Genomic DNA, 112,874 nt, shown 5'->3' on the forward strand with positions numbered 1-112,874 from the left:
TCAGCCACGGGACCATTCTGACCGCCCAGCGCCGCCCGGTACCGCAACCAGACGACACGTCACAACGGGGCGAACGTTGCCTGATGCGGCACTAGAGCGGGGGCTGCAGGGCAGGCCATCGGCGACCCCGCTGGGTCCAAGCTGCCCCATGTTGCCTGCGTCACGGCCCCGCCTGCCGACCAGATCGTCGACGAACTGGGGGAGTTGGAGGCCGCGCTGCTGGCCCCCCGATCTTCGAGGGTTGGCAGTGCCAAGCGGGAGCTCAGGCGGGGGCGAGTAGGGTAGCCAGCAGCCTGGCCAGGCTGATCAGCCCGGCCAGGCTGCCGTCCGGGCGCTGGACGAGGGTCAGCTGGCTGTGCGCGGCGCGCAGCGCGGAGACGGCTTGGGCGACGTTGGTGTCGGCGGCTAGGGTCGGGGTTCGATAGGCAAGGGTCTCGGCGCTGGCGGGTGTGCCGCGGCGGGCAGCGAGGTAGGCGTCGCGCAGATGGACCCCGACCGGTCGCTGGCGGTGGCCGCGTCGGTCACCTGCTGGGTCGTCGCGGCGGCGGGGACGCTGACGATCTCGGCGGCCGGTATGATCAACGACGCTATCGGGGTGGCCGGAGCCCGTAGCGCCTGGCTGAGTACCGCGTGCTCCTCAGCTTCGATGAGCTTGAGGCGCCGGGATTCGGCCACCAGATGGCGCAACTGCTCGGGGGCACGTGGGTTGGCCTCGTCGGTGCGCGGGCGGATGCGGAACATCCGCAGCAGCAGGTCGCTGATGCCGTTGAGCAGCTTCAGCAGCGGCCGGACGGCCACGGTGAAGCCCCGGAACGGCAGCGCCGGAAGCGCGGCGGAGCGTTCGCGGTGCGCGATCGCCCACGACTTAGGCGCCATCTCGCCGATCACCATGTGCAGGAAGGTGATCCGAGGGCTCCTGCACGATGGTGTGGGGTGTCTGCCCCGAGCACGGCAACACCCATCAGCAGCGACGGCATCACCAGCTGCCGCGCCCGGGGGTGCGGCAGGACCCGGGACTACGGCCCGCGACGCCACCCCGTGCGCCGAGCCCACCACGCACCGCCCGGTCGACGCCAAAGGGAACCAGGCGCTGGTGTGCGACGGCCGCGCGCTCGCTGCCCGCACCGAGCTGAGCGGCGCCCGCCTCGAACCGCTCACGCCATGAGCAGGGCCGGAACTGTCCCTACCAGCCCCCGGCCCTGGGATCTCGGCAACGCAGTAGAGCGGGGTCAACCCACCAGTAGCCGCAACCGCGGGATACCGGACGAGGTCAACCGTTCGAGCGCGAGCCGGTGAGACGCTGAGCCTCGCGGTGGTTGGCGTGCACGCTCGTGATCGTGACGGTCGCCAGGACACCGATGATGACCCCGAGCGAGGCCAAAGTGGGGATCTCCGGGACTCCGCTCCAGATGCCGTGCGCCCAGTGCAGGACGAGCTTGAGCCCGATGAAGGCAAGGATGACGCCGAGCCCGTGGTTCAGGTGCCGCAGTTTCGCCAGAGCGCCGAACAGCACGAAGTAGAGCGCCCGCAGGCCCAGCAAGGCGAAGGCGTTGGTGACGAAGACAAGGAAGGGATCCTCGGTCACCCCGTACACCGCAGGCACCGAATCGACCGCGAAGACGATGTCGGTGGCGAAGACGGCCACGATGGCCAGTGCCAGCGGGGTCAGGGCGCGCCGTCCATGCTCGCGGACCACCAGGTAGGAGCCGCGGTAGTCGTCGGTGACCGGCATGAAGCGCCGCAGCAGACGGATCGTGCGCATGGAGGAGATGTCGACTCCCTGCTCTTTGCCGCTCAGCACGTCCTTGAGGAGCTTCCACGCGGTGACGATCAGGATCGCGCCGAACAGAAGGAACGCCCAAGTGCCACTCTGCAACACCGCGGCGCCCAGCGCGATGAAGACCGCGCGCAGCGCCAGCGCCCCGATGATGCCGTACAGCAGCACCCGCTGGGCCAGCTGGCTCGGCACCGCGAAGGCGGACAGCAACAGCATGAACACGAAGAGGTTGTCCACCGACAACGACTTCTCCACCACGTAGCCGGTGTAGAACTCCACCGCCACCCCGGACCCGAACGCGAGCCACACGTATACGCCGAAGAGCAGGGGAAGGGCCAGGTAGAAGATCGACCAGCCGACCGCCTCACCCATCCGCACCTCGTGCGGGCGCCGCGTCAGGACGAAGTCCACGGCCAGCAACAGCGCAAGAGCGGCGACGGTGATCGACCACAGGTACGGTGAGCCGATGCTCTCCAGCGGGGCAGCCGTGATCAGAGTCGTATGGACGGGCATGAAACCTCCTCGAACGCGACGGGCCGTTCGAGGTCTCCTTCACCCACGATCGCGCGGGCGGCCGTCCGAGGACGAGGTCACGTCCGTATTGACCGGGCCAGCTCTTCGGAAGTACTCCCCTCGTTTCCCAGGTTAGGCGAACTTCCCGGTCTACTCCACTGTGGCGGCGCCTCGGATCACCGGAGGAGTTTGACCGGCGCCGCGCGTCGGCCGGATAGTGGAAGGAGCACGGAGGGGAGTACCCGCCGTCCGACATCCCGGCCGTCATCACGGTCTCTACGCCTGAGGAGGCCCGGTGGGATGATCCTCCGCCCGCGCCCGGCGCGCCACGGTCAAGGCCGCGATCGCCCGGCTGAAGGCCCGTGAGAAGGATCGGCGCAAGGACTGGACGGAGAAGACCAGCACCGATCTGGCCCGACGGTTCGACACCATCGCCGTGGAGGACCTGAAGATCCGGAACATGACCCGCTCGGCCCAGGCACCGCCGAGGCGCCCGGAAAGAACGTCGCGGCCAAGGCCGGGCTGAATCGGGGCGTCCTCGCCTCCGCCTGGGGTGCGCTGGTGGCCCGCCTGGAGGACAAGGCCCCCGGACGGGTCGTGAGAGTCAACCCCGCGTACACGAGCCAGCGCTGTTCGGCGTGCGGGATCGTGGACCCCAAGTCGCGTCAGAGCCAAGCCGCCTTTCGGTGCCGGTCCTGTGGATACGTCGGCAACGCGGACGTGAACGCGGCCAGGAACATCCACCACGCGGCGGGGCATGCCGTGTCTGCGCGGGAAGGGCCTGGGGTTGCCGGGCCGGTGCACCGCGAACCTCAACGCGTCCTCCTTACAGGTAGGAGCGGGTTGGAATCCCTCGCTCTTCAGGCGAGGGAGGATGTCAAATCGTGGAGACGTGACCTAATGCTGGGTTAAAGCAGGTAGACGAATCACGGTCGGCGAATGGCCGGGAATGGTGCTGCGCCGCCCTGTGCGGCCGTGACGACGAGGGCCTCCCCGGCGGGGAGGCCCTCGCGGTGCCGGTGCCTCGGCTGACGGCATTCACCTCATCCGGTACGGGCCCGGCGTCCGGACGTCACAGTCACTGGAAGCGCCACAGCTGGGCGTCGTTGGGCGTGGTGCAGGTGAAGACCTTGGCCAGCTGCCCGAAGGTGTCCAGGCACAGGGAGGGGTCCAAGGCCGACTTCAGCTGGCCGAAGCCCACCCCCGTGGACGGGATCTCCCCCTGGTGCAGCCAGCGCTCACCGGCCAGGCGGCTGGGGTCGCAGGTGTGCTGCACCACCTGCGCGCCGAACGCGGCGACCTCGTTCCTGACCTCGACGCACTTGCCGCTGCCCCGGTTGGACAGCTGGTAGACGAAGGTGCCGGAGCCGTCGGCCGACAGCAGGGTCGGCAGCCATAGCTGGGCGTCGTTGCCCTTGCAGGAGATGCGCTGGAGCACGGCGTTCTCGGCGGTGGAGGCGTCCTTGACGTCCAGGCACTTGCTCTGTTCGGCCTCCTGGACCTTGAAGAAGCCGCCGAGAGCCAGCGGGCCCGGGCCCGGCGGGGGCGCCACCGGCCCTCCGGTCGGCTGCACCGACACCGGCGCCGGGGTCGGCTGGTCGGCGGCGTTCGCGGCGGCCGGCACGAGGCAGGCGGCTGCGGAGATCGCCGCGGCCAGCAGCAGCGGCGCGGTCGAGCGTCGTGTGCGGCCGGAGAGGATCTGGTTCATGGGTGTTTTCTCGCTTCCTGTTGAGGGTTTCGATCCGTTACGTGATGGCGCTGCGGCGTGTCAGCCACCTTCCTGCACCTGGAAGATCTGGTCGGCCACCAGCCCGTGGGCCTCGCGGTGCACCGCCGCGGCCGCCTCCGCCGAAGGCGCCTCGACCAGGCAGAAGATCTTGCCCTGGCTCTCGTCGACCCAATAGCGCAAGTAGCTGACGTCGTGGCGGCCCTGATGCTGCAGGTCCGCCTTGTGCGCCTGGGCGACGTCGGCTATCGCGACGCCCTGGGCGATGGTGTGGACGTCCATGTAGAGCGGCATGCCGGCCTCCCGTTCCGTGGTGAGTCTCGCCAACCGTATGGACGGGGGCGGGGGAGCCGGATCGGGAGCGGTTCCCTATGTTGCGCCGCGCGTTCCCTAGATTCCCGTGCGGGAGGTGCGCGTGCTCAGACGTTGTCGGTGGCGTCCGCCTCGGCCAGGCCGAGGCGGACGGCCTGGTCGGCGGCGGCGGCGCGGCTGGGCGCGCCCAGCTTGGCGAGGATCGCCGAGACGTGGTGGCCGGCCGTCTTGACGGAGACGAAGAGCTTGGCGGCGATCTCGGCGTTGGTGTGCTGCGTGCAGAGCAGGGCGAGCACCTCCCGCTCGCGCCGGGTCAGCCCGGAGGGGTGCTCCCGCGTGGCCGCGCGCGGCCCGGCCGGCAGTGAGCGGACGCCGAGCCCGCGCAACCGCCGCCTGACGATGCGCGCCGCGGGCAGGGCGCCGAGGTCGGTGAGGATGCGCAGGGCTTCGCGCAGCTCCGGCTCGCCGCTCGCGCCGGACAGGGCCAGCGCGGCGTCGTAGTGGCAGCCCAGCTCGCTCCAGGCCCGCGCCGCCCCGGCCGGGTCGCCGTCGAGCTCCAGCCGGTACGGCTCGGGAAACACCCCGTGCGGGGTGCGCGGGGAGCCGGTGCGCAGCAGCCAGACCGCGACCGCGCCGCGGTCCCAGGCGTCGGAGGCGGCGGCCACGTCGTGGGCCAGCTCCGCCTCGCGCCGCGCCTGGTCCGTCTTGTCCTCCAGCCAGTACGCCTCGGCGCGGGTCAGCCGTACCGGGACGATCTGCTGCGGCTCGCCGGTGCGGTCGGCCAGCTCGGCCGCCTCGTCGAGGTGCTGCCAGAGGCCGCCTTCGCCGCGGCGGGCCAGGACCGAGCCGATCCTGCGCACCGTGCACATGCGGTTGGACGGGGAGCGGCCCACCGTGGCCAGGATGGCGGCGCTGATGGCCAGCGACTCCTCCCAGCGTCCGGTGCGTTCCATGATGGTGGCGTGCTCGCCGCGCACGCAGGTGCCGTACGTGGGCAGGTCGTGCTCGTCGCAGTAGGCGATGCCCTCGGCCGCGCACCGTTCCGCCTCGGCGAAGCGGCGCCGGCCGCTGTGCATGGCGACCAGGTTCGTGTACGCCCGGCCCGCCTGGTCCTGGTGCCGCCCGGCCAGGGCGACTTCAAGCGCGTGCCGCATCTGCTCCTCCCAGGCGCCGCCGCGTATCCAGGCGCACGCGGCCCGGGTGTTGAGGGCGTCGCTGAGCACGTCGGTGGCGCCGAGCGGCTCGGCCAGTTCCTGCGCGCGCAGCGCCAGGGGCTCGGCCAGGTCGTGCTCGTAGCGCAACATCCGGTGGTTGGCCAGCGTGGCGTACGCCCAGGCCAGCTCGATGCCGGGTCCGAGCGGCTCCAGGACCGCCACGGCGGCCTCGGCGGCGGCGACCTCGCCGTGGCACAGGTTCCACTTGATGCGCGACAGCCGGCGCAGCGCGGCGCCCTCCCGCAGCTGCTCGCCGACCTGGCGCCACTGCGTCAGCGCGCGTTCGCACGCCTCGGCCGCCTCCTGCCACTGGTCGAGCAGGATCGCCTCGTCAGCCAGCTCTTCGCACAGCTCGGCCACGGTCGCGGCGTCGGCCTCGGCGGCGAAGCGCAGGGCTCGCCGGTACTGCGCCGCCGCCTCGCGGTGGGAGGCCAGCCAGGTGGCGCGGCGGGCGGCGGCGGGCGCGTGGCGCAGGACCGCTGCGGCGTCCCCCGCCGCCTCGGCGTGGAAGGCCATCCGGGCGTCGTCGTCACAGCCCAGCGCGGCAAGGGCCGCCAGGACCAGGCGGTGGGTGGCGCGGCCGCGGCGGGCGGGCAGCGCCCCCTCCACCGCGAGCCGGGCGATCTCGTGGCGGAAACGCAGCCATTCGCCGTCGCCAGTGAGGAGCCCGCACGCCAGCAACTCGTCCACGGCCGGGGCCGGGCACGGGGCCACCGCCTCCAGCAGCCTCCACTCCACACGGGTGCCCATCAGCGCCGCGACGTCGAGCATCTGGCGGGCCGCGCCGCTCAGGCGCGCGGCGCGCGCCAGCACCGCGTCCCGGGCCGAGCCCGGGACCTCGTGCATGCGGGCTTGGACGACCTCGGTCACGTAGAACGGGTTGCCGCCGGTCAGCCGGTGCAGGGCGTCGGCGTCGGCGTCGCTGCCGCCGGCCAGCTCGCGTACCGCCCGCGTGGACAGGGGCGCCAGGCCGATGCGCCTGGTCGAGCGCTGCGAGGTCAGATCGCCCAAGGTGATGCGCAGCGGATCGGCGGCCGAAAGGCCGTCGTCGCGGTAGGTGACCAGCAGCAGCAGCGCGCTGCCGCGTAGCCGCCGGCCGAGGAAGCGCAGCAGGTCGAGGGTGGCCTCGTCGGCCCAGTGGACGTCCTCCACCACGACCACGTCCAGTCTCGCCGGGTCGCCGACCTCGCGCAGCAGCCCCCGGAACAGCTCCTCGCGTCCGGCGCCGGCGCGGCACAGCTCCAGCAGCGGGCCGCCGAGTTGCTCGGCCAGGTCGAACAGCGGCCCCAGCGGGCGCGGGGTGAACAGCCCGTCACAGGCGCCCCACGACCATCGCGCCGCCGGCAGGTCCTGCTGGAAGTGCTCGACCAGCGCCGACTTACCGACCCCCGCCTCGCCCGCGACCAGGACCAGCCGGCCCTCCCCACGCCCGGCCTCGGCCGCGTACTCGGCCAGCGACGCCAACGACGACTCCCGCTCCAGCAAGCGCATCCCCGTAGTATCCGCCACCGCCGGGCGGCTGGTAAGGGATCTCCTTCGCCGGGTGGACGGCTCCCCGCCCGGGTCACCCGCCGCACGAGCAGGGCGACCGGGCGGGAGCCGGTTTTCGGGTGGTGGGCGGCGCGACCAGCTCGCGGACGCTCGCGGGCCGGGCCAGAACGCGCCGCAGGACCTGGTCGGTGTGCCGGTAGTAAGCGCTCGCCATGTGCTCGGTCAGCGCGTCAAGGGCCGCCCACTGCCCGACGAGCAGCATGGGGGCGCGGTCGTTGGGGTCGGCGTATGGCTGGTAGGCCAGGCAGCCGGGCTCCTCCGGCGACGGTTCGATCATGGCTTCCAGGGCCATGCGCAGCCGGTCGTGCCAGCCGGGGGCGGCCAGGCATTCCTCCCAGCCCGCCGGGCCCGCACCCCGGCCGGATCGCCGCAAATTGCCTTCACGAAACGTTGTCCCGTTCCCGATCGCCGGAACCCAGGTGTCCGACTCGATGAAGTTCTGGAAGTCCGACCGGTGGGGCCGCTCGGCGGCCCGTTTCTGCCGTACTCCGGTGGCACCCCTTCAGTGCGCGCCCGCAGGCATCTCCAGGAGGTCGTCGACATCGCGGACGATGGGCGGTTCCTTGATCCAGGTCATCGTGATGGCGGCGGCGGCGAGCAGGAAGCCGGCAAACATGATCGCGTTGGTCGGATCGCCGCCGAGGAGGTTCTCGAAGGTCCAGCCGAAGGTCACGGTCTGAATGAGCATCGGCACGACGATCATCATGTTGATGATCCCCATGTAAACGCCGTAGCGCGTGGACGGAATCATGCGCACGGCCATGATGTACGGCACGCCCATGATCGAGGCCCAGGCGATGCCGAGACCGATGATCGGGAGGAAGAGCAGGTACTTGTTGGTGAGGTTGGCGAAGATCAGCAACCCGACAGCGGCGCACAGGAGGCAGAAGATGTGCACCCACTTGGCGCCGCGTCGGCGAGCCAAGGCGACCAGCGGGAATGCGACGCAGAAGGTGACGATGTTGTACCAGCCGTTGACGAGACCGGTCCATGAGACGGCTTCTGCGTACCTCGGGTCGTCGGCGGTCACGCCGTAGACGGATTCGGCGATGGAGAGGGAGACGTACTGCCAGTAGCAGACCATGGCATACCACTGGAACAGGTACACCAGCGCGAGCTTGCGCAGCTCGGGGGGCATCTCGACGATCGCCTCCCAGATCTCTCGAATCGCGCTGCCGAGGCCGCCCTTCTTGGCCCGGATCGCCGCCAGCTCCTCCTCGCTCGGAGGCAGCTCCGGTGTGGTCAGAACCGACACCAGAACGGTCGCGATGGAGCAGACCGAACCGAGAAGGAACGAGCCGACGACCCAGTAGGGGATGCCGGCGGACGTCGCTCCGCTGATGAGGGTCTGGAAGACAAACAGCGAGATGTTGGCCAGAGTGATCCCGAACCCGGTGAAGAAGCTCTGCGCGAGAAAGCCCTTGGCCAGCTGCGACGGCGGCAGCCGGTCGGCGATGAACGCCCGGTAGGGCTCCATCGCCGTGTTGTTGCTGGCGTCGAGGATCCACAGGAGCAGCACAGCCGTCCAGAGGGCGGCGACGAACGGGAACAGGAACAGGCAGACACTGCAGCCGATCGCCCCCACGATGAAGTACGGCTTGCGCCGCCCCCACCGCGGGCTCCAGGTACGGTCAGACATCGCTCCGATGAGCGGCTGGAGGAGCAGTCCGGTGACGGGTCCGGCGAGGTTGAGCAGCGGCAGCTCCTCAGGAGAGGCTCCGAGGAAGTTGTAGATGGGGTTCACCGCGGTCTGCTGCATGCCGAAGCTGTACTGGATGCCGAAGAATCCGAAATTCATCAGCAGGATCTGCCGCATGGTCATCAGCGGCTTCTGCCGCACGATGGTGATGTGCGCGGTGGGGGCTTCCGTCGCCGTCATCGGGCCCCCTCTCGGGTCCGCCGCCGAGCCAGGTAGTCCTCGAGGCGGTCGAGTTCCAGCTCCCAGCCCTTGCTGTGGTAGCCGGCCACCTCCGGCTCGAAGGGGCCCTGGACGACGCGCACCAGGGTGTGGTCGCGTCCGGTCTTGGTGAACTCGACCCGCAGCTCCAGCAGCACGTCAGGGTCGATGCCAGGGTCACCCGTGATCCGCTGACGTGCGACGAAGACATCCGGCTCGAAGTACTCGATGAACACCGCATCGGTCGTCACCCGGGTGGTGGGATCGTTGTCACGGACCTTGACGTGGTGGTGACGTCCGCCGAGCCGCAGATCGGACGTGACCGTATCCGGCTCCACGTGCCAACCGGGACTGCCGCGCCACTGCGCCATCTCCTCTGGAACCGTCCAGGCGCGGAACACCTCCGGCCGCGGGTAGTCGTACTGCCTCTCCACCACAACCATCACGTTGGCGGCCATGGGGCCCTCCAGCCCGACAGCGACCGGCCATCGGTCGGATCGGCTCGGCCCCCGCCTATATTCGTAGAATCCCTCCGGGTTGCGAAATCTGTCCAGCCCGTAAATGCCGTGGTCAGGGGTTGGCAGACGGGCGAACGGCGCCTTCGTCGGCCCTTGGTGTCGCCTCCGGACATGCTCCTTCCTGGCGGCGACACGGGCAGTATGAGTCGGATTCGGCCGTCTAGGCGCATGCATTCCGAGCGTCGCCGCAGCTTATGCTCCCTGAGCTCCGCGAGCGATCCGGCGGTCACGGACACCGGCAGGGCGGCCGTTCCGCGCTGAGTTCCACGATGTCCTCGTAGTCGTCGACATTCGACCCGGGGCGGGTCGGATGAGCTACCGTGATCGGCCATGAGGATCCTCATCGCCGGCGGCAGCGGCCTGCTCGGCGGCGAGCTCGTACGGCAGGCCCTGGCGGCAGGCCATGAGGTCATCGCGACCTACTCAACCCGGCCCGGCGACATCACCGGCATCGACTGGCGCCCCCTCGATGTCCGCCGCCGCGAGGATGTTTCCGCCGTGACCGGCGCGGTCCGGCCGGAGGTGATCATCAACGCCGCGTCCCGGCGGGCGGACTGGGAGACCACCGCCGACGGCACCGCGCACCTGGCCGTCGCCGCCGCCACCGTCGGCGCCCGCCTGGTCCACGTCTCCAGCGACGCGGTCTTCTCCGGCGCCCGGATCTCCTATGACGAGATGTGCGCCCCCGACCCGATCACCCCCTACGGCGCGGCGAAAGCCGCCGCCGAGACCGCGGTCAAGGCGATCTGCCCGGAGGCGGTGATCGCCCGGACCTCGCTGATCATCGGCGACGCCCGATCACCCCACGAGGCCCTGGTGCACGCGCTGGCCACCGGCCGCCACCAGGGGATGCTGTTCACCGACCAGGTGCGCTGCCCCGTGCATGTCGCCGACCTCGCATCAGCGCTCCTGGAACTGGCCGGCTCCGACCATGCCGGTGTGTGCCACGTGGCCGGAGCCGACGCCCTCAGCCGCTACGACCTCGGGCTGCTCATCGCACACCGCGACGGCCTCGACCCTTTAGCGCTGCCGTCCGGCCGGCGAGCCGACACCGGTCCACCCGGCCCGCTCGATGTGCGCCTGGACGGCACCGCCACCCGGCGACGACTGCGGACCAGGCTACGCGGCGCCCGGGAGTTCCTGCGACCAGGGAACTCACCGGCCGCATCACCCGCGGCCGCACACCGTTGACGACCGGGTGAGCGGCCATGGCCAAAGGCGCAAGGACGAGAACAAGGACGCCGATCCGGCCATCACCGTGCATCACCCATTCCGGGCCTCGGCGGGCAGGTCGCCCCAGGCCCGCTCGGCGTACAGCACCCGGGCCGCCTCCACCGGCTCGGCGCCCCGCAGGTCGTACCAGTCGCCGTCTCGCCGCAGCACCGTCACCAAGGCGGTGACGAAGACCCGCCGGTTGATCACGTCATGGGCGAGGACCTGCCGGTAGGCCGCCATCGCCCCCAGCGGTGTGTCCCGCTCCGCGTCGTCCCACTGCCACACCCGGCAGGTCGTCCCCGGCTCGGCCTGCAGCGGCGGGGTGAACAGGTCGGCCCGCAGAGATCGACAAGGAGTGGGATGCCGACGATCCCCGCGAGCCCCCGTTCAGGCTGCGCGTGTCCAGCGGCCCCTTGCCGTACGGAAATCCTGGCCAGCTGGGTGGTGAGTCAGCTGCCCATCTGAGCCGATCACGACTTCCCACTAAGCACAGCCGTCGCCGGTCCTGACGCGCCTCAAGAGGCGTGGCCGGGTCTCCAGGCTCGGGGCGGCTGGGAGCTGCCGCGGTCGTGGAAAAGTGTCGGCCGGTGCTGGTTGGCTGTGCTGTATGAGGTGTACGGCCGGAATACAGCGGAGACACACCGCGGCCGACGATGGGTCTGTGCTCCCCACGACCCGGTCACAGGCTGGGTCGGTTGCCTGGGTTCTTCTCTGCGGCTCGAGTGAACGGGGCGAGGGTGGTCAGGTCGCGGACGGCGGCCAGGTGGGTGGGGAAATTCGGGTCGAGGAGACTCAAGAGGAGGACGATGGCCCACGCCAGGGTGGCGATCAAGGCGCCATCGTCGAGAGGGGACGGGAGCGTGAGGCCCAGCCGGTCGGCGATGAGAAGAGAGACGAGAGGGATCAGGGCGACGATCAGGGTTCTGACGGCCTCTAGGGCGCGGGCGTGCCAGGTGCGGCGCGTGACTTCGGGGGTGGCGTCGCGGGTGGGGAGCCGGTCGTATTCACCGGTGAGGATGGTGCAGGTCAGGTCGGCGATGCGGGTGCGGAAGTCGTCGTAGGTGGTCGGGGACGGGAGCGCGATCCAAAGCTGGAGGTCGATGACGGCCCTGGAGGCCTCGATCGCACGGGCACGGACGACGGCCCTGGTCAGAGGGGTTCCGCCGCGGGCGGCGGCCGGGATGCCTGCCCGCAGCAGGAAGGCGACCTTGGCCAGCAGGGTGAGGATCTCCTGACGGGCCTTGGGTGGGAGATGGCCGCGGCGGTCGGGTTCAGTGCGGGCGAGGATGGCCGTCAGCTGCTCGAAGAGAGGTTCGGTGGGAGGGTTGCGAGACTCGCGGTCCCACAGCCACATCGCCGCCCTGACCGAAATCCACGCGAGGACCAGGGTTACGGAGACGGTGCCGATGCTCTGGAGGATCGGCATCCACCACTGGCCCGCCAGATCGACGGCCCATGCGGGGCCGCCGGCGTAGCGGATGTACAGGGCGGCCGGAAAGCAGCCCAATCCCACCACGCTGATCAGCGGATCGATGAGGAGGCGGAAGAGCGGGCGATGCCGGCGGTTCTCGGCCCAGACGGAGATCGGCATGAAGACCCCGAGGCCCATGACGGCCAGGGTGATCTCCTGCCAGGAGGTGATGGAGAAGGCCGCCACCAGGACGGTGAAGGCCACGGCGAGCATCGCCAGCAGGGCGAGCAGAGTCAGGTTTCCCTCAAGGTGCCTGCGCCGGACCGACCAGCGGGCGGCGGACACGGCCGCCGACCGGAAACGGCCGCGCAGGCGTGCCGGGTCGGTGGCGGGGTCCAGGCTTCGGACGAAGAGCGGCCAGGTGCCGTCCAGCTGCTTCGCCAGGCCGAACACCTCTACCAGATAGGGACTCTCGTTCTCCGGAGGGCCTACCGCTGTGGCGGGCGCAACGGGTTCGACAACGGGGGGTACCGCTTCCTGGGTCATGAGACGGTCCTCAAGGTGAGCGGATCAAGGCAGGCAGCAGGTTCAGTTGAGGGAGCGGACCACTATGCGCGGGTCGGCCTACCTTGACGACATTACAAAGCGAGGCGATGTCGAGGTGGGGGCGAGACAGGATCGTGTCGGAAGCGTCTGGACGAACCGGGATGGCACTCTCGGTGTCCCGCTTGCCGCGGGCGGTCCGCGTCCTGGGCTTGCCTTCGGTGTGGCGCTGGTCAAGGCCGGGAGACAAGTTGTTCGCCGCCGCCTGGAAGTTCCTCGGGGCGACACGACGACACGGACGTCTACTTCCAGAATGAGGCAATTCCGGGAGTGACTTCCGGAAACACAACCCCGGCAATCCAGCAGATCACCGGAACAACTTCCGGAAACACAAGTCGGTCGCGAGCCGTCGCGCTGCCCGGCCCGTACGCGGCGATGCTCGCCGATGCTCCTCGGAGAACATCTTCTCTGACAACGCACCATCCCACGTGCTGTGCCGGACGAGACCGGAACGAACGTAGCGACAGTGATCATCAACCCGCCACAGGCGGTCAAACGCCGCCGCTATCACAGGTCAGAGGCTACTTCGTTGGAAATTTCTTCATTGCTACAAGCGCCGCCTATTGCATCGGATGCGATCTGGCGACAGTTAGCAGTTCTGCTGTGGGACGTTCTTCCGTCCGGGGTCTGAGCTGGGCATTCAAGGGGCTCCAGTGAATTTCTTAGAGTAGCGGTATCAGTGGTGCCGGTGGGGGCCGCTATGCCGATCGTGTCTTTGACCTGCACACTCGCGGCCGGTCGCAGACGATGCGGAGATCTCGCATCAGGTGCGATCGACGGAGAGCGAGCTGGTGGCCTTGAAAGACCGGGACGATTCGGAATTCCGATCTTGTCGTGCCGTCGCCAGCTTGGTGCGCGATGAGGCGTCACGGTGAGCGGGCAGGTGCCGGGGTCGGCGCGGCTCGCACTGGTGTCCGGGGTGCCGCTGCTGCAGCCCGAGGAGCAGGTGTTCACCGCGATGCTGGAAGGGTTCGCCAACCAGCAGCTGGCACGCAATCTCGCCCGCACGACCATGGAGGGCCGGGAGAACACGGTGAAGGCGTTCGCGTCCTACGTCAACGCCTTCCCCTGGCAGTGGACCGCCGCGATGGTGGACGAGTGGCTGGGTGATCTGCGGTCGCTGCGAGATCTGAAGCGGTCGACGATCCGCGGCTACTCCCAGGCCATCAGCGCGTTCTGTGCGTATGTCACCGATCCGGCGTACGAGTGGGCTCAGCAGTGCGAGGCCAGGTTCGCCAGCCAACCGATCCAGGTCGTGCACGAGTGGAACACCGCCGTCCACGTCCAGGACAACGAGAGCGACCCGGGCAAGCGGGCGTTCACCCGGCCCGAGCTGGAAGCGTTCTTCGATCACGCCGATGAGCAGGTCGCCCGGATCCGGGCGTTCGGGCGCAAGGGCTGGCTGCCGGCGTTCCGGGACGCGGTCCTGTTTAAGACCGCCTACGCCTACGGGCTGCGCCGCAACGAGACCCGGATGCTGGACGTCGCCGACTTCAGCCGCAACCCGCACGGCCCCGAGTTCTGCGAGTACGGCGTCTACCTGGTGCGCTTCGGCAAGGCCAAGAAAGGCTCGCCGCCCAAACGCCGCAGCGTGCTCACGGTCTGGCCATGGACGGCCGAGGTCCTGGAGGAATGGATCACCGAGATCCGCCCGCACTTCGGCATTGACGGCAATCCGGCGGCCTGGCCGTCCGAGCGCGGCCTGCGCGTCGGCTGCCAGCGCCTCAACTCCCGGTTCGTCGCCTACCGGGACGCGCTCGACCTGGATCCCGCCTTGGATTTCCATAGTCTGCGAAGGTCGTACGTCACGCACCTGATCGAGGACGGCTGGGATCCCCGCTTCGTCCAGGAGCAGGTCGGCCATGAGCACGCCTCGACCACGGCGATCTACACCTGCGTGTCCTCCGACTTCCGGACCCGCACCCTGAGACGAGCCCTGGACACCACGGTGGCGCAGGCGCTGGCCTCCGTCGCCGCGAAGGGCGACCCGTCGTGAAGCGCAAGGTCACCTACTCCTGGCGGCTGCGGGAGATCATGGCCGCCCACGGCATGTTCGCCACGACCGAGCTGGTCCCGCTGCTCGCCGAACGCGAAATCAAGCTGTCGGCCTCCCAGGTCCACCGGCTCGTCACCGGAACCCCCGAACGGCTGTCCCTGCAGCTCCTGGCCGCGCTCTGTGACATCTTCCAGACCACCCCGACGGACCTCGTTCCGGTCGAGGCCCAGAACGCCGGAGTCCGCAAGACCGCCGACGGCGATGTCCCACCCCGCCACCCCCCACCCATCTACGGCCCCGACGAGCCCGGATCACCTCCGAAGGGTGAGCGTGAAACGGACCTGCACCCGGTGCCGGCGGTTGTCCTACCCCGCCGGCTGGTGGCCCGATGGGCTCGTCTGCCGAACCTGCGTCGACCGAGGGCTGCGGCTGCGCGGCACCTGCCCCGCCTGCGGTCGGTCCCGTCGCCTGCCCGGCCTGCGGCCCGAAGACGGTGAGCCGATCTGCAGCACCTGCGCCGGGTTCAAGCCGTGTTACTGCTGTTCACGCTGCGGTGAGGAGGGCAAGCTCCACGCCCGGCGCCTCTGCACTGGCTGCACCCTCACCGATCGGCTGACCGAGCTGCTCGACGACGGCACCGGCCAGATTCATCCCACCCTGTTGCCGTTGTTCCATTCTCTGACCAGCATGGAGAACCCGCTCGCCGGGCTGACCTGGCTCTACAAGTACAGCCCTGACATGCTCCGCGGCCTGGCAGATGGCAGCATCGAGCTCACCCACGAAGCCTTTCACCAGCTGCCGCACGGGCGGGCCGCGTCCCACCTGCGCGAGCTCCTGATGGCATGCGGATTGCTCCCCAAGGTCGACAAGCAGATCTGCTTGCTGGAACGCTGGCTCGTCCACCACCTCGACGCCATCACCGATCCCGACCACGCCCAGATCATCCGCCGGTTCGCCACCTGGGAGATCCTGCCCCGCCTGCGCCGCATCGCCGAGACCAAACCCGTCAAGCCCTCCAGCCGGAGCTATGCCGGACAGCAGATCATCTACGCCGCCCGCTTCCTGACCTGGCTCGCCGACCGGAACCTCACCCTGGCCGACTGCCGTCAGGCGCACCTCGACGCATGGGTCACCGAGCACACCGCGGACGAACGCAACGGGTTGCGCGTCTTCCTTCAGTGGTCTCAGCGCAACAAGCTGGCGCGGCCCCTGAAGCTCATGCCGCACACGGCCCGGCGCGCCGCCCCGCTCACCGCCCAGCAGCGGCTCGCCCTCCTCGGCGAGATCCTCATCGACCAGACCGGACCGCCCCACGCCCGCGTCGCCGCGATCCTGCTGCTCCTCTACGCCCAGCCAGTCAGCCGCCTGGTCCGCCTCACCCTGGCCGACGTCATCCGAGACGGAGAACAGGTGCTCATCCGGTTCGGAACCCCACCCTCGCCCGTCCCCGCGCCGTTCGCCACCACGCTGCTCGGCTACCTCGCCAACCGGTCGAACATGCGCACTGCCACCAACCCCGCCTCGACGTGGCTCTTCCCCGGCCGGCGGGCCGGAAAGCCGTTGCGGCCCGAGTGGCTCGCCAAACAGATCCGCCAACTCGGCATCTCAACTCTCCCTGCCCGCGGAGCAGCCCTCCGCCAGCACATCCAAGCCAGCCCCGCCCCGATCATCGCCGACGCCCTCGGCTTCCATCCCGTCACCACGGCCAAGCTCGCCGCCGAGACCGGAGCCACCTACAACCGCTACGCCCCAGGCGACCACACACAGTCACCGCTACCCAGGCCACCCCGCCGAACTGACGACAGTTGAATAAGCGAGCCCACCAGTCCCGGACCCCATGAGGTCATCACCAGCCTGGTCATAGTCATCGGCCTGGTCGTCACCGGCGTCGGCCTTACCACCGCGCTCATCATCGTTCTGTACGCCCTGACCTGTCGGGTTTTCAGCCTCCGGCGGAGGTCTCGGCTCCGGGATGATCGCGAGGAGCAAGGCTCCGTTCTTGGGTGGCTGAGGTAGGGCCCGATCGTCCCGTCTGCCACGTTCCAGGCAAGCCCACCATCCCGACTCCTCCGGATCAAGGCCGTCTGTGACCGTTGGCATCCAATGACCGAGGAACGGCTACCGGTTGACGTACCGCGAAGACGACCTTGGTCCTCCGTCCCCGGGCTGTCGCCCCTCCGGGGTGGGGTGAGGTAGACGGGACGATCAGGCCGGGCGAGGCGCGCGTGGTGCGCCATACCTGCATCAGGCTGCCCTTTCGCAGATGCTGCCACATCCTCTAGCTTGTCCGTCAGCCTAGAAGTTGACCATGTCTTTCATGCCCGGGCAGGAGCCCCCGTTGACTTTTTTCTGTGAGTACTACCGAGCAGCGAATCGTGAGGTAGCGATCATGCAGCCAAAACATTCCCGCGTGATCGCCGACCCTTCTCGTGGGGTTCCCAAGTTCGACGCCGTGGAGACCCAATGGATCGATCCTCACGTGATCCTGGGTCAGCTCGTGGCGTTCCTCGGTGACGTCGACTTCTCCTTGGATCTGGTCGACACGGTGACCTTGTACCCGTCGCCAGAGGGAGCCCCACAAAGCGACGAGGAGTGGGATGCCCTGCCGGAAGACTCTCCCTACCTGGACGGGCCGGGTATCAATGAGCTGTCGGTAAACGTGCGTGACATCCTCGCCGGCGCAGACAACTCACGTCTACCGGCGGCGGCGGAGCAGTGGGCGAAGATCGAGGAATTCTCGTCCTCCTCCCCAGTTGACATGGAATACCTGCTGTCCCTGACTGAGGATCTCGTCGGGCTGGCCCGCCGGGCTAAGGAAAACAATCAGATGCTCTACTGCTGGATAGGCGGGTGATCAAAGGCTGTACCGCCACAATCACAGGAGAGACGGCAAGGGGTCACCGGGCCGTTAGCGAGCGATTAAGGGTAGTCAACAGCGGTTAATCGCGGTCACTCGCCGGGAGCTCGATGCCCGCTGTCTTGCTCGGCGAGCATCTGCTGGTAGGCCTCGCGGACGATGGCCTGCATCGCTCCCCGCCGTACCCGGGTGTGAGTAGTTGCGGTACCGAAAGTGCCGCTGAGATTGATCATGGTCCGGCTGGCGTCGGGGTGAGCGGATCATCCGGCCGCCGGATGCGGACTCGGCGGGGGCGGTGGGGGATGTCGTCGGCGTCCTGGAGGTCGGCGAAGTCGGCGCGGGCCGCCGCGATGGCTTCGGGGTACGCCTCCCTCTTCTCGTGCTCGGCGAGCGCGCGGTAGATGCTCGCGACGCTGGGAGCCTGACCTTTGCGCTTGCCCGTGGGGATGATCAGGTCGGGCTGGATCTGCTCGACCGATTCCCCGTTCGCGCGGCGACGGAGCACGGTGTGGAGCATGTCGTCGGTGATGACGGGCGGCCGGCCGCCGTGCTTGCCCTTGCGGGCCGCCGCGTCGAGTCCTTCGAGGGTCGACTCCCGGATGCTCTCCCGCTCGGTCTCCGCCATCGCCGCGAAGAACGCGAACAGCAGTCGGCCCGGCCCGCTGGGGTCGTACATCCCGGTCAGGGGCCCGGCGAGCATCTCCAGGACCAGGCCGTGGGCGGTGAGGTGGTCGGCGAGCGCGGTGAGTTCGGCGGCGTCGCGTCCGAGGCGCTTCATCTCGTACACGGTGAAGATGACCCGGCAGTGCGGGGCGTGGGCCTTGATCTGGCGGGCCAGCGCGAGCGCGGCCTCGAACTGTGGCCTTACGCGCACCCGGGTGCTGATCTTCTCGGAGAAGATCTTCTCGCGGCCGATGCCGTGCGCGGACAGCGCGTCCAGTTGCGATTGCAGCTCCTGAGTGAGCGAGCTGCACCGTGCGTACCCGATGCGGATGTCGGCGGTCGGAGCGTCCGGTGCGAGGGCGAGCGGAACCGGGGTGCCGGGGCGCCACGGCTGGCCGGGTCCGCGGTCGGCGGGGGTCGGCACACGCAGGAGCTTGGCGAGCCGGCTTCACGACGTCGAGCCCGGCGGCACGGGCCTGCGTGGACATCCGCGCCTGGATGGACCAGTGGAACGAGGCCCCAAGCCGTTCGCGTGGACCAAGACAGCCGAGGAGATCCTCGAATCCCTCGCTCAATATTGCCGACGAATTTCAGGTGGATGACACTAGCCCCAGCTCAGGGCGGTATCCGACGGTAATCCTGCCAGTGCGGGACCCCGGAGGACCTCGCGGGCGCCGCCGTCTTCCTGGCCTCAGCGGAGTCGGTCTGGGTGACGGGCGGTGACCTGGTCGTGGACGGTGGCGACGCGGTGGTGTGAAAGCATCCGCACCGGCAGGCCGCGCTATCCGGCGGGCGGGTTCCCGGTTACCTGGCGGGCGGTGACCAGGCCTGATTCGTAGGCCGCGATGACCGCCTGGGCGCGGTCGCGCACGGAGAGCTTGTCGAAGATGCTGGTGATGTAGTTCTTGACGGTAGAGAGGCTGAGGCCGAGGGCGCGGGAGATCTCGGTGTTGTCGAGGCCCGTGGCCATCAGCCGCCATACCTCGACCTCGCGGGGTGTGAGTTCGTCCAGGCCCGTGGGTGTCGCCCGGGTGCCGTGAGGCGCCCGTACGTAGGTGGAGATCAGCCGGGTGAGCAGGCGTGGCGCGACGGCGGCGTCGCCTGCGTGGACGGTGCGGATCGCCGCGCTCAGGTCCTCAGGTGAGCTGTCCTTGGGCAGGAACCCATAGGCTCCGGCGCGCAGGGCGCCCACGAGGTACTCGTCCATGTCGAAGGTGCTGAGGGCCAGGACCCGGCTGCCGGGCACGGTGGCGGCGAGTTCCCTGGTCGCGCCGACTCCGTCGAGGACGGGCATCCTGATGTCCATCACCACGACGTCGGGGCGTAGTTGGCGGGCAAGGGTGACGGCCTGCGCGCCGTTCTCGGCCTCTCCCACGACCTCGAAGGACGGGTCGGGGGAAAGGATCAGCGACAGGCCGCGCCGTACCAGCAACTGATCGTCCACGATCAGCACCCTGATCGGCGGCGCGGTCATTGGTGCGCCCCTTCGTGCTGGACGGCCTCGTCCGTGGTCAGCGGCAGGTCGGCCACCACGGCGAACCCCCCGTCGGCCTGCGGGCCCGCGGTGAGGGTGCCGCCGTGCAGGGCGACGCGTTCGCGCATGCCGATCAGGCCGTATCCGCCGACGCGCGCCCCCTCCTGTGGCGGGCCGTCCCCGCCGTCGTCGCGTACTTCGACGATGACTCGATCCTGACGGTAGGTCAGCTCCACGGACGCGCGGGCGGCCCCCGCGTGCTTGCGGGTGTTGGTGAGGGCCTCCTGAGCGATCCTGAACACCGTGAGGCCGACGGTCGGCGGCAACGGGCGCCGCTGCCCGTGGACGCTGAACTCGGTCGGCACTCCGGCGAAGCGGGATTCGGCCACCAGGCGGCCGAGGTCGTCGATACCAGGCTGGGGCTGGGACGGCGCGACCTCGGGTTCGTCGCTGTCCCGCAGGACGTCCAGGAGCTGGCGCATCTCGCGCAGCGCGAGGCGCCCGGAGGACTCGAGGGTGACCAGGGCGTCCTTGACCACCTCCGGTTCTGCGAGGTTGGCCCGCGCTCCGCCGGCCATCAGCTGCATGGTGGTGATGTGGTGGGCCACGATGTCGTGCAACTCCCGTGCGATGCGGCGGCGTTCGTCGGCCACCGCACGGTCGGCGAGGAGTCTGCGGTTGGCGTCCACCTCCCGCTGCCAGCGGTTCATCGCCATGGCGGCGCCGACGACGATCAGGGTGGTGAGCGGCGGGGTGATCGCGTCCTGCCAGGGCGGAATGCGGCCGTTGCTCTGGCTCAGCAGCGTCACCGCTACCGTGACGACGGCCGCGAGCGCCGTCACGCGGCCGGGGCAGGCCCTGGCCGCCGAGTACAGGGCGACCACCAGCACGGCGCCGAAGTGCCGGGGCAGCGGCACGGTCAGGGTGGCCGTCGCGTCGAGTGCCAGGACGGCGGCGAGCGCCGCCACCGGGTGGCGGCGCCGGGCCAGCAGCGGCAGGGCTGCCAGCGCGACGAAGAGGAACCCGGTCACGCTCACGGTGTGCCGGCCGTCGGAGGCGTTGAAGAACACGTAGCTGAGCAGGTTCATCACGCACGCCCCGCCGGTCACGAGGGCGTCGTTACGGCTCCACGGCAGCTCCCGGGCATCGCCGGACCCGACGTATCGGCTCCTGGACATGTCTGACTTCCCCCTGTATCAGGCCTCTTGGCTCCCGAACCAGGGTTGCACAGCAGTCGGAATGCTCTCACCGCGCGGACCCGGACTAGGACCAGGGTCCTGGTCGCGGCCGCGGGGGAGGACTCAGGGCCCCGGTCAGGATCATCCGCTGCCAGGAGGTTTGCCGCTCTTCTGACTGATGGTCTGGATACCGGCCGGGAACCCCGGCACCAGGTGAATCTGCCAGGAGGCAAAAATGAGTGTTGGCCAGCGCCGATTCCATGCGGTCGTGGCGACAGCGGCCGTGGCCGTGTCGGCCGGTGTGCTGGCGGTGAGCCCGGCGCACGCTTCTTCCCCCGGTTACGACCGGGCGGCCCTGCAAGCGGACCTGGACGCGATCCGCGACGCCGGCACGCTGGGCGTGCAGGCTCGGGTGCGCTCGCCCCGCGCCAATCTGGCCGCATCCAGTGGTACGGCGGTGCTGGGCCGTCAGGTGCTGGTCCCGAGCGGCGGGCATTTCCGGATGGGCAGCAACACCAAGACCTTCGTCGCCGCCGTGATCCTGCAGCTCGAGGCGGAAGGGCGGCTCTCCGTCAACGACAGCGTCGAGCGGTGGCTTCCCGGGCTGGTGCGCGGCAACGGCAACGACGGGCGCGCGATCACCGTCAAGCACCTGCTCCAGCACACCAGCGGCCTGCACGACTCCGTAGGCGACATCGAGAAGAAGATGCACACGGAGCGGGGTTACCGCACCTACCGGTTCCTGCGCATGAGCCCGCGGCGGCTGGTGGCGCTCAGCGTCGGCCATCGACCGCTGTTCGCCCCCGGCTCCCGCTGGAGCTATTCCAACATCAACTACACCTTGGCCGGGATGATCATCGAGAAGGCCGCCGGCAACTCCTGGCGCGAGGAGGTGACGCGCCGGATCATCAAGCCGCTGAAGCTGCGGAACACGACCCTGCCCGGCGACTCCCCGCTCCTGCCCAAGCCGCACGTGCAGTCCTACACCGAGGACGCCAAAACCGCGCGCCCGTTCCGCTCCACCCTGCTCAGCCTCGGCTGGGCCGGCGCGGCGGGCGAGGCCGTCACCACCACAGAAGACCTGGCCAGGTTCTGGCGTGCACTGCTGGGCGGGCAGGTGCTGTCGCAGCAACAGCTGAAGAAGATGATGACCACGGTCCCCGTCGGCGTGCCCGGCAGGGAGTTCGGGCTGGGTATGGCCAAGCAGCGACTGAGCTGCGGAGTCACGGCCTGGACGCACCCCGGCGGCACCCCCGGGTTCATCACCGACAACGCCGTCACCCAGGACGGCCGTACCAGCGTGATCGTCTCCCGGACCACCTACCCCGGCACGCGAGAGCAGGGCCAGGCCACGGCCCGCCTGATCGACAACGCACTCTGCGCCGCCTCCGTCCGCAGGAGCACGTCGTGATCCGCGCCTTGACCGGATATTCCACCAGACACCCATGGAAGGTCATCGCCCTCTGGGCGGTGCTGGGCGTCGCGTTGAGCGCCCTGACCCCGACCCTGTTCGACCGGGTCACCCAGAACCAGACCGGGGACTTCCTGCCCCGCAGCTACGACTCGGCCGCCGCCCTGAACATCGCCAAGGAGCGGTTCGGGGTGAATCCCGACGCGACCACGGTGACGGTGCTGGTCGCCCGCTCCGACGGCAAGGCCCTCAACGCCGCTGACCAGGAGCGGGTCGAGGCCGAGGCGGCGAAGCTGGCCAAGCGCCGGGTGATCATGCCAAGGGAGGACGACGGTCCGCAGCAGTACCTGGTCCCCGACCGCTCCCAGACCCCCACGATCGCCCCGGCGATGACGGCGCCCGACCGGAGTTTCGAGCTGCTCTCCGTCGAGCTGATCGGCAATCGTGCGGATAGGGGCGTCCAGGGCGTCTACCGGACCTTCAGGGACGCCGCCCGGACGCAGTTCTCAGAGGCGGGGATGCGTACCGGTTTCACCGGGCCTCTCGCCGACGCCGTCGACACCGTCGATTCCCGCAAGATCGCCACGACAGTCGGGGGCGGGCTCATCATGGGGCTCATCATCCTGCTCAACGTACTGGTGTTTCGCAGCGTGCTGGCGGCCCTGCTGCCGTTGCTCGCGGTCGCCCTGATCGGCTTCGTGGCCGCGGGTGCCGTCGCGGGCGCCGCGATGATCACCGGGCTCAAGCTCGACGCGAGCACCCCCGGGCTGATCAACGTGGTCTTGTTCGGCATTGGCATCGACTACCTGTTGTTCCTGCTGTTCCGCTTCCGCGAGGCACTGCGGGCCAGGCCCGAGCAGTCAGCCCGCGAGGTGGCCGGGCAGGTCTCCGGCCGGGTGGGCACCGCGATCACCTCGGCGGCGCTGACCATCGTGGCCGCCTTCGCCACGCTGGGACTGGCGACCTTCGGGCAGTTCCGCTCGATGGGCCCCGCGATCGCCGTCGCGATCCTGGTGATGCTGCTCGGCAGCCTCACCCTGCTGCCGGCGCTGCTCGCGGCCACCGGCCGCAAGATGTTCTGGCCCTCCAGCACGGCCTTGCACCGCGAGACGCGCGAGGGCCGTGCCGCCCGCTTGGGTGAGCTGGTCACGCGACGCCCGCTGATGATGCTGACCGCCTCTGTCGCCCTGCTCGCCGCACTGGCCGCCGGGCTGATCGGCATCCGCATGGACTACGGCCAGGGCAGCCCCGGCACCCAGACCCCCGCCGCGGCCACCGCGGCCGAGATCTCCCATGCGCTGCCGGCCGGCGTGTCGGACCCGACGAGCGTCTTTGTTACCTCCAAGGACGACGGCGCCCTCACCGCCGACCGGCTGGACGGTCTATCCCGTGCGCTCACCCAGGTTAAGGGTGTGGGCCAAGTCGCGAAGACCGTCCTGAACAAGGACCACCGCGCCGCCAGGATCGACCTCTATCCGACCGCGGACCCGCAGAGCCAGCAGGCCCGCGACCTGGCCTCCGGACCGATCAGGGCCACGGTCGCCCAGCACACGCCCGCCGGGACGACGGCACACGTGGGCGGGACCCCGGCGATCATCGCCGACATCTCGACGGCCGTCGAGCACGACCTCACGATCGTGTTCCCGGTCGCGGCCGCGCTGATCGCGCTGATCCTCCTGCTGCTCCTGCGCAGCCTGCTCGCGCCGGTGATCCTGATGCTCTCCGTCGGGCTCGGCTTCGCCGCCATCCTCGGCGCCGCCACCCTGCTGTTCCAGCACATACTCGGCAAGCCGGGCGTCAGCTTCACCCTCCCGCTCGTGTTGTTCCTGTTCGTCGTCGCCCTGGGCACCGACTACAACATCCTGATCACCGACCGGATCCGGGAGGAGATGCGGCGACCAGGTCCGGCCCGCGCCGCCGTGGCCCGCGCCGTACGGCACACGACACCGGCCATCACGACGGCCGGCGCGGTGCTAGCCGCTTCCTTCGCCAGCCTCGCCACGTCCTCGGGCAACGAACAGATCGCCTTCGCGATGACGCTGGGCATCATGGTTTCCGCGCTTGTGGTGTCGCTAGTGCTGGTCCCCGCACTCGCCGCACTGCTCGGTCGGGCCGTCTGGTGGCCGGTCCGCCCTCGACCTACCACGAACCCGCAGGACCGTGCGCCCGAACCCGCCCCGGCACCCGACCGGGCCCCAGCCTCTTGGGGCTCGCCATAGCCGCCGCCCCTGACGGCATGGAAGGGGTACGGCCGGAGTACGCCAGAAACACACCGCTTGGTGCAGGTATCTCGCCTGGTGTCAGCAGCCGTGTCGTCGTGCTCGGAGGTGATGCGGGCAGAGGTCTCCCGCCGAGACTGTTCCGACCCGAGGGAAAGCGCGTACGGTACAAACGGTTCCGGTGCAGGTTCACCCCCGATTACCGCTGACCGGGGGTGCGCAGCGGCCGGAAGTTGCCCTCGCGCACAGCCTCGGGCCGGGAGAAGTTGTAGCGGCCCAGGAAGTTGAGCCACTCGAAGCCGAGCGGGGACAGGCGGGCGATATCGGCGGTGGCTATCTTCTTGCCCTCGGCGCGGATCTGTTCCAGCGCGCGGGCCGTATAGACGGTGTTCCACAGAATGCAGACGTTGGTTAGCAGGCCCAACGCCCCTAGTTGATCTTCCTGCCCTTCCTTGTACCTCTGGCGTAGCTCGCCTTTCTGCCCGTGGAAGATCTTGCGGGCCAGGGTGTGGCGGGCTTCTTGCCGGTTCAGCTGGGTGTTGACCCGCCGGCGCAGCAGTTCGTCGTTGAAGTAGGAGGCCAGGTAGACCGAGCGATCCAGCTTGCCCAGCTCCATCAGAGCGCGGCCGATCGGAGTGGGGGTGCCGTCGCCGGTCAGGTAGCGAAACAGCTCGGCCGGGCGGACCGCACCGGTCTGCAGGGAGCCGGCCACGCGCAGCAGGTCGTCCCAGTGGTCGTTGATGAGGCCGATGTTCACCCGGGTTTTGATCATGGTGTTGAGGCGGCCGTAGAAAGCAGCAGGGTCAGCCCGGTACAGGGTGGAGCTGCCGACGTCAGCCAGGCGCGGGGAGAACTGCCAGCCCAGCAGCCGGAAGACGCCGAAGGCCAGCTCCGAGGCGCCGGCGGTGTCGGAGACGATCTCGGTGGGCCGCAGCGAAGTCTCCTGTTCCAGCAGGCCTTCCAGGATGTAGTACCAGTCCTTGGGGGTGCCCGGGATGACGATGCCATGGAAGCCGGTGAACTGATTCGCCGCCGCCCCAGGTCTGCACGATCTCCTGGGTGGCGTGGTAGTCGACCAGGGTGGCGTTGGCGGCGGTCAGCGTGGCGGCGCGGATGTAGTTCTGCTCGGCCCAAAACAGCCGGTCCAGAGCGAGCGCCGGTTCGTGGTCGCTGGCCATGGGCCGCATCCCGACATTCATGGCCTGGGCGACCAAGACGGCCGCGATCGACTTGACCATGTCCTCTCGCCGGGAGGGCGCCTCGCCGGACACATGAGTGAAGGCGTCCAGGCAGCCGGTCCACGAGTGCACTTCCAGCAGCACTTCGGGCAGGTCGACGACGGGCATGCGGGCCTCGACGTCGGCGCGTAGCGCGGTCAGTGAGGCGGGTTCGTCCAGCGCTTCCAGCCCGGTCAGGACGAGGTGGTCCTTGCCTTCGGGGGATTTTTCGATGCGCAGCCACTCGTTGCGCACCGATTCCTCGCCCGACAGGCCCGCGGCCAGCTGCTTGTAGGCGAAGTCCAGGGTGCGCGCCCACCGCTGCGTGTCGGCGCCCGGCTCGGCCGACAGGTCCAGGTCGCGGCAGACCATGGCGCGGGCTTTGTCCCAGGCCACTCCGGCCAGCAGCCCGGCGGTGGGGTCGCCCCATTTGGGCAGGCCGGGCACGAACACCTCGTGGCGGCGCAGGCACTCGCGTAGCCGCTCGACAGTGGCCACCGTGTAGGCCAGCGTGTTGACCTCGCCAGCCTTCTCCCCTCGCTTGGGGAAGACCCGCCGGTGCCAGGCCGAACTCAGGTGCGCCGACGGCACCTCATCCGGGCGCACGGGGCTGCGGCGCCGTTCCAGGCCTTTGAGGAAGTCGATCGCCTCCAGCAGCTCAAAGCCGCGGCGCGCGCCCTGCCCACCGCCGGAGCGACCGGCTTCGGCCGCGCCGGCGTGGAAGTCGATGACCTTCAGCAGCTTGGTCAAGAACCGGCGGATGGTGGCGTAGCGTTGCAGCAGCTGGTCGTGGAAGTCCTCATCGGGCTCTTGGGCGAGCTCGCCGATGACCTCGGCCGCGGCGTGGATGGCCAGCAGGTCCATGCCGTCCAGCGCGGCCCGCACATCACCGTCCGGGTCGGCGGCCACATCCCGGATCGCCAGCCACACCTCGCGCAACACGATCGCGGCGCTGTCCAGGTCCTTGAGCGTGCGCAGCCGCTCCTTGCCCGCCTTGAACGCCGACGTCCGCACCAGATCACCCATCGCCAAGTCGAACACCTCGATCGCCTCATCAGCCGAGACCGGCTCCATCACCGCGGCGAAGGCGACCAGGGTGGCCAGCTTGCGATCCCCAGCGAGGTCGGCGACCGCCTTGGCCCTGGCGGCCTTGGCGAAACGGGCCAGCGCGGCGACCTTCCCGGCCGGGACCGCCGATAGATCCCACGCTGAGGCGCCCAGGCCGCGTAACTCCACATGCCGCTCCAGCGCCTTGCCCACCCCGGCGCCGGACACGTCGGTCGGGCTCTTGCGCAGCCGGTCCAGGCCCGAGATCCGCCGTCCCTCGGCCACCGTGACCAGCTCTTCCAGCGCGTCCTTCTGGTTCGGGCTGGGCAGCGAGGCCAAGATCTTGTACTGGCGCAGCGCGACCCGCTCAGGGATCTCCGACACCAGTCGTTCCACCGTGCTGATGCCGGGTAGCAGAATCTTCGCCTCGACCAGGCGGTGGGTGAGAAGGTCCAGCAGCACGATCGGGCGTTCGTTATTCGACCAGGCCCGCCGGTAGATCCAGCACGCCAGCGCAAACGCGTGCTCCTCGAACACCTCAAAGCCGTAGGCTTCACGGATCTGCTTCTGGTGATCCCAGCGCGCCTCCTTCTCCCCGTACCCCTTCAGCGCGGAGGCGTCCAAGCCGAGTTGCTCGGCGACGTAGTCGACCACCACGGCGGGCACGTCCTCGGGATCGGTTCGGTCAGGAAGCAGTTCAAGAACCGAGCCGTCCCGAGCTGGACGGCATAGCCGAGCTGGTTGCGGGCCCCGTTGGCGGCCATCGCCCGCCGCCGGTCAGCGGCTTCCAGGTGGAAGAACCCGCCCAGCTGGGTGAGGTCGGGGACCTCGTTGAACCTGCCCCACCGGCCACGCTGGTCCTCGGTGAGGAAGTTGACCGGCATCACGCACTCCCGCCGCTCGTGGGCCAGGCCGGGTCACCGGCCCGCTATCAGCTGAAAGTGTGGCACCTAAATGATCTTCGAGATGTCCGGCCAGAGCTCGCCGAGATATTGATCATGAAATGTAATGTTCGCCGTTCCCCGATCTCGCCATCCCAGCGAGGTTCAGGAGGGCCCCGGAGCGGGCGACAGCTCGGCCAGCATGCGCCGTACCTGCTCGTGTGACATCCCCACCTGCCGGCCGATCCGCCGCAGTCCCCACCCCTCATCCCGCGCATCGGCCATCGCCTGCGCCGAGGCCGCCGCCACCACGCCTTCCAGCATCACCCGCAGCTCCGCCAGCCTGGCCAGCCTGATCGCCGGCGCCACCCCCACCAGCTCCGCGCAGAACCGCTCAACATCCGCCCGGACGAACGCCACGCCCTCAGACTCCGCCATCGGGCAAGACTTGCCTGCTCAAGCCCCACTGTCAACAAATGTGACAGTAAGCCCGGTTCGCCGTACCGCTCCTACTCGGGGCCCAGGCTCATCAGGTCCCTCCCGGCGGTGAGGTGCGAGCCGTGGCGGCACGGTCAGCCGGAACATCGGGCAAGGGGCGGCCCAGGGGGAGGATAGCCGCGGCGGGCACGCCGTCCCGCAGTGCCGCGGCGTTGTCCTGCCAGCCGCCGGAATCGGTGGTGAAGACGGCCGCCACACCGGCGATTCGCACTTCGCCCAGGTCAGTGGCTTCAAGATCAACTCATGGCCGGCTCTGGCCGTATCTCGGCTGGACCCGCAGAAAGCCCAGAGTTCCCGCAAACCCAAGGGTCGACGTTGGACCGTTGGGGTGGTCTGGGAGGTTATGCACCCTTGGGTTCACCAAAACCCAAGGTCGTTCATGGCCAGCCGATCTCGGAGCGGTACCAGACAGTGCCCAGGACACGGCGACGGCGGCCGGCCCGGCCCGGCCCGGTGAGCGGCTGGGACGCCTGAGCTGGTGTACGGAGCCAACCCCCGCGTGATCAGGCGTTCTCTGTCAGAGCAACGCTCGACACCGGACCAAGGCGTCCATGGACGGGCCGGCCAGGCGCCTCCTCATCTTCACCACCACTACAAAAACCTCAACGAAGAGGAAGAGGCTTCACCGATCCCGAGATCCCTTCAACTGCTGGACCGACGTCTTCTGTATGGAGAACGCCCAGGTCCTGGAGCTATGGCGACGATGGAGGGCTCAGGGAACTGTGGGGTTATTCCTTACAGGACCCCGGCGTTGTCGCCGGGGTCCTGTGTGTCGGTGCGGTCGAGCCGTCAGCAGTGAGGTGCGAGCCCGACGGACACCGTCGGGCCGGGGTCGGCCTTGAGCTCGGCCGCCGGATAGACGGTACGGCCCGCTTTGATCGTCTCCACGACCTCGATGTTCCTGATCTCGTCGGCCGAGACCGTAACCGGGTTCGCGCTCAGGATCACCAGGTCGGCCAGCTTGCCCTCCTCGATGCTGCCCTTGGAGTCCTCCTCGAAGTACTGGTAGGCCGCGTTGAGCGTGATCGACCTGACCGCGTCCATGCGCGACACCCGTTGGCGCGGGCCGAGCACCGTGCCCGAGCGGGTCACGCGGGTGATCTGGCTGGCCAGGATCGCGATCGAGTTCGGCAGTGCGACGGGGGCGTCGTGGTGGGAGGTGTAGCGCATCCCGCGTGCCAGCGCCCATTGCGCGGGCGAGATGTTCTCGGCGCGCTCGGCTCCGAGGACGGTGTCGCGGTACCAATCACCCCAGTAGTAGGTGTGCATCGAGAAGAAGGACGGCAGGACGCCCAACTCCTCGAAGGCCGCGATCTGGTCGTCGCGGGCGGTCTGCGCGTGGATGGCGACGGTGCGACGATCGGCCGGGTCGGTTTCCTCGGTTGCCGTACGGACGGCGGAGATCAGCTGATCGATCGCCGCGTCGCCGTTGGCGTGCGCGATGACCTGCCAGCCGTGCTCGAATCCCGCGCGCACCTGAGCCGCAGCGAGATCGTTGTCCTCGATCGTCGGGTAGCCGCAGTAGTCCTTTTCCTGTCCGGGCGGTGGCGTCAGGTACGGCTCGGTCAGCCACGCGGTGCGGCCTTGCGGCGAGCCGTCCAGGAACATCTTGATCCCGGCCGCGCGCAAGCCGTTCGTGTAGGTCTCGCTCACCTGGACCTCGTCCGGGTGAGCGATGGCATCGTCGGCGCGGACGTAGGCCACCACGTCGAGTGTCAGGCCGCCGGGCGTCGCGGCCGCCGCCTTGCGCATCTGCTCGAGCACCTCCAGGGTCGCGGCGCCTTCCTGGAGGGTGGTGAAGCCGAAGCTCGCCGCCGCGCGCATGCCCCGAGGCAGAAACTGCGCGAGGTCTTGGGGGGCGAGGCCCGCGATGGCGGCGGCCGAGGCCGGGTTGAACGCGGTCTCCTCCAGCACTCCGTCCGGTTCGCCGTACGGCCGGGCCAGGGATGAACGGCGGCGGATCACACCGCCGTCCGGATCGGGCGTTCCGCGGCCGTAGCCCAGCAGTTCGAGGCCTTTGCCGTTGACCGCGCCCAGGTGGAACGACTGGTGGATGGCCAGCACCGGCCGCTCGGTGGAGACCTCGTCCAGATCGTCGCGGTCGGGGTGGCGGCGCTCGGCGAGCATCGCGTCGTCGTAGCCGAAGCCGACGATCCACTCGGATCGCCGTCCGACCTCGCTGTCGGCGAACTCACGCAACTTGGCCTGGAGAGAGGCGATGTCGGTGACATCACCGTCGGGCTCGGCGAGCAGACTCGCGATCGTGGCCTGGAGCCCGATCCCGGTCAGATGGCTGTGCGCGTCGATGAACCCCGGAAGCAGCGTCCGTCCTTCGAGATCGCGAAGGGCGGTGCGTTCGCCCCGCCAGTCGGCGACGGCCTGCTCGTGACCACCGACGAAGACGATCAAGCCGTCCTTGACGACGACCGCCTCGGGTGCTGCCTCGTCGGATGCGAAGGGCGCGTCGGACACCGTGACGATCTCCCCGCCGTAGTAGATGACATCGGCGTCTCCGGTAGGCGGGTCTTCGGGCTTCTCGGCTGGGAGCTCGGCGGACGGCCGGTTGTCCTTGTCGTCTCCTGCTGCCTGGATGCCATGGTGGGTGCGGTCCTCGTGCGTCATGCCGTTCCTCTCCCGTTGATCGCTTTGATGTTCGCTCTCCCCCTGCCGGAGTCGGGCCACGCCGACGAGGCGTGATCGGTCAGGTACGCGACGCGAAGAGTTCGAGCATTAACCATGTCCTCGGCACCACGATCGGGACGGACTGGACCGGCTCGCTCATCGCCGTCTGCACCGCAGCCGTGATCGGGGCCGCCCTCTACACCTTGGCCGCGCGAGTCCTCGGGATCACCGAGTTCAGAGCCCTCACCACCGCCCTGCGGATCAACCCGTGATCACCACGACTACCAGCCCCAAGCCACACAGGGCCCCGTATGGCGAGGTATTCAGACAGTTCCAATATCCGACGGTGCCGTTAAAGACCCGATCAGAAGCCGCCGAACGGGAGTTCCTCCGATACAAGAAGGTCACGGCCGACGGCCGTGTGGCCATCAACGACCCCAGCGACCTGTTCGATTTGATGCACTTGGATCAGCGGGCCGACCGCGTGCCGCCCAACGGCTGGTGCCTCCTGCCTCCGCGGCAGGTCTGCGCCAAGGGCAACGCCTGCTTGACGTGCGACAAGTTCGTCACTGACGCCTCTCACCGAGGTGAGCTGGAGCGACAGCTCGAAGACACCGAGAACCTGATCAGCCGACGGCAGACCCAGTTTACGGCGCGCCACGGCGAACCCATGGGAGCCGACAACATCTGGCTGGCCGGACGGACGGCCGAAACCACCGCCCTGCGAAAAGTCTTGATCTCCCTGGACGAACTGGCCATGCACAGCGATGGAAAGACGCGAGCGGTGCGGGGCGCAGGCACGCCCGGCCGACGAGAAACCACGAAGGAGACAACCGTTAACAGGCTCCCTGAACACCTGCGACGAGTAGCCGGCGCCCGCACGGCATCAGCCGAGCGGAAGGCTCGACGAGCTCTGCAGCGTCTGATCACAGCCCAGGAACCCATCAGTTTCGCCGCTGTTGCTCGGGCGGGCGATGTGAGCACCGACTTTCTCTACCGTCACGTGGAACTCCGAACGCAAATCGAACGACAACGGGCCGAACCTCGGCGGCACTCGTCCCTTGATGCCGCCTCTGACGATGAGGTCGGCAGCAGCTCCACCTCTGCCGCGGTGCGTGCGCTGGCTCGTAAACTCGATGACGAGCGACGAGCACGACGGCAAGAGGTCGCGGAACTCCGAAAGGCTCTGGAAACGGCCCAAGGTGAGAACCTCGCACTACGACGACGCCTCGACCGCTACGAGCCGGCATGACCGGAGAGTAACCGTCATCAAGTTGGCACTAGGCGGGGGCGCGCGGGGCCTTGTCATCGGTTGAAGTGTCGTCTCCGGCCGTGGAGGCTTCTCCAGTGAAGTGGCGCAACTCTGGGCTGAGCGCGGCTACAGCGGCGGTCAGACCGAGCAGTCCGCCTAGCACGATGAGTGCCGCCGCGCCGCCCAGCGCCGCAGCCACTGCCCCGCCGAGGACTGGCCCGATGGGCTTGAGCGCCATCCCGCCCATGCTCAAGACCGCGCCCATCCGGCCGAGCATCGCTTCCGGCACCATTCGTGCGACCACCACGTTCATCACCACGTTCAGTGAGGGCGTCGACAAGGTGATGAACACCAACGGAATCATCGGCCACCACGCCCCCCAGGGCAGTGCCGTGGCCGCCAGCGCGGCACCGAAGACCGTCACGACGGCCAGCAGTAGTCTGCCGGGAGGCAGGAGCTTGCTGATGCGGCCCGACAGCAGCGCACCGGTCAGTCCGCCGATACCGAGACCGGCCAGGACCGTGCCGGTGATGCGCGCATCACCGCCGCGTTCGCCGACGAGCACGATCAGCGGGATTAGGAACGCTCCGCCCAGCAGGTTGAGGACCATTACCGCTGCGGTGACCTCCCGCAGGCCATGTTGGCGCCACAGCCATGCGATGGCCTCAGCCGCTTCCCGGCGCATGCTACGCCGGATTGGCCGCCGCTCCTCGCCATCATCTCGTGCAGAGGTTTGCGGCTCGTCCGCCGGGCGGCGCGGCACCTTCGCGAAAGCGTAGACAAGTGTGGCGGCAAGGAAAGTGATGGTGTCGACGACGAAGGGCACTGCCCGCCCCAGGCCGTACAGCAGGCCACCGAGCGGAGGGCCGATCAGCCCGGCCGCGTGGGTACGGGCCTCCTCCTGCGCATAGGCACTGTGCAGTTGGCCCGAGGGGACGATGCCGCGGATCGCCGTGTCTCGGACGGGACCGATGAACGCGGCGCACAGCCCGTCCAGCACTGCCAGCGTGACGAACTGCCAGACCTGTACATGACCGGTGATGATTAACGCCGTCAGCAGCGCGGAGACAACCGCTTGGAGGCCCTGAGCAGTGATGAGCGTGCGGCGGCGGTCCCACCGGTCCACCCAGACGCCAGCTGGTATCTGGACCGCAAGGAAAGCGACGGTGCGGGCTCCAGCGACGATGCCCGCCAACCCAGGCGAGCCGGTGAGCGCCAGCACCAGCAGCGGCATGGCGAGCCTGGTGAGCTCCGACCCCAACTGGGAGACCGCGCTGCCGACCCATAGCAGTTGAAAACGCACGTTCTTGCGCAGCGGGACGATGTCGGTCACGAAGCGTCTTCCTTGGATGCGAGGCGCGGTCACCTGGCCTGAGGCGCCACTTTCGGAGGCGAAGGCTGCGCCGGTTCCGGCTTCGGACAGGCACGGGCGGGACCCGGAGAAGATACCTACCGGAGATGACGCTGTCTACTGAATAGAGCGGTCACGGGCACACGTGCTTTCCATGTTGGAAGCGGACCCATGAAGACGGTTGTCACCCTTTGGCGCAAGACCAGCCAGTAGAGGCACTTGATCGCTATCTCTATCAGCGGTATGTTGCCGACGTCTCGACCAGGATCTTCGAGTCACGCTCTCGCAGCAGGCACAGATACAACATGGTCGATGTCGACGTCGGAGGCGGCGCCCCAGGTGGCGCCGTCGAATGGGCTGTATCAGGAACCGCTGATGGCCGCGCAACTGGCCCAGTACTCCCGAAGCTACGGCGAGGGGCAAAGTAACTGATCGGTAGATATCAACTTCAGTGCGTAACCGTCACGGGTGGTGCATACCTGCCGGTAGGGAGCACCTGCCCTCTGATCATGATCTCTGTTCGTCGGGGATCATGATCAGGGAAAGGGCGCGCGGGTGCGGACTGAGTGGAAGCCGGACGAGCTGATCGATGCCTGGACGCTGGTGGAGGGCGACTGGGACCTGGTGGGCAACAAGAGCAGCGCGACCCGGCTGGGGTTCGCGCTGCTGCTGAAGTTCTACGAGATCGAGGGCCGCTTCCCCGCCTACCCCGAACAGGTCCCGTCGGCCGCGGTCGACTACGTCGCCTCGCTGGTGAAGGTGGATGCGGCCCTGTTCGCCAGGTACGCCTGGCACGGCCGGACGATCAAGTACCACCGGGCGCAGATCCGCGAGACCTTCGGCACCCGGCCGGCCAGTGAGGAGCGGTGGGTGCGCTGGCTGGCCGCCGAGGTGTGCCCGGTGGAGACCGACTCCGGCCGCCTGGCCGATGCGCTGCTGCGGCGCTGCCGGAGCGAGAAGATCGAGCCGCCCAGCGAGGGCCAGGTCGAACGGGTGGTCGCCTCGGCGGGGCGCCGGTTCGAGGACGCGTTCGCCGCGCAGATCACGCACCAGCTCGGGCCGCTGGTGTGCGGCCGGCTAGAAGAGCTGCTGGCGCAACCCGGGCTGCTGGCGCAGCTGAAGGCCGATCCGGGTCCGCTGGGGCTGGAGACGCTGCTGACCGAGATCGGCAAGCTGGCCATGGTGCGCGCTGGGCCTGAGCGAGGAGATCTTCGCCGGTGTCTCCGATCGGATCGTGGCGGCCTGGCGGGCGCGGGCGGCCCGGATGTACGCCTCGGACTTTCTCGCCTGCGATGAGCCCGTGCGCTACACGCTGCTGACCGCATTGTGCTGGACCCGGCAGGCCGAGCTGGTCGACGCGCTGGTGGAGTTGCTGATCGGGTTGATTCACCGGATCGGCGCCCGGGCGGAAAACGGGTAGAAAAGGAGCTGATCGGCCAGCTGGCCCCGGTGCCGGGCAAGCGCGGGATCTTCACCCGGATGGTCAACGCCGCCCTGGAGCGCCCGGACGACACCGTCCGGGCTGTGGTCTTTCCCGCGGTGCCCGGCGGGGAGAAGACGCTGCGGGAGCTGGCCCGGGAGTTGATGGCCACCGAGAAGGTCATCGCCGAGCGGGTGCGCTACCAGCTGCGCGGCTCGTATTCACACTACTACCGGAGGATGCTGGCGCCGCTGCTGGGCGCGCTGGTCTTTCGGTGCAACAACACCGCCTACCGGCCGGTGATGGACGCCATCGACCTGCTGGCCCGCTACGCGAGCGTCTCCAGCGACGAGCGGCTGTACCCGGTCGAGGAGGTCGTGCCGGTTGAGGGCGTGGTCAACGAGACCCTGGCCATGCGGGATACGGCCTGGTGGGGCGAGGTGACGACCACCGCCTCGGACTCCAAGCGATTCGGCTCGTGGGAGTCGAACCTGATGACCGAGTTCCACGCCCGCTACGGCGGCTACGGCGTGATGATCTACTGGCACGTGGACAAAGGCCGCGCCTGCATCTACTCCCAGCTGAAAAGCTGCTCCTCCTCCGAGGTCGCGGCGATGATCGAGGGCCTGCTGCGGCACTGCACCGGCGCCGACCGTGAGCATGCCGAGGTCTCCATGCTGGCGCTGCACCTGCTGCAGTCCTGCCTGGTCTACGTCAATACCCTGCTGCTGCAGGCGGTGCTGGCCGACCCGGCCTGGGCCGAGCGGCTCACGGCAGAGGACCGGCGCGGCCTGTCGCCGCTGTTCTGGTCGCACATCAACCCCTACGGCCGCTTCCACCTCGACATGGACAAGCGTCTGGACCTGTCCGGCGTCGCCTGAACGCAGCTTCTGGTCCTCCTGGTCCTCGTCACCGCCCGGCCGCCGCCCGAGCGCCCGCCACCACGACCCTTTGACGGCTTTGCCGCAGTAGACGACGTCGTGACGGCGCGCCGCCACCCACGCGGTGACGGCCTGCTCAACCTTGTCGCGCGGGCGCCTCGTCGTAGGCGCCCGCGCGAAGATGCGGCCCCCTCAGAGCCACCTGTCCCCGCCGGGATGGGCGGTCAGGCCCCCGTGGCCGGTCCCGGTGACGAACCGGGACCGGTAGACGCCGTCCTTGCCGGCCTGTCGAGGATCGCCAGCTCGCCCACCGGGCGGTCGGGATGGAGGTTGAGCGTCACACGCAGGCCGGGATCGACCGGGCCGTGACGTGGCTGAGGGCACGTGCGTGTGCCGTACCCGGCATGTCTGTCGTCATCATGACCCGTCGGACGCGTGCAGGATGAAGGCCAGCACATCGGCGAGCAGTGCCTGCTCCTGGTCTCGGGTCGAGCCGGCGCCGTGCCCGCCCTGCTCCTCGACGCGCAGCAGCACCGGCCGGCCGGAGGCCGTGGCCGCCTGCAGGCGGGCGGCCAGCTTCGCCGGCTGCCACGGCGGCACCCGCGCGTCGCGCAGGCCGGTGGTCAGCAGCACCGCCGGGTACGGCACGCCGTCCCGGACCCGCAGGTAGGCGTCGATGATCAGCAGGTCGCGCAGGCCCTCCTCGGTGGTGACGCTGCCGAACTCGGGCACGTTGATCGGCCCGCTCTCGGTGAACTCGTTGCGCGTGGCGTTCACCGTCGGCACCTGCATCGCCATGGCCGCCCACAGGTCGGGGCGGCGCACCAGCGCGCCGCCGGTGGGGATGCCGCCGGCGCTGACGCCCTCGCCGGCCAGCCGCCCCGGACGGGTGTAGCCGAGGGCGATGAGATGCTCGGCGCAGTCGATGAAGTCCGTGATGGTGGCCTCCTTGCGCTCGCCGCGCCCGGCCTCGTGCCACTCGCGGCCGTAGGCGCCGCCGCCGCGCAGGTGCGCAACGGCGTAGACGCCGCCGCGCTCGTACCAGGCGAGCATCTCGGGACGGAACTCCGGCCAGTCGGTCATCCCGTGGGAGCCGTAGCCGGTGAGCACGGCCGGGTTGTCGCCGTCCAGCTCCAGGTCCTTGTGGTGGATGACGGTGAGCGGGATCGGCGTCCCGTCCCGCGCGGGCACGTGCAGAGTACGGACGTACACGTCGCCGAAGTGCACCGGTGAGCGGGGCGCCAGCCCGGTGTCCTGGAGGGACTGGCCGTCGTAGCGGTAGAGCCGCGGCGCGTCGGTCCAGCCGGCCACCAGCAGCAGGGCTTCGGGCCGCGTCGGGTGGGTGGTCCACTCCAGGATGGTGCCGTCCACCGGCATCGGGAGGTCGGCGGGCTCGCCGCCGGACAGGGGTACGTGCCGTATCCGGCTGACGCCACCGTCGAGATCGCGCACCAGCAGCCGGTCGCCCACCACCCGCACCGACTCCACCGCCCGCTCGCCCGCGGGCACGACCACCTGGACTCGGGACAGATCGGGTGCGGCAAGCGGAACGGCCAGCACGTGGGAGCGCGGCGCGTCCCGGTGGGAGACCAGGTAGAGGGTGTCGTGGCTGGTGGCGAAGGTGGTCACGCCGTCGGCCACGTCCGCGACCTTCTGCCACGGGCAGGCGGCCGGGTCGGCCAGCCCGGCGCGCGGCGCCACGTATATCGTGCAATCGCTCAGCTGCTCACTGGTCCAGGGCCAGGGGCTGAGCGCGCCGTGGGAGACGATCGCCAGCATCCACTCGCCGTGCGGCGGCACCACCAGGAAAGGCCGATCCCGCGGGGTCAGCTCGATGTGGGGGTTGAGGCCGCGCGCCAGCACCACCGTGTCCTGCGCCGGGTCGGTGCCCAGCTGATGCAGGAAGGTACGGCTGTCCAAGCGGTGCTGCTCCACGTAGCGGTGATAGACGAACGACCGGCTGTCCTCCAGCCAGCTCAGGAAGGCGAAACGCGTCGTGGGCGGGATCGTGTCCCGGAGGGCTCCCGAGTCGGCGTCGATCACGTGGATGGAGCTGTCCTCCGACCCGGAGGCGGAGACGGCGCAGGCGACATGGCGGCCGTCGGGGGAGGGCACGTACCAGTCGATGGCGTGGTGCCCGTCGCCGGGCACCGTGCCGGGGTCGAACAGGACCCTGCTCGCTCCGTCGGCCTCGGTCACCATCAGCACCGGCACGCGGGCGTCCGGCTCGCGTACCAGGGCGAAGACCCTGTCGGCCGCCATCGCGAGGCCGAAGTACCGCGTAAGCGCACCGCCCAGTTCGCGGATCCGGGTCAGCAGGCCGGAGCGGTGCGGCAGGGCGTTCAGGTGCTCGCGGGCGTGCCGGGCCTGGCCGTCCAGCCAGTGGTGGAACTCCTCGCCTTCGGCTTCCATCCACCGGTAGGGGTCTTCGAGTGTGATGCCGTGGAGGGTCTCGCGGACGACGTCCACCCGGGCGATCGGGAGTTCGGTGATGTCGCTCATACGCGCATGATCATATGTCGGAGATCCGGTGGGGGCAGACCAAGTAAGCGTCAAAGACGCAACCTGCAAGTCAGGGGACATAATGATCTCAGCCGAAGGCCCGCGTGACGTGGCTGGTCAGAAGTCCTCAACGTAGGCAGCGGCGATGTCGTCGGGCGGGTTGGTGTAGATCCTGAGGTAGCGGTCGCTTGAGTGCCCCAGGCGTCGTTCCAGCTCGGCGTGGTTGTGGCCGGAGGCTTGGGAGAGCTGGTAGGCGAAGGTGTGGCGCAGGTCGTGCCGGTCGGCGGCCTCCACCGGGAGGCGCCGGCATGGGGCGGACTCCGCCTTGACCGTCCCGTCCGAGGACACGGCGACCGGCGCGTGGCCCGACCGGCGGAGCAGCCGCAGGGTCTCCTCGGGTGGCAGGGCGCCCAGGGCGACCGTGGGGGCGATCTGCCGCAGGCTCAGCTTGCGGAGCGCCCTGGCGCCGCACAACTCGGCGATGACGGCCGGGGCACTGGCGATGATCACGGACGGGGTGGGGGCGACCTCGATCGGCCTCCGGGGAGAATCGGACCGGATTTTGGCGCTACAAAAGCGATCTTGACGACGATTCGGTGACGAGGGTTGTTTGCCCTGGTTGAGCGCCCTAGCGCGCCTGCTCATGCCTGTGGATTTCCTCTCGAATGAGCAAGTGGCCCGCTATCGCCGGTTCCGGCCTTGCGGTAGGGCGGCGACTCCTGCGGCAGGCTCCCTCGTCCTGCGCGCTCTCGGATCAAAGGTCTTGGGCCGCTCTTGAGCCCGGCGTTCCAGAACGGCCCAAGGGCGGGCGGTCACGATGGCGGCACATCGCAGAGAAGGAGCGCATCGTGCATACCGCCGACCACCCGAACGTCCCGCAGATCATGCTGCCCGGCCAGGCCGCCGCCGCCCCCGGGCCGCTCGACATGGCCAACATGTACCTCGCGCACTACGGCTTCCGCCGCGACCTCGGCCACCTGCTCACCGCGATCGGCCGGATCCGCCTCGACGACCGGCGGCGCGTCTCAGCGCTGCGCGAGCACCACGCGTGGGTCCTGTTCGTCCTGCACCACCACCACACCGCCGAGGACGAGAAGATCTGGCCGCGGCTGCGCGAGCGAGCCCCGAGGGCGATCGGCACGATCGACGCGCTGGAGGCCGAGCACGAGGCGTGCGACCACTGGATCCGCGAGAGCACCGAGGCGTTCCAGGCGTTCGACTCCGGACCGTCCGAGCAGGGACGCGAGCGGCTCACGACCGCCCTGCGCACGCTGGCCGACACCCTCGGCGCGCACCTCGCGCACGAGGAGACCGACGGCATCCCGCTGATGATGGCCCACATCACGCCGGAGGAGGACGCGGAGATGCACAAGACGATCATGAAGGACTACGGCCTGCGCAAGCTGGTCAGGCTGGTCGGCTGGACCAGCGCCGAGGTGCCTGCCGACGTCGAGGCCCACCTGCGCGCGACCGCGCCCCGGCAACTGCTGATGATCTCCAACCTGGCCGGGAGACGCTACCGGCGCCGCACGGCCTACCTGTGGGGCTGAGCCGGTCCTCTGGGGGTGAGCCGGTCCCCGCCTACTCGCTGGGCTAGGCCAGTTCCCGTTCCACGCGTTCGGCGTGCTCGGCGTGCCGCCGCGCCGCCCCGGTGTCGCCCAGGGCCTCGGCCAGTTGCGCCAGCGACCGGCTGACCGGCCACAACAGCATGCCCAGGCCGGAGATTCCGATGCGGTCGGCGTACGGGGACGCCTCCTCGTACAGGGCGGCGCAGGCTTGCCGGTCGCCCAGCGCGGCCCAGAGCTCGCAGCGCAGCACCAGCCAGCACAGGTACACGAACGTGCGTGGGATCGGCGGCTGCCGCTCCCACGGGCCGAGCGCCTGCCGGGCCTCCTCCGGCCGGCCGCTGACGACCAGGTAGTGGGCGTACACGTCGAGGTTGAACGGGTCGAGCGGCTCGTGCGACATGTCCATCGGCGGCCGGACCGCGTCCGCCGCCCCGAGGCGCAGGCGCATGACCTCCACCAGGTACGTGATCCCGGCCGTGCTCGACTCCACCCCCCACATCGAGGTGGCCTGCTGCTCGGCCGCGGTGGCCGCGAGCAGTTCCTCGGCCGCGTCCAGGTCGCCCTGCTGCACGAGCAGGCTGAGCCGCAGCCAGCTCAGCATGATGCGCAGATACGGCATGTGGATACGCCCGATCAGCCGCGCCGCCTCGGCCATCGGCTCCCGTGACTCCCGCACCCGGCACAACTCCAGCAGCGTGCCGGCCTGGCAGATGAGCCCGATCGCGCGGAGCTCGTCGTCGCCCGCCTCCAGCCCGGCGCGGGCCATCTCCTCGCCCGCCTCCAGCCGCTGCCGCGCGTGGTCCGGGTCGAGCAGCCCGTAGTAGCGGGCGAACAGCACCCGGCCCAGCAGCGTCGCGTCGTTCTCGCGGCGGGCCAGCCGCACCGCCTCGGCGCTCCACAGCTCCCGCTCGGCCGGGTCCCGGCCGGGCTCGTAGTACGTCTGGAGCGTCAGGCAGGCCAGCACCCGGGCGCGGGCCTGCGGCTCCAGCCCTTCGTCGGCGGCCAGCTTCGTCAGGTCCGCCACCAGGTCCGGATCGTGGTCGCCGTAGACCTTCCAGGGTTGCAGGATGCGGCCGCCGTACCCGGTAGCGGCCTCGATCAGGCGCCGCCGGTCGCCCGCCTGCCCGGCCAGGTGGCGGATGCGCGCCAGCTCGGCCTCCTGCCCCAGCGAGTCGCCCGCCCCGAACCTGGCCTCGGCCAGCGCGAACAGCAGGTCCATCCGCTCGGCCGACCCCACGTCGAGGTCGTTCTCGGCCACGCGGTCCGCCCGTTCGAGCAGCTCGACGGCCGCGTCGTACGCGCGTAGCCGCTTGGCCTCCTCGGCCGCCCGCCACGCCGCCCGCCACGCCCGCGCGGTGTGGCCCGCGGGAACGGCCTCCAGCCAGTGGTGCGCGGCTGCGGCCAGCCGGTCCGAGGCGGGGCCGCCGGTACGCGACTCGATCGCGGCGGCGACGGCGGCGTGCAGCCGGGCCCGGCGCAGCACCGGCACCACCTCGGTGAGCGCCTCCTGCACCAGCGCGTGTACGAACAGGAACCGCCCGGGCCGCCCCTCGGTCAGCAGTTCCGCGGCCATGGCGGGCTCCAGCCGGTCCAGTGCCGTGTCCAGGTCCAGCCCGGCGGCTTCGGCCGCGACCGTCACGTCGAACTCCCGCCCGGCGACCGCCGCCACCCGCAGGAAGTCGGCGGACGGCGCGGGCAGCCGGTTCACCCGGCCGAGCACGACGTCGCGCACGCCCAGTGGCAGCGTGCCGCCGCCCGGCGATCCGGCCCGCAGGTAACGCACCAGCTCGGTGACGAAGAACGGATTGCCGTTCGTACGCTCCCTGAGCCCCCGAACGTCCGCGCCCTCGGGAGCCAGCCCCGCCAGGTCGGAGGCGGACAGCCCTGACAGCGGCAGCCGCAACGCCTGCCGCCGCGCCAGCGCCTCGAACGCCTCGGCCAGTGCGCCCTCAGGCGGCGGCCAGGTGCGTGCCGTGCCCACCACGGCCAGCCTGCCGCCCAGCACGTACCCGGCCAGGTAGCCCAGCAGGCGCAGCGAGGAGCGGTCCGCCCAGTGCAGGTCGTCCAGCACCACCAGCACCGGCTGCTGGGCCGCGGCCAGCGCCCGCGCCGCCGCCTCATAGGTGCGGAACCGCGCGCCCTCGGGGTCGTTGTCGGTCGCGGAGTTGACGCCGGGCAGGTTCGCCCGCACGTCGGCGGGCAGCGGCGGCAGCGTGTCGGCCAGCCGCTCCAGCACCGCCACCCACGGCCAGAACGCCGGAGCGCCCTCCGTCGCCGCGCACCGCCCCACCGCGACCGTGAACCCCCGGGCGCGGGCCCGGCTCACCAGCTCCTCGGCCAGCCGCGTCTTGCCGATCCCCGGCTCCCCGGTGATCAGCGCGAACCCGGGCCGGTTCGCCGCCGCCGCGTCGAGCAGCCCGTCCAGCGCGGCCAGCTCGTCCTCCCGGCCCGCGATGCCGCGCCCGGCCGGTTGCGGTTCGGGCATGGGCGGCCGCTGGGGGAGCAGCGCGGGGGACTGGCCGAGGATGTCACTTTCCAGCTCGCGCAGCTCCTCGCCCGGGTCGATGCCGAGCTCCTCGGCCAGGATCCGCCGGGCCGTGCGCAGCGCCTCCAGCGCCTCGCCCTGGCGGCCGCACCGGTAGAGCGCCAGCGCCCGCAGCGCCCACAGCCGCTCGCGCAGCGGGTGCTCGCGCGTCAGCATCTCCAGCTCGCCCAGCAGCTCGCCGTGGCGGTCCTGTCGGATCACCGCGCCCACGCGCAGCTCGCGGGCCCGCTCCCTGGCCTCGGTGAGGCGCGCCCTGACGGCGCCCACGTACGCCTGATCGTCCAGGTCCTGGTACGGTTCGCCGCGCCACAGCGCCAGCGCCTCGCCCGCCAGCCGTTCCGCCTCGGCGGGCTCGGCCGTCTGCTCGGCCTGCCCGACCAGGCGCAGGAAGCGCGCCGCGTCCACCTGATCGGGATCGATCGCCAGCGTGTATCCGACCGGCCCGAACGTCAGCAACCGGCTCTGCGCCCTGGCCGGGCGTCCCGGTTCAAGCAGGCGGCGCAGGTTGGACACGTACGAGTGCAGCGACGCCTGCGCCTCGGCCGGTGGCTCCTCGCCCCACAACCGGTCGATCAGCGTGGCCGGGGACACCGGCCTGCCCTCGGCCAGCACCAGCACGTTCACCAGCGCGCGCAGCTTCGGCGCGCCGATCCCGCACGGCCGCCCGTCGTCGCCGACGATCTCCAGCGGGCCCAGCACACGAATGTCCAATGCCCTACCACTCCCACGAAGTCGTCCGATCTTACGATGGGGTGGCCGGAGGCGGTGTAGCCGAGGTGGTTGTACACGACGACGACTCGGCCGCGGTAGCCCTGTTCCTTGATGAGCTGGGCCAGGTAGGCCAGCATGGCGAGGCTGTCTTTCCCGGCGCTAGAGCAGATGATCATCAGGTGGTATTCCGGGGGCGAGGAGCCTGAGGCAGCCGTTGGCGCTGAGATGGATCTTGGTTTGCTCGGTTTGACATAAAAGGAGATATCGAGCACCACGACCTGGGGAAACGCACTGCTGATCGTTATCGAGCCCGACTTATCCCGCATGTTCGAGCCGAAACCAGCCTGCACGTCCTGCGCCCTCGGGTTCGCCCTCGCTGAAGAACCTTCGCCCCGAGCGCCCCTGAGTTCAGCATCGGATGCGTGAATCTCGCGTCTGATGCGAACCCGGGATGCGCCGCCAACCCCCTTGACCTGCTCAAAGAGCGAATCTCTACAGGTCAGAGCTATATCCGTTGGATTTTCCGCCATTGCTACCGGGACCCCTGCCCGAGCGGTTGCCTGGATCGCACCGCCGGGCAGGCTGCGGCGCGGTATGTGTGCGCGGAGAAGAACACACTGCAGGCGTTGTTCTCCTCCTGGCTCGGCGATTGGCGTCCTTGCTGGTCAGGGGGCGACACTGAAAACCTGTACGTGATTTGCGCGGGCTTCCGCCAAATCACGGGATAGAAGGGGATACCGATGGAGCTGAGCCTCACCGGCAAGGTCGCCGTCATCACCGCCGCCAGCAAAGGCATCGGCTTGGCCGTCGCCGAGGCGCTCAGCCAGGAGGGCGCCCGCGTCGTCGCTGGCAGCCGGACCGAAACCCCGGAACTCGCCGCCCTGCGCGAGAAATACGACGTCACCTTCATCTCCGTCGATCTGGGCGGCGCCGATGGCCCAAGCCGACTGATCCAGGCAGCCGCAGACCGGCACGGCAGGATTGATGTTCTGGTCAACAACCTCGGCACTGCCAGCCCCCGCTCCAGCTTCCTGGACGTCGATGATGCCGAATGGCAGCGCGTCTTCGACCTGACCTTCTTCAGCGCAGTCCGCACCACCCGTGCCGGTTTGCCACACCTGCTCGCCGACGGCGGCGGGGCGATCGTCAACATCAGCTCCATCAACGCCCGACTGCCCTACCCCATGGTGGTCGACTACTCCGCGGCCAAAGCCGCGCTGACCAACCTCACCAAGGCTTTATCGGAGGAGTTCGCCCCGCGCGGCGTACGGGTCAACGCCATCGCCCCGGGGCCGGTCCGCACCCCGTTCTGGACCGGCCCCGGCGCCTTCGCCGACAACGTCGCCGCCAGCGCCGGAATCACCGCTAAGGAGGCCCTGAACGAGATGCTCCCGCGCGAGATGGCCATCTCCACCGGACGAATCACCGAACCCCAGGAGGTGGCCGACCTCGCCGTCTTCCTCGCCTCGCCTCGTGCCGCCAACATCACCGGCGCGGAATTCGTCATCGACGGCGGCCAGATCAAAACCACCTGACCACACCCGCCCCGGCAGACTGTGGCCGTGGAGTTCTCCAAGGCCCACGTCACGGTCGATCTTTGCCAGTGCTGCGCAGCGCGGCCTCGGCGGCGGCGCGCTGGGTCCGCTCGTGGGCCACTGGGATCACGTCGAGCGACTGTTGCTCACCCGCGAGCAGGCCGAGGCCTACAGGCTGCCCGCCACCGAGGGCAAACGCGGCGATCCGCGATGGCCGGCCTGGGCCCACCGGCATGGCTATGACGTCGAAAACCTGGTGCAGTGGGAGGTGGAGGGCCTGGACCCGGGGGAGCTGCGGCGGCTGGTGCTCGGCGCGGGCACCGCCTACCTCGACATGCGCGCCCTGGAGGCCGTGCTCGCCGAGGAACGACGCCAGCGCGCCGCGCTGCAGGCCTTCGTGGACGGCTGGCAGAACCCGGACCGGCGAGCTCCAACGATCAGGCAGAGGGGGACCGGTCGTCGCCCTCCAGTGCCCGATACAGGGTGGAGCGGCCGATGCCCAGGTGCTTGGCGATCGCGGTGACCGACTCCCCCCGGGCCAGCCGGGCACGGGCCGCCGCCAGGACATCGCCGGTCACCGCCGGGGGCCGGCCGCCCTTGCGCCCGTGCGCAGCGGCCGCGGCCAGGCCGTCCAGGGTGCGCTCGCCGATCAGGTCGCGTTCCATCTCCGCGGCCATGGCCGCGACCATGAACAGCATCTTGTCGGCGACCGTCTGCCCGTTGGGCCGGTGCAGGCCCGCGCAGATGCCGCTCAAGATCTCCAAATTGATGCCGCGCGGGGCCAGGGTGTCTTCGAGGAAGACCAGCAGCTCCTTCACCGAGCGGGCCACCCGGTCGGGCTTGTAGATGACCAGGGTGTCGCCGGCGCGCAGCCGCTCGATGGTCGCGGCCAGCTTCGGCCGGTCCTTGCGGGTGCCGGCGGTCTCCTCGACCACCTCCCGGCAGTTCGCCCCGGCGAGCGCCTCCATCTGCGACAGGTGATCCTGGGCGCGGGTGGACACCCGGGCGTAGCCGATCCGGATCGCGTTGATCGTCGGCGAAGGGGCGGGAACGGACCCGGCGGAGAGGCCGGGGACCGTCTCCGTGGTCGCCGTGGGGGCGTCCGGGGTCTCCTTCGCGGGCACGGTGGGGGCGCTCATCCCCCCATCGTCTCGAAAAGGGTCCTGAAACTCCATTTCCAGGGACAGGGTTTCGGGATGAGTTTCGGGACGGTCGTTCCTGGGCGAACACCCCTCGGCGACCATGATCGTTTCGCCGTCCCGCAAACGACCGTTTCCGGGACGGCCGTTCTGGTGCTCCTCGCGGTCATCATCGTCCTCGTCATCGCCGGGACGATCGTCGTCCCGGTCGGCCGCATCCAGATACAGGGCTCGGTCGGACGGGGGCGTCTCCTGCGCACCGGCGGCTTCAGAGGGTTCGGCGAGCACCTGGGCGGCGCGCTGGGCGGCGACGGCGCGCATCCGCTCCTCGAACGCCTCCTGCTCGATGCGATGACGTTCGGCCTGCTCGGCCAGGCGCACGGCGAGCGTGGCCAGCTCGGCGTTGACCTCGTCCTTGTCGAACGCGGCCGGATCCCACTTGTTGCGGCCGGAACCGAAGAGGTGTTTGGCCTGCCGGTACTTCCAGCCCTTCTTGTGCCGCAGCGCCCGCAGGTGCTCGGCGAACCCTTCTGGCCCGCCGCTGTCCTCAGGCGGGCAGGCACGGCCGCCGGCCGTGCAGCGCGGGTAGGCGGTGTTCTTGGCCGCCCGGTGGATCTTCTCCACCTGGATGTCGTGGTCCCAGCAGTCGCCCAGGTCGTAGCGGTAGGCCAGCCATCCGCCCGTCTCCGGCAGCAGTCGGGCCAAGGTCATGTCGTACTCGCTTTTGGCGTTGTCGCCGTACTCCTCCCAGTCCTTGGCGAAGACGTGCAGATGTTCGTTGTCCCACCCCATCGCCACCTGGATGATGTTGTGCAGCTCCCACAGGTTCGTCGTCGACGGTACATTGATCCGTCGCCACACCACCGGGCGGATCTCGCGCAGGGTGACCTTCAACTGGTGGATGCTGCCCACGGCGACCCGGCCCTTCGTGACGACGACGGGCGCCACGGTAGCGGCACCGATCACCGATACGGGACGGTTCCGAGCTCTATGATCAGGTTCGTCCTGATCGTTGAGATTCGGAGAAGATGTCAATCTCATGCGCCGTGCCATGGTCCTTCTGGGTGGCGTCGCCCTCGCCGTCGGCGCGTTCGCCCTCTTCTACCGGGGCCCGGGACAACCGTTCATCCGCGGTTACGTGAGCGACGTCGGCGCCACCATGCTGGTCTACGCGTTCTTGGGGCTGCTGTGGCGCACCACCGCCGCACGCCGCACCCTGGCCACGGCCGCGATCGCCGCCGCCGTCGAGTTCTACCAAATAGTCGGCATGACCCCGCCGGGCATCGGTGGTGTCCTGGTCGGCGCGTTCCCCGACCCATGGGACCTGGTCGCCTATGCCATCGGTGTGGTCGCGGCCCTGGCCTGGGAACGCCGATTGGTCCGATCCGGTGATCAGACCGGCTGACTCTCGGACTCCACCCCACTGGCACGCTGATGGTACGGATGCCCCACAGCGGCGAGGTCGCAGCTTATCTTCGGGTCCGGCCGAGATACAGCCAGAAGCGGCCACGAGCCGATCATGTTCGTAATCTCGGAAGCAGGCTGGAGCCTCTCCTCGGCCCTGGGAGGCGGAATCTCGGAAGCCCAGCCTGGAGACGACTTCCGAGATTGGCTGATCTCGGAAGTCGGGGCGGTGCTCAACCCTATGTGCGAGCTGCCGTCTGCCCAGGTCAGCATCTTCAAGATCCACCCATGGCCGGTATTACCCGTATCTCGGCTGGACCCGCTTGACCGGCCGCCACTGCTCGGGCCGGGTACGCGACAGGTACTCCAGGGCGAGCTTGCCGTTGGGCGGGGTGAGCTGCCGGTCGGTCTCCACGCTGCCGTCCGGCCGGTGCCGGGTCACCTCGCGCACCACGACGCCGCCCTGGGCATCGGCCAGCACGACCGACACCATCAGCGCCTCGGCCTCCGCCCGCGCACGCGTGACCGCGTCCAGGAAGTCCGCATACTCCGGGGCGGCGTCGGCGGCTTCGGCCTTGGCGAGCCAGGAGTTGACGGTGGAGCGGCCCACCCCGCATAACTCGGCGCTGGTGGACAGGTAGTTGCCCTCACGGATGTGGCCGCACAGCTTCTCGCGCAGCTCGGGCGTGAGCTTGGTGGGACGTCCCACTGAGGGGGGCAGACCAAGTAAGCCGGAAGGGGCTAATAGGCCTGGTCAACAACCGTCGGAGAGTCCATCCTGTTGATCGGATCTTGGACGTGGGCCAACACGGGCTACCGACGAGCCTCAGCCTCCCCTAAAGGCGCGTCCCTGGTACTCGTGCTCGCCTCAGGCAATCGAAACCCACATCGTACGCGGCGCGCTGCTTCCCTGCCTCGCCATCCCACCCATGGCCTAGGACCCGCCGCCCTACCTGCACAACGCCATGCTGCGCGGATCCCGACGCCTCTCCATCGAGGTGCAACAAGCCTGCCTGACACCCGCGCCAGCCGGCCCCGAGCCCAGACGTGTCTCGGCGGTTGCGTCACGGCACCTTGCAGACGGGCGACACGGCGTGCAGCGCGTCGGAGCCGCGAGCCAGTATTGAAGGCGGCGAAGAGACGCCACGGGAGACGCAGACGGCCGTCGATCATGCCCGCTGTACGGGACCGGCTACGTCCGCGTAGCGGATGATCTGGCCCGCCAGGATCATCACTGCGGCCAGCGCGGCGGCCGAGCCGATCCGGACCAGTGGAGTGTGTGGGCCCAGCAGCCAGAGCAGGGTGAGAGCGGTCAGCGATGGCGCGCAGAACGCAACCAGGTCCACCGCCAGCTGTAGCCGCTTGCGAGAGAGGCGGTGTGGATCCTCGCGGTGGTAGTTCTCCCACTTGAACACGTCGATGTCACCCGAGCCGTCGTCGACGAGGCCGACCAGGCGCGGCCCCAGCCGGCCGCGGACGTACCGCCCGATGACGGTGATCTTGTGATCGTTGGCGACGTAGGCCCAGCCCAGCACCGTGGTAGCCAGGGGCAGCAGCAACAGCAACTCCAGCCGGCCCACGGTGGTGGTGACAGTGCTGATGCCGGCGACCGCGGTGAGTACGGCGTACAGCAACTGGCCGCGCACGCCGATCCGCTGCCGCTCCTCCGCCTTCAGGGCCTCGTATTCGCTCAGCAGCGCCTTGACCGCGTGCTCGGGACTTACCGCGGTGGTGTCGGTCATCGAGGACATTATTGGACCCGTCTCCCTGATCTGCCGGATTCGTAGGATGCGCGGGTGCGCTCGCAGACGCATGCAGCGGTACGGAGGGCCGGCGCCTGCGGTTGACGGGGATCAGCGCACGGAGCACCTCACGGGTCCGACCGATCGGCGCGCCGTGGTCGCTTTGTGCAGGCCCGCGCTCCGGAAGGCACGACCGTCGGCTCGTAGGTGATCCCACAGCCATGAGCGGCGAAACTTTGGAGCGCCTCGCCGCACGTCACCGCTTTCCCAGTGATGACGATTTCGTCATTTATGAACAGTATTGTCGGTTATGCAATGACTCACTCAAGGAGAAGTGAGGGTTCCATCACTCTTGACGATATAGACGGCGAAAGCGCGGCAGTGGAAGACGCCTTCCGCGAGTTGAAGACCCGCGCAGCGATCCTTGTGCCGCAAGCCGGGTCAGTTACGGATCCCGTCGATGTCGACCAGGACGTGGCGCGGGCCGCGGAAGATCTGGTTGTGGCGGTACGGCGGCGGGTCGGCGACGAGCCGCGGGTTCTCCACGCGGCGGACGAACTCCCCGACCGCCGCCTGTACCTCCAGCCGGGCGAGCGGAGCGCCGAAGCAGAAGTGGATGCCCTGGCTGAAGCCGAGGTGCTGGTTGTCAGGGCGTTCGAGATCGAGCTGGTCGGGGTTGGTGAACCATTGCGGATCGCGGTTCGCCGAGCCGTACACCAGGAAGATCGGCGCACCCTTCGGGATGGTGGTGCCGGCGATCTCGATGTCCTCGACGGCCGAGCGGGTGTGCCAGAACTGGACCGACGACTCGAAGCGCAGCAGCTCCTCGACCCCGGGCACGATCAGGTCGGGGCGGCGGCGTAGCCTGTCGAGCGCCTCGGGGTGCCTCAGCAGGGTGAGCACGCTGTGGGCGATCAGGTTGACCGTGGTTTCGTGCCCGGCGAAGAGCAGGAGCGCGGCATTGCTGGCGAGCACGCCCTCGGACATGCGCCCGTCCGGGCCGTCGTCGTGAACCATCGCCGAGAGCATGCCCGGACCGGGCTGCTCGGCGTACTGGTTGAGCAGCCCGGTCAGGAACTGCGCGAACTCCCGTACGCTCCGGCGGCCGCCCTCCAGCCGGCGCCGCATCTCCTCGGAGGCCGCCTCCGGGCCGAAGTCCAGAGCGTCCAGGGCCGTCTCGATCCAGGCGTGGAAGCGCCGTTCGTCTTCCAGCGGCACGCCCAGGACCTTGCAGATCAGGGCCACCGGCAGGGGGTAGGCGAACTCGTCCACGACGTCGATCCGGGTCCTGTCGCGCATTCTGTCCAGGAGGTCGGCGACTATGTGCCGGATATCGGGCTCCAGGTCGGAGATCAGGTGAGGAGAGTGGGGCGGGCCGAAGAAGTGCCGCGTCATCATGCGGCGATCTCGATCGTGTTCGGGCGGGTCGGAGGTGATGATGTTCGGCTCCAGATTGATGACGGCCTCGGTGATCGGCTCGGCCCCCGGCTCCGCCGCGCCCCCGGCCAGGGTGTGGGCGGGCGCGGGGAGCTTCCTGACATCCGAGCTGACCCGGGGGTCGTGGAGAAGCGCGACGATCTCTCGGTAGGTGCTGACGACGTAGGTGCCGTCCGGCTGCCGCGCCACCGGGGTCTTGCGGAGCTCGGCGTAGAAGGGATACGGATTGGCACGGTTGGCGTGGTGGAGCGCCTGCTGCCAGGGTGTTTCCTCGCCCATGCTGTTCCTCTCCTTCCTGCTGCACCGGCCGGGTCGCCCGCGCTCCCCGAAGGGCGCGTCAGTGGCCTCGAGGCCGGAACTCGGCGCTCCGTCCGCTCGGGTCGTGGCCGGTCAGGACGACGTCGGGTATCGCCGTCGGGACACCCGGCGCGGGGAACTCCGCCGGGACCGGCTTCATGACGTCCGGCCGATCCCAGCCTGGCGGCGGGGGCGGAAACGGAGCCGACTGCTCGATCAGCCGTGCGTAGTACTCCAGCCATTTGCCGTGATTGAAGCTGACGGCGGCGACGACGCGGCCGCGGCGACCGTAGGCGGCGGCGAAGCAGCGCTCCTTCACCGATCCCTGGGTGAAGACGATCTCGTCGCCGAACGGCGGAACGCCGACGGACTTGATGTTGACGCCGAACTGACCGGACAGAAGCCGGGCAGCGGCAGATGCGGGCGGTAGTGGGGTTCGAGGTTCACCATGTTGTGGGCCGCCACCTCGGCACCGAAGACGGCGTTGTCCCAATGCTCCATCGCGAGGAACTGGTACTCGTACAGCACGTGGGGCGCGCGCGCCACGTCCCCCGCCACGTAGACGGTGTCGGTCACCACGCCGTTGATGTCGAAGGCGCGACCACCGGCGTCGCAGCCGACACCCCAGAAGCCGCTGCCAGACCGGAGCCCTCCAGCCATTCCACGTTACGGATCGACCCCAGCGCGGCCAGCACCACTTCGGCCTCGACAATGGCCCCGTCGGAGAGCCGAGCACGCCGCACGTGTCCGCGCGCGTCGCCCTCCAGCGACGACACGCCGACCCCGCAACGCAGGTCCACGCCATGGTCACGCTGCATCTCCGCGGCGATCTCGCCGATCACCCCGCCCAGCGCACCCACCAGGGGGCCGAGCCCCGCTCGGCGACGGTCACCGGGATGTCGAGTTCCCGGCAGACGGAGGCCACCTCCGAGCCGATGAACCCGCCGCCGATAACCAGCACCCGCGACGGCCGCGCGGCCAGCGCCTGTCGCAGCCGGGCGGCGTCGTCGCGCGAGCGCAGCGCGAACACGCCCTCCAGGGCGGCCTCGGCCGGGTTCGGCCACTGCCGCGCGCGGGTCCCCGTGGCGATCAGCAACCGGTGGTACGGGACCTGTTCGCCGTCGGCCAGGCGCACCTGTCTGCTGGCCCGGTCCAACCCGGTGGCGGCCACGCCGAGCCGCCACTGCGCATCCAGTTCCCGAAAGCGGGGCAGCAGGGTGTGGTCAGCCGGCACCCAACCCCTGAGCACCTGCTTGGACAGCGGAGGACGGTCGTAGGGCTTGTACGGCTCGTCCCCGATGATGGTCAAAGACCCACTGAAGCCCTCCTCGCGCAAGGCTTCGGCGGCCCGCAGCCCCGCCAGGGAAGCGCCGACGATGACAATCCGGCCGTTGGCCTTGAAGTCGCGCACCAACTCGGCGAGCGTCGCCGACATGGTCACGACGGCGCACCCCGCTCCGCATCGTCCAAGCGGTCGATCATGATCGCTCGCACCGGGCAGGCCGCGGCGGCTCGCTGGACCTGCAGGCGCCGCGCGTCGTCGGGGTTGGGCTCGTAGGTAAGCGCCTCGGGTCCGGTCAACTTGAAGGTCTCGTGGGCCAGATACACACACTGCGCGTATCCCTGGCACCGGTTCAGGTCCACGACGATACGCATGAGCCGACCCCTTCCGTCCGCGCTTGCCCGACCATCGAAGCGGTCACTCCGCTGCGCGGTCAGCCGCCCGATGGCGTCGGCGCCGAGGTGTGCCCCCGGGCCGACCCGCCCACAAGACGATTTTCCGCCCCGGCTTTCATTGCAACAATCACTACCAGGGAAAAGATGCTGGGGACTATGAGATGGACCTGGGCAGCCGCCCAGGCGACGATGCCGGTCTCGGCCGAGTGCCCGGTGGCGTGCCGACGCAGGTCGCGGCGAAGGCGTACGAACAGGTCCGGCGGTGGCGGCCCCGCCGGACGTTTGAACACGATCGCGCCGAGCAGCCCCGAGGCGAGCGTGAACCGGCGTCCGAGGTAGCGCGGCGTGCCGAGATGGTAGGCGTTGTTCGACACCAGCACCACCTGCGGGTGCTCGATCCTCTCTCCGGGAGCCTCCACGCTCGCGTCGACCCACTGCTGTCCCGCAAGGTATCGAGGAGCGATCGCGGCCAGGGTGCGTGCCTTCGCCTCCCGATACTCGGGCTCCAGCAGGGCCTCGGCGTAGATGCCGAACGAGACGTTGTTGACGAAGACGTGCGAGTTGACCATGCCCAGGTCGACCCGGACCGGTTCACCGTCGCCCAGGGCTTCCAACGCCCGGGCCGGATCGCCGAGGTCGAGGCCGAGATCGCGGGCGAAGTGGTTGCGGGTCCCCGCCGGAATCACCACCAAGGGAAGGCCGGCGTCCGTGGCCACGGCCGCGACGGCCGATACCGTCCCGTCTCCGCCGGCCACTCCGAGTACCGCGGCCCCGTTCTCGATGGCCTGCCGGGCCAGCCATGCCGCGCCCTGACCGGGACCGGTCATCCGGACCGTCGCACCGTACCGTCCGGCCCGCTCGACGAGCCGGAACCGGCCCACCTTGCCGCCGCCCGAACCGGGATTCATCACCACGACGACCCCGGCATCGGTCGTCACGGCGCCCGCCTCCTCGGGCAGGAATCAGCCGGCACGCGCGCGGCCACTCGCCGCACGGTCCAGCCGCACAGCGCGCCGATCAAGGCCCCGGCCACGACGTCGGACGGATAGTGCACCCCTGTGTGCACCCGCGCACAGCCGACCGCTCCCGCCGCGGCATGCAGCGGGATCCAGGTCCACGGCACTGTCTCGCCCATCGCCGACGCGAACGCGAACGCCGAGGCCGTATGCCCCGAGGGGAACGACGCCGACACCGGCCGCCGGACCCGGCGCGACCCCAGCACTGCGCGGTGGCCCGACCTGGTGGGCCGCCGTCTGCCGGCCAGCGGCTTGAGACCCGCGTTCGTGACCGCCGAGGCCAACCCGATGGCCAGCACACCGAGGCCCGCCGCCTGCTGGCCGCGACGGCCGCCCGCCAGTGCGACCAGGGCGGCGGTCAGCAGCCACAACCGGGAGTGGTCGACCGATCGGGACATGCCGACGAAGAACCGGTCGAGGCTCGGCGTCCGGGTGTCGGCCATGGCGTCGAACACCGCCTGATCCAGCGCATGCACCTGCGCCTGCACCTCGGCCATCCACCGGAGCCGGTCGCCGTCACAACCGCTGCTCTTCTCGGCGCGCGTCGCGTCCGGGCGGCGCGCCTGCTCGGCAGGTCCGCGGTCCGGATACAGGAGCGCGATGAGATCCTGCATGAAGTCTCGCTCGGGTCGCTACTGTCGTTCGGCAACTGCGCCTCCGCGACCGGCGCGTCGGGACCGCGTCCTCAGGCGGTTCGCCGGCCGCCGAGCACGTCCAGTACATCGTGGCCGTCAAAAGGTGTGAAAGGGTCGAAAGTCGCGTATGCGCTGACCTACGTCACCTCCCGAGGGATCCAGCCGGCGTGACGCAACGGCGGCACGCGGCGCGGACAGGCTCCGCTAGACGATGGCGTGGGGGAGAAGCCGGTCGAGGCCGGCCAGGGGACGCCGGGAGATCTCGTGTGCCTCGTCGGCGGGGATGCCGAAGGTGCGCAAGAGGTCTTCGGTGATCTGGTCGGCGGCCTGGGCATCGTCGCGTTCGGGGTGGGTGTGCAGGAGTTGGCCGAGGCATAGGGCGCTTCCTGCGGCGATGGTGAAGGCGAGTTCGGGGTCGTTGACGCTGAAGCGGCCGGATCGGATGCCGGCGTGGATGTCGCGTCGCACGCGAGGGGCGATGCCGTGTTCGGAGGTGGCGATGGTCAGGCCGGTGTTGAGCAGGACCTTGCTGAGCTGGGGTTGGCGGCGGTGCAGGCGTCCGGTGAGCCTGAAGCTGTAGGCGAAGACCTCGGCGGGGTCGGTCATGTCGCGGGTCAGTTCGTCCAGGGCTGCGCCGTGCCGGTCGAGGGCGTCTTCCACGGCGGCTCGGAAGAGTTCGTCCTTGCTGGAGAAGTGGTTGTAGAAGGAGCCCATGCCGACGTCGGCGGCTTGGGTGAGGTCGAGAATCGCCGTGTTGGTCCTGCCGTCGGCGATGAAGGTCTGGGCGGCGTGGATGAGCGCGGCGCGGGTGCGCGCCTTGCGCCGGTCCAGGCGGGTTGGTGCGGCGTCGGCCATGTGTCTGTCTCCTGTGGGGTGTGGTGCGCGTTCCACTGTAGTGGGATCCGTCAGCAGTGACGGAATCCTCACTATTGCTTGGGGTGGTCATTGCATAAGTGACGGTAGCGTCCATAACTGACGAAATCGTCAGAATGAGGAGAAAGTCCTTGACCACCACCCAGCCCGCACCCGAGCTCCGTCCCATCCGATCCCCACGCGGGATTCCGGTCCTCGGCCACACGCTCCAGGTCCCCGGCACCAACCCTGTCGCGTACTTCGGCGAGCTGTCCCGGCAGTTCCCCGAGGGCATCTTCAGCCTGGACATCGCCGGCCAGGAGAACGTCTTCGTCTACGACCCTGATCTGGTGACGGAGGTCTGCGACGAGACCCGCTTCGGCAAGCCGATCCTCCCGCCGCTAAGCCACGTCCGGGACTACGCCGGCGCGGGCCTGTTCACCGCCCACGACGACGAACAGGCCTGGGGCATGGCGCACCGGGTCCTCATGCCGGCCTTCAGCCAGCGGGCCATGAAGAGCTACTTCGGGCAGATGCTGGAGATCGCCCAGAACCTCGTGGGCAAGTGGGAGCGCAAACAGGGGCAGCTGGTCGGGGTGACCGACGACTACACCCGGCTGACACTGGACACCATCGCCCTGTCGGGGTTCGGGCACCGGTTCGACTCCTTCCACGACGAAGAACTGCACCCTTTCCTCACCGCGCTGCTGCAGGCGCTGGTGGAGTCGATGCGGCGCTCGCAGGAATTGCCGATGATGACCAAGCTCCGCAAGAGCGACGACAAGACGTACCGCGGGAACATCCAGTTGATGCGCGAGCTGGTCGAGACCGTGATCAAGGAACGCCGTCAGGGGAAGAACAGCACCGAGGACGACCTGCTCGGCCTGATGCTGGAGGCCGTCGACCCGGAGACCGGCAGGCTCCTGGACGACCACAACGTCCGGGACCAGGTGCTGACGTTCCTGATCGCCGGTCATGAGACCACCAGCGGTCTGCTGTCGTTCGCCACGTACTCGCTGCTGCGCAACCCGCAGGTGCTGGCCCAGGCCTACGCCGAGGTGGACCGGATGCTGCCGGGCGACACGGTCCCCGACTACGACACGATCATGAAGCTGGATGTCATCCCGCGCGTCCTGGAGGAGACCCTGCGCCTGTGGGCTCCCATCCCGCAGATCATGAAGGCACCGCTGCAGGACACGGTCATCGGCGGCCACTACCACCTGAAACAGGGCACGAAGACGAACCTGCTGATGTTCCCGCTGCACACCCATCCCAAGGCATGGGAACGACCGCTGGAGTTCGACATCGACCGGTGGCTGCCGGAGAACCGAGCCCAGCACCACCCGCACGCCTACAAGCCGTTCGGCAACGGCCGGCGTGCCTGCATCGGCCGGCAGTTCGCGCTCACCGAGGCCCGCCTGGCCCTCGCGCTGGTGCTGCAGAAGTTCAAGTTCTCCGACATCACCGACTACAAGATGGACGTGCGGGAGGCGCTGACGCGCAAGCCCGGCGACTTCGGGGTTGTCGTCCGTCCCCGGCACGAACGCGAGCGAACCGTCTTCGGCGTCCCGGCCCCGCAGAGCGGGCAGGCACAGCAGGCGGCTGCGGTCAGCGGCGTCGGCGTGAACCTGACCGTCGCCTACGGCTCCAGTCTGGGCAGCTGCGAGGACCTGGCGCGCACGATCGCCGATCGCGGCGAGCGCTCCGGGTTCGGGACGACGTTGCTGAACCTGGACGACCTGGCCGAGAACCTGCCCGCCGACGGCCTGCTCGTGGTGGTGGCCGCGAGCTACAACGGCAAGGCGCCCGACAACGCCCAGCGTTTCGACGACCTGATCGCCGACGGGCTTCCCGAGGGCTCGCTGTCGGGTGTGCGCTTCGCGTTGCTGGGTGCCGGCAACACCCAGTGGGTGGCGACCTACCAGGCGTTCCCCAAGCGGATCGAGGCCGCTCTGCTGGCAGCCGGCGCGACTGCGGTGGTCGAGCGCGGCGCGGCGGACGCCGCCGGTGACTTCGACGGCATGGCCACCCGCTGGACGGAGGCCCTGTGGGCCACCCTGGCCGAGGAGTACGCCGCGAACACCTCCGGCGACGGCGCGCCACGCTATGAGGTGCGACCGCTGACCGAGGCGGACGTGCGTCCCGCGATCGTCTCCGAGCAGGCATACCCGCTGACCGTGGTCGCCAACGAGGAACTCGTCAGCGACGCGACCGGGCTGTGGGACTTCAGCATCGAGCCGCCGCGCCCCTCGGCGAGGTCCGTCGTCATCGAGCTGCCCGAGGGCGTCACCTACACCACCGGCAACCACCTTGCCGTCTTCGCCAAGAACGACCCAGCGCTGGTCGAGCGCGCGCTGGCGCGGCTCGGCGTCGAGCGTGACCAGGTGTTCCAGCTCGACCAGCCCGGCGGCGGCAGGACGCACCTGCCGGTGGGCACGCCCGTCACCGCGGGCCTACTGCTCACCGAGTTCCTGGAACTGCAGGACGTGGCCACCTGCACCCAGATGCGCGCCCTGGCTGAGCACACCCGGTGTCCCTGGACCAAGCCGCAGCTGGAGGCCTACACGGCCGACACCGAAGAGGCTGACCAGCGGTACCAGAAGGAGATCCTCGGCAAGCGGGTCTCGGTGCTCGACCTCCTGGAGCGCTTCCCCGCCGTCGAAGTGCCGCTGGCGGTGTTCCTGGAGATGATGGGGCCCATCCGCCCCCGCTTCTACTCCATCTCCTCCTCTCCGCTGGCCAACCCGCGCCAGGTCCGGCTGACCGTCGGCCTCGTCGAGGGCCCCGCGCTGTCGGGCAACGGCGCGTACCGCGGTCTGTGCTCGCAGTACCTGGGGCGACTCAAGCCGGGAGACGTCTTCTACGGTTACGTGCGCGTGCCCTCTCCTGCCTTCGCGCCGCCCGCCGACCCCGTCGCACCGCTCATCCTCATCGGGCCCGGCACCGGCATCGCACCGCTGCGCGGATTCCTGGAGGAGCGCGCCTGGCAGATGGCGAACGGCACGAAGATGGGGCTGTCGCAGGTCTTCGTCGGCTGCCGCCACCCGGAGCACGACTGGTTCTACCGGGAGGAGATGGAGGCCTGGGAGCAGGCGGGGATCGCGCAGGTGCACACCGCCTTCTCCGCGGTGGCCGACCATCCGGCCCGCTACGTGCAGGACGCCATGGTCGCGGCCTCCGCCACTGTGTGGCAGGCCCTGCAGGACGGGGCGTACGTCTACGTCTGCGGCGACGGCCGGCGCATGGCGCCCGCCGTACGAGAAGCACTCGCCGCCATCCACCGCAGCCGCACCGGCGGCGACGCCGAAACCGCCCGTCAGTGGCTCGACCAGCTCGAAGCGGCCGGCCGCTACCAGCAGGACGTCTTCGCCTGATCCCGTTGACGGTGGCCCGAGCCGGATTCCGACGCACACCACCGAGCGCACAAGAAAGTGAGATCGCCATGGACACCATGCTCGCCGGACGCTTCCACCTGGACAGCGGGAAGTTCCTCGTGGAGGAGGTGCCCGTCCCCGTGCCCGGCCCGGGCGAGGTCCTCATCGAGGTGAAGGCCGCAGGCGTGTGCCTGTCGGACCTCCGCCTGATCGACGGAACCCTCGTCCCCCTGTACCCCGACGCCTCCAACGCCGTCACCATCGGTCACGAGGTCTCCGGCGTGATCCACGCCCTGGGCCCCGGCCTCAAGCGAGGCCTGACCGCGGGCACCCGCGTCACCCTGGAGGCCGGACAGAGCTGCGAGCAGTGCGCCGACTGCGCGCGCCGCCGCCCCTGCACCCAGGTCCGCACCCGGGGCATCGACTACGACGGCGGCTGGGCCCAGTACGCCATCGCTCGCGAGGACACCGTCGTTCCCATCCCCGACGAACTGCCGTTCGACCAGGCCGCGATCATCCCTGACGCGGTCTCCACCTCCTATGCCACCGTCGTGGCCACCGCCGGGGTGCGCCCCGCGCAGGCCGTGGGCGTATGGGGTGTCGGCGGAGTGGGGGCGCACAGCCTCCAGATCGCCCGCCTGGTCGGCGCCGCCCCGATCATCGCCGTCGACCCATTGCCCGCTGCACGGGAACGCGCCTGGGCCTTCGGAGCCGACCTCGCCCTCGACCCGGCCGCCGGCGACTTCGCCGAGCAGGTACGTGTCGCCACCGCCGGGCGGGGCCTGGACTTCGCCTTCGACTGCGCCGGCGTGCCGGCGGTCCGCGAGCAGGCCGCCGCAGGGCTCGGCCGGCACGGCGCCCTGATCCTGGTGGGCATCACCCCCAAGCCGCTCACCATCAGCGAAGGCCTGACCTTCAACTACCTGGGCAAGCAGGTACGCGGCCACTACGGCGGCTTCCCCGAGTCCGTCCCCGAACTGGTGCGGCTGGCCGCAGGCGGCCGGCTCGACCTGGCTCCCTCCATCACCGACCACATCCCACTCGCCGACGCCGCCGAGGCGATCCGCCGGCTGGAACACAAAGTCGGCGACCCGATCCGCCTCATCCTCGTTCCCTGAAGACGAGAGACGACCGGCCCAGCGCCCAAGAGAAACGACAGCGACATGTCCCACCTCAATCCGACGACCACCCGCCACGACTCGCACCTGGACCTCACCGACCCGTGCGTCTTCCAGGGCGCGGCCGACAGCCCCGATACGGCCCCCGACATGCTGAGAAGAGAGTTGGAGCAGCAGCTTCAGAAGAGCCGGCACTTCGCCTCCGACGCCTCGCACGAGATGCGCACGGCCCTCGCGGGATTGCGGGCCGAGCTGGAGGAGGCCCGTCTGCATCCCGACCAGACAGATCTCCCCGAGCTGCTCACCAGGGCGCTGAAAGGCGTCGACCGGTTGGATGCGATCCTCGCCGACCTGCGCATTCTCGGCGAGATGGAGACAGGTTCGGCCGTGGAGCCGCAGCAGATCGACCTCGCGGAACTGGTCCGGGACGAGGTCTCCCGCCGGGGCGATCGCCTCAGGGTCCAGCTCTGGCTCCAGCCAGGCGTGACTGTCCGGGCAGTCCCGATCCGCATCGCCCGGCTGCTCACCAACCTGCTCGACAACGCCCAACGGCACGCCGAGCGGACGGTCGAGGTCCGGGTGAGCCGCGTGGGCGACAACGCCGAGATGACGGTGACCGACGACGGAGGCGGAATCGCCGAGGCCGAACGGGAACGGATCTTCCAACGCTTCACCCGCCTGGGCGCCGCACAGCGCCTCGACCACAAAGGCACGGGTCTCGGTCTGGCGATCGCCCGCGACATCGCCCAGGCCCACAGGGGAACCCTCCACGCCAGGCGGTCCGCGACCGGTGGCGCCTGCTTCGTGCTGCGGCTTCCCCTCAGCGCAACGGCCCACATCACGACCGCAGTAAATACCGGATTTACTGCGGCAGCCGCATGCGCCGTGTCATCCTGAGCTGGATCACCCACACTGGTGATCATGATCGAGGTGTACGCATTTACTGCGGCAGAGAGGGGGAGTGCGCACACGTGAGCCTGATCGCCGCCCACGTGATCCCGCTCGGACATGATCGGCCCGGCACCTACGCCGACGCGGTCGAGATCTATCTGCGCTCGGCCGGGATCGCCGTCTCCTCCCAGCGGATCTACCGGATCTCGCTGACCACCTGGGCGTGGCTCGCGCGCGGGGAGCAGCCGCCCCTGGGCAGGGCCCGCCGCGGCACCACCCCACCCGCCGTCCCCTTCAGTACCCTGGACGGGCCGGCCACCGCCGGCGTGCTCGCCGAGACCTTCGCGCAGCGGGCCCGGCTCGTCGACGCCGACACCGTCAACCGGGAGCTGTCGGTGCTGAAGGCCGCCATCGCCTGGTGGAGCACCCGGGGCTGGCTCGCCACCAACCCGATCGCCGGGATCGAACGCCGTCCCGCACCGCCGGACCGCACCCGGGCGCTGTCACGCGGGCAGATCGCCGCGCTGTTCGAGCTGAAGGCGCCCCTGCGCGAAAAGACGCTGTGGCGGATCCTGCATGACACGTGCGCCCGCGCCGAGGAGATCCTCAGGCTCAACATCGACGACCTCCTCCTAATGGACAAGCGCGCCCGCATCGTCTCCAAAGGCGGCGCCACCGACTGGGTGCACTGGCAGTTCGGCACCGCCCAGTTGCTGCCCCGACTGCTCAAGGGACGCTCCCGCGGCCCGGTCTTCCTCACTGGCCGACGGGCACCCGCCCACACCCCCGCCCTCGACGTCTGCCCGGTCACCGGCCGAGCCCGCCTGTCCTACCGGCGCGCCGCGGAACTGTTCGAGACACTCACCCGGCCGCTGGCCCACCCCGGCATCACCGACCCCGCCGAACTAGAACTGCGGGGCGGCTGGACGCTGCACCAGCTGCGGCACTCCGCGCTGACCCACGAGGCCGAAGACGGCACCAACACCCCCACCCTGCTGGCCCGCTCCCGGCACGCCTCGGTCCGCTCCCTCGAACGCTACGCCCGGCCCGGCGTCGACGCCGTCGCCGGCCACGTCGTCTCCCGCGACCCCCGAGCACGCCGCACCACCTGACACCACGCCCACCGTACGCCCGGGCAAGGGGCGTACGGACGGAGCCAGGCCAGGCCAGCCGGTGGCCCCACCAGACGAATCGACACCGTCAGGCAGCCAGGTCAACGGCGGTGAAGTCGATCTCCTTGAGATCAGGGTTGAACGCCGCCGGCTCCTCGGCGATCTCGTCCGTGGCGTAGGCGCCGAAGCGGCGGATGTGGGCGCGCAAGTAGGGTGACAGCGCTCCGAGCTCATCCGCGGTGATGGTCCACTCCTCGGCCACCAAGGTGCGCACCACGTCCATAAGGTCCAAGGCATTGTGGAAGATCACGAGGTTAGCCAGCAGAGTGTTAAGCTTGATCAACTTCTCCTGCTCTTCGGGGTCGTTGTCGGCGATCACGCCGTTGTTGCCGAACCCCAGCCACTGGGAGAACCCGTTGTAGGTCTCGACCTTGTTGGTCGCCGCGGTGACGCGGGCGCGCAGCGCCGGGTCCGCCAGATAGCGCAGCAGTGCCACCGTGCGTACGCTGCGGCCAACCTCGCGAAAGACCTTGTAGATCCGGTTCTTGCGGGAGTTGGAGCGTAGGCGCCTCATCAGGGTGGCCGAGCTCAGCCGGCCCTCGGTGATGGAGATGGCCACCTGCATCAAGTCGCGCCAGTGCCGCTCGATCAAGTCCCAGTCGATCACGTTGCGGCCTCGGTCGCCGAACAGCGCGTCGATGTGCGGGTAGCTCAACTGGGGGTCGGCCCGGAAGAAGATCAGGTCCTTGAAGTTGCGGATGCGGGGCATCAGGTCGAACCCGAACAAGGTCACCAGCGCGAAGACCGGGAACGACTGGCCTTGTGTATCGGCATGCACGGTCCTCGGCTGGATGTCGGAGTCGTTGGCCAGCAGGCCCTCGATGAGGTAGACCGCCTCCCATACCCCGCAGGGTATGAATCTGGAGAACAGCGCCACGTGGTGTCGGAGATGTAGTGGTAGGCGATGCCGCCTACCCCTCCGTACCGGATGCTGGTCTCGGGGGTCAGAGTGTGGCGGAACGAAAACGTACGTTAAGCCCGTTCCTGCAGGTCAACCGTGGCGGTTGACGCAGGCGGTGAAGTGGCTTTGGTGTACGCCTCTGCGGTGATGCGAGCGGAGGCCTCCTCACCGAGGCGGGCGGGGCGGCCGAGGCTGGTCAGGGCGGTCTGGGCCTCGGTTCGGTCAGTGGTCATGGTCGGAGGTGCGCCACCACACGAGGGTTGCTGCCACGCCCGCTGCGCCTGTGGTCAGGACGAGCAGGATGCTGATGGGTCCTGGCGGGTCGTGGTCGGGGCCGGCGATGCCTGCGTACAGGCCGGGTACCGAGTAGGGGAACCAGGCGCCGAAGCCGAGCGCGGCGATGATCTGGGCGGCGAAGGCCAGCACGAACAGCACGCCGACCGCGGCCAGGTAGCCGCGGCCGATGCTGGCGGCCAGCGACAGCGGTGTGGTGAGCGCGGCAGACAGCGCAGCGGCGACCAGGATCCGCGCCACTCCAGCTGCGGCCGCCTGCGCCGACCAGCCGGGTAGTGCCAGCAGCGCGCCAAGCAGCAGGCCGAGGACGGTCGTGCCCGTGGCGAGCAGCAGGGCCCAGCCGGCGGCGAGGGTGAACTTGGCGGCCACGATGGCGGTGCGGGAGGTGGGCAGGGCGAGCAGGTCTTTGGCGGTGTGGTCGCTGAACTCGCGGCCGAACAGCCAGATGGCGATCATGCTGTAGACCAGCAGGCCGCCGACGGCGACCGCTTGGGCCAGCAGGGCCAGGTAGCCGGGCCAGTCGGCGCTGGCGCCGGACAGCTGTGCCTTGTCGCCGAGCAGTCCCAGCGCGCGGGTGCGGGCGGGGTCGGCCAGGATGAATATGAACAGGCCGCAGACGAGGGTGACGAGGGCGAAGGCGAGCGCGGTGAGCCAGGGCAGGCGGCTGCGTCGCGCCTTGAGTAGTTCGCTCCACAGCGCTTCATGCATGGTCGGCTCCGACGATGCGCAGGAAGTAGGTTTCCAGGTCTTCTTCCACCAGGTGGAGTTCGGTGGGTGGCACGCCCGCTTCGACCAGGAGGGTGGCCACCTCCTCGGGCCGGGTCAGGGCGCGTTCGTCGGTCAGCAGCAGGCCGGGGTCGGAGTGGTAGCCGTGATCGCGCAGTACCCGGTCGGCTGCCGTGTCGTCGCGGGTGGAAACGTGCAGGTGGCGGCGCCGGTGTTGGTCCAGGCTGGTGGCGTCGTGTTCGGCCAGCAGCCGGCCCTGGTGCAGGATGGCGATGCGGCTGTTCAGGCGGGCGACTTCGGCCAGGAGGTGGCTGGAGATCAGCACGGTGGTGCCGTGCTCGCGGGCCAGGCCGGTCAGCAGGGTGCGGATCTCCACTACGCCGGCGGGGTCCAGGCCGTTGACGGGTTCGTCGAGGATGAGCAGGTCGGGGTTGTGGATGAGGGTTTTGGCCAAGGCCAGGCGTTGCAGGTTGCCCATGGACAGGATGCGGGCGCGTCGCCCGGCGTAGGGGGTCAGGGCCAGCCGTTCGATGACGTCCTCCACGTGCCGGCCGGGGTGTTTCAGCCGGCGCAGGCGGGCGTACAGATGGAGGTTTTCGCGCACGGTCAGCTCGGGGTAGGCGGCCGGGGCTTCGACCAGGTAGCCGGTGCGGGCCCAGACCGAGCGCTGTCCGGCCGAGACGGCCGTGCCGAGCACCCACGCCGATCCGGAGGTAGGGGCGATCATGCCGAGCAGCATGCGGATCAGCGTGGTCTTGCCGGCGCCGTTGAGTCCAAGCAGGGCGTAGATCTGGCCCGCTTGCACGCTCAGGCCGACGTCGTGGACGGCCAGGACGTCCTTGTAGCGCTTGGTCAGGCCGGCCACCTCGATGACCGGGGCCGCTGCGCCGCCCATTAGGCTCTCCTTCGCTGCTGGGTGATGAGCATGAACAACGCCCAGACGAGCAGCGCGCCCTGCAGGGGCGGAGGCTCGCGGTTCGGCGCGAGCGGCCGGGTGAAGCGGTGGAAGAACACCTGGGTCAGCGTGAGGCCGACCAGCAGGCCGGTGGTGAAGCTGAGATGTTCCAGCCCGACGGCGGCCAGCAGGGCGACCAGGATGATCATGAGCAGCACCAGGATGTTGTCGAACCAGCGCAGGAAGGCGCCGCCCTCGTGCACGGCGGCGATGTGCTTGATGCGGGTGGAGTACGGCACGGCGAACAGGGTGACGAACTTGATCAGAGTCCGCAGGATGTACAGGCCAAACAGGATCTCCATCGCTCAGGCCTGTCCGGGTGCAGGGTTTTGGCGGCGCAGGCGAACGCCGACAGCGATGATCCAGGCGAAGCCGACCAGCAGGGCGGCGTGTTCGAGCAGACCGGCGGGTGCGGGCTGGAGCACGTCCTGAACGTCCAGGCGGAAGGCGAGTCCGGCGGCGATGGCGAAGGTGATGACCAGCGCACCCGACCAGCGGGAGTAGGCGGCCCATCTCCTGCTGCCGGGGTGCGGGCTTCGTGCCAGTACGAACGGCGCGGCCGCCAGAGCGGCGAACAGCGCCAGGCCGGCCAGGGCGTGGAGCCGGCCCGTGGTGGTGACCACCTCGGGCCGGCCGGGCGGGTAGCCGAGGGCGGGATCGGTGGGCACGATCCCTGCCACGGCCAGCGCCAGGCCGGCGGCCATCAGGAGGATCGGCTTCCACAGAGCGCGATGGCCGGGAGGAAGAGCACGGCGCAGCCCGGCGGCGAAGGCGAGCAGCAGGAGCCCGCCGATCACGAAGTTGACCGTTTGCAGCCAGCCGCGCTCGCCGGTGCCGAGTTGACTGGCGCCGTGATGCCAGAGGCTGTAGCCGGGCCGGGTGGCGCCGTCGATCAGCATCAGGGCTGGAACAAGCAGGCCTGCGGCGATGCCGCAGCTGAGGAGGGTCGTGGTCGGGCGCATCGGAAGCAGCCTCCTAGCTCCGCGATCCCAAGATCGCGGGCCGACCAGGCTTCCCGGCTCACCGACACCCGCACCCCACCAGGGGCGCGATCTTCCAGTTGCCAGGAATGTAACACCTGGCCGCCCGCCCGGCCAGGTGCCCGGCAACCTCAGCCCTTGATGAAGCGACGGGTCATATACCGGCGGACCGGCGGCAGGGAGGCCAGCCGCAGCGGCAGCAGGCTCAGCCATAGCAGCAGCGGATTGGCGGGGGCGTAGACGCCTTTGACGCGGCGGCCGAGCTTCTGTTTGCGTTCGGCTTCGGGCCGAATGGCGGCCTCCCACGCGGTCAGCGCGGCGGGGATGTCGCCGGGGTGGGCGGCCAGTTCGGTGCCGAGGCGATCGGCGCCGCCGACGGCCAGCGCTGAGCCGTACCCGGCGAACAGGGTGACGCACCAGGCGGCATCGCCCAGCAGCACCGCCCGGCCGCTGCTCCAGCACGGTGCCACGACTTGGCTGATGGTGTCGAAGTAGACCGAATCGGCCCGCTGGAGCCCGGCGAGGGCTTCGGGGATGACCCAGCCGAGGTCGCCGTAGACGCGTTCCAGCTGGGTGGCGACGTCCTCGTCTGGGCGGGCGTGGTCGGCGCGGTAGCCGAAGAAGGCGACGTTGCGGCCGTCGCCGACGCTGATGACCGCCGCGGTACGGCCGCGCGATGACAGGGTGCCGGTCGCGCCGGGCGCGATGGCTGCGGGTCGCCGATCCAGCATGAAGACGGCGACCTTGTGCTCCAGGTCGAGCAGGAAGTCCTCCTCCGGGCCGAACAGCAGGGCGCGGGTGGCCGAGTGCAGGCCGTCGGCGCCGATGAGCAGGTCGGCCTCCTCGATGGTGCCGTCGCTCAGGGTGACGCGGACGGCGTGCTTGTCCTGGTCGATGGCGGTGAGGGTGGCGCCGAAGCGGATCTCGGTGTGGTTGCGGACCTTCTCGTACAGGACGGCCTCCAGGTCGCCGCGCAGGATGGTGATCGAGCGCGCACCGGTGGTGGCGGCGATGGTGGCGCGGTCGAGGGCGAAGCGGCGCGAGCCGTCGCTCTTGTGGTAGACGAGCTCCTGGGTGTCGAAGGCCTTGGCTCGCAGGTCGGGCAGGATGCCCATGCGTTCTGCGGCGTCGTAGCCGATGCCGCCGAAGGTGACCGCGTAGCCGCCGCCGCGGCGGGCGGACGCGCGTTCGACGATGAGGGTGTCCCAGCCGATCTGGTGCAGGCGCAGGGCGGTGGCCAGGCCGGCGATGCCGGCTCCGATGATGATGGCGCGCATAAAAGTTGGGTTTCCTTAGTGGGAGAGCTGGTCGAGCAGCCGCTGTTCCGCGGCGGTGTCGAGCCAGGTGTCGGGGGAGGGCGCATCGGCGCGGGGCGCCGGGTCGCCTTCGGCCTGGAGCCAGGCCCAGGTGTCGGCGAGGGTTTCGCGCAGCGGGCGCGTGGTGAGCCCTTCGGCCAGGGCGGCGCGGACGTCGGCGTCGTGCATGCCGCGCGGCGCGCTGCCGTCGGGCAGCCGTAGCCCGAGCTCCATGCCGAGCGGCAGGCCGTGCCGCAGCAGCAGCTCCGCCGGCGCCCACACCAGTTCGGTGGCGAAGCCGGTGACCTCCAGCGCCGTTTCGAGCAGTTCGCCGAGGGTGATCGCGCCGGGTGGGCCGGTCACGGTGAAGGCGCCGCTCAGGCCGCGTTCGGCCGACTGGAGCATCCAGGTGGCCAGGTCCCGGACGTCGAGGTACTGCAGGGGCGTCTGGGCCGGGGCGGGGGCCAGGACGCGCCCGCCCCTTTCCAGGCGGCGCAGCCACCACGGGATGCGGCCGACGTCCTCATACGGGCCGAGGATCATCCCTGCTCTGGCCAGCAGCGCCCGCTGGCCGAAGGATTCCAGAACGGCGAGCTCGCCGCCGCGCTTGGCGGCGGCGTAGTCGACGTCGTCGGTGCTGCCGGGGTCGCCGTCGACCAGGGGGGCGTGCTCGTCGGCGCCCGCGGGCCAGGGCCAGCGGTGCACGCCTCGGCTGGAGACATACCCGTAGTGCCCGGCCCGGCCGGCCAGCAGGCGGGCGCTGTCGCGCACCACCCGCGGCGCCCAGGCCCAGGTGTCGATGACCGCGTCCCACTCCTCATCGCCCAGTGCCCGCCGTACGGACTCAGAGTCGGTGCGGTCGGCGATCAGCGCCCGTATCCCGGGTGCGGGGGCGCGGCTGAGGCCGCGGTTGAGTGTGCTCACCTCATCACCGCGCTCCAGCGCGGTCTCGACGATGGCGCGGCCCACGTGGTGGGTGCCGCCGAGGACGAGTAGTTTCACGATGCTCCTGGAGCGAGGGGCAGCCAGAGGGCTGACGGGCGGCTGTGGTCGTGGAAGATCTCGTGTTCCGAGGGGCGCAGGCCGCGCCCGGTCGCGATTGGTTCGCCGGTGCCGGGGTTGCGGCCGAAGCGCGGGTGGGCGCCGCTGGAGACCTGCAGCCGGATGCGGTGGCCGCGCCGGAAGCGGTGGGCCATCGGCCACAGGGCGATGTCGGCCACCCGGATGTCGGCCACCCGGATGTCGCCGGGGTCTCGCAGCCGGACGATGCCGTCGCACACGTTGACCGATCGGCCGCGCGCGTCCACCTCGCACAACCGCGCGAAGTAGTCGACGTGCGGGTTGGCCGAGCGCGTGTGCAATCGCACGCGGACCGGGCCTACGGCCTCGACGTCTTCGGCCAGGGGCGCGGTGGTGAAGGTGAGCACGTCGGTTCTTGCCTCGATGCGGCGGTTGTCCTTCGCCCCCGCCGAGATGCCCACCTGCGTGCCGCCGACGGTAGGGGTCGGGTCCGCGGGGTCGTAGCGGTAGCGGCTGGGCGCCGCCCGGCCGTCGTGCGGGATACGGCTCAGCTCGCCGTCCGGGTGCAGGAACCAGGGGGTCGGCTCGTGCTCCGGCGGCCAGGCGGGTACTTCGATCCAACGGCCCGCGCCGGTGACGAACAGCCGCACGCCCGAGGGCACCTGCCGCCCGAACAGCGCGGCGTCCAGCATGGCGAGCGCGTCGGTCAGCCCTTCGCGGGTGTAGAGCCCGCGGCCGTGGCTCCATGGGCCGACCAGCAGCCGCACCCTGCGCCCGGCGGCGAGTAGGGCGGCGTAGTCGGCCAGCATGCCGGGCAGGAAGAAGTCGTGCCAGCCGCCCTGCAGGTGCACCAAGGATGGCATGCGGGCGGTGTTGGCGCGGTGGTCGGTGCTGGCCCAGTAGGGCTCGCCGGGACCATGGCGGACCCAGTCCCGAAACCAGGGCACGGGGTGCCCGGTCAGTGCCTGATCGGCTTCCTGCAGTGGGAGGGTGAGCGTGGCACGCGACAGCCTCCGTGCGGCGCCGATCATGCCGGTCAGCTGGCGGGTGATGCCGTAGCCGCCGGTGAACATCCGCTCCACCAGCTGCACCCAGCCGAGCGCGTTACCAGAGGCGAAGGCCCTGCCGGGGTACATGAAGCCGTCGGCGAAGGAAGACGGCGCGTCCTGAATCAGCGCGATCTTCCATTCGGGGATGTCCCGGGCGGCCAGCTCCCATTGGACGTAGCCGAGGTAGCTGGCGCCCCAGGTGGCCAGCTCGCCGCCGAACCACGGCTGGGTGCGCAGCCAGCTCAGCGTGCCGTCGGCGTCGGCCGGGTCGATGACGAAGCCGTCGAAGCGGCCACCGGACCCGGCCGTGCCGCGCAGGCTCTGATACAGCACTTGGTAGCCGCGCTCGGCCAGCAGCTTCGGCAGCTGGTCCAGGGCGTTGCCGCGGCCGTATGGGCTGCGCAGCAGTACCAGCGGCGGTCGGCGCTGACCGGCCGGGTAGTAGTGCGTGGCCAGCAGCCGCACACCATCGACGGCCGGGATCTCCACGTTCCGCCGGACGCGCACCCGGTGACGCAGGGTGGGGCGCACGCCGTACAAACGGCTGAGCAGGGTCATGGCTGGTCAACTCCTGTCGACGCTGATGAGAGGTCACATCGCCGACCAGGCTTCCCGGCACACCATCGAACCTCTCGTGAGAGGCCGATACGAGGAATATACCGACTTTTCAGAAATTTCTGAAGGGTCGGGGTGTTCGGTATCCTGTTTCTCCTCAAGGAGGCGAGCACGTGGACGATCGGTATGAGCAGTGGCAGGCGGCGGAACGGCTGGCCTTGACGCTGATCGAGGGCGGGCTGCAGCGCATGGCCGCGCGCACCCTGGCGGTCTTCTTGTTCACCGACCAGGAAAGCGTCACCGCCGGCGAGATCGCTGACCGGCTGGAGGCCAGCGCAGGCTCGGTCTCCGGCGCGATCAAATCCCTGGCGACGGTCGGGCTGATCGAACGCCTGCCCGCCCCCGGCAGCCGCCGCGAGCACTACCGTCTCCGCGACGACGCCTGGGCCACCCTGTTCACCAGCCAGAACACCGTCATCCAGGCCATGCTTCAGGCCGCGGCCGCCGGGATCGCCGCCACCGATGAGGGCGATCCCGCCCATCAGCGCCTGGCCCAGATGCACGCCTTCTACGAATTCCTGCTCGGCGAGCTCCCCGCCCTGCTGCACCGCTGGCACCAGCAGACCGGCTGACCCCAGCCCGCCGACCGCCGCATGGCCAGAACATCGTCCACGCCGTGTCGGGGGTGCCGCAGCCGAGAAGGGGCGTGGTCGGGCGCATCGCAAGCAAGCCGCCTAGCTCCGCGACCGCAGACCGCAGACCGACCAGGCTTCCCGGCTCACCCGCACCCCACCAGGGGCGCGATCTCCCAGTTGCCGGGAGTGTGACCCGGCGGGTCCGCCTGGCCGAGGTCGATGTGCTCAGCCCCTGCCGGGGCGGCACCTTCGCGTGACCGGACAGCCCGAGACCCGACAAGCGGTAGCCGCGCTCAGCCTGCGGCGAGGAATTCGCGGATCTTCGTGGCGATGCGGGGGTAGTCAGGGCCGAACCAGATCATGTGGCTGTCGGCCCGGCTGTCCACCAGTTCGGCGTTCGGCATGACCGATGCCAAGGACTCGGCATGGGCGAAGGGCACCGACCGGTCGTGACGGGTGGCGATGATCAGCGCGGGCTGGTCGACCTGTGTGGCGCAGTCGGGCACCGGGAGCATGTCGGCGACGAAGCCGTGGCCCGAGCGCATCATGGTGAACAACCCAGCCAGCGTGGTGCGTTCGGCGGTGGACAGGCCCGCCAGGACCTGGCGCGAGGGCAGGGCTGACAGGCTACGCAGCAGCAGGCGTAGCCCCAGCGACGGCGCGAGGCGGATCAGGGACCGCATGATCGCCCAGGTGCCGGCCTCCACCCGGGCGTTGAACACCGCCCGGCCGCCCAGCCGGGTCAGCCGGTCGGGCCAGGGCAGGAATCCGACCGCGCTTTGCAGGATGATGCGCTCGACCAGGTGCGGGTGGCGGGCGGCCATGGTCAGCGCGGTGCGGCCGCCGGCCGAGATGCCCACGACCGCGGCGAGGCGTTCGATGCCTAAGATCCGGCACAGCTGGGCGGTGGCGTCGGCGAAGCCGGCCGGCGTCGTGCCCGTGGTCAGCGGCGTACGCCCGTAACCGGGGCGTGAGGGTGCCAGCACCGTGAAACCGGCGTCGGCGAAGACCTCCTCGCCCAGCGCCAGCCCCGCCCGCATGTGACCGCCGTGGAACACCACGACCGTCCTGCGGCCTTCGCCCTCCAGCCGGTACTCCACCGGGCCGGCCGGCGGGCGCGCAACGGCGGTAGCGCGCTCGGAAAAGGCTGCGCGGGAAGTGGACACCATGGCACCTCCTTGCATAGAAAGCAGATCACGACCTGGTCCGCACTGGGCGGGTCTTCATGGACATCTCGGGGCGACCGGCGCAACTACGACGAATGCGGGCAGGGTGCGCTCGTCGGGGAACCCTGGCCTCTCATCGTCACAGGAGGTAGCGCAGCCACAGGTACGGGGTGACCAGCACCACGGTGACCACGGCGACGATCAGGCCGTATTTGGTGAAGGTCCAAAAACTGATCGGGGTGCCGTTGCGGGCGGCGATGCCGATGACGACCACGTTGGCCGCCGCGCCGACGGCGGTGGCGTTGCCGCCCAGGTCAGCGCCGAAGGCCAGCGCCCACCACAGCACCTGCCCCGCATCGTTGCCGCCACCTGCCTGCACCAGCTCGGCCACGATCGGACTCATGGTGGCGACGTAGGGGATGTTGTCCACGATCGCCGACAACCCAGCCGAGGCCCACAACAACACCATCGTGGCCAGCCCGAGCTGACCAGCGGTGGCATCGACCGCCAAGCGGGAGACCTGGCCGATCACGCCGGTCTCGACCAAGGCGCCGACCATGACGAACAACCCCATGAAGAACACCAGGGTGGGCCATTCCACCTCGGCGATCGCCTGCTCAGTGGTCACCTTGGTGGCCGCCACCAGCAGTCCGGCGCCCAGGATCGCCACCACCGACGGCTCGTAATGCAACACCGGATGCAGCACGAACGCCGCCATCACCAGGCCCAGCACGGCCAGGCTCTGCCACAGCAAGGTCCGGTCGGCGATCGCCTCCCGCTCCTCGAGCTGCATGATCTGCTCGGCGCGTTCGGGGTCGTAGACGAACGCCTCACGGAACAAGATCCGGCACAGCCCGACGAAGGCCACCATCAAGATGACGACCATCGGCGCCATGTGGATGAGGAAGTCGTTGAAGCTCAACCCGCCCCGGCTGGCGATGATGATGTTCGGCGGATCCCCGACCAGCGTGGCGGCGCCGCCGATGTTGGAGGCCATCGCCTCGGCGATCAGAAACGGCACCACCGGCAGCCGCAGCCGTTCGCACACCAGGAACGTGACCGGAGCGATCAGCAGCACCGTGGTCACGTTGTCCAGCAGCGCCGACGCCGACGCGGTGATGACCACCAGCAGCACCATCAGCCGGTACGGCTTGCCGCGGGCCCGTTTGGCGGCCCAGATGGCCAGGTATTCGAAGATGCCGGTCTGCTTGAGCACGCCGACGATCACCATCATGCCCAGCAGCAGGAAGATGACGTTCCAATCGACGCCGGTTTCTTCACTGAAGAACGCCGCTCCGGCGTCGCTGGCATGGATCAGCAGCATGATCCCGGCGCCGCCGAGCGCGGCGGCCACCCGATGGATGCGTTCGGTGGCGATCAGCGCGTAGGCGCCGAGAAAGACCGCCACCGACAGCCAAGCAAGCGCGGTCACCGGCCCAGCAGCCCGTCCATGAGCGCCTGCAGGGTGACCGCGCCGAGCAGACGCTGCCACCGCCAACCGCGCCGACCACCGCCACCAGCGGGCTGTGCGTGCGCGCCATCAGCGCGGCCAGCTCCAGCACGGTGGCCTCGGGGTCAGTGACCGGCAACTCGCGAGGCCGGGCGGGCAGTGCCTCGCGCACAGTCCAGCCGGTCATGGAGGTGAGCAGGGCATCGGCGTGCGCTTCGTCCACCACCCGCGCCAAGGCCGGATCGTCCTGGCAGTAGCCGGGTACCGCCAGCCGCAGCACCTGGGTCCCGGGCAGGATGCTGACCGGCAGCCCGCGCTCGTCGACGACGATCAGGCCGGGCAGGTCCTGGTCAGCCAGCAGCCGGGCGGCTTCGATCACCGCGGTGTCCAAGGTGACCGTGGGGAAGTCGGCGAGCAGGTCGCGAGCACGCATGGCGGGCGCCTTTCCGGAATGGACGACAGAAATGCCGACCAGACTTCCCGGCGCACCTGTAGAGAACCTATCAACAAGCGTCAAGATCGGCGAGAGTGCCGCGGGTGGAGCGGAGTCGCCATGTTTCTGGCGCGTGGCCGCCACCCGCCTACCGTCCCAAGATGCCACGAAGAGCCGGAGAGCTGCTTCACGAGATCGACGACGGGGACGTGCCTGACGGCGAGCCACGCTCCCACGACATCAGACATCCCACGGGTTGCGGGATAACCTTCGTTATCCGGCAAGATAGCGATCACGCGCCAGGCGCGACCTGGGCGCAGGCCAGCCCGCATGGACGGTTCGATTCCCGGTTATCTGGCAACTTCGCGAATGTGGAGGCACGACAACGTGGATGCGGTGATCACCGGGCAGCTCGGCCGGGACCACCCGCTCGCGGCGCACCTGGACGACTTCCTCACCGACAAGAAGAACGCCGGCGCCTCCAGCCAGACGATCCGCGCCTACCGCGGCGACCTGATCCAGTTCGGCGCCCACGTCGACGGCGAACTCGGCGAGCTGACCGCCGCCCCCATCCGGGCCTTCCTCGCCGACCTCGGCGCCCTGTCGGCGGCCAGTCGCAAGCGCAAGCGGGCCGCGATCGCCTCCTTCTGCCGCTGGGCCGTCCGGCACGACCTGCTGCAGGCCAACCCCATGGACCGAATCGACACCATCAAGGTGCCCAAGACGCTGCCCCGACCGGCCGCGGCCGCCGACGTCGCCAAGGTGCTGGCCGCGATCTGCTCCCGGCGGCCGCGCAAGGACCTCCCGCTGGACCGGTTGCGCGATCGGGTGCAGTTCGAGACCGCCTACGTCTGCGGCGCCCGCGCCGCCGAGGTGTGCGGCCTGTACGTCGAAGACCTCGACCTGCGCCTGGACGACGAACACGTGCGCATCCACGGCAAGGGCGGCAGCGTGCGCACCGTACTGCTCGACGACCGCGGCTACGTCACCCTGCTCAAGCTCTACCTCAACCGGGCCGGCTACACGAGCGGGCCACTTTTCCGCGTCAGCATCAACGGCTCCGGCGGCCCACTGTCCTACGACGCCGCCCACCACCGCTGGACCGGCTACTGCACCGCCGCCGGCATCGAGATCGACATCCACCAACTCCGGCACGCCCACGCCACCGAACTCATCAACGCCGGCGTCTCCATCGAAGCCGTCCGCCGACGCCTCGGCCACGCCTCCACCGAAACCACCCAGCTCTACACCCTCTTGGCCGACGAAGTCGCCGACGCCGAGATCCGCGCCGCCCGACGTCACCGCGACCGGGCAAGCCGCTGATCCCCCTCGCGGGCTCGGACAGGGCGAGGACGACCCAGCCGCCATGGCTGCGGCGCCCGTTCTCTCATCCGTCGCCCTGGTCGTCGTCGGCCGAGTCGGGGTCGCGCAGGGGGCGGCGGCCTCCGGCCAAGTCGTGCTTGTAGAAGGAGTAGCGGCCGTGGACGTTGATGTGCTTGCGGATGAACGGCGACAGCCGGGCGACGTCCTCGTCCTTCACCGGGTAACCCTGCTCGCGTAACTGGGCCAGAGCGTCGTCGATATAGGTCGTATTCCACAGAACGAGGCAGTTGAGAACGATGCCGAGAGCTCCCAGCTGATCTTCGAGGCCCTCGTAGTAGCGGTGGAACAGCTGCCCCTTGCGGCCGTGGAAGACCTACTCGGCCAGGGCATGGCGGCCTTCCTGCAGGTTGCGGATGCCCTTGATGTCCCTCCTGAGATCCTCGTCATCGATCAGAGCCAGGACATGCAAGGACTTGAAGATGCGGCCGTAGGTGTTGATGGCCTCGCCGAGCGCGGTGGGGTGCCCGTCGCGCTGCAACATCCGCACCACGTCGTACGGGCTGACCGCGCTGGTGTAGATCGAGGCCACCAGGCGGAGGATGTCTGGCCAGTGCTTGCGGACCTTGCGCAGATCCAGCACCCCGCGGGCCAGGGAGTTCAGCGCCCCGTAGTCGACGTCGGAGTAGCTCTTCCACAGCTTCTGGTCTGGCAGGTCGGCCAGCGCCGGCCGGTACTCGCGGTCCAGTAGATGTGCCAGCCCGAAAACAAGGTCACTATATGAGCCGGTGTCGGTCACGATGACGTCCGCGCGGCGGCCCTCACCGGAGGAGAAGATGACGTCCAGGGCGTGCAGGCAGTCCCGGTCGGTGCCGGACACCACCTTCGCCGCGATCCCGAACGCCTGATCGTTGATCATGTTCAGCCAGGTGACACCGCGCTTTGGCCCGAAGTACTTGCGGTTGGGCCGGGCGTAGGCCGACGGGACCGGGACCACGAACCGCATCCCGTCGATCGCGGCGACCAGACCGCCCCCAAGGCCTTGGCGAAGCCGATCTTCTCCTGCTTGGCGACCAGGAACGGGTTGGCCGCGGCGTAATTCTCCGCGCGCAGGTAGGTATGGTCGACGTGGCCGAGCCGGTGCCGCTCCAGCGCCGGCACCCCCTTCACCGCGATCGGCGTGTAGGTGATGTTCAGCGCCTGCGCGGTCAGGCAGGCCGCCACCGACACATCGACGTCGGCCAGCTGCGAGTGGCCGCCCGCCAGGGAGGTCAGCGAGGACAGGAACTCCGGGCACCACTGCAGGACCTCCAAGATCGCCTCGGAGATGTCCACGCGCGGCATCATCGCCTCGATGCGCTTGCGCAGGTCCACCAGGCTGGGTGGTTCCTCGATCGCCTTCACGCTCGCCACATGGATCTTCCCGGCGTCGTCGATGGTCACCGAATCGTTGGCGGCCAGTCCCGCACGCACCACCCGATAGGTCTGGTCCAGGACGTCCTCGAGTTCGGTCAGGTGGTCGGCGGGATCGTCCGGCAGGCCCAGGTCGGTGAGCACGCTGTCCTTGACCGCCTCCCACCGTTCGCCCTCCAGCAACTGCGCATTGGGGTCCCGCCACCTGGATGAGCCCGGCGCGTAGATCTCACGACGTTTCAGCCGGCGGTGGAACTGCTCCAGCACACAGAAGACGTAGGCGTTGCGGTCGGCCAGGCCGTCCTTGCGGGCCGGGTGCCCGAACACCAGCCGCTTCCACACACCCGTCACCACCTCGGCGTCGACGAACCGCATCGGCAGCAGCGTTGCTGAATGATCTTTCGGCTTATGGGCCAGAGCCTTCGGCAGCGCTGTCATCGCGGCCAGGACGCGTCCGCCCTCGGGGTTGGCGCCGAACTCGATCACCTCGGTCAGCACCTTCACAAACCCGAGACCGTCGCGTACCGCGAGGCCATCTCCGCCCACCAGCCGCCATCGTCGTCGGTGTCCGGCGGCGGCACCAGCTCGTGCACGGTCTCCACCGCGTCCCGCAGTTCCCTGCGCGGGATCCGGGCTTCGATCATCTCCCACACCTCGAACAGAGCGACCTCGTCCCCGATCTCGGCCGCCTCCAGCAGCACCTCGACCGCCAGTGCCAGCCGGGCCGATGCCTTGGCCAGCTTCGGGTGCCGCCTCACCTTCTGCTTGTCGGCCTCTCGCTGCGCCTTGCCCAGCAGCTCGGTCACCATCAGCAGATCCAGCAGTTCCAGCGCGTCGTCGATCGTCTTGGTCTCCAACCGCCGCACCGATGCCACTAGCGTGGCGATCCGCCGCTCGGACGGGTGCCGTTTCATCTGCGCCGACCGGGCGCCCAGACCGTACTTGGCCAGGTCCACCAGCCGCCGTTGCGGCACCGACGGATCAAGCTCCAACCGGCCCAGCCCCGAGGCGAGGATCTCCTCCACCAGCGACAACGCCTTCACCAGACCGGGCCCGGACGCCTTGGACGGGCCGGTCCGCCACCGTTCCCACTCCGACACCTTCTTACCCGGCGGGACCTCCAGCAGGTTCTCCATGCCGACGACCTGCTCGTCCGTCGGCCCCGCGGCCAGGGTGTCGTACAGGCGCTGTGTCGCCGCGTCACGTTCCCGCGCCACCAAGCGCGTCAACGTCGTGACCCCCGGCAGCAGCGCGTCGTTCTCCCGCAGCCAGTGCACCGACCATTGAAACAGTGCCGTCGGACCGTCCCCGGAGTTCCACGCGTGCGCCGCCAACGACGCCACGAACTCGCCCTCGCAGTCCGCGAAGTCCTTCAACCCGAAGATTTTTTGGATCTGGCCGGCGTGCTCGCGATGCGTCCCCTCCCGCTGCGCGTACTTCTTCAGGCAGGACGCGTCCTGGATCCCCAGCTGCTCGGCCAGGCTGTCGATCACCTCGGTCGGCACCCCGTCCAGCGGATCCGTCAGGAACCTGCCGACATAGCGGACCGTCGTGAGTTGAACGGCATAGCCGAGCCGGTTGTGCGGACCCCGGCACCGCTTGACCAGCCTGCGATCCGCGTCATCGAGGAAGAACACCTTCTCCAGCTCCGCTCGCGATGGCGGCCCGCAGAACCGCCCATACCGCGCCGCCTCGCCGTCACTCAAGAAGTCCACAGGCATGCACGGAAAGTAGAACCAACGCGGACACACCGTTAACAAAGTGATCGAACGGTTACAAGACGATCACTCAAAGTTCGCAGAGACAGTCCCCGCGCAGCCCATCCCGCCGAGTGCGACGGAACGGAAACGTACGCCAGAGCCGCTTCACCGCCCGCGTTCCACCGTCACGGTTGAGCTGCGGGAACGGGCTTAGCGTACGTTTCCGTTCCACCACACTCTGACCCCCGATTCGCTGAACTGGGCGGCATTGGGTTGGTTGAGTCGAGACATCAAGTCGTTGCTCCTTCCGCGTCAGTGAACGACCGGCACATACCGGCGAACGAGAGAAGACTGGAACCCTGCGTGAAACCCGCTGCGCACGCGAAGGGGCGGCCCGTGAACGAGTTACTTGACGTCATCGCCACCTGGTTCGACGGGCATTCAACCACCAACATGGTGGTGTGGGGGTGGCCCATGCTGGTGTGGGGCCGCGTCGGGAAGGTCATGCTGTACTTCGCCGCGCTGTCCATCGTTCTGGACCTCCTCGACCCCGAAAAGCTGCGGCAGCGGGGCGGCGGATTGAAGGTCCGCGCTACAGACGCCCTCTCCCGCGCCCGGCTTAGGTTGTCTCAAGCTGGCGTGGCCGGCCTCTCCACGAGTATCCGGGGGCACGTCATGTCCACCTCCCCAGGCGTCTCCCATGACCAGTGGGGGATAACCGGCCAGCGCGGCGACCGCCACAGCGCTGTGTACAGTCGTCCGGATTACGTCCCCCGCGCGCTGGGTTGCTCGCTTGAGGAGTACCAGGCATTCCATCGAAGCGTCATCGCAGAGCTGCCCCGCGTCCACTCATGCGACGGCGAACACGACGGTCTGTGCTCAGTACAGCGTGGTCACATTCAAGCGCGGATCGACGCGTTCCTGACGGAGCACGTGCCCAGTGATCGGCGCCGGTACGTGGAGGCGATCCGGAGCTGGCTGCTCGCCAAGGCAGCGTGGTGGGCGCTGATGGGCGCGGCCGAGATACTCCTTGGCGCGCTCCTGCATCGCACTCGGCCGCTGCATGTGTTCCGCTGGGCGGCGTTCGCCCTGGTGCTGATCGGCGGACCGCTCGACATGCTCGCCGCATGACGGCCAGTCAGGGGTCCAGCCCATGATCACCGAATCGGAATGTTCATCAGGGCGCAGTGGGAGTCGTCACGAAACTGTCAGTACGAAATCGTCACTATATGTCAACGCCCAGCTCAGAGGCCAGTTTGTGATGAGAGGAAGATCGTCTGCGAAGGTAATCGAGCCCCTATCAGTCTCTGTCAGTCTCCGTGTGACATGAGGTGACGATTTTTGCTGACATGAAATGGCGAACATGCAGGTGGAGACCTGTATGCCGTAGCAGGGAATCCTCGATTCGTCATCACTTGTCAGCATGGCTTTTCCATCCTGATGGCCTGGCGCAGCAGGTCCGCGGAGATGATGCCCCCGTAGATCCCATAGGAGCTTGCAGTGGAGTGATCCACCGGCCGCGGCCAACCCGCGAGTCGGCCCGCTGGGCAGGTACCGCCCATGTGCGGCCAGTACGGCCAGCAGGCCATGATCGTCACGGCATCCGCCAGCCGTACCGCTGCGGCACGGCCGTACGGGTGGGGCGGCCCGGTTTCGCCAGCCTCGGCGACCCACACTTTCCCGGACCGGCCAACGGCGGTTATGAACGAAGAGTCTGGCCAACCTCGCCGTGCGCGCCGTCGACCAGCTGATCGTCGTGGTGAAAAACCGACTCAAACGCATGCAGTATCGACCGGCCCTCATCGCAGGCTTCACCGCCAAGACCGGCCCGGACCCTCAACCGCCCTAGGGAGTGTCCTGTGGATCAGATCGTCGTTTGATCCGGTATGGAGTCCAGGGGTGGGTCGAGCGATGAGGGCTGGGAGCGGATCCGGCATCTGTTGCCATCGGATCCGCCCCGCGGCGGGCGGTGGCGGGATCACCGGCAGGTGATCGACGCGGTGGCCTGGAAGTACCGAGGAAACAACGCCTGGCGGGACCTGCCCGAGCGGTTCGGTCCCTGGCAGACGGTCTTCAACCGCTTCCGACGCTGGGCCCAGGACGGCACCTGGCACCGCATCTTGATCCAACTTCAGGCGCAAGCCGACGCCGCTGGGGACATCGACTGGTTGGTAAGCGTGGATTCCACCGTCGTCCGCGCCCACCAACACGCCGCCGGTGCCCGCAAAAGGGGGCTCCATCAGGAGAGCCGGACGATCACGCCCTCGGCAGGTCACGGGGCGGGTTGACGACCAAGGTGCACCTCGCAGCCGATGGGAAGTGCCGCCCGCTATCCGTACTGATCGCGGCCGGACACCGGCACGACTCGCTGTTCTTCGAGGCCGTCATGGCCGGCATCCGTGTGCCGCGGACCGGCAGCGGACGGCCCAGAACCAGGCCCGAGCTCGTGACCGCCGACCGCGCCTACTCCTCACGCGCGATCCGTGCCCATCTGCGACGGCGCAGCATCACCGCGGTGATCCCGGAGCCCTCCGACCAGATCGCGAACCGTAAGCGCCGCGGCTCACGAGGCGGACGGCCGCCGAACTTTAACCGCGAGGCCTACCGGTATCGCAACACTGTCGAGCGGTGCATCAACCGATTGAAGCAGTGGCGTGGCATCGCCATGCGCACGGACAAGCTCGCCGTCCACTACCTCGCGGCCCTCCACGTCGCAGCAATCTTCCTGTGGGCGAGGCCGTGAGCGCGCGGCCGGCTACCTCTGCCAGGGCAGCTCCTCGATCGCGGTGATGTTGCCCGCCGCAAGTGGTCCGAAGAGTCGCAGCACCTCCTCGCGGCTGGCCTCGCGCATCTCCCCGGGGACCACCGAGTCATCGGCGGTGTTCTCCCACACCAGCAGGCCGCTGGTGAACGCGCTGAGGCACCACCCGCTCTCATGCGACAACGACACATCAGGATGCTCGTCATCTGCCTCCGCCAGACCGTCCAGAACCCGCCGCATCGTCTCCGTATCAGGCTCGTCGACCGTCATGCCCATCACGTCGTACATGAAGTAACTCATGCGATCCATTACCTCATGTAGTGATCCACAGGACAGTCCCTAGTTCGTCAACGGTGCGGGCGGGTGCCGGGGTGCCCGTAGGCGTCCAAGGGAATCACGGCAAACGGCTGTGGTTGCCGCCGATTGGTGTCTTCGTCCGCCTTTGCCACGGCGGCCTCCTGCCGGTCCTCATCTCGCCTGGCTCGAGTACAGCTAAAGCGTATCGCCGGGCAAACCGCCCTGACGGCTTTGGAGGCGTGTCCACGCCGATCATCTGGCAGTTTGGGATAACTCAGGGGAAAGGAACATCTCCGGATGACACTTACGTCACCGGTTTCTTGAGGCCTTTCGGTCTTCGCTGCCGTCGACGTCGGACGAGACGTTAATGTGCTCAATCACTGCCGACTTGAGCAGCTGTTGTCCTCCTATGCCGAGGGCGTCCACGGTGGCTGCGGTAGACGCCCGATTTCGCAAAAGTTGGGCTGCCGCATGACAGACGACGAACCGTCGGCCCGGATCACCTCCCACCGGATCAAGCGGCGAGCCGCCCATTCACGGTCGAGTACGTCGATGTCCAGGCAGCTCTCCCACCTGTCAGCACGCCTTCTGCGGAGGCTTGCCCTGTCCGATTCGAATGCAGACATGGCTGGTCAGGCAAGGCCTGCGAGCACGACGCCTATTCCATAGCCTGGGTCAGATCGAGGACCTCGTGAGGGGAGACTTCGCGATCCCAGGGGGCGGCCATCGTGATCAGAAAACGCACGGCCCGCGTCACGGCGTCGAAGGCTTCACACCGACTGCCGGCCTGAAGAACTCGCCAGGGCGAGCGTACCTTCGCCGCGACCGCCAATCGCGGGTGGGTATATGCACCGGTAACGGTGTGCTGGGTTTGGGCCAGGATGCCAACGTGTTGCCAGAACGCCAGCAGCTCCGCCATGGTCTCCACCGCCGGGTGGCCGCAGGCCCGCACCAGCGCGGAGAACCCGGCCTGCCAGCGGCCCAGGTGGCGTTCATCACTGAGCATCTGCAGGCGCAGGGTGTGAACGCCGGGGTATTCGTCCAGCTCAGGTGACTCGCCAGCGGCCGGCATGTGGTCGGTGGGCGGCTGGATGCCGTCCCAGACGCTGGAGGCCAGCCATTGCGCACCGTCGCTCCAGCGGCCCGGCGTCTGGGCTGCGGCGTGTGTGGCGATCTCTTGCAGGGAGGCACAGGGTACGTCGAGAAACACCCTGATGATCTCGCCGGCGCGGGGGCAGATCGCTGGCCAGCCGGTCTCGTGCAGGGTGATGATCGCATGCGGTTCGGCGTCCGCCGGTGCCGGGGCACCGGGGTGGGTGAGGGTGATCTGATGTGGTCGTGAAGGGAGCGTGGGCAGCTCCACGCGGTGGGGGCGTCGGCCGTAGCGGTCGATCCAGTCGTGGGCGAGGGCGACCTGCTGGGCCTCGGCCGCGTCTTCTTCGGCCTGGCGGACCTGCTCACGGGCGGCACGTAGCTGCTCACGGCGCCGTTGCTCGGCCGGGGTCAGGTGCATGTGGCAGTGCTCGGCGCCGATGCCGGTGAAAATGCGCTTGGCGCAGCGTGCCCCTTTGAGATTGACACCGGCGCACTGGGCATGGGGGAACCGATCGGGGCGGGAGGCCTCGGCCAGCGCTTGCAGGTGCTCGGCGGGAACGGCGGGTTTGGCTGGGGCGATCATCTCCGGGATGATCGAGTGGGGGTCGCTGCCGGCCTCGCGGGCCTGGGCGAACACTGACCGGGGGCGGGGCGGCCCGCTGCTCCAGGACGGTGCCAGCGGCATCCGCGCCTCTATGATGACGCCGGCGTGGGCGGCCTCCATCAGCGCGCGGGTCGCCTCGTACTGCAGGGATAGTTCTTCGGTGAGGTTGAGCCGGGCCCCGTGGATGAGGGTCAAGATGGCATGGATCTCCCAAGACAGCTGGGCGGCCTGCACCAGCAGCCAGGCGGGGGAGTGGCCGCCGTGGTGGTTACGACGGGGCAGGGCGATTGTGCGGGCAGGGCGACGCGACTCCGTTGTGATCATCGTTGCCTCTTCAAGGGTCGGACGGGGCAAGCGTGAAAGACGCTCCAGGATCTCGCCGCGCGAAGGGCGCAGGCCGACTACCTTCCGTAATCTGTACCAAGCTTGGTACAGACCTTGGAGGATCATGCACGCCACCGTGGGTAGGTGCCCGCCCCGCTCCCGCCGCGCCTCGCTGAACTGCGCAGACAGTTCGGTACGCGGCTGCGCGAGGTCCGGGAGCAACAAGGGCTCTCCCAGGAGAAGCTGGGGGAACTCGCCGAGGTCGACCGCAAGACCATCAACCGCATCGAGAATGGCGTGTACAGCCCGTTGCTGGACAACGTCTTCCAGATCGCCGACGCGCTTGGCGTCCCCGCGAAGGAATTGTTCACCTTGCGCAATGTCCCACCCCGCAGGTGAAGAGCACGTTTTCGCGAATCGGCAGGGTTGGAAGCACACGTGGACGAGCACGTCGTTGACGTGCCTGAGTATCGTTCGAGTGTTCGCCCAGAAGCCCACCCCGGCACCGCTGCGGGCGACCGCATCGGTGACCGGCGCCGGTGCGGCGGGCCGGAACGGAGCGGTAACGGTGGCGAGTGTCACCAGTGCCAGTGGCCAGATCCGGATCGCCTTGCGCCGCTGCGAGGTATACGCGGAACCGAGATAAATGCGCGGGTCACTCGTAGCCAGGCCGGATCGGCCGCTCGTCGATCCACGGCCATCAGCCGGGGCGCAGGCGGCCGGGATGAGTCGGGTTACCGGCCAGACGGCGGCTCCAGCCCACTGGCGGCGCAAGGGCAGGTAGGCGGGGGGTGCAGCGCGAGGGCGTAAGGGCGTCTTTCCTCAAAGAGCGGTATCGGGCAGTGCTGGACACGACACCGGGGAACGGGAGTGTCCTCGGAGGCGCAGGGGCGTCTGTCCGGCGCGTATCGCCGTCAGACGGTTGACGTGCCTACGTACTTGGGTGAAGGCCTAAGCCTGATCCCGCTGACCTGGGCCGTGCCGGTCAGTACGTCAGTTCACGCGATCACCGCATCTGACCTGCTGCGCTCATTGAAATTCATGTTTCGCGAATACATAATCATGTCTCATGCGGCGGCGGGCCCGGGTGGCACAGCAGGATGTGTCGGTCTTGCTTCTGGGCAACCGGCACAAGCTGGCGGTGGTGACGGCGCTGGCAAGGTCCCGCGACGGCCGGGTCAACCTCGGCGAGCTGGCCGTCGTCCACGGCGTCGCGGCGTCGGTTTATTACGCCCCGGTCAAAGACCTCATGACGCTGGGGCTGGTGCGGCAGGCTGAGATCGCCGCGGGCCAGCGTCGGCGCTGGTATGAGCGATGCGGAGACACGCGGGTATGGAAGGGGCTGCACGGGTTGGTACGCGCTTTGGAGGACTTCACGCCGCCTACGGCGACCTCCCATGACCCCGGGTGAGACACGGACATCGCGCTAGGGCAAGGTGAAGGCATGGCAGTCACGATGCAGGTACCCATGGACGTGGTTTCGGCGGCCGCCAGGAAGCCGGGCGGGTTGGTGCCGGCGGACTCGCAGATCGCCATGGTGAACGTCCTAGGGTCGCAGGCACTGATCGCCTACCGGGTGGACGAGCGGGAACGCCGTCGGCGCGCTCTGGCCCGCGCCGAGTTGCTCCTGCGCCCCGAGGTGCTGGAACTGTTGATGAGCCTGCCGCTGGACGAGCCCGTGCCGCTCGCCTCACTGACCCCTGCCGAGCGGCGCATGCTGGCGCGGGTTCCGCGAGGAGCAGTGAGTCGGCAGGAGAGCGCGGTGGTGCGGCACGCGGTGCAGCCCATCCGCTTGGATCTTGCCGTGGTTCCCGGCCGGGGTTGGGAGTCAGCACTGGAGCGGGCCGGCCGGTTCGCGCCGTTTTGCGCCCGCGCGATCTTGGTGGATGGCCCGTTACGTCGCCGCCAGGAGGCGATGCTGCAAACCGACTTCTACGGCATCGGCCTGCTGATCGCCCGAGGAGAGCGGGTGGAGGTTCTGGTGCCGCCGCGACCGTTTGTCCGCAAGAGGTTCACGGCCGCGGGCTGGCTGTTCCTTGAAGAGGTCAGCCGGCAGCTGGGCTGACTCCACGGCGGGCGTCCTCGGTGGGGGCAGGCGTGCCGCTTTCGATCGGAAGGGTGGCCCAGGCGCGCAGAGGTGCGGGCGGCTGGAACCCGCGGGGCTGCTGGATCCTCACGTTCTCCAGCTCATAGTGGTCCAGCGCGCGGGCGCACCGGTCACGCCACCACTGGCGGCGTTCGTGCCCCGGCTGGAAGGTGGCCATCTCGTTCACCCACGCGCCCCAGACATAGGCGTTGTGGTCCTCGGACTCGATCCGCGTCTCCCCGTCCGGGCTGTTGAAACGGTCCAGGCCGCGCCCATCGCACACCGGGCAATCGCACCGGGCGGGCTCGGCATTGGCGTAGCGGTTTGCCAGCGCCCGCGTCCCGCAAAAGCGCATCAGCTCAGGTATCAGCACGTTCGGGTACTGGGCCCAACCGGTTGACTCGGCCGTCTGTGCCCGCTCTCCCGCCGGAACGGCGTGGCGGATGGAGCTGTCGGCGCCGATTCCCGCGAACAGCGCTCCGTGAACCATGGCGTCCAGCGCGGCCAGGTCGGTGCGCAGCAGCGCGGCCTGCTCGGCCTCCGACACCAGGCGCCGCAGATTCTCCGCGGTCTGTTTGAAGGCCGCCATCGGATCGAACTGGCGGATCAGGATGACGGCCTTGGGCTGGCGGATCCGCTTGCAGACGGCGATGAGCTGCGTGATGTGCTCGGGATTGATCCAGGCGATGTCGATCGGCAAGACGACGACCACGTCCTCGCGCTCGATCTGCTCGGCCGCGCGCATGACCGCCTTGAGGGTCTTGGAAGCGGCCGCAGGGATGTAGCCGGTCGGTGTCAGGGCCGCATCGGCGCCACGGTGGCGCTGGAAGTCCAGGCAGTTGTCCAGACCCTCGAAGAGGGTGTCCTGGGGCAGCAGGAAAGGTTCGGCGGGGGTGGCCGTGTACGTCATGTAGGCGGCGCTGTCGATCAGCAGGACCCCGCGGTAGCCGGCGCTGCGCAGTTGGGCGGCGCGCTTGTCAGCGTCTTTGCCGGTCATCACCACGCCGCTCAGCCGGGTGTCGACGGATTCGCGCACGCGTGGCAGGTAGCGGGCGTTCTCCTGGTACAGCACCCGCCCGGCCAGCAGTTGCGCCGTCGTGGGGCGCGCGTCGGCAGCATGGGGCTGGGCGGGAGGACGGTCCGGGACCGTGGGGTCGATCATCAGCTCACCTCAAAGACGTGCCGAGGGCGGGGCTCTCGGACAGGGATGAAGCACACCGGTAGATCTCGTCGAACTCATCGGGGGTCAACCCGGCCACGCGAGCCGCCTGGGCGGAGCTGAGGCCGTCGTGCTGCTGGAGCTGGTTGACGACGCGGGCCATGCCTCGCGGCGTCTCACGGGGGACCGCTTCGGGTTCCGTCGTGCGGTAGCCCAAGGCCGACATCTCCACCATGATATTGCGGTACTGCCAATCGGAAATGACGTTCAGTGTCAACGCCCGGCGGGCCAGCGCGGCCATCGACACGCCCCAGCGGCCCTTGAGCTCCAGCAGCCGTGCCAAGTCGACGCCTTCCTTCAGGTCCGCCGCGATGTCCTCATGGGGCATAAGGAACTCCGCGGCGAAACGATCGGCCTGTTCTTCCTGCTCCCGGCCGGTGCCCGGCTCGGTGTGCATGATGACGTGACCAAGCTCATGGGCGAGGCTGAAGCGGAAGCGGTCGGGTGGGGCGGCGGAGTTCAGCAGGAACAGCGGGGGCTCTCCTTGCGACCACTGGCTCACCGCGTCCAGCTCGCTGGTGCCCAGGTCGCGCACGACGACCAGGGCGCCAGCCTGCTCGACCACGGCGACCAGATCGGAGATAGGGCCCGGCGGCAGATTCCACTCCTCGCGCAGCCGGTCGGCGGCGTCGGGCGGGGTGTCCAGCTCGTCGACGGGGATGTGGTGGAAACGATGCTCACCGGTGAGACCGGCGGCGCGGGTCAGCGCCTTGGTCTGCATCCGGCTCAGGGCGAGGATCGCGTGGATGCGCCGAAGCCCGGTGGCACCCATTGAGGCGCGCTTGCGATGGTGCACCAGCCCGATGCCCACCCCATGAACGTCCGCGGTGGAGCACAGCACCTCGGGGGAGTAACGCAACGCGGCCGCGAAGAGCAACAGCCGATCTCCTGTGACGGTCAGCCGCCCGGCTTCGGCGCGGCTCACGTATCCCTGGGAGATCCGCGTGCCTGTTTCCAGCTGAGACATGGCCTCGGCCACATCGGCCTGCGTCCAGCCTCGCGATTCACGGGCCAGGACGAGCATGCCCGGCTCCGCCGCCATCTCCTCGATCGACACGTACTCATCCCCACTCCACTTTACTCCTCCGAGTATAGCGCACTGAAATTCTCAAAGTCATGCCTCAAAATATTCCGAACGAAATTTCGCTGCTGCCAGAGCAAGGGGCGAGCTGACAAACCTGAACTGGTTTCCGGCCGGGGCATATCGCTGCCGAGGTCGAGTCCTAAATGAGAAGGCTCCGGCCAGCGGAGTACGAGTAGGAGCCGTCGATGCCGTCTCCGCCGGCACTTGCGATGTAACCGATTCGGGCTAGGTGAGTTGCGCATTACCCGAGCGAGCGTCTTCTTGGCGGTACGGCTGGCACCGATCAGGATGGCGGAGGCACGGCCGGTCGCTGTAGCCAAGCAGGTGCGGCCAAGACTCCCCGAGCGGGCGGGTGCCGCCGACGGGATCGGTTCACCGGACCCACGCAGGCGCAGTGATGTCACGTGGCTCGAGAACCGGGCGGAAGCCGGTGCACCACGCGATCACGTCGCATGCTCGTCGCTCCAGGCGATGCCTTCGGCAGTGATCCGGACGAACCTGGGCTTGACTCTGAGCACGCCGCAGTCACGGGCCTCACACGCCGAAGGCACCACGACGATGTCGCCCAGGTCACTGGCGCCTGGCGCGCCTTGGCTCGCCTGCCGGAGCGCGGATCCTCCCGGTCCGGATGAGGGCGGAAGGTCCCACGCCGACAGGACCTTCCGCTCTGCCGTCTCAAGGCTTCTCCCGCCGACCATGGGGATGGGGGTGAGAACGATGGCCGATACGTGTGGAGTCGTCGTTGGCTATGACGGTTCCGATTTCTCCATGCAGGCCCTGGAATGGGCGATGGACGAGGCCGAGCTGCGAAAACTGCCGCTGACCGTCGTCCACGCATGGCGGTGGCCGTACGGCGAGGCCGATGACGAGGCCAAGCTCCACCTGCGCAAGGCCGCCGAGCATGTGCTGTATCACGGCGCCGACTGCGCCCGCTCGTGCAGCACGATCACCGACGTCGCCACCGATCTGTACGAGGGTGCCGCCGCCGAGCGGCTGGTCGCGCTGTCCGCTCACGCGGAGCTGATCGTGGTGGGCTCTCGCGGCATGGGCACCCTGGCCAGAACGGTTCTGGGCTCGGTCGCCGACTATGTGGCCGCACATGCCCGCTGCCCGGTGATCATCGTGCGCGGGCCCGGCCCGATCCCCATCCCGCTGCATCGGGGAGCCGTGGTCCTGGGCATGACCGACGACACGCGCGACGAGGCGATCGAATTCGCCTTCCGCGAGGCCGAGGCCCGGCGGCTGCCCCTGGTGGCGGTGCACGCCGGACACCTCCAGCCGTTGGCATGGAACGCGCCGATGCCGCTGATACCCGATACGGAGGCCATCGGAAAGGCGGCCGAAGACGGCATGCGCGAGCGCCTGCAGCCGTGGCAGGCCACATATCCCGCAGTGTCGGTTCGCACCTATTTCATCGCCGCGCCGCCGAAAGACGCCCTGCTGGACCTGTCGAAGGAGGCGAGCCTCGTGGTGGTCGGCGGAGCACGTGGGCGCGGCAGGCTGGGCTCGGTCTCCCGATCGATCCTCCAACATGTGTCGTGTCCCGTCGCGGTCGTTCCCGCCCTGGACGAAAGCCGGCCGCGAGCCGGGTCCGCGCCGTCCGGCTCAGATGCCTTCGAAGGCTGACCGGGGCGCTGCCCCAAGACCGGGGCGCTGTCCAAGGGAGAAAGGCAGGAGGCTGACCATGCCGCTGAAAGTGAAGGATGTCATGGGAACGGTGGCCGTTGCGGTTCATCCCGAGGCAACGTTCGGCGACCTGGTGGCGGCCATGCGTCGGTTCAACGTGGGCGCGGTCGCCGTGATCGACGCCGACGGGCGGCCGGTAGGAGTGGTGTCGGAGGACGACCTGCTGCTCAAGGAGACCGACACCGCGCATGGCGGAGGTGTCTTCGAGAGCCGCAAGAGACGCCAGGAGCGCGAGAAGGTCACAGGGATGACCGCCGGGGAGATCATGACCAGCCCGGCGCTGACCGTCACCCGGGAGACCCCGGCGCGGGAGGCGGCCCGCCTGATGCACACGAACAGGATCAAGCAGCTGCCGGTGGTCGACCCGGACAGCGGGAAGATCGCGGGCACCGTGCACCAGGCCGACCTGCTGAAGGTCTTCGCCAGGTCGTCGTCCGACATCCTGGCGGACGTGGCGGCGGCCATCGCGCGCCTGCGCCTGGATCCGCAAACGCTCACGATCGCGGTGAACGCCGGTGTGGTCCGGGTGGGAGGAAGGGTGACCAAGCGCTCGCAGCTCGCTCAGCTCGCCGAGGCCGGGCGCCAGGTGGAGGGCGTCGTCGACCTGCGCATCGAGGCCGCCTACGATCACGACGACCTGGCGAAGAGCCCATCGATTCGCATCTGAGAGGGACCCCGGGCGCAAGGACATCGGAGGTTGCGAAGGCGGGGGAAACACTCGGCTGAATCCTCGCCGGTATCCATACCCTTCATAACCCCTGGCCCGCCATGCTTGAAGATGAGCAGATCAGGACATGCGTGCCCGGTATAACCACTTCGGGCTCACCGTCCGCGGCGCCCCGCCGGATTCGGCACCGGTCATAGGAGGTGGGAAGGGCCTGGTCACTTAGGCCAGCCAAAGATTGGCGCAGAGCCGGAACTTCTGATCCGCAAGGGCACGGGGATGGATATCACCCGCGATCTTGACCCAGACGATGCCGGGGATCGTGTGGGCGATCTCATAGAGAACCTGGACGGCTCGCCATACCGTGCCGGCGGGGCGGCGATTACTCAGGGTGCTCATGACCCCGCAGGCCGGTATCTCTATCGCCCTTTCCAGACCGGAGTGTCGTCCACGGTCCACTCCAGCTTGTCGATCACATCGACGACCCCGTTCACCCGGTGGGTCATCCGCGCCGCGAGCTGGGCGTCACTCCTGTGCTGCATGCGCCCGGTCAGCGTGACGATTCCGTGTGTGACCGTGGCGGTCGCGTCGTGGGGCTGCGCCCAGAAGGGGTCGTCGAGGATGTCCTCGCGCACCTCCGCAGCGATGTCATCATCGCTGCGGACGAACACCTTCAGCAGGTCCCGGCGGCTGACGATGCCTTCGAGGACTCCGTCGCCGTCCACCACGGGCAGCCTCTTGACCCCGTGCTCGTCCATGAGCCGCATCGCGGACACGACCGAGGCGTGCGGCCGGATCGTGACCGCCGGGGCGGTCATCAGCTCGGCGGCGGTGTCACCGTACGCCTTGTCCCTGCCACGGCCGCCTTCCAGGCTCAGGTGATGCCGCAGCCGGGCGCGCAGCGGCGGCCGGTACCCCTCGCGGTAGTACTGCTCCCTGAACTCCTCCTTGCGCAGCAGGTCCGCTTCGGAAACGACACCGACGACGTGCCTCCCGTCGTCCACGACGGGCACTGCGCTCACACCATGAGCGATGAGTATCTCGGCGACGTCCTTGAACGGGGTGCTCGCGTCGACCGACGCCACCTGCGTGGTCATAACATCTTTGACCTTCATGCGCATCGCTGAACCTCCTTCGGGCGCATGCGACCCCATCCAGGGGACGGGCCCGCACATCGTCAGATCTTCCTCCCGGGCCTCGTCTCGGCGGGAACGCGCTTGCGCGATCGCTTCCTGCCAGGCTCCTTGATCTCCATCTCACCGCCGCCAGGGCCGGTGAGGCAGAGGCCAGAGGCCCTCAATGCCGGGGACTTTGGACCACCACGCGGAAAGATCTGCGCCACGCCCAGCACTTGCTCGTCGCCTTCGAACATCGAGGTACTGGTCGAGCAGGCCTGAACGAGGGCCGAAGGTCCCGCGAAGCGGGGACTTCGGAACTGGCCGGGCGAGCCGTACGGCACTGCCGGGAAGTTACGGCACTGCCGGGAAGCTACAGAAAGCGATGCGCTTGAGCCATAAGCACCAGGGCTGATCAGAAGGACACCAGTCATGGCGATCATCGGAGGCCATCACCAGAGCGGTCACGCAGACATTGCCAAGCCCGTCATGGACGACGATCCAATCAAGACTGTGACCCGCCCGGTCGACTATGTCTGGGCCGCCGCCCGGATCAGCCTTGGCTGGATCTTCCTGTGGGCCTTCCTGGACAAGACCTTCGGCTGGGGCTTCGCCACCCCCGCTGACCGCGCCTGGATTCACGGCGGCAACCCGACCACCGGTTTCCTCAAGGGCGCCGGTGAGAACGCGCTCGGTGGCTTCTTCGGCGGCCTGGCGGGGCAGATGTGGGTCGACTGGCTGTTCATGGCCGGCCTGCTCGCGTCGGCGCCGGCATGCGGATCGCCGCCATAACCGGAGGTCTGCTGCTGGTGCTCATGTGGGCCGCGGAGCTGCCGCTGGCCAACAACCCGTTCATGGACGACCACATCATCTACGTCATCGTGCTCGTCGGCCTGGCACTGGCGGGCGCCGACAACACCCTCGGCATCGGCACGTGGTGGGCCCACACCTCGCTGGTCCGGCGCCTGCCAATCTTGAAGTAGACCACCTCTCGGGCATGAACGCCCGGAGAGGAACGACCCCGCGAATGGACGGCTCCTTCGAGGTCGAGTCGAATCGCCGTAGGAGGGCGGCACCCAGTTGACCCGGATGGCCCGCTTGGCCGGCGTTGGACGCGGACGAAGAGCCGCTCGATGCGCATCATGATGAAATGACCCCGAGCCCCAGCCGGTACGTGAAGCTCCCCCTAGCACCTCTCTCCGGTGGGGGTGTTGTCCCGGTCCCAAGTGAGCTCGTCGATCACGTCGACGACTCCGTTGACCTGCCGGGTCATCCACAGGGCGATCTGGGTGTCTCTGCGCAGGGTCATCCGCCCGCTCAGCGTCACCACGCCGTCCTGAACGGCGACGTGGACACGTGAGGTGTCCATCCACAGCGACCGCGTCAGGACGTCCACGCGGATTTCGCGCTCGATGTCCCTGTCTGAGCGGACGAACACCTTCAGAACGTCGTGGCGGCTGAGGACGCCCACCAGGCGGCCGCGGCCGTCCACCACCGGCAGCCGTTTGACGCCATGGTGCTCCATCAGGCGGCTGGCGGCCACCACCGGCGCGTCCATCGAGACGGTGACCACGGGGGCGGTCATCAATTCCCGAGCCACCTCGCCCCTGGCCTTGTCCGCGCCGCGCCTCTGGCCCGGCGGCCGATAGTTCTCGCCATGGAACTGTTCCCGGAACTCCTCCTTGTGCAGCAGATCGGCCTCGGAGACGATGCCGATCACATGGCCATCGCCGTCCACGACCGGCACGGCACTGATCGCGTGGGTGATGAGCAGTTCGGTGATGTTCTTGAAGCAGGTGTCCTCGCCAACCGAGATCACTCGCCAGGTCATGACGTCTTTGACGGTGACATGCATCGTTGCCTCCAAACGGGCCCGCAGGCGGAATGGGTCGGCTCGTTCATCGAAGCCGCCTGCGGAAGGGCGACGGCGGGGCAGCGGGTGCGAGCCGTATCCGCACGTCCACGGTCACCGCGCCGGCCGGAGTGGCGATCACCGGGTTCAGGTCGACTTCGGTCACCTCTGGAAGGTCGTCCAGGAGCCGCCCGACGCCGGCGATCTGCTTCTCCAACATGGCGATGTCGGCACGCGGGCGTCCGCGATAGCCGAAGAGCAGCGGCGCGCAGCGGAGCTCGGCGATCATCGCCGCCGGGTCCCGATCACTGAGGGGTGGCACCCGGAAGGAGCGGTCGGCCAGGAGCTCGGCGGCGATGCCGCCCATGCCGCCCATGCCGACCATGAGCAAAGGCCCAAAAGACTCGTGCGCGACGCCGCCGATGATGATCTCGACACCTGCCCCGGCCATCGGCTGGACGATCGCGCCGGTCATGGCCGGTCCGATCGTGCCGGCCATCCGGCGCGAAGCCGCCCGCGCGTGATGGGGGCCAGCTCGGGGACCAGCAGGCCGCGCTGCTCGCAGGCATCGGCGGCAAGGACCTGCGGCCCGCCGGAGTTGCCGACGATAGCCACCCGCCTGCCCTGCGGCAGTGGCTGGGTGGCCAGGAGGCGCGCGGTGTCGAGCATGTCCAGCCCGATGTCGTTCAGGACCCGGAGCATGGGGCGGTTCTCGGTGAGCACGTCGGCGATCAGCTCGCGCATGCCCTCATCGGCGGCGTTCAACGCCAAATGTTCCACCAGCAAGGTGCCCAGGCCATGGGGATGCATCTCGTCGTCAATCAAGATCACGATCTCGGCGTCGCCCGCGTCACCGGGGATGTACTCCGCGATCGCCACGAGCCGGCCGTGTGTCAGGGCCACCAGCGCGCGGCCTGGGTAGCCCGGCGTTGTGACGCGGTCCATGTAGGCGTGGGCGGTAGCCGTACCACCGGTGAAGAACCGCAGGTAGGCCGACTGCTCAGACGACCTGTCGACCAGTTCGTGCAGCTGCGCGCGGTCGTCCGGCCGCAGCGGCCGGATGTGGGCGATGCCGCCCTCCCGCAACAGAACGTCGCACTCATCGGGAACGGTTCGTCTCATATAAGCAGCGTCGGTCATCGCCACGGCAGCCCCCAGAGTCCAAGTGCCCTCCCGAGCAAGGACCGTCGGCTCTAAACGGCTGCCGCCAAGCCGATCAGGGGATACCGCTTCGCTCACTTCGGTGAGGCGCCGACTGGTTTCCTCCTTGATCGAGCCGCCGGGGTGATGGGTCTTCACTGTCCTGTTCGGCGTCTCGGATAAGAATTTCCAGGCGTAAGCGCTGCCGGGCGCGGGTGCCGAAGGTCCTTCCAGATGGTGTCTTTCGACCGGGGAGTCCCCGGCCTGCCAATGATCTGCTGGGGGTGTGGAGATCTCCAGGAGACCTGATGTGAACGATCACGGTCGCCCGGGCCTGTCACCAACGGCCACTCCGCATGAGGTCAGTGCGGTGATTCCGGCGGATGCAGCAAGCCCGGCGGGCCTGTCCGCCGGTGAGGCGCCCCGCTGCCCGCCCTACAGGTGCTCGGCGGGTTGGGCGTCACCGAGGCGGGATTGTCCGGTGCCGGGGCCTCGCGGCGCCTGGCCGCCTGCGGCCCGAACACGGTGCGCGCCCACCACGCCCGGGCGTTTCGGGTGCTGGGCCGGCAACTGCGCAACGCGGTGCTGGTACTGCTGGCGCTGACCGCAGTTATTTTGTTCTTCCTGGTGACAGCACCGACGCCGTGATCATCATCGCGCTCGGGCTGGGACAGCGGCAACCTGAGACCGGCTTCCAGGCGGGGCTGCGTCATTTCTCGGTGCTGCTGCAGGTCGCGATCGCGCTGACCTCACTGATCCTGGTGACGAACCTGGTGCTGCACCGCCCGCTGATCGAGTCGTTGCTGTTCTCCTTGGCGATCGCCGTCGGGATCACCCCGCAACTGCTGCCCGCCGTGGTCAGTACCAGCCTGGCGGCCGGTTCCCGGCAGCTTGCCCGGCGTAAGGTGCTGATCAAGCGGCTGGTCTGCATCGAGGGTCTCGGCGACATGGACGTATTGGTCACCGACAAGACCGGCACCCTGGCCGAGGGGCGGATCAGTTTCGCCGCCCTGGACCCCAGGGGGAGTATCAGCGACCAGATACTGCTGCTCGGCCTGTTGGCGACCGAGGCCAAGCCGCCATCCGGCGCCGCGGCCATGTCCACCACATGCAGCGGCGGGCCTCCCGGTTCAGCTATCCAGGCCCGCTGCCCGGCAGTGCTCGCCGGTGAGCATGCCGTACGCCGGGTGGCCCGACCGGCATCATGCTTGGTCGTGTGCGTGCATCCCGACATCCTTGCGTCAAGGATCACAGGCCGCTGTTTGGGGAGATCCCGTGAACAGGCCGGCGACCCCCGCCATCGCCCCCAGATGGATCCCTTCGGCGGTGGTGCCTCCCTGGATGTCCTTCACATCACTGCTCAGCGCTTCCACCAGGAACGGTTCGGAGGCGCCGGGGCGCAGGCGTGCCAGCACCCTGGCGTGGACGACCGCGCTCAGCGTGGAGCCGTGACAGGTGCGGGCCAGATAGTAGTCCACGGTCCGGGCCGCCATTCCGGCGTTCCATTCATAGCCCAGGCCGGTCAGGATCTCGCCGAGTTCCTCGGCTCCCAGCAGGTAGAGCAGCATGAGCACGTCGGCCTGTTTGGAGGCCTTGTAGCGGTTGGGAGTGTCGCCCTCGGCTTCGAGGATGCGATCCAGCCGCCGGATGTCGGTGTACTTGTGCCGATACGCGGCCCAGTCCAGTTCTTCCAGGGTCTCGTATCCCTCGAACTGGCTGATCACCCCGTCGTGGAAGTCCACGCGCATCCGCTCGGCCATCGCGGTGAAGCACTCAACCTCCTTCCTGGTCACTCCTTCGGCGCCGACCAGGCCGATCATGTCCAGGACGCGGCGCATCAGCCAGGCGGTCATCACGTTGGTGTAGGCGTTGTTGTCCACGCCCGGCTCGGTGCGGCCTGGATAGCCGTCGTGGTACTCATCCGGGCCCATCACGCCGCGGATCGTGTAGCGCCCGCCTTCACAAGTCGCGAGCGAGGAGAAGAACCGGGCGATCTCCAGCAGCAGCTCGCCGCCGAAACCCGCCAGGAAGCCGGTGTCCTTCGTGGCCTGGTAGTGCTGCCAGACGTTGCAGGCGATCGCCAGCCCGACATGGTGTTGCAGGTGCGAGCGGTCAGGCAGCCAGCGGCCCGAGCGGGGGTTGAAGTGTAGGCGCGGTGTCTCTTCCCGGCCGTCGCTGCCGCTCTGCCAGGGAAACATCGCACCGGTGCGCCCGGCGGCGCGGGCGGACCAGCGTGCCTCGGGCAGGCGGCGCCACCGGTATCTCAGGAGCGCCCGGGTGATCTCCGGAAAGCGCGGGGCCAGGAAGGGGAAGACGAACAGATCGTCCCAGAACACATGACCCCGGTAGGCCTCGCCGTGCAGGCCGCGGGCGGGCAGCCCCACGTCGAGTTCGGTGATGTGCGGGGAGATTGTCTGCAGGAGGTGGAACACGTACAGGTTGAGGATCTGCTGCACCTCGATGTCCTCGACGGTGACGTGCGCCCGCTGCCAGAGGCGGTCCCAGGCCCGCACGTGCCGATCGAGGAGTTCGCCGAAGCCGCCCGCCCGCACGACCGCGGTCCTGGCGGCGGTTGCGCTGTCGGCGATGGCCCGGTCCCGGGAGGTGTACAGGGCCACGATCTTCTCCACGGTGACCTCCTCGCCTGCCCTCACCTCGATCTCCAGATCGTCTGTGACCCGGTCCTCCTCGACGCCGCTACAGTGTCGTCCTCCGGCGAGTGTGGTGCGGGCGGCCAGCGCGATCTCCACACGGGAGGTGAGCGTGCGCGCCAGCAGTTCGATCACGCCGTTTCCGGCGTGCGCGGCGACTCCGGACAGATGCCGGTCGGCCAGCCCGCGGTAGCGGGCGACCCCGGAGTTGGTGACGCGCCCATCGAGTGCCGAGCGGATCCCCAGCGGCCCGCTCCAGTTCTCGGGAACGATCGTCATGGTCAGGGCGGCCAGGTGCGGGTCGTCCATCGAGACCAGGCGGCGCTGTTCCACCCGGGTGATCCGCCCGGAGGAGTCGCACACCCGCAGCAGCCGGGTGAGCATCCCCCGGCGCATGTCGAGGGTGTGACGGCAGGCCAGGATCTCGGCGCGGCCGGGGGTGAACCAGTCCCCGTCGCCGGCACGGAAGGTCAGGGGCAGCCAGTTCGGCGCGTTGACGAGGTCTTCGTTCTCCACCGAGCGGTCCGTGACCTGTGAGACGAGCCGGTCGTAACAACCGGCGACGTAGGTGCCGGGGTAGTGCACACCATCGGCGCGAGCCTCCGGCGCCGCGCCCCGGGTGGCGAAGTAGCCGTTGCCGAGTGTCGTCAGCGCCTCCCTCAGACCTTCCTGGGCGCGGTCGAAGCCGTCATAGGTGAGGAGCCAGGGATCCACGTCTTCTCCCGTCCAGCCGTAGTTCCGCCAGATCAGCGACGACGACATCGGCACCGGCGGCCCGCAGGGCCCCCGTTGACCGTGCCGGCCGACACCGACGACCAGGAGGTCCCGTACGCCGCCCGTGCGGGGTTTGCCGTCGGCTGTGAGGCAGGCAGTCCTCACCCGCGTCGAACGTGCGGAGCCGATCGCCCAAAAGTTCCTGGGATTTCGCACATCACCGGTTCGGCGGCAAAGCCCCGGGCTCGAAGTTCGATGATCAGCGGTCCCGGCGACTTCGCCACGGCGGATCTCATGTTCCGCCCCAGACGGGTGGGGTGAGCACGATGTCGTCGTTCTTCCAGGTGAGTTCGTCGATCATGTCGACGACCCCGTCGAGGTTGCGCGCCACATGCACGGCGGTGACGGCCTGGCTGTGCAGCTCCAGCTCCCCCGACAGCGTCACGACGCCGTCGTGGGCAGTGATCAGCACATCCGACGGGTTCGCCCAGAGGGTCCGCACGATGACGTCGTCGCGGACCCGGCGCTCGATCTCCGCGTCATCGCGAACGAACACGCGGATCAGGTCACGGCGGCTGACGATGCCGGCCAGGACGCCATCGGCCGCGACGACGGGCAGCCGCTTGACGCCGTGCTGCTCCATTGTGCGGGCGGCCAGCACCACGGGGGAGTCCGGGGCGGTGACGATCGCGGGGCTCGTCATCAGCTCCTCGGCGGTGTCTCCGGCGGCCTTGCGTCGGGCATTGCCGTTCTCGGCCAGACGATGGCGGAGCCGGGCGCGCAGCGGCGGCCGGTACCCCTCACCGTAGTAGCGTTCCTTGAACTCCTCCTTGCGCAGCAGATCGGCCTCGGACACCACACCGAGCACGCGGCCGTCGTCATCCAGCACCGGAACGCCGCTGACGCCCCGCGCGATGAGCAGGTCGGCGATCGCGTGGAACGGCGTGTTTCGCCCCACGGTGGCGACGTCGGTGGTCATGACGTCCTTGACGGTCATCTTCATGGTCAACCTCCGAGATGTCCTCTCAGCTGGGACGCTACGGCGAGGCGAAGAGAGGAGGACAGGGCCGAAAGTCCTGTTCACCGCGGCTGGGCGACCTCATCTGCCCGGTCGGCTGAGTGCGAGCCTGCCCTGGCCTACGCGTTCGAGAAAGCTATGCTGCGCGGCTGCGGGTTGCGCGCGTTTACGCCTGGCAGCTACCCGCGCATGCCCACACCGGCGGGATCGTCCACGGCATGGACGCATCGTCCGGTCCTGGGGGCACGGTGCCATCGGTGCGATGGTGCTGGGCTCGGTGAGCCGTGCCGTACTGCACCACGCTCATTGCTCTGTCGCGGTGGTGCGATCATGCCTACCGGTCGGCCCTGCACGGCCTTGACGGCAATGGGCACGATCACACCTCGTGATCCAGCATAGATCATCTATGAGTTTGTGGTGCTCGATGGTGAAGAGACCCCTTCTTCGATCAGAGCGGGCTCGATCAATCCGAAAGCTGCCGAAGTCGGCGAGCTCGGTGCGGAGTGGAAGCTCTGACGGACTCAGGGCGTATCCCCGGACGAACCATCTCGATAATCAGCCGTGGCAGTGGAATCGGATGCATGCCCATGGGCAGAGCGCCCTGCCAGTGCTGTCTGGATCTCGCCGCGGACCCGGTGAGAAAGCTGGGTCAGTTGCCTGCTGTATCGAACCTGGGGCGGTTTTGGATCTCGCAGGGCGCGGGCGGACGCGGGAAGGCGGGCGAGGTCTGCGGCGCAGCGGTCGCGCATGACCCCGATCGGTTCAGGTGTGGCGAGTCGCCGTCCGGCCGTCATCACCGGGGCCAGCAGTGGGCGGTAGCCAGGGGGTGTGGGCTCGTCGCGCAAGCCCACGATGTCGCCGGAGTCTCCGCGGAAGACCTGTTTGGCGCCTGGAGCGGTGACCTTCCCCGTGGAGAGCTTCATCACGGGGCGCCCGCCGTAAGCAGCCAGCTTGTAGGCGCTGTCGAGGGAGGGCGCGTCGGCCGACACGCCCATTTTGGTGCCGACCCCGTAGGCGTCGATCGGAGCGCCCTGCCGTACCAGTTCGGCGATGGCGTACTCGTCCAGCCCGCCGCTGGCGAAGATCTTCGCCTCGTGCAGGCCCGCTCCGTCCAGCATCCGGCGGGTCTGCCGCGACAACTCCGCCAGGTCTCCCGAATCCAGCCGTACCCCCACGCGCCCGGACAGGCGCATCCGGCGGGCTACGGCGATGGCAGCCTGCACCCCGCTCAGCGTGTCGTATGTGTCGACGAGGAAGGTGCTCTCGCCGGGGAAGTCGGCAGCGAACGCCTCGAAAGCGGCTTCTTCGTCGCCGAATACCTCGACGAACGAATGCGCCATCGTGCCCGCCGCCCGGAGGCCGTACCGCCTGGCCGCCTCGACGTTGCTGGTCGCTGAGAACCCCGCGATCGCCGAGGCCCGTGCCACCGTCATCGCAGCGTCGATTCCCTGGGTGCGCCGGAACGCGAAGTCCACCATCTGCGCCCCGTCGGCCGCCAGCACGCACCGGGCCGCCTTGGTCGCCACGGATGTCTGGAACGTCATGTGGTTGAGCAATACGGTTTCCACCAGTTGCGCCTCAGCGATCGGGGCGCTCACCTCCACGATCGGCTCTTCCGCGAACACCACGCGTCCCTCCGGGACCGCCCACACATCACCAGTGAATCGGAGGTGTTCGAACGCCTCCAGGACGTCTCGGCCGTACCGTCGGGTCCGTCCGAGATAGTCCAGTTCGGCGCCACTGAAGCCGAAGCCCTCCAAGAAGTTCAGGCAGTCCTCCAGGCCGGCCGTCACCAGGAACCCACGGCCTGGAGGCAGTTTCCGAACGAACAGGCTGAAGATCGCCGTATCCGTCATCCCACGGCGAAGATAGCTCGCCGCCATGTTGAGTTCATACAGATCCGTGAGCAGCCCACCGGCCATGGCCTCCTCCTCGATCCTCACCAGTGTCCGTAGCGGCGTGCCGTAGGTTCTGCGGCCGATAGCCCTGAAGGCGAAGGTCCTTGGTCCTTCTCATAGCTCTCGTCTTGCCTGAGCGTCACAGGTGATCAGCCGGGCTCCAGCTGAGGACGCCGGAACCGCCAGGGAACGGTCGCCGAGGAAGCGCGGATCGCCGCCAGTGCCCGCTCGAATGCCTGGTCCCACGGTGCGCTGGTATCGATCTCGATCGCATCGGGCCAGGGAGCCATCCTCGCCGCCATGACTGCGGCGATCTCCTGGTCGGCGTCTGAGATCCCGTCGGTACGGGTGGCGAGGCGCTCGGCAGTGACTTGCGGCAGAGCGGTGCAGCGCAGGGCCACGCGGTCGCTGGAGGTGCGCTGGGCGATGGACTCGGCTGCTGTTCGGTGTTCGGCGTCGATCCAGGAGGCGTCGAGGATGACCGGCTCTCCGTGGTGAAGCAGTCTCTCGGCTCGCGACAGCAACTCGTTGTAGGTGCGCTCGGTGTATTCCTGGCCGTAGATGCCTTCGCCGAAAGGGGCGGATGCGGGCTGTTCGGGCGCGATGCCGGCGAGTTCCTTGCGGATGCGGTCGCTGCTCAACAGGGTGTAGCCGAGACGGTCGGCGAGGGCGGCGGCGATGGTTGATTTTCCGGTTCCGGGTGGTCCGCCGACGAGGATCAGGGTGATTGCGCCCGCTTGCAAGTGGCGCAGCGTGAGTTCGGCGAGTTGGCGGGCCTCCCCGACAGCGTCGGAATCCCCCTGTGACTGCCGTAGGCAGGCGACTTTGGCGCGGACGAAAGCTCGGTAGGCGACATAGTGATGCCACAGCGAGGGAGGGGCGTGATCGTCGGTGAACTCGGTGTACCAGTGCAGGAACACTTCGGCCAGCCGGGGCGCGCCGAGCCGTTCCAGGTCCATGGCCAGGAAGGCCGCGTCGTCAAGGCCGTCGAGGAAACGGAGCCGTTCGTCGAACTCAAGGCAGTCCAGAATCCGTGGCCCGTCGTCCAGGCAGAAGATGTCTTCTGTGAGCAGGTCGCCGTGGCCGTCCACGATTCGGCCCTCGTCGACACGGGCGGCGAACAGAGGTTCACGGCCGTCGAGGAAGCGCAGCGTGAGCCGTTCGATCTCTCGGACCACCTCGGTGTCGAGGATCGCGTCGGGAAGCGCTCGGACCTGGTCGAAGCTCGCGGTCCAGCGGGACCGCAGCGCCTCCCTTCCTCCCTGCTGGTCGATCTGTGGGCCGTGACGAGATCGCCCATGCATGCTCGCGACCATCCGGGCGATCTGGCGTAGGTGCTCCTCAACCGGTTTCCCCGAGCGAATCACGGCGGCGAGACGGCGTTCCTCGGGCATGCGCCGCATCACGACGAGATGCTCACAGACCTCCCCGTCCGGGCCGAGCACGTCGGCGACCCCCTCGTAGACATCCGGGGCCAGCCGCCGGTTGAGCTCCACCTCCTCGTGGCAGACGGCCCGCCGGGCCTCTCGGGTGGTGAAGTTCAGGAAGCCGAGATCCACCGGCTTCTTGAGCTTGAAAGCATGATCTCCGATGAGGATCACGACGCCGGCGTGCGTTTCCTTGATCTGCGCCCACGGTCTCATCAACGATGCCTCCGCGCTCAGGTCTGCCGCCCAAATGACCGAGACCCGGCTGAACGGGCGGGGCCGTCCCCGATGTGGTCTCGGGTGAGGCAGACTCCCCGTGTATTGACTCTTCCCCGGGCCGCCGCTTCCGACTCGGATGGTCAGTGACGGACCGCGATGACGGGCACACGGGAGTGGTGCAGCACGGCATGAGCGACGGCGCCCAGACCGAGCAGGGCACGCGCTCCGCTGTGCGCTCCGATGACCACGAGATCGGCATCTTCCGACGCTTCGATCAGGGCCTTTGCTGGGTGTTCGTGAACGACGTGTTCGATGAGTGTGACGTCGGGGAACTTCTCGCGCCACCCGGCGGTGATTTCGGCGAGCAGGCGGGTTTCCTCTTCGCCGACGCCCTCGACGTCGTAGACGAGAGGCTGGATGTCTCCGGGTGCCCTTGTGGCGGGGTGTTTCCAGGCGTGCACGGCCCGCAGGGTGGCGCGTCGCAGCGTGGCCTCGTGGAAGGCGAAGTCCAGGACGGGTTCCTCGCCGGGTTGCCCGGTGACGCCCACGACGATCTCACCGCGCTCACCGGCGTGTGGCTGCCGGACCACGGCTACCGGGCAGGGCGCCCGGGCGGCGACGTACCGGCTCACCGAGCCCAGCAGTAGTTCGGCGAATCCGCCGCGCCCCCGGTTTCCCACGACGAGCAGTTGCGCCTCTTCGGCGGCGGTGACGAGCGCCTCCGGCGCTCCGCCGTCGACGATCTCGGTTGTCACTTCCAGACGGAGGCGGCCCGCTTGGGCGTGAACGGCCGCCTGGTGGAGCATCTCCTGTGCCGCGGCTTCCGCACCTGCTCCCCAGGTGGGGGGTTGCGGGGCGAGGGGCACGTCGTAGGCCCACCGCAGGGCGGCATGCACGATCCGCAACGGGGCGTCGCGGAGCGCGGCTTCCTGACCGGCCCAGCTCGCAGCCTGAAATGAGGGTGTCGATCCGTCGACACCGACGACGATCGGCCTTGCCATGGTTGACACCTCGCATGTTTCTGAGTCACTGGTGGATGTCAGATGCTTGCGTTACCACTGGGCCATGGATCAGGTGCCCCGTGCACCCGCCCTCTCAGCTCAGGTTACGCACCCATGTCAGGGTGGACGGGAGTCAGGATCGCTTGACAGGGGCGCCGTTCGCGTCTGCCTTGTATGCCGCGAGAGGCGAGGTCATGCGCTCCCTCCAGACCGCGCCTTTCTGCGGGCCCGCCCGCAGGGGGCTGTGAAGCCACCCCGGGATGTGATCATGGTTGGCCTCCCCGGGAACAGGCAAGACGTTCACCGCCCGGACGGTGGCCGATGTGGCGGGGTGGTCGCCGGAGGCAACGACGAACGCGAGCAGGCGCTCAACCAACTGCTGGGGGAGATGGACGGCCTCGATCAGAGCAGCAGCGGGATCGTCGTCCTGGCCGCGACGAACCGACCCGAGACGCTCGATCCGGCCCTGCTACGTGCCCGCTGCGGTGCTCTCGACCGACTCACCGCGATCCTGATCGAACACGAGACCGTCGGTGGCGTGCTGCGGGATGAGCGGTCGGCGATCCCCAACCTGGATGCCACCACCGCTTGACGAGCGAGCTTCCCTTGTCACTGGTGTCCGGGTGTGTCAGCGGCTCACGACGTTTCGCCTTCGCGCTGGACAAGGCCGGCGGCCAGCAACAACTCGTGGGCGAGCCGGGCGGCGTGCTCGGGCTGTGCCTGGCCGGCTTCCTGCAGTGGTCCGGCCTCCAAACCACGTGCGAGGACGAGGCTGGCCTCGGCCAGTGCCCGCATTTGCTGCTCCACCTTCTCCATCCGCGCCTTGAGCAGGTTCATCTCAACTTCCAGCGGGTGCAGTTCTTCGGCCGTAAGACCCATTCCGGGCTTAGGGTGGGGCATCGCGATTCACCTCCGCGGAGAGTGTTGTGCATGCCCCACCCTCGTCCGCGCTCAAACGAACAGTCCAGGGACTTCCGTCCTTTGGGTGCCGGACCTTCGGCAGGTCCAGCGTTTCAGCTGCCGTGGACAGCGGAAAGTGATCACACCTGTAAGGCCGACGTGGCCTTCCGGCCGGGCGATCGCCTCCTGCCGAGTGCTCTTGCCGCGGAGCCGGTCGATCAGTTCCCGCATACGGGGTCCTGAATCGGGACCTTCAGCCCTACCACTGACGTGGCTTTCTGGTCGACGTTGATGAATGAGGTCTTGTCGTCGCCGGTTACGAGGTGGGCGGATGTTCGTTGATCGTCATGATGCGGGCGTACGCCTGGCCGAGCGGGTGCGTGGGCTTGTCGACGCGGAGAGCGTGGTTGTCCTGGGGCTGCCCAGAGGTGGCGTGCCGGTGGCGCCCGAAGTGGCCCGGGCCTTGGCACTCCACTGGAGGTGATCGTGGTGAGAGTACGGCGGGACCTGATCCACCGGATCCCCTCGATGAGGTCAGGTGGACGCCGGGCGTGCCCGGCTGCCAAGCCGGTCACGATGCGGAGGGGACAGCGATGACTCTGCAGATCGTGGCGGGGACGGCCAACCGCGCGCTCGCCGGTGCCGTCGCGGCGGCTCTGTACACCGAGCCGGCGTCGCCGGCGGTGGAGCGGTTTCCTGATGGTGAGCTTCGACCCGTCGTGAATGGCGTGCGGGGTTCGGACGTCTATCTGGTTCAGCCCACGGGGCCGCCTGTGAACGAGCACGTGATGGAACTGCTGTTGCTTCTCGACGCGTGCCGGCGAGCCGGTGCTGGGCGAGTCACCGCGGTCATACCGTATTTCGGGTATGCCCGCCAGGACCGTCGTGGGCGGGCCGGGGAGGCGATCGGCATCCGTGTCATCGCCGACGCGCTGGCCTCGGCTGGGGCACAGCGCCTGATCGTGGTGGATCCGCACACGGTCGCTCTGGAGGCCGTGTGCGCCATCCCCGTGGAGATGCTGACGGCCGTACCCGCTCTCGCCGGTGCTGTTGGTGCGCGGGTGCCCGGCGGCGCCGTCGTGGTCGCACCTGATCTTGGCGCGGTCAAGCTCGCCAAGCATTACGCCGCGTTACTGTCGCGGCCGGTAGCGGTGGTGGGTAAGACCCGGCTGACCGGGCGAAGCGTCGTGGCCGAGGAACTCATCGGTGATGTCGACGGCCGCCCGGCGGTCGTGGTCGACGACATGATCAGCACCGGAGGTACGATCGAGGCGGCGGTGGAGATCCTGCTCGGCCATGGTGCCGCGTCAGAGATCGCCGTGGTTGCGACCCATGGGTTGTTCGTGGACGCGGCGGTGGAGCGGCTCAGCCGTTCCTCGATCCGGAGTCTACTGGTCACCGACAGTGTCGCGCAGAGCGTCGCGCCGATGTTGCCGCTTGACGTGTGTTCGGTGGCCCCGCTGCTGGCCGATGCCATTGGGCGCCTTCACCGTGACGAGCCGCTGGACGACCTGCTGGTTCGCACCTGATGATCTCCGTGGCGATGAGTGCTGTCAGCTGCGGAAGGCCTCGCGAGGCGCTCGAACGGTACGGCTCTCACATGACGCATCCATCGGCGGAGTATCGACGCCCTGGGAAGTCGTAGATCCCTGTTCCTGGGGGCGAAGGTCTCTTCATGATCGTGTCCGGTGTTGTGAAATGGATCGGGGAGGGGGTGCCTTTCATGCGTGAGATCGACGTCAGGTGGGTGGTCGACGAGCTGGGGCCGACGAAGGTGGTGTTCCTGCGGCCGATGCCACGGATGGAGGCGGTCGTCGTCGTGGACAACGTGGCTCTGGGGCCCGCGATCGGCGGGGTACGGCTCACGCCGACGGTGACCCCGGCTGAGGTGGTTCGTCTCGCCAGGGCGATGACCTTGAAGAACGCCGTCGCGGGCTTGCCGTACGGCGGAGGCAAGGCCGGGATCACGCTGGCGCCGAGCTTGGAGGGGGCGCCACTTGATCGGGAGATGCGGGCGTTCGCGAAAGCCATCGAGCAGCTCACGGACTTCATTCCCGGCCCGGACATGGGGACCGATGAGTCCTGCATGGCGGTGATCCACGACGAGATCGGACGGTCGGTGGGGTTGCCCTCCGTTCTTGGTGGAATCCCGCTGGATGAGCTGGGTGCCACGGGTTACGGCCTGGCGTGTTGCGCCGAGGCGCTGGCCGAGGCCAAGGTGATCGAGCTTGAGGGGGCGCGGGTGGTCGTGCAGGGTTTCGGCGCCGTGGGCGCGCAGGCCGCGCTGATGCTCCAGAGGCGCGGGGCGATCGTTGTCGCCGTGTCTGACAGTAGAGGCGCGACCTGTCATGAGGGTGGGCTCGACGTCGCCGAGCTGATCGCCTTCAAACGTGCACGTGGTCACGTGGCCGATTTCCCGGGCGGCAGCCCCCGGCTTCGCGACGGCATCCTTGAAATGCCCTGTGACCTGCTTGTCCCCGCTGCCCAGCCCGACGTGTTCACGCGGGACAACGCGCCACGCGTCCGCGCCCGAGTGGTCCTTCAGGGCGCCAACATTCCCGCGACGGCCGAGGCCGAGCGGATCTTCCACGAGCGGGCGGTGCTGTCCGTCCCGGATGTGATCGGCAACGCGGGAGGCGTGATCTGCGCTGCGGTCGAGTACGCGGGTGGCGGCCCAACCCAGGCGTTCGCCGCGATCGAGGAGAAGATCCACAGGAACACCGCGGAGCTGGTGGACCGCGTCATGCGTGAGGGCTGCCTGCCCCGCAAAGCCGCCACCGACATGGCGCTGGCCCGGATCCGCGCCGCCGACGCCTACCGCCGCCGTTTCTGAGCCGGGCCGCGTTGCGGGTGCGCAGCGGAGACTGGCCGGGTCGAGTCCCGGCAAGGTGTTCCTCTCCCGCCCGATCCACGGTCTCAAGCATTACTCGGCGGCGATGGCGGTTGCCAGGTGCCGACTCAGCGGACCTCCGGAGGAACGACCAAGACGGGTTGCCCGGCGAACTCGAGGATGTGCGCGGTCGTCGAACGGTCGAGCCCCTCGGATCTGCCGACGACGATGAGGTCGGCATGCATCGAGCGGGCTTCGGCGAGGATACGGCGCGCGGCATCGCCCTCGAGCAGGTGCGCGTCCGCCTCCACCTCTGAGGCGCGGGCCAGACGGACCACGTGGTCGAGTATGGCCTCGGCGGCCTGGTCCCGGCGTTCGTGGACGCCGGGATGCGACCCCATGCGGGTGACCAGGTTGCTCAGCGAATGGTCGGGGACCACGGTCACCACGTGGAGCCGAGCCCCCAGGCAGGCGGCGAGTTCGATCGCGTGGCGGGCGGAGGCCATGGCGGCTGGCGAGTCATCAACCGCGAGCAGGATTCGAGTGATCATGGGTGTTCTCCGTCCCGGAGCCGATCGCGCGGCGCACTCGGGCACCGTCGGATCGCTCCATCTCGTCGAGGGACAACTCCACGGTGGCCAGCGCCCCCTCAAGACGGGGGAGGAGACGGTCTCGGAGGGCGCGGATCCGGCGGCTTGTCGTCGCCGCCTCCGTTGTCACGATCCGTGCGGCCTCCTTGACGACCGCATGCTCCAGGCCGGCGCGCAGAGCGGCGCGGTAGGCCTCCCGAGCTGGGACGAGGGCGGCGGTGACCAGTAGCGGAGCCGATCCGTCGAGTTCGGGCAGCAGGCAGGTGGAGCGGCCCGGATAGCTTGTTCCCATGGCGTCGGTCCAGTCCACGCGTATCTGGGTGAGGCGGTTGTCCGCAGCGAGCCGGACGGCTCGCTGACCGCCGAGTAGCGTGGCACGCAGCAGCCAGGTGTCGGCAGCCCGGCATGCCGACTCCCACTCCTCCCCGGTGCGTGCCATGAGGAGAGTGAGGCGTTCCTGCTCCTGCCGCAGGATTCGTAGCTTGCGGTCGAGCAGGCCCAGCCCGCGCCGCACGGCGGTCAGACGATGCCGGAGCCACATCCGCCCGGCCCGGCCGGGCGGAACCCGAAGCGTCATGACTCCTCCCGGTAGCCGGCATCGAGCGTTTCGGGGGTGAGCATGGACAGTTCCCGCCGCGGCAGCACGGAGACGACCTGCCAGGCCCGGTCGAAGGTCTCCTCCAGCGAGCGGGACTCATCGCCCCGCTGTGCCAGCAGCCGCAGTTCGAAGGCCTCCGCCAAGGCCAGGTAGCGGCGGTCGGTGATGCTGAGCGCGCTCTCCCCGACCAACTCGGCGAGTTCCCTGGCCTGCCGCGCGCGTGCCAGGGCGGCCAGGATCTGCGCGGCCAGGTCCATATGCTCGGGCCGGGTTCGTCCCCTGCCGACTCCCGCCCGCATCATCCGCGAGAGAGAGGAGAGCGGGTCGATGTGCGGATAGCCGGAAACATCGCGGGTCATCAGGATCTGCCCTTCCGTGATGTACCCGGTGAGATCGGGCACGGGATGGGTGATGTCGCCCGCAGGCATGCTGAGCACCGGCAATACGGTGACCGAGCCGGGCAGTCCCCGTACCCGGCCGCAGCGCTCGTAGATGGAGGCGAGGTCGCTGTAGAGGTAGCCGGGATAGGCCCGGCGGGCGGGGATCTCGCCGCGCGCGGCGGACACCTCGCGCAACGCCTCGCAGTAACTTGTCATGTCGGCCAGCACCACCAGGACATGGCGCCCCACGGTGAAGGCCAGGTACTCGGCGACGGTCAGGGCCAGTCGTGGGGTGAGCAGCCGTTCGATCACAGGGTCGTCGGCGAGGTTGAGCAGCAGCGTCAGCTCGCCTGCCGACGAACGCTCCTCCAGTGTGTCGCGTACCGTTGCCGCGTCGGCGTGGGTCAGGCCCATGGCGGCGAAGACCACGCTGAACGGCGCGCCGCCGGTGTGGGCTTGGGCGGCCACCTGGGCGGCCAGCTCCAAATGCGGCAGTCCGCCGGAGGAGAACAGGGCGATCTTCTGACCACGGACCAGCGTGGTCAGCGCGTCGATCGCGGAGATTCCGGTCAGCACAGGATCGGCGGGAGGCTCGCGCAGGGTGGGGTTGAGAGGGAAACCGGTCACCGCCGCATCCACCGTACCGAAGACAGGAGGCCCGCCGTCGAGTGGCTGGCCGCGCCCGTTGCAGACCCGCCCCTGCCAGCCCGCCCCGACCGGAACCCGCAGCGGGCTTCCGGTAAAGGTCACTCGTGTCCCCTCGGCCCGGACACCCGCGGTGCCTTCGAGCACCTGTACAACGGCCAGGTCGCGGTCGACTTCCAGGACGAGGCCGTGCCTGCGCTCACCCGACTCCAGCTCGATCGACGCGTACTCATCCCAGCCGACGCCTCGCGTGCCCCGGACCACGACCAGTGGACCACGCAGCTCCGCCACGTCGGTGTACTCCACGGGAGCCCAGGTCGTCATCGCAGTGTCTCCAGATCGTCCAGCACCATGTCGCGTCGCGTCGCGATCTCCGCTTCGGGGGCGTCCTTGGCGCGCAGAATCGGGGAGAAGTCGCGCTCCTCAATCGAGGCGACCGGCATCCCGTGCTCGACGAGACTCTGGCACCGCCCGACGATCGCAAGCAGCGCATCGGCGAGCATGGCAGTGCGTTCAGGTCGGCAGAAGGCGTCAAGGGGGCTAAGCGAGCTCTGCTGGAGGAAGCCCTCACGTAGCAGACGCCCGCCGAGCAGAACAACACGCTCGCGGGCGGGTAGGGTTCTGATCCCGACCAGTTCGGCCAGCGTGGCCAGCCGGTCGGCCTCGCCGAGCAGACCGGCCACCCGCGCCCGCCGCGCCGCGCTATCTGGGGCTCCGGCCACCAGGGCGTCGGCGTCACGTGAAAACGATCCACCCCAGGAAACGGCAGGGTAGTGGCGCGCATAGGCGAGATCACGATCCAGTGCCCACAGGGCACGCACGAACCGCTCGGTTTGCGTGGTGACCGGTTCCGTCATGTCGCCGCCTGGAGGCGAGACGGCACCGATGATCGTCACCGACCCCGTAGCGCCGCCGAGCGTCGTGACCCGTCCCGCTCTTTCGTAGAAGGCCGCGAGGGCCGAGGCGAGATCAGCCGGATAGCCCTCCTCGGCGGGGAGCGCTCCGCTGCGGGAGGCGAACTCCCGGCGCGCCTCCGCCCACCGGGAAGTCGAGTCGGCGATGACCACCACGTCATAGCCCATGTCACGGAAGTGCTCAGCAACCGTGACGCCGGTGTAGACGCTGGCCTCACGCGCCATCATCGGCATGTTGGAGGTGTTGGCGATCACCACGGTTCGGTCCCCGAGCCGTCCGCCGGTGCGCGGATCAGTCAGGTCGCCGAGTTCGGCGACGACGTCGGCCATCTCGTTGCCACGTTCCCCGCAACCGATGTACACGACCACATCGGCCTCGCACCACTTCGCGATCTGCTGGAGAAGGACGGTCTTACCTGTGCCGAACCCGCCGGGCACAGCCACCGTACCGCCCAGGGACACCGGCAGCAGCAGGTCGATGACCCGCTGGCCGGTGGTGAGAGGCACCACCGCCTCCAGGCGAGAGGCGTACGGCAGGGCATGCCGCACCGGCTGACGGCGTACCAGCGTCACCTTGACGCCGCCGACGACCGCGACCTGGACATCTGGGGAATAGACGCCTGCCGGCCGGATCGCGGACACCTCGCCCCCCGGCGAGAGCACCAGATAGGGCAGCGAGCCCGCATCCTCGACGCTCCCGATCGCCGTGCCCGGCCTCGCCTCGTGCCCCTTCTCAACCAGCGGAGTGAACCGACAGGCGCGGGCGCTGTGCACGGGCGCGGGCGCGACCGGATCCAGCCACACGCCCGCATCGGTGAGCGGGCGGAGTAGCCCGTCGAACACCCCGCCCAGCAAATGCGGCCCCAGCAAGGCCGACAGGGGAGCTCCCCGGCAATCGGCGGAATGACCCGGAGACAGCCCGCCGGTGTATTCGTAGGCCTGTATCGTCGCCTGACCGCCTCGCAAGGAGACGATCTCCCCGGGTAGCCCGTGAGGCCCGAGACTCACCAGTTCGAACATCGCCGCGCCCGCCAGGCCCTCGGCCTCGACCAGTGGCCCGTTGATCCGCGTCACGGTGCCCATAGCCGCTCTACCTCCCCCCCGAGCGCGTCTATGGCCCGGCTGGCCAGCGCATCGAGCGTGCAGTCGACGCGACGGCCCTGCCCCTCGGCGACCACGCCGCCATAGGGATGCTCGCTCACGACCAGGCCCTCGCCCCCCGCCTCACGGGCCAGCTCGCCCAAGCGCTCGAGCAGCCGGGGATAGCAGGGATCCTCCCGTAGCCTCCTGACCGCCGTCACCGCACGCCTGCGCAGTTCCTCCAGGACTTCCCGCCGGGCGGCGAGTTCCACGCTGTGAGCGTGACGCCGGGCGCGAATGCGCTCCGTGGTCGCATATGCCTGTGCCTCCGCGGTTCCGCTCGCACGGGCTTCGGCAAGTATGGCCTGTGCTTCCCGCCGGGCGGCTGCGATCATCTCGGCAGCCTCTTTCTCCGCCGTGGCGGCGATCGCCGCGGCGTCCGCCCGCGTCCGCCGGAGCAGGGCGTCGATCACCGGTGCCAGCGCGTCGCGAGTCGCGATCATGTCGGCATCACCGCCGTCAGCGGTCCACCGGACACCTCGCCGATGGCGATGGCCGCCTTCGGAGTGAGGATCACCACAGCCACGTCGGGATCGAGGGTCCGCCATGCCGTACGTGCTGTTTCGGCGTCCTCGGCCAGAAGCATGAGTGCCCCCGCCAGCTGGAATCCCGCCACGCGGGCGGCCTCACCGATGACAGCTATGGTTGCCATGGCCGTCATGCCCGTCCGATGAGGATGATGCCTATGATAAGCCCGTAGATCGCGATGCCTTCGGCCAGACCGACGATGACGATGGCGCGGCCGAACAGCTCGGGTCTCTCACTCATCGCGGCCAGCGCAGCTGCTCCGGTGTAGGCGACGGCGACGCCGGCACCGATCGCCGAGCCGGCGACCGCGACCGCCGCCCCGAGCAGTGCCGCCCAGTTGCCGGTCGCCTCCTGGGCCGCCGTCGTGCTGTGGGCGGTGTCGGAGGTCAGGGCCCAGATGAGGAGGCTGAGAGCGGCGAGCGCGATGGTGGCGTTGACGGCGTGCAGGCCTCGCCTGATCCAGACGGACATGAAACCGCCTCCTCGGATGCGAGCGGAAGGTGCCAGGGGCGGAACGGTCGCCCCTCGGCCTGGAAGACTCGGGAGAACAGCTCGTAGTACTCCAGGCGCAGGGCCTGGATGCCGACCACGAGCCCCTCGACGGTGAGTGCGAGCGCATTGCCCAGGATGAAGACCGCTGTAGCGGCGACCGGGGCGTCGTGCCACAGTCCAGTGGTGCCTTGCCAGACGACGGAGCCGATGGCGGCGTGGGTGAGGCCGAAGGCGGCGAGCCGGGCGAACGACGCGAGGTTCGCGCCCAGCCGCACGACCACATCGAAAAGCTGCATGGCGGCCTGAGCGATCCCGCTCGCCCCACCGCCTGCCTCGGCCAGGAACCCGATGAAGGCCAGGAAGAGACCTACGGCCGCGATCGCGCTGCCGATCCCGGCGAGCCAGGTGAGCCGGGAATACCACCCGGCGAGCGCCAGCCCGGATCCGGTGAACACCGCCGCACCGGCGATCCCGGCGGGAGAGTAGAGCGCGACCGGCCAGCCGCCTTCGCGCCACCGATTCACGATGCCCAGCAGATAGGCGGAGCCGAGCAGCAGAGTCCCCACGCCGAGGGCGGCGAGAAGGAGGGGAAGCGGGTGGGCGAGCGGCTCCAGCCACAGCACCGGGACAAGGCCCGTCGGCCCGAAGCACTCACCGTAGAGCAGGCCGAAGAACACGCTCGTCAGGCCCGCGCCGGTGGCGAACGGCCAGGCCCGATGGAATCGCGCCAGCCACCTCGGGCGGCGGAAGAATAGCCCCGCCGCGGTGGCGAGCAACAGCAGCCCGTGCCCGACATCGCCGAACATCATGCCGAACATCAGAACGTAGGCGGCAGCGGCGAGCGGGGTGGGGTCGATGTCGGAGTACGGCACCGTCCCGTAGGTGGCGACGAGTGGCGACAGGGAACGCCGCAACCCCTTCGACCGCAGAAGGGAGGGCGCCTCAAGGCCTCGAGGCCGGGCGAGTGGCACGACGGCGCCGCCGATGGGTGCCACGCGGTCCGACAACTCGGGGATCGACATCGCGGGCATCCAACCGGCGAGCGCCGCGACGCCGTCGCGGACCACGGCTGTCTTCGACACGACCTCCAACGACGCATCCGGTGGCGTGGAGAACTCCACCACCCCCGCATCTGCGACCAGTGTCAGCACCTTGTTCAGCGAGTCCTCCGGCGCCACGATGGCGATCCGCTCCATGCGGACCGGCTGAAGAGCGTCACGCCAGGTCATCGTCGCTTTCTCCCGTGGATCCGGTCATGTGAGTTCATCGCCGTTACTTCCCCGTGCGGCCAGCTCCAGGGCAGCGCGGACCCGCCGCGCGTCCGCGGTGAGGACGGCTGCGGCGCCCAGGACCGGGCCTATGGAGAAGCCCGAGCCGGTCAGCAGGCCGCGGCCCTCCTCTTCCACCCGTTTCCACCAGCGCTCCTCACCCCTCCACAGCTCTCGGGGGTCCTTGATGTCTCGCAATGCCCAACGGGCGGCTGAGGGAAGCCGCTCGGCCATCTCGGTGATCGAGGATGCATCGAGCGTGCCGGTACCCAGGAGGATCCGGCAGCGATCACGCGCCCCGGCAGAGAGATCATGGCCTTCGGAGTAGCACGCACGGGCAACCAGTAGCGCCGTCGCGCTCAAGGCCCATGACCTGGCTGACGGAACGGCATCGGCCACTCGCACGGCCCAGGCGAGACGCATGCCCAGCTGGATATCGCGACGGCTGTCACCGCCTGGATCCCCCCACGGAGAAGCGGTCAGCGTCGCCCGGATCTCGGCGAGAGAGGTGCACTGCCGTAGC

104 protein-coding genes and 8 pseudogenes (1 of these 112 running past the window's edge) are annotated in these 112,874 nt (G+C 69.0%); 38 read left to right on the forward strand and 74 right to left on the reverse strand.

What is annotated here, in order from left to right:
* Positions 1–405: 405 nt before the first annotated feature.
* The gene (locus ACFY2X_RS33795) at positions 406–891 is read right to left on the reverse strand and encodes a CNNM domain-containing protein (protein ID WP_389946658.1); all 486 of its coding nucleotides are present in this window, start codon (positions 889–891) and stop codon (positions 406–408) included.
* A 379-nt stretch (positions 892–1,270) separates the two neighbouring features.
* Entirely contained in the window at positions 1,271–2,290 is a 1,020-nt protein-coding gene (locus ACFY2X_RS33800; protein ID WP_389946660.1) for a TerC/Alx family metal homeostasis membrane protein, read from the reverse strand.
* 331 nt (positions 2,291–2,621) lie between these two features.
* Between ACFY2X_RS33800 and ACFY2X_RS33805 the strand changes: the two are divergent.
* Positions 2,622–2,816: pseudogene (locus tag ACFY2X_RS33805) on the forward strand (transposase); the annotation flags it as partial.
* A gap of 35 nt (positions 2,817–2,851) precedes the next feature.
* Entirely contained in the window at positions 2,852–3,202 is a 351-nt protein-coding gene (locus tag ACFY2X_RS33810) for a zinc ribbon domain-containing protein (protein WP_389946662.1), read from the forward strand.
* A gap of 166 nt (positions 3,203–3,368) precedes the next feature.
* Here the strand turns inward: ACFY2X_RS33810 and ACFY2X_RS33815 are convergent, their stop codons facing one another.
* From ACFY2X_RS33815 to ACFY2X_RS33840, 6 genes are all read right to left on the reverse strand, one after another.
* Complete coding sequence (locus ACFY2X_RS33815; RefSeq protein ID WP_389946664.1) at positions 3,369–3,998, reverse strand: RICIN domain-containing protein; 630 nt, start codon at positions 3,996–3,998, stop codon at positions 3,369–3,371.
* 60 nt (positions 3,999–4,058) lie between these two features.
* Positions 4,059–4,310, reverse strand: coding sequence for a DUF4242 domain-containing protein (locus tag ACFY2X_RS33820; protein ID WP_389946666.1), 252 nt, complete (start codon positions 4,308–4,310; stop codon positions 4,059–4,061).
* Between the two features lie 125 nt (positions 4,311–4,435).
* The gene (locus tag ACFY2X_RS33825; RefSeq protein ID WP_389946668.1) at positions 4,436–7,033 is read right to left on the reverse strand and encodes an ATP-binding protein; all 2,598 of its coding nucleotides are present in this window, start codon (positions 7,031–7,033) and stop codon (positions 4,436–4,438) included.
* A 73-nt stretch (positions 7,034–7,106) separates the two neighbouring features.
* Complete coding sequence (locus ACFY2X_RS33830) at positions 7,107–7,466, reverse strand: putative quinol monooxygenase (RefSeq protein ID WP_389946670.1); 360 nt, start codon at positions 7,464–7,466, stop codon at positions 7,107–7,109.
* A gap of 129 nt (positions 7,467–7,595) precedes the next feature.
* Positions 7,596–8,972 (reverse strand): MFS transporter, encoded by a 1,377-nt coding sequence (locus ACFY2X_RS33835; protein ID WP_389946672.1) that lies wholly within the window; start codon positions 8,970–8,972, stop codon positions 7,596–7,598.
* Positions 8,969–9,448, reverse strand: coding sequence for an SRPBCC domain-containing protein (locus ACFY2X_RS33840; protein ID WP_389946674.1), 480 nt, complete (start codon positions 9,446–9,448; stop codon positions 8,969–8,971). Before ACFY2X_RS33840 ends, ACFY2X_RS33835 begins: the two co-directional genes overlap by 4 nt.
* A gap of 390 nt (positions 9,449–9,838) precedes the next feature.
* Here ACFY2X_RS33840 and ACFY2X_RS33845 point away from each other — a divergent pair, with 390 nt between their 5' ends.
* On the forward strand, positions 9,839–10,699 hold the full coding sequence (locus ACFY2X_RS33845; protein WP_389946676.1) for an SDR family oxidoreductase: 861 nt from the start codon (positions 9,839–9,841) through the stop codon (positions 10,697–10,699).
* 72 nt (positions 10,700–10,771) lie between these two features.
* Here the strand turns inward: ACFY2X_RS33845 and ACFY2X_RS33850 are convergent, their stop codons facing one another.
* Together ACFY2X_RS33850 and ACFY2X_RS33855 are read right to left on the reverse strand one after the other, a co-directional pair.
* A complete protein-coding gene (locus ACFY2X_RS33850; RefSeq protein ID WP_389946678.1) occupies positions 10,772–11,008 on the reverse strand; it encodes a hypothetical protein in 237 nt (78 codons plus the stop codon).
* Positions 11,009–11,402: 394 nt separating this feature from the next.
* Positions 11,403–12,680, reverse strand: coding sequence for a hypothetical protein (locus tag ACFY2X_RS33855; RefSeq protein ID WP_389946680.1), 1,278 nt, complete (start codon positions 12,678–12,680; stop codon positions 11,403–11,405).
* 928 nt (positions 12,681–13,608) lie between these two features.
* Here ACFY2X_RS33855 and ACFY2X_RS33860 point away from each other — a divergent pair.
* From ACFY2X_RS33860 to ACFY2X_RS33875, 4 genes are all read left to right on the forward strand, one after another.
* A complete protein-coding gene (locus tag ACFY2X_RS33860) occupies positions 13,609–14,733 on the forward strand; it encodes a tyrosine-type recombinase/integrase (protein ID WP_389946682.1) in 1,125 nt (374 codons plus the stop codon).
* A complete protein-coding gene (locus ACFY2X_RS33865; RefSeq protein ID WP_389946684.1) occupies positions 14,730–15,230 on the forward strand; it encodes a helix-turn-helix domain-containing protein in 501 nt (166 codons plus the stop codon). Before ACFY2X_RS33860 ends, ACFY2X_RS33865 begins: the two co-directional genes overlap by 4 nt.
* A 169-nt stretch (positions 15,231–15,399) precedes the next feature.
* A complete protein-coding gene (locus tag ACFY2X_RS33870) occupies positions 15,400–16,542 on the forward strand; it encodes a hypothetical protein (protein ID WP_389946686.1) in 1,143 nt (380 codons plus the stop codon).
* A gap of 508 nt (positions 16,543–17,050) precedes the next feature.
* A complete protein-coding gene (locus ACFY2X_RS33875) occupies positions 17,051–17,587 on the forward strand; it encodes a hypothetical protein (RefSeq protein ID WP_389946688.1) in 537 nt (178 codons plus the stop codon).
* 95 nt (positions 17,588–17,682) lie between these two features.
* Here the strand turns inward: ACFY2X_RS33875 and ACFY2X_RS33880 are convergent, their stop codons facing one another.
* The gene (locus tag ACFY2X_RS33880) at positions 17,683–17,823 is read right to left on the reverse strand and encodes a hypothetical protein (protein WP_389946690.1); all 141 of its coding nucleotides are present in this window, start codon (positions 17,821–17,823) and stop codon (positions 17,683–17,685) included.
* The gene (locus ACFY2X_RS33885) at positions 17,820–18,677 is read right to left on the reverse strand and encodes a recombinase family protein (RefSeq protein WP_389946692.1); all 858 of its coding nucleotides are present in this window, start codon (positions 18,675–18,677) and stop codon (positions 17,820–17,822) included. The genes ACFY2X_RS33880 and ACFY2X_RS33885 overlap by 4 nt, the downstream gene beginning before the upstream one ends.
* A 234-nt stretch (positions 18,678–18,911) precedes the next feature.
* On the opposite strand from ACFY2X_RS33885, the pseudogene ACFY2X_RS33890 reads away from it, so the two are divergent.
* A pseudogene (locus ACFY2X_RS33890) lies at positions 18,912–19,010 on the forward strand (3-oxoacyl-ACP reductase); the annotation flags it as partial.
* Positions 19,011–19,034: 24 nt separating this feature from the next.
* On the opposite strand, the gene ACFY2X_RS33895 reads toward ACFY2X_RS33890, so the two are convergent.
* Complete coding sequence (locus ACFY2X_RS33895) at positions 19,035–19,727, reverse strand: response regulator (protein ID WP_389946694.1); 693 nt, start codon at positions 19,725–19,727, stop codon at positions 19,035–19,037.
* Positions 19,724–20,905 carry a sensor histidine kinase gene (locus ACFY2X_RS33900; RefSeq protein WP_389946696.1) on the reverse strand — a complete coding sequence of 394 codons (1,182 nt, stop codon included), beginning with the start codon at positions 20,903–20,905 and terminating at the stop codon, positions 19,724–19,726. The genes ACFY2X_RS33895 and ACFY2X_RS33900 overlap by 4 nt, the downstream gene beginning before the upstream one ends.
* A gap of 235 nt (positions 20,906–21,140) precedes the next feature.
* Here ACFY2X_RS33900 and ACFY2X_RS33905 point away from each other — a divergent pair, with 235 nt between their 5' ends.
* Both ACFY2X_RS33905 and ACFY2X_RS33910 read left to right on the forward strand, forming a co-directional pair.
* A complete protein-coding gene (locus ACFY2X_RS33905) occupies positions 21,141–22,316 on the forward strand; it encodes a serine hydrolase domain-containing protein (protein ID WP_389946698.1) in 1,176 nt (391 codons plus the stop codon).
* Entirely contained in the window at positions 22,313–24,535 is a 2,223-nt protein-coding gene (locus ACFY2X_RS33910) for an MMPL family transporter (protein WP_389946700.1), read from the forward strand. Before ACFY2X_RS33905 ends, ACFY2X_RS33910 begins: the two co-directional genes overlap by 4 nt.
* Before the next feature lie 199 nt (positions 24,536–24,734).
* Here ACFY2X_RS33910 and ACFY2X_RS33915 read toward each other — a convergent pair.
* The 5 genes and pseudogenes from ACFY2X_RS33915 to ACFY2X_RS33935 all read right to left on the reverse strand — a co-directional run bounded on the left by ACFY2X_RS33915 (position 24,735) and on the right by ACFY2X_RS33935 (position 30,800).
* Positions 24,735–27,465 (reverse strand): annotated as a pseudogene (locus tag ACFY2X_RS33915) (Tn3 family transposase).
* The gene (locus ACFY2X_RS33920) at positions 27,405–27,683 is read right to left on the reverse strand and encodes a DUF4158 domain-containing protein (RefSeq protein WP_389946702.1); all 279 of its coding nucleotides are present in this window, start codon (positions 27,681–27,683) and stop codon (positions 27,405–27,407) included. The pseudogene ACFY2X_RS33915 and the gene ACFY2X_RS33920 overlap by 61 nt, the downstream one beginning before the upstream one ends.
* Positions 27,684–27,845: 162 nt before the next feature.
* Positions 27,846–28,118 (reverse strand): hypothetical protein, encoded by a 273-nt coding sequence (locus tag ACFY2X_RS33925; RefSeq protein ID WP_389946704.1) that lies wholly within the window; start codon positions 28,116–28,118, stop codon positions 27,846–27,848.
* 91 nt (positions 28,119–28,209) lie between these two features.
* Positions 28,210–28,389 carry a hypothetical protein gene (locus tag ACFY2X_RS33930; protein ID WP_389946706.1) on the reverse strand — a complete coding sequence of 60 codons (180 nt, stop codon included), beginning with the start codon at positions 28,387–28,389 and terminating at the stop codon, positions 28,210–28,212.
* 578 nt (positions 28,390–28,967) lie between these two features.
* Positions 28,968–30,800 carry an amidohydrolase gene (locus ACFY2X_RS33935; RefSeq protein WP_389946708.1) on the reverse strand — a complete coding sequence of 611 codons (1,833 nt, stop codon included), beginning with the start codon at positions 30,798–30,800 and terminating at the stop codon, positions 28,968–28,970.
* Between the two features lie 71 nt (positions 30,801–30,871).
* On the opposite strand from ACFY2X_RS33935, the gene ACFY2X_RS33940 reads away from it, so the two are divergent.
* Positions 30,872–31,072 (forward strand): hypothetical protein, encoded by a 201-nt coding sequence (locus ACFY2X_RS33940; protein WP_389946709.1) that lies wholly within the window; start codon positions 30,872–30,874, stop codon positions 31,070–31,072.
* On the forward strand, positions 31,069–32,052 hold the full coding sequence (locus ACFY2X_RS33945; protein ID WP_389946711.1) for a hypothetical protein: 984 nt from the start codon (positions 31,069–31,071) through the stop codon (positions 32,050–32,052). The genes ACFY2X_RS33940 and ACFY2X_RS33945 overlap by 4 nt, the downstream gene beginning before the upstream one ends.
* A 28-nt stretch (positions 32,053–32,080) precedes the next feature.
* Here ACFY2X_RS33945 and ACFY2X_RS33950 read toward each other — a convergent pair whose 3' ends face one another.
* Positions 32,081–33,385: an MFS transporter gene (locus ACFY2X_RS33950; RefSeq protein WP_389946713.1), complete on the reverse strand. Its 1,305-nt coding sequence runs from the start codon at positions 33,383–33,385 to the stop codon at positions 32,081–32,083.
* A gap of 573 nt (positions 33,386–33,958) precedes the next feature.
* On the opposite strand from ACFY2X_RS33950, the gene ACFY2X_RS33955 reads away from it, so the two are divergent.
* Together ACFY2X_RS33955 and ACFY2X_RS33960 are read left to right on the forward strand one after the other, a co-directional pair.
* Positions 33,959–34,699, forward strand: coding sequence for a DUF4158 domain-containing protein (locus ACFY2X_RS33955; RefSeq protein ID WP_389946715.1), 741 nt, complete (start codon positions 33,959–33,961; stop codon positions 34,697–34,699).
* 507 nt (positions 34,700–35,206) lie between these two features.
* Positions 35,207–35,704: pseudogene (locus ACFY2X_RS33960) on the forward strand (Tn3 family transposase); the annotation flags it as partial.
* A 417-nt stretch (positions 35,705–36,121) separates the two neighbouring features.
* On the opposite strand, the gene ACFY2X_RS33965 reads toward ACFY2X_RS33960, so the two are convergent.
* Together ACFY2X_RS33965 and ACFY2X_RS33970 are read right to left on the reverse strand one after the other, a co-directional pair.
* Positions 36,122–38,206: a prolyl oligopeptidase family serine peptidase gene (locus tag ACFY2X_RS33965; protein ID WP_389946716.1), complete on the reverse strand. Its 2,085-nt coding sequence runs from the start codon at positions 38,204–38,206 to the stop codon at positions 36,122–36,124.
* A 117-nt stretch (positions 38,207–38,323) separates the two neighbouring features.
* On the reverse strand, positions 38,324–38,716 hold the full coding sequence (locus ACFY2X_RS33970; protein ID WP_389946718.1) for a tyrosine-type recombinase/integrase: 393 nt from the start codon (positions 38,714–38,716) through the stop codon (positions 38,324–38,326).
* A gap of 338 nt (positions 38,717–39,054) precedes the next feature.
* Here ACFY2X_RS33970 and ACFY2X_RS33975 point away from each other — a divergent pair, with 338 nt between their 5' ends.
* Positions 39,055–39,756: a hemerythrin domain-containing protein gene (locus ACFY2X_RS33975; RefSeq protein ID WP_389946720.1), complete on the forward strand. Its 702-nt coding sequence runs from the start codon at positions 39,055–39,057 to the stop codon at positions 39,754–39,756.
* Between the two features lie 43 nt (positions 39,757–39,799).
* Here ACFY2X_RS33975 and ACFY2X_RS33980 read toward each other — a convergent pair whose 3' ends face one another.
* Positions 39,800–43,030: a BTAD domain-containing putative transcriptional regulator gene (locus ACFY2X_RS33980; protein ID WP_389946722.1), complete on the reverse strand. Its 3,231-nt coding sequence runs from the start codon at positions 43,028–43,030 to the stop codon at positions 39,800–39,802.
* Positions 42,940–43,380 (reverse strand): hypothetical protein, encoded by a 441-nt coding sequence (locus ACFY2X_RS33985; protein WP_389946724.1) that lies wholly within the window; start codon positions 43,378–43,380, stop codon positions 42,940–42,942. Before ACFY2X_RS33985 ends, ACFY2X_RS33980 begins: the two co-directional genes overlap by 91 nt.
* 390 nt (positions 43,381–43,770) lie before the next feature.
* Between ACFY2X_RS33985 and ACFY2X_RS33990 the strand changes: the two genes are divergently transcribed.
* Together ACFY2X_RS33990 and ACFY2X_RS33995 are read left to right on the forward strand one after the other, a co-directional pair.
* Entirely contained in the window at positions 43,771–44,565 is a 795-nt protein-coding gene (locus ACFY2X_RS33990) for an oxidoreductase (RefSeq protein ID WP_389946726.1), read from the forward strand.
* Between the two features lie 112 nt (positions 44,566–44,677).
* Positions 44,678–45,088: a hypothetical protein gene (locus tag ACFY2X_RS33995; protein ID WP_389946728.1), complete on the forward strand. Its 411-nt coding sequence runs from the start codon at positions 44,678–44,680 to the stop codon at positions 45,086–45,088.
* Here ACFY2X_RS33995 and ACFY2X_RS34000 read toward each other — a convergent pair.
* Positions 45,003–46,652, reverse strand: coding sequence for a recombinase family protein (locus tag ACFY2X_RS34000; RefSeq protein ID WP_389946729.1), 1,650 nt, complete (start codon positions 46,650–46,652; stop codon positions 45,003–45,005). The genes ACFY2X_RS33995 and ACFY2X_RS34000 overlap by 86 nt on opposite strands.
* Positions 46,653–46,743: 91 nt before the next feature.
* Between ACFY2X_RS34000 and ACFY2X_RS34005 the strand changes: the two genes are divergently transcribed.
* The gene (locus tag ACFY2X_RS34005) at positions 46,744–47,109 is read left to right on the forward strand and encodes a DUF2809 domain-containing protein (protein WP_184759231.1); all 366 of its coding nucleotides are present in this window, start codon (positions 46,744–46,746) and stop codon (positions 47,107–47,109) included.
* Between the two features lie 297 nt (positions 47,110–47,406).
* On the opposite strand, the gene ACFY2X_RS34010 is transcribed toward ACFY2X_RS34005, so the two are convergent.
* From ACFY2X_RS34010 to ACFY2X_RS34060, 11 genes are all read right to left on the reverse strand, one after another.
* Entirely contained in the window at positions 47,407–47,817 is a 411-nt protein-coding gene (locus ACFY2X_RS34010; RefSeq protein WP_389946731.1) for a hypothetical protein, read from the reverse strand.
* Between the two features lie 460 nt (positions 47,818–48,277).
* Entirely contained in the window at positions 48,278–48,850 is a 573-nt protein-coding gene (locus tag ACFY2X_RS34015; protein WP_389946733.1) for a hypothetical protein, read from the reverse strand.
* 441 nt (positions 48,851–49,291) lie between these two features.
* Positions 49,292–50,566, reverse strand: a complete 1,275-nt coding sequence (locus tag ACFY2X_RS34020; RefSeq protein ID WP_389946735.1) for a cytochrome P450 — start codon at positions 50,564–50,566, stop codon at positions 49,292–49,294.
* A 58-nt stretch (positions 50,567–50,624) separates the two neighbouring features.
* Positions 50,625–50,984 (reverse strand): oxidoreductase C-terminal domain-containing protein, encoded by a 360-nt coding sequence (locus tag ACFY2X_RS34025; protein ID WP_389946886.1) that lies wholly within the window; start codon positions 50,982–50,984, stop codon positions 50,625–50,627.
* The gene (locus ACFY2X_RS34030) at positions 50,900–51,160 is read right to left on the reverse strand and encodes a hypothetical protein (protein WP_389946893.1); all 261 of its coding nucleotides are present in this window, start codon (positions 51,158–51,160) and stop codon (positions 50,900–50,902) included. The genes ACFY2X_RS34025 and ACFY2X_RS34030 overlap by 85 nt, the downstream gene beginning before the upstream one ends.
* Positions 51,157–51,426, reverse strand: a complete 270-nt coding sequence (locus ACFY2X_RS34035) for an FAD-dependent oxidoreductase (RefSeq protein ID WP_389946737.1) — start codon at positions 51,424–51,426, stop codon at positions 51,157–51,159. The genes ACFY2X_RS34030 and ACFY2X_RS34035 overlap by 4 nt, the downstream gene beginning before the upstream one ends.
* Positions 51,423–52,019 carry an FAD-dependent oxidoreductase gene (locus ACFY2X_RS34040; RefSeq protein ID WP_389946888.1) on the reverse strand — a complete coding sequence of 199 codons (597 nt, stop codon included), beginning with the start codon at positions 52,017–52,019 and terminating at the stop codon, positions 51,423–51,425. Before ACFY2X_RS34040 ends, ACFY2X_RS34035 begins: the two co-directional genes overlap by 4 nt.
* Positions 52,020–52,021: 2 nt before the next feature.
* The gene (locus tag ACFY2X_RS34045; RefSeq protein WP_389946739.1) at positions 52,022–52,240 is read right to left on the reverse strand and encodes a ferredoxin; all 219 of its coding nucleotides are present in this window, start codon (positions 52,238–52,240) and stop codon (positions 52,022–52,024) included.
* A gap of 59 nt (positions 52,241–52,299) precedes the next feature.
* Positions 52,300–53,199, reverse strand: coding sequence for a diacylglycerol/lipid kinase family protein (locus ACFY2X_RS34050; protein ID WP_389946741.1), 900 nt, complete (start codon positions 53,197–53,199; stop codon positions 52,300–52,302).
* A complete protein-coding gene (locus ACFY2X_RS34055) occupies positions 53,196–53,891 on the reverse strand; it encodes a phosphatase PAP2 family protein (protein WP_389946743.1) in 696 nt (231 codons plus the stop codon). Before ACFY2X_RS34055 ends, ACFY2X_RS34050 begins: the two co-directional genes overlap by 4 nt.
* 225 nt (positions 53,892–54,116) lie before the next feature.
* Positions 54,117–54,767, reverse strand: a complete 651-nt coding sequence (locus ACFY2X_RS34060) for a TetR/AcrR family transcriptional regulator (protein WP_389946745.1) — start codon at positions 54,765–54,767, stop codon at positions 54,117–54,119.
* Positions 54,768–54,916: 149 nt separating this feature from the next.
* Here ACFY2X_RS34060 and ACFY2X_RS34065 point away from each other — a divergent pair, with 149 nt between their 5' ends.
* The 4 genes from ACFY2X_RS34065 (at position 54,917) to ACFY2X_RS34080 (ending at position 61,259) form a co-directional block, all read left to right on the forward strand.
* Positions 54,917–58,138: a bifunctional cytochrome P450/NADPH--P450 reductase gene (locus ACFY2X_RS34065; RefSeq protein ID WP_389946747.1), complete on the forward strand. Its 3,222-nt coding sequence runs from the start codon at positions 54,917–54,919 to the stop codon at positions 58,136–58,138.
* Positions 58,139–58,206: 68 nt separating this feature from the next.
* A complete protein-coding gene (locus ACFY2X_RS34070) occupies positions 58,207–59,256 on the forward strand; it encodes a zinc-binding dehydrogenase (protein WP_389946749.1) in 1,050 nt (349 codons plus the stop codon).
* Positions 59,257–59,301: 45 nt separating this feature from the next.
* Positions 59,302–60,153 (forward strand): sensor histidine kinase, encoded by an 852-nt coding sequence (locus ACFY2X_RS34075; protein WP_389946751.1) that lies wholly within the window; start codon positions 59,302–59,304, stop codon positions 60,151–60,153.
* A gap of 74 nt (positions 60,154–60,227) precedes the next feature.
* Positions 60,228–61,259 (forward strand): tyrosine-type recombinase/integrase, encoded by a 1,032-nt coding sequence (locus tag ACFY2X_RS34080; RefSeq protein ID WP_389946753.1) that lies wholly within the window; start codon positions 60,228–60,230, stop codon positions 61,257–61,259.
* 88 nt (positions 61,260–61,347) lie between these two features.
* On the opposite strand, the gene ACFY2X_RS34085 is transcribed toward ACFY2X_RS34080, so the two are convergent.
* The 8 genes from ACFY2X_RS34085 to ACFY2X_RS34120 form a co-directional block, all read right to left on the reverse strand.
* Complete coding sequence (locus tag ACFY2X_RS34085) at positions 61,348–62,196, reverse strand: Tn3 family transposase (RefSeq protein WP_389946755.1); 849 nt, start codon at positions 62,194–62,196, stop codon at positions 61,348–61,350.
* 246 nt (positions 62,197–62,442) lie between these two features.
* On the reverse strand, positions 62,443–63,222 hold the full coding sequence (locus ACFY2X_RS34090) for an ABC transporter permease (protein ID WP_389946757.1): 780 nt from the start codon (positions 63,220–63,222) through the stop codon (positions 62,443–62,445).
* A complete protein-coding gene (locus ACFY2X_RS34095) occupies positions 63,215–64,135 on the reverse strand; it encodes an ABC transporter ATP-binding protein (RefSeq protein ID WP_389946759.1) in 921 nt (306 codons plus the stop codon). The genes ACFY2X_RS34090 and ACFY2X_RS34095 overlap by 8 nt, the downstream gene beginning before the upstream one ends.
* Positions 64,135–64,497 carry a hypothetical protein gene (locus tag ACFY2X_RS34100; RefSeq protein ID WP_389946761.1) on the reverse strand — a complete coding sequence of 121 codons (363 nt, stop codon included), beginning with the start codon at positions 64,495–64,497 and terminating at the stop codon, positions 64,135–64,137. The genes ACFY2X_RS34095 and ACFY2X_RS34100 overlap by 1 nt, the downstream gene beginning before the upstream one ends.
* A gap of 3 nt (positions 64,498–64,500) precedes the next feature.
* A complete protein-coding gene (locus ACFY2X_RS34105; RefSeq protein WP_389946763.1) occupies positions 64,501–65,157 on the reverse strand; it encodes a DUF998 domain-containing protein in 657 nt (218 codons plus the stop codon).
* A gap of 149 nt (positions 65,158–65,306) precedes the next feature.
* Positions 65,307–66,452 (reverse strand): FAD-dependent monooxygenase, encoded by a 1,146-nt coding sequence (locus ACFY2X_RS34110; protein WP_389946765.1) that lies wholly within the window; start codon positions 66,450–66,452, stop codon positions 65,307–65,309.
* Between the two features lie 15 nt (positions 66,453–66,467).
* Entirely contained in the window at positions 66,468–67,472 is a 1,005-nt protein-coding gene (locus tag ACFY2X_RS34115; RefSeq protein WP_389946767.1) for an NAD-dependent epimerase/dehydratase family protein, read from the reverse strand.
* A complete protein-coding gene (locus tag ACFY2X_RS34120; RefSeq protein WP_389946769.1) occupies positions 67,469–69,097 on the reverse strand; it encodes a CocE/NonD family hydrolase in 1,629 nt (542 codons plus the stop codon). The genes ACFY2X_RS34115 and ACFY2X_RS34120 overlap by 4 nt, the downstream gene beginning before the upstream one ends.
* A gap of 170 nt (positions 69,098–69,267) precedes the next feature.
* Between ACFY2X_RS34120 and ACFY2X_RS34125 the strand changes: the two genes are divergently transcribed.
* Entirely contained in the window at positions 69,268–69,726 is a 459-nt protein-coding gene (locus ACFY2X_RS34125) for a GbsR/MarR family transcriptional regulator (RefSeq protein ID WP_389946771.1), read from the forward strand.
* 296 nt (positions 69,727–70,022) lie between these two features.
* On the opposite strand, the gene ACFY2X_RS34130 is transcribed toward ACFY2X_RS34125, so the two are convergent.
* The 3 genes from ACFY2X_RS34130 to ACFY2X_RS34140 form a co-directional block, all read right to left on the reverse strand.
* The gene (locus ACFY2X_RS34130; RefSeq protein WP_389946773.1) at positions 70,023–70,898 is read right to left on the reverse strand and encodes an alpha/beta fold hydrolase; all 876 of its coding nucleotides are present in this window, start codon (positions 70,896–70,898) and stop codon (positions 70,023–70,025) included.
* A gap of 136 nt (positions 70,899–71,034) precedes the next feature.
* A complete protein-coding gene (locus ACFY2X_RS34135; RefSeq protein WP_389946890.1) occupies positions 71,035–72,276 on the reverse strand; it encodes an ArsB/NhaD family transporter in 1,242 nt (413 codons plus the stop codon).
* Positions 72,173–72,778, reverse strand: coding sequence for a CBS domain-containing protein (locus tag ACFY2X_RS34140; RefSeq protein ID WP_389946775.1), 606 nt, complete (start codon positions 72,776–72,778; stop codon positions 72,173–72,175). The genes ACFY2X_RS34135 and ACFY2X_RS34140 overlap by 104 nt, the downstream gene beginning before the upstream one ends.
* Positions 72,779–73,165: 387 nt before the next feature.
* Between ACFY2X_RS34140 and ACFY2X_RS34145 the strand changes: the two genes are divergently transcribed.
* Positions 73,166–74,101, forward strand: coding sequence for a tyrosine-type recombinase/integrase (locus ACFY2X_RS34145; protein WP_389946777.1), 936 nt, complete (start codon positions 73,166–73,168; stop codon positions 74,099–74,101).
* 64 nt (positions 74,102–74,165) lie between these two features.
* On the opposite strand, the pseudogene ACFY2X_RS34150 reads toward ACFY2X_RS34145, so the two are convergent.
* Positions 74,166–75,949, reverse strand: a pseudogene (locus tag ACFY2X_RS34150) (Tn3 family transposase).
* A 62-nt stretch (positions 75,950–76,011) separates the two neighbouring features.
* Entirely contained in the window at positions 76,012–77,232 is a 1,221-nt protein-coding gene (locus ACFY2X_RS34155; protein WP_389946779.1) for a DUF4158 domain-containing protein, read from the reverse strand.
* A 375-nt stretch (positions 77,233–77,607) separates the two neighbouring features.
* Between ACFY2X_RS34155 and ACFY2X_RS34160 the strand changes: the two genes are divergently transcribed.
* Together ACFY2X_RS34160 and ACFY2X_RS34165 are read left to right on the forward strand one after the other, a co-directional pair.
* Positions 77,608–78,342, forward strand: coding sequence for a hypothetical protein (locus ACFY2X_RS34160; protein ID WP_389946781.1), 735 nt, complete (start codon positions 77,608–77,610; stop codon positions 78,340–78,342).
* 755 nt (positions 78,343–79,097) lie between these two features.
* A protein-coding gene (locus tag ACFY2X_RS34165; RefSeq protein ID WP_389946783.1) for an IS5 family transposase occupies positions 79,098–79,954 on the forward strand; the annotation gives its coding sequence in 2 pieces (ribosomal slippage) (positions 79,098–79,440 and positions 79,440–79,954; 858 coding nt in all).
* Between the two features lie 12 nt (positions 79,955–79,966).
* Here ACFY2X_RS34165 and ACFY2X_RS34170 read toward each other — a convergent pair.
* Positions 79,967–80,272: a hypothetical protein gene (locus tag ACFY2X_RS34170; RefSeq protein ID WP_389946785.1), complete on the reverse strand. Its 306-nt coding sequence runs from the start codon at positions 80,270–80,272 to the stop codon at positions 79,967–79,969.
* Between the two features lie 655 nt (positions 80,273–80,927).
* The gene (locus ACFY2X_RS34175; RefSeq protein WP_389946787.1) at positions 80,928–82,292 is read right to left on the reverse strand and encodes a hypothetical protein; all 1,365 of its coding nucleotides are present in this window, start codon (positions 82,290–82,292) and stop codon (positions 80,928–80,930) included.
* 144 nt (positions 82,293–82,436) lie between these two features.
* Here ACFY2X_RS34175 and ACFY2X_RS34180 point away from each other — a divergent pair, with 144 nt between their 5' ends.
* From ACFY2X_RS34180 to ACFY2X_RS34190, 3 genes are all read left to right on the forward strand, one after another.
* Entirely contained in the window at positions 82,437–82,691 is a 255-nt protein-coding gene (locus tag ACFY2X_RS34180; protein WP_389946789.1) for a helix-turn-helix transcriptional regulator, read from the forward strand.
* Positions 82,692–83,361: 670 nt separating this feature from the next.
* On the forward strand, positions 83,362–83,703 hold the full coding sequence (locus tag ACFY2X_RS34185) for a hypothetical protein (RefSeq protein WP_389946791.1): 342 nt from the start codon (positions 83,362–83,364) through the stop codon (positions 83,701–83,703).
* Positions 83,704–83,736: 33 nt separating this feature from the next.
* Positions 83,737–84,357: a hypothetical protein gene (locus ACFY2X_RS34190; RefSeq protein ID WP_389946793.1), complete on the forward strand. Its 621-nt coding sequence runs from the start codon at positions 83,737–83,739 to the stop codon at positions 84,355–84,357.
* On the opposite strand, the gene ACFY2X_RS34195 is transcribed toward ACFY2X_RS34190, so the two are convergent.
* Both ACFY2X_RS34195 and ACFY2X_RS34200 read right to left on the reverse strand, forming a co-directional pair.
* Positions 84,338–85,540: a hypothetical protein gene (locus ACFY2X_RS34195; RefSeq protein WP_389946795.1), complete on the reverse strand. Its 1,203-nt coding sequence runs from the start codon at positions 85,538–85,540 to the stop codon at positions 84,338–84,340. The two genes, ACFY2X_RS34190 and ACFY2X_RS34195, sit on opposite strands and share 20 nt — an antisense overlap.
* A gap of 4 nt (positions 85,541–85,544) precedes the next feature.
* The gene (locus ACFY2X_RS34200) at positions 85,545–86,654 is read right to left on the reverse strand and encodes an ImmA/IrrE family metallo-endopeptidase (RefSeq protein WP_389946797.1); all 1,110 of its coding nucleotides are present in this window, start codon (positions 86,652–86,654) and stop codon (positions 85,545–85,547) included.
* A 744-nt stretch (positions 86,655–87,398) separates the two neighbouring features.
* Between ACFY2X_RS34200 and ACFY2X_RS34205 the strand changes: the two genes are divergently transcribed.
* Positions 87,399–88,307: a universal stress protein gene (locus tag ACFY2X_RS34205; RefSeq protein ID WP_389946799.1), complete on the forward strand. Its 909-nt coding sequence runs from the start codon at positions 87,399–87,401 to the stop codon at positions 88,305–88,307.
* Positions 88,308–88,365: 58 nt separating this feature from the next.
* On the forward strand, positions 88,366–89,034 hold the full coding sequence (locus ACFY2X_RS34210; RefSeq protein WP_389946801.1) for a CBS domain-containing protein: 669 nt from the start codon (positions 88,366–88,368) through the stop codon (positions 89,032–89,034).
* A gap of 219 nt (positions 89,035–89,253) precedes the next feature.
* Here the strand turns inward: ACFY2X_RS34210 and ACFY2X_RS34215 are convergent, their stop codons facing one another.
* Both ACFY2X_RS34215 and ACFY2X_RS34220 read right to left on the reverse strand, forming a co-directional pair.
* Complete coding sequence (locus ACFY2X_RS34215; protein ID WP_389946803.1) at positions 89,254–89,430, reverse strand: hypothetical protein; 177 nt, start codon at positions 89,428–89,430, stop codon at positions 89,254–89,256.
* 20 nt (positions 89,431–89,450) lie between these two features.
* Entirely contained in the window at positions 89,451–90,152 is a 702-nt protein-coding gene (locus ACFY2X_RS34220) for a CBS domain-containing protein (protein WP_389946805.1), read from the reverse strand.
* A 483-nt stretch (positions 90,153–90,635) separates the two neighbouring features.
* On the opposite strand from ACFY2X_RS34220, the pseudogene ACFY2X_RS34225 reads away from it, so the two are divergent.
* Positions 90,636–91,129, forward strand: a pseudogene (locus tag ACFY2X_RS34225) (hypothetical protein).
* A gap of 203 nt (positions 91,130–91,332) precedes the next feature.
* Here the strand turns inward: ACFY2X_RS34225 and ACFY2X_RS34230 are convergent.
* The 3 genes from ACFY2X_RS34230 to ACFY2X_RS34240 are packed head-to-tail and all read right to left on the reverse strand — an operon-like array spanning position 91,333 to position 93,120.
* A complete protein-coding gene (locus ACFY2X_RS34230) occupies positions 91,333–92,001 on the reverse strand; it encodes a CBS domain-containing protein (protein WP_389946807.1) in 669 nt (222 codons plus the stop codon).
* 43 nt (positions 92,002–92,044) lie between these two features.
* Complete coding sequence (locus ACFY2X_RS34235) at positions 92,045–92,473, reverse strand: acetate--CoA ligase family protein (RefSeq protein WP_389946809.1); 429 nt, start codon at positions 92,471–92,473, stop codon at positions 92,045–92,047.
* A complete protein-coding gene (locus tag ACFY2X_RS34240) occupies positions 92,470–93,120 on the reverse strand; it encodes a GNAT family N-acetyltransferase (RefSeq protein ID WP_389946811.1) in 651 nt (216 codons plus the stop codon). Before ACFY2X_RS34240 ends, ACFY2X_RS34235 begins: the two co-directional genes overlap by 4 nt.
* Before the next feature lie 471 nt (positions 93,121–93,591).
* Here ACFY2X_RS34240 and ACFY2X_RS34245 point away from each other — a divergent pair, with 471 nt between their 5' ends.
* Positions 93,592–93,786, forward strand: coding sequence for a cation-transporting P-type ATPase (locus ACFY2X_RS34245; protein ID WP_389946813.1), 195 nt, complete (start codon positions 93,592–93,594; stop codon positions 93,784–93,786).
* Positions 93,783–93,980: pseudogene (locus tag ACFY2X_RS34250) on the forward strand (hypothetical protein); the annotation flags it as partial. The gene ACFY2X_RS34245 and the pseudogene ACFY2X_RS34250, both read left to right, overlap by 4 nt.
* A 399-nt stretch (positions 93,981–94,379) precedes the next feature.
* Here the strand turns inward: ACFY2X_RS34250 and ACFY2X_RS34255 are convergent.
* Positions 94,380–96,503, reverse strand: coding sequence for a glycoside hydrolase family 65 protein (locus ACFY2X_RS34255; protein ID WP_389946891.1), 2,124 nt, complete (start codon positions 96,501–96,503; stop codon positions 94,380–94,382).
* A 292-nt stretch (positions 96,504–96,795) separates the two neighbouring features.
* Positions 96,796–97,506, reverse strand: coding sequence for a CBS domain-containing protein (locus tag ACFY2X_RS34260; RefSeq protein WP_389946815.1), 711 nt, complete (start codon positions 97,504–97,506; stop codon positions 96,796–96,798).
* A 277-nt stretch (positions 97,507–97,783) separates the two neighbouring features.
* Between ACFY2X_RS34260 and ACFY2X_RS34265 the strand changes: the two genes are divergently transcribed.
* Positions 97,784–97,882 (forward strand): universal stress protein, encoded by a 99-nt coding sequence (locus ACFY2X_RS34265; RefSeq protein ID WP_389946817.1) that lies wholly within the window; start codon positions 97,784–97,786, stop codon positions 97,880–97,882.
* A 160-nt stretch (positions 97,883–98,042) separates the two neighbouring features.
* On the opposite strand, the gene ACFY2X_RS34270 is transcribed toward ACFY2X_RS34265, so the two are convergent.
* The 3 genes from ACFY2X_RS34270 to ACFY2X_RS34280 all read right to left on the reverse strand — a co-directional run bounded on the left by ACFY2X_RS34270 (position 98,043) and on the right by ACFY2X_RS34280 (position 102,066).
* On the reverse strand, positions 98,043–99,464 hold the full coding sequence (locus tag ACFY2X_RS34270; RefSeq protein WP_389946819.1) for a nicotinate phosphoribosyltransferase: 1,422 nt from the start codon (positions 99,462–99,464) through the stop codon (positions 98,043–98,045).
* Between the two features lie 104 nt (positions 99,465–99,568).
* Positions 99,569–101,062 (reverse strand): AAA family ATPase, encoded by a 1,494-nt coding sequence (locus ACFY2X_RS34275; protein ID WP_389946821.1) that lies wholly within the window; start codon positions 101,060–101,062, stop codon positions 99,569–99,571.
* Between the two features lie 143 nt (positions 101,063–101,205).
* Positions 101,206–102,066, reverse strand: a complete 861-nt coding sequence (locus ACFY2X_RS34280) for a universal stress protein (protein WP_389946823.1) — start codon at positions 102,064–102,066, stop codon at positions 101,206–101,208.
* Between the two features lie 340 nt (positions 102,067–102,406).
* Between ACFY2X_RS34280 and ACFY2X_RS34285 the strand changes: the two are divergent.
* Positions 102,407–102,541 (forward strand): annotated as a pseudogene (locus ACFY2X_RS34285) (AAA family ATPase); the annotation flags it as partial.
* Between the two features lie 161 nt (positions 102,542–102,702).
* Here the strand turns inward: ACFY2X_RS34285 and ACFY2X_RS34290 are convergent.
* Positions 102,703–102,903, reverse strand: coding sequence for a hypothetical protein (locus tag ACFY2X_RS34290; protein ID WP_389946825.1), 201 nt, complete (start codon positions 102,901–102,903; stop codon positions 102,703–102,705).
* 379 nt (positions 102,904–103,282) lie between these two features.
* Positions 103,283–103,441, reverse strand: a complete 159-nt coding sequence (locus tag ACFY2X_RS34295; protein ID WP_389946827.1) for a hypothetical protein — start codon at positions 103,439–103,441, stop codon at positions 103,283–103,285.
* 118 nt (positions 103,442–103,559) lie between these two features.
* Between ACFY2X_RS34295 and ACFY2X_RS34300 the strand changes: the two genes are divergently transcribed.
* Both ACFY2X_RS34300 and ACFY2X_RS34305 read left to right on the forward strand, forming a co-directional pair.
* Positions 103,560–104,495, forward strand: a complete 936-nt coding sequence (locus ACFY2X_RS34300) for a ribose-phosphate diphosphokinase (RefSeq protein WP_389946829.1) — start codon at positions 103,560–103,562, stop codon at positions 104,493–104,495.
* A gap of 194 nt (positions 104,496–104,689) precedes the next feature.
* A complete protein-coding gene (locus tag ACFY2X_RS34305) occupies positions 104,690–105,799 on the forward strand; it encodes a Glu/Leu/Phe/Val dehydrogenase (RefSeq protein ID WP_389946831.1) in 1,110 nt (369 codons plus the stop codon).
* Positions 105,800–105,924: 125 nt separating this feature from the next.
* Here ACFY2X_RS34305 and ACFY2X_RS34310 read toward each other — a convergent pair whose 3' ends face one another.
* The 9 genes in view from ACFY2X_RS34310 to ACFY2X_RS34350 are tightly spaced (at most 24 nt apart) and all read right to left on the reverse strand, a layout consistent with a single transcriptional unit that may run on beyond the window.
* Positions 105,925–106,347 (reverse strand): universal stress protein, encoded by a 423-nt coding sequence (locus ACFY2X_RS34310; protein ID WP_389946833.1) that lies wholly within the window; start codon positions 106,345–106,347, stop codon positions 105,925–105,927.
* Positions 106,319–106,963 (reverse strand): V-type ATP synthase subunit D, encoded by a 645-nt coding sequence (locus ACFY2X_RS34315; RefSeq protein WP_389946835.1) that lies wholly within the window; start codon positions 106,961–106,963, stop codon positions 106,319–106,321. Before ACFY2X_RS34315 ends, ACFY2X_RS34310 begins: the two co-directional genes overlap by 29 nt.
* The gene (locus ACFY2X_RS34320) at positions 106,960–108,333 is read right to left on the reverse strand and encodes a V-type ATP synthase subunit B (RefSeq protein ID WP_389946837.1); all 1,374 of its coding nucleotides are present in this window, start codon (positions 108,331–108,333) and stop codon (positions 106,960–106,962) included. The genes ACFY2X_RS34315 and ACFY2X_RS34320 overlap by 4 nt, the downstream gene beginning before the upstream one ends.
* The gene (locus ACFY2X_RS34325; protein ID WP_389946839.1) at positions 108,330–110,006 is read right to left on the reverse strand and encodes a V-type ATP synthase subunit A; all 1,677 of its coding nucleotides are present in this window, start codon (positions 110,004–110,006) and stop codon (positions 108,330–108,332) included. The genes ACFY2X_RS34320 and ACFY2X_RS34325 overlap by 4 nt, the downstream gene beginning before the upstream one ends.
* Entirely contained in the window at positions 109,994–110,506 is a 513-nt protein-coding gene (locus ACFY2X_RS34330) for a hypothetical protein (protein ID WP_389946841.1), read from the reverse strand. The genes ACFY2X_RS34325 and ACFY2X_RS34330 overlap by 13 nt, the downstream gene beginning before the upstream one ends.
* On the reverse strand, positions 110,503–110,715 hold the full coding sequence (locus ACFY2X_RS34335; RefSeq protein ID WP_389946843.1) for a V-type ATP synthase subunit F: 213 nt from the start codon (positions 110,713–110,715) through the stop codon (positions 110,503–110,505). The genes ACFY2X_RS34330 and ACFY2X_RS34335 overlap by 4 nt, the downstream gene beginning before the upstream one ends.
* Before the next feature lie 5 nt (positions 110,716–110,720).
* Positions 110,721–111,062, reverse strand: a complete 342-nt coding sequence (locus tag ACFY2X_RS34340) for an ATP synthase subunit C (RefSeq protein ID WP_389946845.1) — start codon at positions 111,060–111,062, stop codon at positions 110,721–110,723.
* Positions 110,978–112,312, reverse strand: a complete 1,335-nt coding sequence (locus tag ACFY2X_RS34345) for a V-type ATPase 116kDa subunit family protein (RefSeq protein ID WP_389946847.1) — start codon at positions 112,310–112,312, stop codon at positions 110,978–110,980. The genes ACFY2X_RS34340 and ACFY2X_RS34345 overlap by 85 nt, the downstream gene beginning before the upstream one ends.
* A 24-nt stretch (positions 112,313–112,336) precedes the next feature.
* Positions 112,337–112,874, reverse strand: partial view of a hypothetical protein gene (locus tag ACFY2X_RS34350; RefSeq protein WP_389946849.1) — the 3' portion only. 374 nt of this gene lie beyond the right edge of the window; the window shows 538 of its 912 coding nt (coding positions 375–912); the start codon falls outside the window, past its right edge; its stop codon occupies positions 112,337–112,339.

The organism is Streptosporangium sp. NPDC000396 (genome assembly GCF_042898655.1).
Lineage (GTDB): Bacteria > Actinomycetota > Actinomycetes > Streptosporangiales > Streptosporangiaceae > Streptosporangium.

Bases quoted from the DNA above. Each gene is read 5' to 3' on its own strand.
- ACFY2X_RS33795 (WP_389946658.1), bottom strand. From the start codon at position 891: ATGGTGATCGGCGAGATGGCGCCTAAGTCGTGGGCGATCGCGCACCGC.
- ACFY2X_RS33800 (WP_389946660.1), bottom strand. From the start codon at position 2,290: ATGCCCGTCCATACGACTCTGATCACGGCTGCCCCGCTGGAGAGCATC.
- ACFY2X_RS33815 (WP_389946664.1), bottom strand. From the start codon at position 3,998: ATGAACCAGATCCTCTCCGGCCGCACACGACGCTCGACCGCGCCGCTG.
- ACFY2X_RS33820 (WP_389946666.1), bottom strand. From the start codon at position 4,310: ATGCCGCTCTACATGGACGTCCACACCATCGCCCAGGGCGTCGCGATA.
- ACFY2X_RS33825 (WP_389946668.1), bottom strand. From the start codon at position 7,033: ATGCGCTTGCTGGAGCGGGAGTCGTCGTTGGCGTCGCTGGCCGAGTAC.
- ACFY2X_RS33835 (WP_389946672.1), bottom strand. From the start codon at position 8,972: ATGACGGCGACGGAAGCCCCCACCGCGCACATCACCATCGTGCGGCAG.
- ACFY2X_RS33840 (WP_389946674.1), bottom strand. From the start codon at position 9,448: ATGGCCGCCAACGTGATGGTTGTGGTGGAGAGGCAGTACGACTACCCG.
- ACFY2X_RS33845 (WP_389946676.1), top strand. From the start codon at position 9,839: ATGAGGATCCTCATCGCCGGCGGCAGCGGCCTGCTCGGCGGCGAGCTC.
- ACFY2X_RS33855 (WP_389946680.1), bottom strand. From the start codon at position 12,680: ATGACCCAGGAAGCGGTACCCCCCGTTGTCGAACCCGTTGCGCCCGCC.
- ACFY2X_RS33875 (WP_389946688.1), top strand. From the start codon at position 17,051: ATGCCCGGGCAGGAGCCCCCGTTGACTTTTTTCTGTGAGTACTACCGA.
- ACFY2X_RS33880 (WP_389946690.1), bottom strand. From the start codon at position 17,823: ATGATCAATCTCAGCGGCACTTTCGGTACCGCAACTACTCACACCCGG.
- ACFY2X_RS33895 (WP_389946694.1), bottom strand. From the start codon at position 19,727: ATGACCGCGCCGCCGATCAGGGTGCTGATCGTGGACGATCAGTTGCTG.
- ACFY2X_RS33900 (WP_389946696.1), bottom strand. From the start codon at position 20,905: ATGTCCAGGAGCCGATACGTCGGGTCCGGCGATGCCCGGGAGCTGCCG.
- ACFY2X_RS33905 (WP_389946698.1), top strand. From the start codon at position 21,141: ATGAGTGTTGGCCAGCGCCGATTCCATGCGGTCGTGGCGACAGCGGCC.
- ACFY2X_RS33920 (WP_389946702.1), bottom strand. From the start codon at position 27,683: ATGCCGGTCAACTTCCTCACCGAGGACCAGCGTGGCCGGTGGGGCAGG.
- ACFY2X_RS33925 (WP_389946704.1), bottom strand. From the start codon at position 28,118: ATGGCGGAGTCTGAGGGCGTGGCGTTCGTCCGGGCGGATGTTGAGCGG.
- ACFY2X_RS33935 (WP_389946708.1), bottom strand. From the start codon at position 30,800: ATGACGCACGAGGACCGCACCCACCATGGCATCCAGGCAGCAGGAGAC.
- ACFY2X_RS33965 (WP_389946716.1), bottom strand. From the start codon at position 38,206: ATGAGCGACATCACCGAACTCCCGATCGCCCGGGTGGACGTCGTCCGC.
- ACFY2X_RS33990 (WP_389946726.1), top strand. From the start codon at position 43,771: ATGGAGCTGAGCCTCACCGGCAAGGTCGCCGTCATCACCGCCGCCAGC.
- ACFY2X_RS34005 (WP_184759231.1), top strand. From the start codon at position 46,744: ATGCGCCGTGCCATGGTCCTTCTGGGTGGCGTCGCCCTCGCCGTCGGC.
- ACFY2X_RS34015 (WP_389946733.1), bottom strand. From the start codon at position 48,850: ATGACCGACACCACCGCGGTAAGTCCCGAGCACGCGGTCAAGGCGCTG.
- ACFY2X_RS34020 (WP_389946735.1), bottom strand. From the start codon at position 50,566: ATGGGCGAGGAAACACCCTGGCAGCAGGCGCTCCACCACGCCAACCGT.
- ACFY2X_RS34040 (WP_389946888.1), bottom strand. From the start codon at position 52,019: ATGTCGGCGACGCTCGCCGAGTTGGTGCGCGACTTCAAGGCCAACGGC.
- ACFY2X_RS34045 (WP_389946739.1), bottom strand. From the start codon at position 52,240: ATGCGTATCGTCGTGGACCTGAACCGGTGCCAGGGATACGCGCAGTGT.
- ACFY2X_RS34055 (WP_389946743.1), bottom strand. From the start codon at position 53,891: ATGCAGGATCTCATCGCGCTCCTGTATCCGGACCGCGGACCTGCCGAG.
- ACFY2X_RS34060 (WP_389946745.1), bottom strand. From the start codon at position 54,767: ATGGCCGACGCCGCACCAACCCGCCTGGACCGGCGCAAGGCGCGCACC.
- ACFY2X_RS34070 (WP_389946749.1), top strand. From the start codon at position 58,207: ATGGACACCATGCTCGCCGGACGCTTCCACCTGGACAGCGGGAAGTTC.
- ACFY2X_RS34075 (WP_389946751.1), top strand. From the start codon at position 59,302: ATGTCCCACCTCAATCCGACGACCACCCGCCACGACTCGCACCTGGAC.
- ACFY2X_RS34090 (WP_389946757.1), bottom strand. From the start codon at position 63,222: ATGCATGAAGCGCTGTGGAGCGAACTACTCAAGGCGCGACGCAGCCGC.
- ACFY2X_RS34095 (WP_389946759.1), bottom strand. From the start codon at position 64,135: ATGGGCGGCGCAGCGGCCCCGGTCATCGAGGTGGCCGGCCTGACCAAG.
- ACFY2X_RS34100 (WP_389946761.1), bottom strand. From the start codon at position 64,497: ATGGAGATCCTGTTTGGCCTGTACATCCTGCGGACTCTGATCAAGTTC.
- ACFY2X_RS34105 (WP_389946763.1), bottom strand. From the start codon at position 65,157: ATGCGCCCGACCACGACCCTCCTCAGCTGCGGCATCGCCGCAGGCCTG.
- ACFY2X_RS34110 (WP_389946765.1), bottom strand. From the start codon at position 66,452: ATGCGCGCCATCATCATCGGAGCCGGCATCGCCGGCCTGGCCACCGCC.
- ACFY2X_RS34120 (WP_389946769.1), bottom strand. From the start codon at position 69,097: ATGACCCTGCTCAGCCGTTTGTACGGCGTGCGCCCCACCCTGCGTCAC.
- ACFY2X_RS34130 (WP_389946773.1), bottom strand. From the start codon at position 70,898: ATGGTGTCCACTTCCCGCGCAGCCTTTTCCGAGCGCGCTACCGCCGTT.
- ACFY2X_RS34140 (WP_389946775.1), bottom strand. From the start codon at position 72,778: ATGCGTGCTCGCGACCTGCTCGCCGACTTCCCCACGGTCACCTTGGAC.
- ACFY2X_RS34155 (WP_389946779.1), bottom strand. From the start codon at position 77,232: ATGCCTGTGGACTTCTTGAGTGACGGCGAGGCGGCGCGGTATGGGCGG.
- ACFY2X_RS34170 (WP_389946785.1), bottom strand. From the start codon at position 80,272: ATGAGTTACTTCATGTACGACGTGATGGGCATGACGGTCGACGAGCCT.
- ACFY2X_RS34175 (WP_389946787.1), bottom strand. From the start codon at position 82,292: ATGATCACAACGGAGTCGCGTCGCCCTGCCCGCACAATCGCCCTGCCC.
- ACFY2X_RS34185 (WP_389946791.1), top strand. From the start codon at position 83,362: ATGCGGCGGCGGGCCCGGGTGGCACAGCAGGATGTGTCGGTCTTGCTT.
- ACFY2X_RS34190 (WP_389946793.1), top strand. From the start codon at position 83,737: ATGGCAGTCACGATGCAGGTACCCATGGACGTGGTTTCGGCGGCCGCC.
- ACFY2X_RS34195 (WP_389946795.1), bottom strand. From the start codon at position 85,540: ATGATCGACCCCACGGTCCCGGACCGTCCTCCCGCCCAGCCCCATGCT.
- ACFY2X_RS34205 (WP_389946799.1), top strand. From the start codon at position 87,399: ATGGCCGATACGTGTGGAGTCGTCGTTGGCTATGACGGTTCCGATTTC.
- ACFY2X_RS34210 (WP_389946801.1), top strand. From the start codon at position 88,366: ATGCCGCTGAAAGTGAAGGATGTCATGGGAACGGTGGCCGTTGCGGTT.
- ACFY2X_RS34215 (WP_389946803.1), bottom strand. From the start codon at position 89,430: ATGAGCACCCTGAGTAATCGCCGCCCCGCCGGCACGGTATGGCGAGCC.
- ACFY2X_RS34220 (WP_389946805.1), bottom strand. From the start codon at position 90,152: ATGCGCATGAAGGTCAAAGATGTTATGACCACGCAGGTGGCGTCGGTC.
- ACFY2X_RS34230 (WP_389946807.1), bottom strand. From the start codon at position 92,001: ATGCATGTCACCGTCAAAGACGTCATGACCTGGCGAGTGATCTCGGTT.
- ACFY2X_RS34235 (WP_389946809.1), bottom strand. From the start codon at position 92,473: ATGACCGGCGCGATCGTCCAGCCGATGGCCGGGGCAGGTGTCGAGATC.
- ACFY2X_RS34240 (WP_389946811.1), bottom strand. From the start codon at position 93,120: ATGAGACGAACCGTTCCCGATGAGTGCGACGTTCTGTTGCGGGAGGGC.
- ACFY2X_RS34260 (WP_389946815.1), bottom strand. From the start codon at position 97,506: ATGAAGATGACCGTCAAGGACGTCATGACCACCGACGTCGCCACCGTG.
- ACFY2X_RS34265 (WP_389946817.1), top strand. From the start codon at position 97,784: ATGGTGCTGGGCTCGGTGAGCCGTGCCGTACTGCACCACGCTCATTGC.
- ACFY2X_RS34275 (WP_389946821.1), bottom strand. From the start codon at position 101,062: ATGAGACCGTGGGCGCAGATCAAGGAAACGCACGCCGGCGTCGTGATC.
- ACFY2X_RS34280 (WP_389946823.1), bottom strand. From the start codon at position 102,066: ATGGCAAGGCCGATCGTCGTCGGTGTCGACGGATCGACACCCTCATTT.
- ACFY2X_RS34290 (WP_389946825.1), bottom strand. From the start codon at position 102,903: ATGAACCTGCTCAAGGCGCGGATGGAGAAGGTGGAGCAGCAAATGCGG.
- ACFY2X_RS34300 (WP_389946829.1), top strand. From the start codon at position 103,560: ATGACTCTGCAGATCGTGGCGGGGACGGCCAACCGCGCGCTCGCCGGT.
- ACFY2X_RS34305 (WP_389946831.1), top strand. From the start codon at position 104,690: ATGCGTGAGATCGACGTCAGGTGGGTGGTCGACGAGCTGGGGCCGACG.
- ACFY2X_RS34310 (WP_389946833.1), bottom strand. From the start codon at position 106,347: ATGATCACTCGAATCCTGCTCGCGGTTGATGACTCGCCAGCCGCCATG.
- ACFY2X_RS34315 (WP_389946835.1), bottom strand. From the start codon at position 106,963: ATGACGCTTCGGGTTCCGCCCGGCCGGGCCGGGCGGATGTGGCTCCGG.
- ACFY2X_RS34320 (WP_389946837.1), bottom strand. From the start codon at position 108,333: ATGACGACCTGGGCTCCCGTGGAGTACACCGACGTGGCGGAGCTGCGT.
- ACFY2X_RS34325 (WP_389946839.1), bottom strand. From the start codon at position 110,006: ATGGGCACCGTGACGCGGATCAACGGGCCACTGGTCGAGGCCGAGGGC.
- ACFY2X_RS34330 (WP_389946841.1), bottom strand. From the start codon at position 110,506: ATGATCGCGACTCGCGACGCGCTGGCACCGGTGATCGACGCCCTGCTC.
- ACFY2X_RS34335 (WP_389946843.1), bottom strand. From the start codon at position 110,715: ATGGCAACCATAGCTGTCATCGGTGAGGCCGCCCGCGTGGCGGGATTC.
- ACFY2X_RS34340 (WP_389946845.1), bottom strand. From the start codon at position 111,062: ATGTCCGTCTGGATCAGGCGAGGCCTGCACGCCGTCAACGCCACCATC.
- ACFY2X_RS34345 (WP_389946847.1), bottom strand. From the start codon at position 112,312: ATGACCTGGCGTGACGCTCTTCAGCCGGTCCGCATGGAGCGGATCGCC.